110 protein-coding genes, 4 pseudogenes and 1 riboswitch (1 of these 115 only partly in view) are annotated in these 115,343 nt (G+C 31.0%); of the genes and pseudogenes, 93 read left to right on the forward strand and 21 right to left on the reverse strand.

From position 1 onward, the window contains the following. Positions 1-129 precede the first annotated feature (129 nt). The 20 genes and pseudogenes from CLVI_RS01135 to bioA all read left to right on the forward strand — a co-directional run bounded on the left by CLVI_RS01135 (position 130) and on the right by bioA (position 20,986). Positions 130-1,530, forward strand: a complete 1,401-nt coding sequence (locus CLVI_RS01135; protein WP_106058276.1) for a glycoside hydrolase family 1 protein — start codon at positions 130-132, stop codon at positions 1,528-1,530. Between the two features lie 193 nt (positions 1,531-1,723). Continuing rightward, positions 1,724-3,091, forward strand: a complete 1,368-nt coding sequence (rlmD, locus tag CLVI_RS01140) for a 23S rRNA (uracil(1939)-C(5))-methyltransferase RlmD (RefSeq protein WP_106058277.1) — start codon at positions 1,724-1,726, stop codon at positions 3,089-3,091. Between the two features lie 189 nt (positions 3,092-3,280). Continuing rightward, positions 3,281-4,999: a hydroxylamine reductase gene (gene hcp, locus CLVI_RS01145; RefSeq protein ID WP_106058278.1), complete on the forward strand. Its 1,719-nt coding sequence runs from the start codon at positions 3,281-3,283 to the stop codon at positions 4,997-4,999. Between the two features lie 298 nt (positions 5,000-5,297). After that, a pseudogene (locus CLVI_RS17760) lies at positions 5,298-6,245 on the forward strand (cache domain-containing protein); the annotation flags it as partial. A 450-nt stretch (positions 6,246-6,695) separates the two neighbouring features. Continuing rightward, positions 6,696-7,127: a GGDEF domain-containing protein gene (locus CLVI_RS17765; RefSeq protein ID WP_242980514.1), complete on the forward strand. Its 432-nt coding sequence runs from the start codon at positions 6,696-6,698 to the stop codon at positions 7,125-7,127. A gap of 13 nt (positions 7,128-7,140) precedes the next feature. Beyond that, positions 7,141-7,986, forward strand: coding sequence for an ABC transporter ATP-binding protein (locus CLVI_RS01160; RefSeq protein WP_106058377.1), 846 nt, complete (start codon positions 7,141-7,143; stop codon positions 7,984-7,986). Continuing rightward, positions 7,983-8,666, forward strand: a complete 684-nt coding sequence (locus CLVI_RS01165; RefSeq protein WP_106058281.1) for a fluoroquinolone export ABC transporter permease subunit — start codon at positions 7,983-7,985, stop codon at positions 8,664-8,666. Before CLVI_RS01160 ends, CLVI_RS01165 begins: the two co-directional genes overlap by 4 nt. After that, positions 8,663-9,376, forward strand: a complete 714-nt coding sequence (locus CLVI_RS01170; protein ID WP_106058282.1) for an ABC transporter permease — start codon at positions 8,663-8,665, stop codon at positions 9,374-9,376. The genes CLVI_RS01165 and CLVI_RS01170 overlap by 4 nt, the downstream gene beginning before the upstream one ends. A 61-nt stretch (positions 9,377-9,437) precedes the next feature. Next, positions 9,438-10,754 (forward strand): DUF1576 domain-containing protein, encoded by a 1,317-nt coding sequence (locus CLVI_RS01175; RefSeq protein ID WP_242980505.1) that lies wholly within the window; start codon positions 9,438-9,440, stop codon positions 10,752-10,754. Positions 10,755-10,892: 138 nt separating this feature from the next. Beyond that, the gene (locus tag CLVI_RS01180; RefSeq protein ID WP_106058284.1) at positions 10,893-11,750 is read left to right on the forward strand and encodes a putative ABC transporter permease; all 858 of its coding nucleotides are present in this window, start codon (positions 10,893-10,895) and stop codon (positions 11,748-11,750) included. Positions 11,751-11,939: 189 nt separating this feature from the next. Beyond that, entirely contained in the window at positions 11,940-12,401 is a 462-nt protein-coding gene (locus CLVI_RS01185) for a hypothetical protein (RefSeq protein WP_106058285.1), read from the forward strand. Between the two features lie 64 nt (positions 12,402-12,465). After that, positions 12,466-14,325, forward strand: coding sequence for a sensor histidine kinase (locus CLVI_RS01190; RefSeq protein WP_106058286.1), 1,860 nt, complete (start codon positions 12,466-12,468; stop codon positions 14,323-14,325). A 258-nt stretch (positions 14,326-14,583) separates the two neighbouring features. After that, complete coding sequence (locus CLVI_RS01195) at positions 14,584-15,045, forward strand: hypothetical protein (protein ID WP_106058287.1); 462 nt, start codon at positions 14,584-14,586, stop codon at positions 15,043-15,045. Then, on the forward strand, positions 15,032-15,691 hold the full coding sequence (locus CLVI_RS01200; protein WP_106058288.1) for an accessory gene regulator ArgB-like protein: 660 nt from the start codon (positions 15,032-15,034) through the stop codon (positions 15,689-15,691). Before CLVI_RS01195 ends, CLVI_RS01200 begins: the two co-directional genes overlap by 14 nt. A gap of 1 nt (position 15,692) precedes the next feature. Then, positions 15,693-15,827 carry a cyclic lactone autoinducer peptide gene (locus tag CLVI_RS01205; protein ID WP_106058289.1) on the forward strand — a complete coding sequence of 45 codons (135 nt, stop codon included), beginning with the start codon at positions 15,693-15,695 and terminating at the stop codon, positions 15,825-15,827. A gap of 114 nt (positions 15,828-15,941) precedes the next feature. Beyond that, entirely contained in the window at positions 15,942-17,804 is a 1,863-nt protein-coding gene (locus CLVI_RS01210; RefSeq protein ID WP_106058290.1) for an ATP-binding protein, read from the forward strand. Positions 17,805-17,948: 144 nt separating this feature from the next. Continuing rightward, on the forward strand, positions 17,949-18,101 hold the full coding sequence (locus CLVI_RS01215; RefSeq protein ID WP_106058291.1) for a lmo0937 family membrane protein: 153 nt from the start codon (positions 17,949-17,951) through the stop codon (positions 18,099-18,101). Positions 18,102-18,303: 202 nt separating this feature from the next. Then, positions 18,304-18,858, forward strand: a complete 555-nt coding sequence (locus CLVI_RS01220) for a biotin transporter BioY (protein WP_106058292.1) — start codon at positions 18,304-18,306, stop codon at positions 18,856-18,858. A gap of 38 nt (positions 18,859-18,896) precedes the next feature. Beyond that, a pseudogene (bioD, locus tag CLVI_RS01225) lies at positions 18,897-19,611 on the forward strand (dethiobiotin synthase). A 19-nt stretch (positions 19,612-19,630) separates the two neighbouring features. Beyond that, a complete protein-coding gene (gene bioA, locus CLVI_RS01230; RefSeq protein ID WP_106058293.1) occupies positions 19,631-20,986 on the forward strand; it encodes an adenosylmethionine--8-amino-7-oxononanoate transaminase in 1,356 nt (451 codons plus the stop codon). 162 nt (positions 20,987-21,148) lie between these two features. Here the strand turns inward: bioA and CLVI_RS01235 are convergent, their stop codons facing one another. After that, positions 21,149-21,976: an AraC family transcriptional regulator gene (locus CLVI_RS01235; RefSeq protein WP_170065561.1), complete on the reverse strand. Its 828-nt coding sequence runs from the start codon at positions 21,974-21,976 to the stop codon at positions 21,149-21,151. Between the two features lie 221 nt (positions 21,977-22,197). Between CLVI_RS01235 and melA the strand changes: the two genes are divergently transcribed. The 11 genes and pseudogenes from melA to CLVI_RS01290 all read left to right on the forward strand — a co-directional run bounded on the left by melA (position 22,198) and on the right by CLVI_RS01290 (position 34,618). Next, positions 22,198-23,493 (forward strand): alpha-glucosidase/alpha-galactosidase, encoded by a 1,296-nt coding sequence (melA, locus tag CLVI_RS01240; protein WP_106058295.1) that lies wholly within the window; start codon positions 22,198-22,200, stop codon positions 23,491-23,493. Between the two features lie 149 nt (positions 23,494-23,642). Beyond that, positions 23,643-24,866: an ABC transporter substrate-binding protein gene (locus CLVI_RS01245; protein ID WP_106058296.1), complete on the forward strand. Its 1,224-nt coding sequence runs from the start codon at positions 23,643-23,645 to the stop codon at positions 24,864-24,866. A gap of 166 nt (positions 24,867-25,032) precedes the next feature. Continuing rightward, entirely contained in the window at positions 25,033-25,914 is an 882-nt protein-coding gene (locus tag CLVI_RS01250) for a carbohydrate ABC transporter permease (RefSeq protein ID WP_106058378.1), read from the forward strand. Between the two features lie 18 nt (positions 25,915-25,932). Next, positions 25,933-26,768 (forward strand): annotated as a pseudogene (locus tag CLVI_RS01255) (carbohydrate ABC transporter permease). Positions 26,769-26,811: 43 nt separating this feature from the next. Next, positions 26,812-29,019 (forward strand): alpha-galactosidase, encoded by a 2,208-nt coding sequence (locus CLVI_RS01260; protein WP_106058297.1) that lies wholly within the window; start codon positions 26,812-26,814, stop codon positions 29,017-29,019. A 58-nt stretch (positions 29,020-29,077) separates the two neighbouring features. Beyond that, positions 29,078-30,187 (forward strand): annotated as a pseudogene (locus CLVI_RS01265) (ABC transporter ATP-binding protein). Between the two features lie 22 nt (positions 30,188-30,209). Beyond that, positions 30,210-30,509 (forward strand): hypothetical protein, encoded by a 300-nt coding sequence (locus tag CLVI_RS01270; protein WP_106058298.1) that lies wholly within the window; start codon positions 30,210-30,212, stop codon positions 30,507-30,509. Positions 30,510-30,766: 257 nt separating this feature from the next. Then, positions 30,767-31,468, forward strand: coding sequence for a lysoplasmalogenase family protein (locus CLVI_RS01275; protein WP_341458727.1), 702 nt, complete (start codon positions 30,767-30,769; stop codon positions 31,466-31,468). Positions 31,469-31,604: 136 nt separating this feature from the next. Further along, a complete protein-coding gene (locus CLVI_RS01280) occupies positions 31,605-32,822 on the forward strand; it encodes a quaternary amine ABC transporter ATP-binding protein (protein WP_106058299.1) in 1,218 nt (405 codons plus the stop codon). After that, positions 32,791-33,633, forward strand: a complete 843-nt coding sequence (locus CLVI_RS01285) for an ABC transporter permease (protein ID WP_106058300.1) — start codon at positions 32,791-32,793, stop codon at positions 33,631-33,633. Before CLVI_RS01280 ends, CLVI_RS01285 begins: the two co-directional genes overlap by 32 nt. 85 nt (positions 33,634-33,718) lie before the next feature. Next, entirely contained in the window at positions 33,719-34,618 is a 900-nt protein-coding gene (locus tag CLVI_RS01290; protein ID WP_106058301.1) for a glycine betaine ABC transporter substrate-binding protein, read from the forward strand. 93 nt (positions 34,619-34,711) lie between these two features. On the opposite strand, the gene CLVI_RS01295 is transcribed toward CLVI_RS01290, so the two are convergent. Next, positions 34,712-35,548: a DUF6544 family protein gene (locus tag CLVI_RS01295; protein ID WP_106058302.1), complete on the reverse strand. Its 837-nt coding sequence runs from the start codon at positions 35,546-35,548 to the stop codon at positions 34,712-34,714. Positions 35,549-35,555: 7 nt separating this feature from the next. Further along, positions 35,556-35,723: a hypothetical protein gene (locus CLVI_RS17625; protein WP_207655302.1), complete on the reverse strand. Its 168-nt coding sequence runs from the start codon at positions 35,721-35,723 to the stop codon at positions 35,556-35,558. Positions 35,724-35,860: 137 nt separating this feature from the next. Between CLVI_RS17625 and CLVI_RS01300 the strand changes: the two genes are divergently transcribed. The 5 genes from CLVI_RS01300 (at position 35,861) to CLVI_RS17770 (ending at position 38,892) form a co-directional block, all read left to right on the forward strand. Next, a complete protein-coding gene (locus tag CLVI_RS01300; RefSeq protein ID WP_106058303.1) occupies positions 35,861-36,706 on the forward strand; it encodes a pirin family protein in 846 nt (281 codons plus the stop codon). A 252-nt stretch (positions 36,707-36,958) separates the two neighbouring features. Continuing rightward, positions 36,959-37,153 carry a helix-turn-helix domain-containing protein gene (locus CLVI_RS18085; RefSeq protein ID WP_423237126.1) on the forward strand — a complete coding sequence of 65 codons (195 nt, stop codon included), beginning with the start codon at positions 36,959-36,961 and terminating at the stop codon, positions 37,151-37,153. Beyond that, complete coding sequence (locus CLVI_RS01310; protein WP_106058305.1) at positions 37,154-37,339, forward strand: DUF6075 family protein; 186 nt, start codon at positions 37,154-37,156, stop codon at positions 37,337-37,339. A 48-nt stretch (positions 37,340-37,387) separates the two neighbouring features. Beyond that, positions 37,388-37,510, forward strand: coding sequence for a hypothetical protein (locus tag CLVI_RS17940; RefSeq protein ID WP_278320492.1), 123 nt, complete (start codon positions 37,388-37,390; stop codon positions 37,508-37,510). A 287-nt stretch (positions 37,511-37,797) separates the two neighbouring features. After that, entirely contained in the window at positions 37,798-38,892 is a 1,095-nt protein-coding gene (locus CLVI_RS17770) for a hypothetical protein (RefSeq protein WP_242980506.1), read from the forward strand. A 167-nt stretch (positions 38,893-39,059) separates the two neighbouring features. On the opposite strand, the gene CLVI_RS01325 is transcribed toward CLVI_RS17770, so the two are convergent. Further along, positions 39,060-39,479 (reverse strand): YjdF family protein, encoded by a 420-nt coding sequence (locus CLVI_RS01325; RefSeq protein WP_106058306.1) that lies wholly within the window; start codon positions 39,477-39,479, stop codon positions 39,060-39,062. A 271-nt stretch (positions 39,480-39,750) separates the two neighbouring features. On the opposite strand from CLVI_RS01325, the gene CLVI_RS01330 reads away from it, so the two are divergent. The 3 genes from CLVI_RS01330 to CLVI_RS01340 all read left to right on the forward strand — a co-directional run bounded on the left by CLVI_RS01330 (position 39,751) and on the right by CLVI_RS01340 (position 41,729). Next, a complete protein-coding gene (locus CLVI_RS01330; protein WP_106058307.1) occupies positions 39,751-40,788 on the forward strand; it encodes a S66 family peptidase in 1,038 nt (345 codons plus the stop codon). 100 nt (positions 40,789-40,888) lie between these two features. Then, positions 40,889-41,488 carry a TetR/AcrR family transcriptional regulator gene (locus tag CLVI_RS01335; protein ID WP_106058308.1) on the forward strand — a complete coding sequence of 200 codons (600 nt, stop codon included), beginning with the start codon at positions 40,889-40,891 and terminating at the stop codon, positions 41,486-41,488. A 4-nt stretch (positions 41,489-41,492) separates the two neighbouring features. Further along, positions 41,493-41,729 (forward strand): zinc ribbon domain-containing protein, encoded by a 237-nt coding sequence (locus CLVI_RS01340; RefSeq protein ID WP_106058309.1) that lies wholly within the window; start codon positions 41,493-41,495, stop codon positions 41,727-41,729. Between the two features lie 74 nt (positions 41,730-41,803). On the opposite strand, the gene ablB is transcribed toward CLVI_RS01340, so the two are convergent. Together ablB and kamA are read right to left on the reverse strand one after the other, a co-directional pair. Beyond that, complete coding sequence (gene ablB, locus CLVI_RS01345; protein ID WP_170065562.1) at positions 41,804-42,637, reverse strand: putative beta-lysine N-acetyltransferase; 834 nt, start codon at positions 42,635-42,637, stop codon at positions 41,804-41,806. Then, entirely contained in the window at positions 42,630-43,916 is a 1,287-nt protein-coding gene (gene kamA, locus CLVI_RS01350) for a lysine 2,3-aminomutase (RefSeq protein WP_242980516.1), read from the reverse strand. Before kamA ends, ablB begins: the two co-directional genes overlap by 8 nt. A 688-nt stretch (positions 43,917-44,604) precedes the next feature. On the opposite strand from kamA, the gene CLVI_RS01355 reads away from it, so the two are divergent. The 7 genes from CLVI_RS01355 (at position 44,605) to CLVI_RS01380 (ending at position 54,100) form a co-directional block, all read left to right on the forward strand. Next, positions 44,605-45,450: a dimethylarginine dimethylaminohydrolase family protein gene (locus tag CLVI_RS01355; RefSeq protein ID WP_170065563.1), complete on the forward strand. Its 846-nt coding sequence runs from the start codon at positions 44,605-44,607 to the stop codon at positions 45,448-45,450. A 26-nt stretch (positions 45,451-45,476) separates the two neighbouring features. Further along, positions 45,477-47,039, forward strand: a complete 1,563-nt coding sequence (locus CLVI_RS01360) for an FAD-dependent oxidoreductase (RefSeq protein WP_106058312.1) — start codon at positions 45,477-45,479, stop codon at positions 47,037-47,039. A 231-nt stretch (positions 47,040-47,270) separates the two neighbouring features. Continuing rightward, a complete protein-coding gene (locus CLVI_RS17630) occupies positions 47,271-47,432 on the forward strand; it encodes a hypothetical protein (protein WP_207655303.1) in 162 nt (53 codons plus the stop codon). A gap of 35 nt (positions 47,433-47,467) precedes the next feature. Continuing rightward, complete coding sequence (locus CLVI_RS01365) at positions 47,468-48,730, forward strand: hybrid sensor histidine kinase/response regulator (protein ID WP_106058313.1); 1,263 nt, start codon at positions 47,468-47,470, stop codon at positions 48,728-48,730. Positions 48,731-48,743: 13 nt separating this feature from the next. Further along, positions 48,744-49,703, forward strand: a complete 960-nt coding sequence (locus CLVI_RS01370; protein WP_106058314.1) for a sugar ABC transporter substrate-binding protein — start codon at positions 48,744-48,746, stop codon at positions 49,701-49,703. A 37-nt stretch (positions 49,704-49,740) separates the two neighbouring features. Continuing rightward, the gene (locus CLVI_RS01375) at positions 49,741-52,944 is read left to right on the forward strand and encodes a response regulator (RefSeq protein ID WP_106058315.1); all 3,204 of its coding nucleotides are present in this window, start codon (positions 49,741-49,743) and stop codon (positions 52,942-52,944) included. Positions 52,945-52,963: 19 nt separating this feature from the next. Then, positions 52,964-54,100 carry a CheR family methyltransferase gene (locus tag CLVI_RS01380; protein ID WP_242980507.1) on the forward strand — a complete coding sequence of 379 codons (1,137 nt, stop codon included), beginning with the start codon at positions 52,964-52,966 and terminating at the stop codon, positions 54,098-54,100. 34 nt (positions 54,101-54,134) lie between these two features. Here CLVI_RS01380 and CLVI_RS01385 read toward each other — a convergent pair whose 3' ends face one another. From CLVI_RS01385 to CLVI_RS17345, 6 genes are all read right to left on the reverse strand, one after another. After that, positions 54,135-54,341 (reverse strand): DUF1657 domain-containing protein, encoded by a 207-nt coding sequence (locus CLVI_RS01385; RefSeq protein WP_106058316.1) that lies wholly within the window; start codon positions 54,339-54,341, stop codon positions 54,135-54,137. 29 nt (positions 54,342-54,370) lie between these two features. After that, positions 54,371-54,724 (reverse strand): stage V sporulation protein AE, encoded by a 354-nt coding sequence (gene spoVAE / locus CLVI_RS01390; protein WP_106058317.1) that lies wholly within the window; start codon positions 54,722-54,724, stop codon positions 54,371-54,373. Positions 54,725-54,743: 19 nt separating this feature from the next. Beyond that, entirely contained in the window at positions 54,744-55,745 is a 1,002-nt protein-coding gene (gene spoVAD / locus CLVI_RS01395) for a stage V sporulation protein AD (RefSeq protein ID WP_106058318.1), read from the reverse strand. Then, positions 55,746-56,225 carry a stage V sporulation protein AC gene (gene spoVAC / locus CLVI_RS01400; RefSeq protein WP_106058319.1) on the reverse strand — a complete coding sequence of 160 codons (480 nt, stop codon included), beginning with the start codon at positions 56,223-56,225 and terminating at the stop codon, positions 55,746-55,748. 14 nt (positions 56,226-56,239) lie between these two features. Continuing rightward, a complete protein-coding gene (locus tag CLVI_RS01405) occupies positions 56,240-57,100 on the reverse strand; it encodes a DUF421 domain-containing protein (protein ID WP_106058320.1) in 861 nt (286 codons plus the stop codon). A 74-nt stretch (positions 57,101-57,174) separates the two neighbouring features. Next, complete coding sequence (locus tag CLVI_RS17345; RefSeq protein ID WP_170065564.1) at positions 57,175-57,333, reverse strand: hypothetical protein; 159 nt, start codon at positions 57,331-57,333, stop codon at positions 57,175-57,177. Between the two features lie 213 nt (positions 57,334-57,546). Here CLVI_RS17345 and CLVI_RS01410 point away from each other — a divergent pair, with 213 nt between their 5' ends. The 3 genes from CLVI_RS01410 to CLVI_RS01420 all read left to right on the forward strand — a co-directional run bounded on the left by CLVI_RS01410 (position 57,547) and on the right by CLVI_RS01420 (position 60,729). Continuing rightward, entirely contained in the window at positions 57,547-58,266 is a 720-nt protein-coding gene (locus tag CLVI_RS01410; RefSeq protein ID WP_106058321.1) for a YetF domain-containing protein, read from the forward strand. A gap of 39 nt (positions 58,267-58,305) precedes the next feature. Further along, the gene (locus CLVI_RS01415) at positions 58,306-59,013 is read left to right on the forward strand and encodes a superoxide dismutase (protein ID WP_106058322.1); all 708 of its coding nucleotides are present in this window, start codon (positions 58,306-58,308) and stop codon (positions 59,011-59,013) included. A 273-nt stretch (positions 59,014-59,286) separates the two neighbouring features. Further along, complete coding sequence (locus CLVI_RS01420) at positions 59,287-60,729, forward strand: glycoside hydrolase family 1 protein (RefSeq protein ID WP_106058323.1); 1,443 nt, start codon at positions 59,287-59,289, stop codon at positions 60,727-60,729. A 107-nt stretch (positions 60,730-60,836) separates the two neighbouring features. Here the strand turns inward: CLVI_RS01420 and CLVI_RS01425 are convergent, their stop codons facing one another. After that, positions 60,837-61,211: a CBS domain-containing protein gene (locus tag CLVI_RS01425; protein WP_106058324.1), complete on the reverse strand. Its 375-nt coding sequence runs from the start codon at positions 61,209-61,211 to the stop codon at positions 60,837-60,839. 267 nt (positions 61,212-61,478) lie between these two features. Between CLVI_RS01425 and CLVI_RS01430 the strand changes: the two genes are divergently transcribed. From CLVI_RS01430 to CLVI_RS01450, 5 genes are all read left to right on the forward strand, one after another. Then, on the forward strand, positions 61,479-62,576 hold the full coding sequence (locus CLVI_RS01430; protein WP_106058325.1) for a GGDEF domain-containing protein: 1,098 nt from the start codon (positions 61,479-61,481) through the stop codon (positions 62,574-62,576). A 195-nt stretch (positions 62,577-62,771) separates the two neighbouring features. Beyond that, on the forward strand, positions 62,772-63,107 hold the full coding sequence (locus CLVI_RS01435) for a PadR family transcriptional regulator (protein WP_106058326.1): 336 nt from the start codon (positions 62,772-62,774) through the stop codon (positions 63,105-63,107). Between the two features lie 10 nt (positions 63,108-63,117). Further along, the gene (locus tag CLVI_RS01440; RefSeq protein ID WP_106058327.1) at positions 63,118-63,804 is read left to right on the forward strand and encodes a permease prefix domain 1-containing protein; all 687 of its coding nucleotides are present in this window, start codon (positions 63,118-63,120) and stop codon (positions 63,802-63,804) included. Next, positions 63,788-64,318, forward strand: coding sequence for a DUF4825 domain-containing protein (locus CLVI_RS01445; RefSeq protein ID WP_106058328.1), 531 nt, complete (start codon positions 63,788-63,790; stop codon positions 64,316-64,318). The genes CLVI_RS01440 and CLVI_RS01445 overlap by 17 nt, the downstream gene beginning before the upstream one ends. 87 nt (positions 64,319-64,405) lie before the next feature. Then, a complete protein-coding gene (locus CLVI_RS01450) occupies positions 64,406-65,005 on the forward strand; it encodes a nitroreductase family protein (RefSeq protein WP_106058329.1) in 600 nt (199 codons plus the stop codon). 128 nt (positions 65,006-65,133) lie between these two features. Here CLVI_RS01450 and CLVI_RS01455 read toward each other — a convergent pair whose 3' ends face one another. Beyond that, a complete protein-coding gene (locus CLVI_RS01455) occupies positions 65,134-65,472 on the reverse strand; it encodes a hypothetical protein (protein WP_106058330.1) in 339 nt (112 codons plus the stop codon). A 15-nt stretch (positions 65,473-65,487) separates the two neighbouring features. Beyond that, positions 65,488-65,874, reverse strand: coding sequence for a YtxH domain-containing protein (locus CLVI_RS01460; RefSeq protein WP_106058331.1), 387 nt, complete (start codon positions 65,872-65,874; stop codon positions 65,488-65,490). A gap of 324 nt (positions 65,875-66,198) precedes the next feature. Between CLVI_RS01460 and CLVI_RS01465 the strand changes: the two genes are divergently transcribed. The 22 genes from CLVI_RS01465 to CLVI_RS17635 all read left to right on the forward strand — a co-directional run bounded on the left by CLVI_RS01465 (position 66,199) and on the right by CLVI_RS17635 (position 86,497). After that, positions 66,199-67,482 (forward strand): homocysteine synthase, encoded by a 1,284-nt coding sequence (locus CLVI_RS01465; RefSeq protein ID WP_106058332.1) that lies wholly within the window; start codon positions 66,199-66,201, stop codon positions 67,480-67,482. A 50-nt stretch (positions 67,483-67,532) separates the two neighbouring features. Then, a riboswitch (FMN riboswitch) is annotated at positions 67,533-67,646 on the forward strand. A gap of 349 nt (positions 67,647-67,995) precedes the next feature. Then, a complete protein-coding gene (ribD, locus tag CLVI_RS01470; protein ID WP_106058382.1) occupies positions 67,996-69,087 on the forward strand; it encodes a bifunctional diaminohydroxyphosphoribosylaminopyrimidine deaminase/5-amino-6-(5-phosphoribosylamino)uracil reductase RibD in 1,092 nt (363 codons plus the stop codon). Beyond that, complete coding sequence (ribE, locus tag CLVI_RS01475; RefSeq protein WP_106058333.1) at positions 69,087-69,743, forward strand: riboflavin synthase; 657 nt, start codon at positions 69,087-69,089, stop codon at positions 69,741-69,743. The genes ribD and ribE overlap by 1 nt, the downstream gene beginning before the upstream one ends. Positions 69,744-69,765: 22 nt before the next feature. Beyond that, positions 69,766-70,965, forward strand: coding sequence for a bifunctional 3,4-dihydroxy-2-butanone-4-phosphate synthase/GTP cyclohydrolase II (locus CLVI_RS01480; RefSeq protein WP_106058334.1), 1,200 nt, complete (start codon positions 69,766-69,768; stop codon positions 70,963-70,965). Positions 70,966-70,985: 20 nt separating this feature from the next. After that, positions 70,986-71,447 carry a 6,7-dimethyl-8-ribityllumazine synthase gene (gene ribH, locus CLVI_RS01485; protein ID WP_106058335.1) on the forward strand — a complete coding sequence of 154 codons (462 nt, stop codon included), beginning with the start codon at positions 70,986-70,988 and terminating at the stop codon, positions 71,445-71,447. Between the two features lie 272 nt (positions 71,448-71,719). Next, the gene (malQ, locus tag CLVI_RS01490) at positions 71,720-73,213 is read left to right on the forward strand and encodes a 4-alpha-glucanotransferase (protein WP_106058336.1); all 1,494 of its coding nucleotides are present in this window, start codon (positions 71,720-71,722) and stop codon (positions 73,211-73,213) included. A gap of 276 nt (positions 73,214-73,489) precedes the next feature. Beyond that, entirely contained in the window at positions 73,490-74,206 is a 717-nt protein-coding gene (locus CLVI_RS01495; RefSeq protein WP_242980508.1) for a GntR family transcriptional regulator, read from the forward strand. A gap of 133 nt (positions 74,207-74,339) precedes the next feature. Further along, positions 74,340-74,762: a phosphonate C-P lyase system protein PhnG gene (gene phnG, locus CLVI_RS01500; protein ID WP_106058338.1), complete on the forward strand. Its 423-nt coding sequence runs from the start codon at positions 74,340-74,342 to the stop codon at positions 74,760-74,762. Positions 74,763-74,773: 11 nt separating this feature from the next. Then, positions 74,774-75,364, forward strand: coding sequence for a phosphonate C-P lyase system protein PhnH (gene phnH / locus CLVI_RS01505; RefSeq protein ID WP_106058339.1), 591 nt, complete (start codon positions 74,774-74,776; stop codon positions 75,362-75,364). A gap of 1 nt (position 75,365) precedes the next feature. After that, a complete protein-coding gene (locus CLVI_RS01510) occupies positions 75,366-76,484 on the forward strand; it encodes a carbon-phosphorus lyase complex subunit PhnI (RefSeq protein WP_106058340.1) in 1,119 nt (372 codons plus the stop codon). Beyond that, the gene (locus tag CLVI_RS01515; protein ID WP_106058341.1) at positions 76,474-77,331 is read left to right on the forward strand and encodes an alpha-D-ribose 1-methylphosphonate 5-phosphate C-P-lyase PhnJ; all 858 of its coding nucleotides are present in this window, start codon (positions 76,474-76,476) and stop codon (positions 77,329-77,331) included. Before CLVI_RS01510 ends, CLVI_RS01515 begins: the two co-directional genes overlap by 11 nt. Next, complete coding sequence (locus CLVI_RS01520) at positions 77,318-78,163, forward strand: ATP-binding cassette domain-containing protein (RefSeq protein ID WP_106058342.1); 846 nt, start codon at positions 77,318-77,320, stop codon at positions 78,161-78,163. The genes CLVI_RS01515 and CLVI_RS01520 overlap by 14 nt, the downstream gene beginning before the upstream one ends. Before the next feature lie 13 nt (positions 78,164-78,176). Beyond that, on the forward strand, positions 78,177-79,352 hold the full coding sequence (gene phnM / locus CLVI_RS01525) for a phosphonate metabolism protein PhnM (RefSeq protein WP_106058343.1): 1,176 nt from the start codon (positions 78,177-78,179) through the stop codon (positions 79,350-79,352). A gap of 2 nt (positions 79,353-79,354) precedes the next feature. Continuing rightward, positions 79,355-79,978 carry a DapH/DapD/GlmU-related protein gene (locus CLVI_RS01530; RefSeq protein WP_106058344.1) on the forward strand — a complete coding sequence of 208 codons (624 nt, stop codon included), beginning with the start codon at positions 79,355-79,357 and terminating at the stop codon, positions 79,976-79,978. 4 nt (positions 79,979-79,982) lie between these two features. Beyond that, positions 79,983-80,678 (forward strand): phosphonate C-P lyase system protein PhnL, encoded by a 696-nt coding sequence (locus CLVI_RS01535; RefSeq protein WP_106058345.1) that lies wholly within the window; start codon positions 79,983-79,985, stop codon positions 80,676-80,678. A gap of 24 nt (positions 80,679-80,702) precedes the next feature. Then, complete coding sequence (locus tag CLVI_RS01540) at positions 80,703-81,515, forward strand: PHP domain-containing protein (protein ID WP_106058346.1); 813 nt, start codon at positions 80,703-80,705, stop codon at positions 81,513-81,515. Positions 81,516-81,617: 102 nt separating this feature from the next. Continuing rightward, the gene (locus CLVI_RS01545; protein WP_106058347.1) at positions 81,618-82,646 is read left to right on the forward strand and encodes a PhnD/SsuA/transferrin family substrate-binding protein; all 1,029 of its coding nucleotides are present in this window, start codon (positions 81,618-81,620) and stop codon (positions 82,644-82,646) included. Between the two features lie 31 nt (positions 82,647-82,677). After that, a complete protein-coding gene (phnC, locus tag CLVI_RS01550) occupies positions 82,678-83,442 on the forward strand; it encodes a phosphonate ABC transporter ATP-binding protein (protein ID WP_106058348.1) in 765 nt (254 codons plus the stop codon). Between the two features lie 10 nt (positions 83,443-83,452). Next, positions 83,453-84,238, forward strand: coding sequence for a phosphonate ABC transporter, permease protein PhnE (phnE, locus tag CLVI_RS01555; protein ID WP_106058349.1), 786 nt, complete (start codon positions 83,453-83,455; stop codon positions 84,236-84,238). Further along, positions 84,238-85,086 carry a PhnE/PtxC family ABC transporter permease gene (locus tag CLVI_RS01560; RefSeq protein ID WP_106058350.1) on the forward strand — a complete coding sequence of 283 codons (849 nt, stop codon included), beginning with the start codon at positions 84,238-84,240 and terminating at the stop codon, positions 85,084-85,086. Before phnE ends, CLVI_RS01560 begins: the two co-directional genes overlap by 1 nt. A 190-nt stretch (positions 85,087-85,276) precedes the next feature. Beyond that, entirely contained in the window at positions 85,277-86,179 is a 903-nt protein-coding gene (locus CLVI_RS01565; protein WP_242980509.1) for a cation diffusion facilitator family transporter, read from the forward strand. 153 nt (positions 86,180-86,332) lie between these two features. Beyond that, on the forward strand, positions 86,333-86,497 hold the full coding sequence (locus CLVI_RS17635) for a hypothetical protein (RefSeq protein ID WP_207655304.1): 165 nt from the start codon (positions 86,333-86,335) through the stop codon (positions 86,495-86,497). Positions 86,498-86,552: 55 nt separating this feature from the next. On the opposite strand, the gene CLVI_RS01575 is transcribed toward CLVI_RS17635, so the two are convergent. Beyond that, on the reverse strand, positions 86,553-87,368 hold the full coding sequence (locus CLVI_RS01575; protein ID WP_170065565.1) for an HAD family hydrolase: 816 nt from the start codon (positions 87,366-87,368) through the stop codon (positions 86,553-86,555). 255 nt (positions 87,369-87,623) lie between these two features. On the opposite strand from CLVI_RS01575, the gene CLVI_RS01580 reads away from it, so the two are divergent. The 4 genes from CLVI_RS01580 (at position 87,624) to CLVI_RS01595 (ending at position 91,301) form a co-directional block, all read left to right on the forward strand. Then, entirely contained in the window at positions 87,624-88,526 is a 903-nt protein-coding gene (locus tag CLVI_RS01580) for a M15 family metallopeptidase (protein WP_106058385.1), read from the forward strand. 27 nt (positions 88,527-88,553) lie between these two features. Then, the gene (locus CLVI_RS01585) at positions 88,554-89,663 is read left to right on the forward strand and encodes an amidase domain-containing protein (RefSeq protein WP_106058351.1); all 1,110 of its coding nucleotides are present in this window, start codon (positions 88,554-88,556) and stop codon (positions 89,661-89,663) included. Between the two features lie 135 nt (positions 89,664-89,798). After that, complete coding sequence (ric, locus tag CLVI_RS01590) at positions 89,799-90,497, forward strand: iron-sulfur cluster repair di-iron protein (protein ID WP_106058352.1); 699 nt, start codon at positions 89,799-89,801, stop codon at positions 90,495-90,497. A 108-nt stretch (positions 90,498-90,605) separates the two neighbouring features. Further along, positions 90,606-91,301 carry a peptidoglycan recognition protein family protein gene (locus CLVI_RS01595; RefSeq protein WP_106058353.1) on the forward strand — a complete coding sequence of 232 codons (696 nt, stop codon included), beginning with the start codon at positions 90,606-90,608 and terminating at the stop codon, positions 91,299-91,301. 24 nt (positions 91,302-91,325) lie between these two features. Here the strand turns inward: CLVI_RS01595 and CLVI_RS01600 are convergent, their stop codons facing one another. Continuing rightward, positions 91,326-92,267 carry a DUF4097 family beta strand repeat-containing protein gene (locus tag CLVI_RS01600; protein WP_106058354.1) on the reverse strand — a complete coding sequence of 314 codons (942 nt, stop codon included), beginning with the start codon at positions 92,265-92,267 and terminating at the stop codon, positions 91,326-91,328. Continuing rightward, the gene (locus CLVI_RS01605) at positions 92,267-92,935 is read right to left on the reverse strand and encodes a DUF1700 domain-containing protein (protein ID WP_106058355.1); all 669 of its coding nucleotides are present in this window, start codon (positions 92,933-92,935) and stop codon (positions 92,267-92,269) included. The genes CLVI_RS01600 and CLVI_RS01605 overlap by 1 nt, the downstream gene beginning before the upstream one ends. A gap of 472 nt (positions 92,936-93,407) precedes the next feature. Between CLVI_RS01605 and sfsA the strand changes: the two genes are divergently transcribed. From sfsA to CLVI_RS01655, 10 genes are all read left to right on the forward strand, one after another. Then, the gene (gene sfsA, locus CLVI_RS01610) at positions 93,408-94,100 is read left to right on the forward strand and encodes a DNA/RNA nuclease SfsA (protein WP_106058356.1); all 693 of its coding nucleotides are present in this window, start codon (positions 93,408-93,410) and stop codon (positions 94,098-94,100) included. Positions 94,101-94,133: 33 nt separating this feature from the next. Beyond that, positions 94,134-94,631, forward strand: a complete 498-nt coding sequence (locus CLVI_RS01615; protein ID WP_106058357.1) for an NAD(+) diphosphatase — start codon at positions 94,134-94,136, stop codon at positions 94,629-94,631. 144 nt (positions 94,632-94,775) lie between these two features. Further along, on the forward strand, positions 94,776-95,441 hold the full coding sequence (locus CLVI_RS01620) for a beta/alpha barrel domain-containing protein (protein ID WP_207655306.1): 666 nt from the start codon (positions 94,776-94,778) through the stop codon (positions 95,439-95,441). A gap of 132 nt (positions 95,442-95,573) precedes the next feature. Continuing rightward, positions 95,574-95,792 carry a DUF3006 domain-containing protein gene (locus CLVI_RS01625; RefSeq protein WP_106058358.1) on the forward strand — a complete coding sequence of 73 codons (219 nt, stop codon included), beginning with the start codon at positions 95,574-95,576 and terminating at the stop codon, positions 95,790-95,792. 4 nt (positions 95,793-95,796) lie between these two features. Then, entirely contained in the window at positions 95,797-96,366 is a 570-nt protein-coding gene (gene lepB, locus CLVI_RS01630) for a signal peptidase I (protein WP_106058359.1), read from the forward strand. Positions 96,367-96,401: 35 nt separating this feature from the next. Further along, entirely contained in the window at positions 96,402-98,378 is a 1,977-nt protein-coding gene (gene ftsH, locus CLVI_RS01635) for an ATP-dependent zinc metalloprotease FtsH (protein WP_106058360.1), read from the forward strand. Positions 98,379-98,469: 91 nt separating this feature from the next. Beyond that, positions 98,470-100,560 carry a HelD family protein gene (locus CLVI_RS01640; protein ID WP_106058361.1) on the forward strand — a complete coding sequence of 697 codons (2,091 nt, stop codon included), beginning with the start codon at positions 98,470-98,472 and terminating at the stop codon, positions 100,558-100,560. Positions 100,561-100,702: 142 nt separating this feature from the next. Continuing rightward, entirely contained in the window at positions 100,703-101,506 is an 804-nt protein-coding gene (locus CLVI_RS01645) for a transporter substrate-binding domain-containing protein (RefSeq protein ID WP_106058362.1), read from the forward strand. 113 nt (positions 101,507-101,619) lie between these two features. Then, the gene (locus tag CLVI_RS01650; protein ID WP_106058363.1) at positions 101,620-102,297 is read left to right on the forward strand and encodes an amino acid ABC transporter permease; all 678 of its coding nucleotides are present in this window, start codon (positions 101,620-101,622) and stop codon (positions 102,295-102,297) included. Continuing rightward, positions 102,284-103,006 (forward strand): amino acid ABC transporter ATP-binding protein, encoded by a 723-nt coding sequence (locus CLVI_RS01655; RefSeq protein WP_106058364.1) that lies wholly within the window; start codon positions 102,284-102,286, stop codon positions 103,004-103,006. Before CLVI_RS01650 ends, CLVI_RS01655 begins: the two co-directional genes overlap by 14 nt. Before the next feature lie 121 nt (positions 103,007-103,127). Here the strand turns inward: CLVI_RS01655 and CLVI_RS01660 are convergent, their stop codons facing one another. The 3 genes from CLVI_RS01660 to CLVI_RS01670 all read right to left on the reverse strand — a co-directional run bounded on the left by CLVI_RS01660 (position 103,128) and on the right by CLVI_RS01670 (position 106,506). Further along, positions 103,128-104,084, reverse strand: a complete 957-nt coding sequence (locus tag CLVI_RS01660; protein WP_106058365.1) for a DUF2628 domain-containing protein — start codon at positions 104,082-104,084, stop codon at positions 103,128-103,130. 48 nt (positions 104,085-104,132) lie between these two features. Beyond that, positions 104,133-105,233 carry a DUF2628 domain-containing protein gene (locus CLVI_RS01665; protein WP_106058366.1) on the reverse strand — a complete coding sequence of 367 codons (1,101 nt, stop codon included), beginning with the start codon at positions 105,231-105,233 and terminating at the stop codon, positions 104,133-104,135. Between the two features lie 94 nt (positions 105,234-105,327). Next, positions 105,328-106,506, reverse strand: coding sequence for a cation diffusion facilitator family transporter (locus CLVI_RS01670; RefSeq protein WP_106058367.1), 1,179 nt, complete (start codon positions 106,504-106,506; stop codon positions 105,328-105,330). 175 nt (positions 106,507-106,681) lie between these two features. Here CLVI_RS01670 and CLVI_RS01675 point away from each other — a divergent pair, with 175 nt between their 5' ends. From CLVI_RS01675 to CLVI_RS01685, 3 genes are all read left to right on the forward strand, one after another. Further along, positions 106,682-107,977 (forward strand): M18 family aminopeptidase, encoded by a 1,296-nt coding sequence (locus CLVI_RS01675; protein WP_106058368.1) that lies wholly within the window; start codon positions 106,682-106,684, stop codon positions 107,975-107,977. Positions 107,978-108,144: 167 nt separating this feature from the next. Beyond that, positions 108,145-109,032 carry an IS1/IS1595 family N-terminal zinc-binding domain-containing protein gene (locus CLVI_RS01680; protein ID WP_106058369.1) on the forward strand — a complete coding sequence of 296 codons (888 nt, stop codon included), beginning with the start codon at positions 108,145-108,147 and terminating at the stop codon, positions 109,030-109,032. Between the two features lie 169 nt (positions 109,033-109,201). Then, on the forward strand, positions 109,202-115,343 hold the 5' portion of the coding sequence (locus tag CLVI_RS01685) for a GH36-type glycosyl hydrolase domain-containing protein (protein ID WP_423237125.1). Its footprint extends 2,030 nt past the window's final position; the window shows 6,142 of its 8,172 coding nt (coding positions 1-6,142); the start codon lies at positions 109,202-109,204; its stop codon lies off the right edge, out of view.

Here is a 115,343-nt window from a genome sequence, read left to right on the forward strand (position 1 = left end):
GAGTTAAAAATAACTTTAATTGTTAGTTTACAAAAGGAATAAGATAGGATAACATATAATAGTGCGGATGAATTAAAAGTATAGATACCAATATAAAAAATACCGAAATATATTTAAGGGGGAAGATAAATGAAGTTTCCAAATGATTTTTTATTCGGAGCGGCGTCTGCTGCATATCAAATTGAAGGAGCATATAATAAGGATGGGAAAGGTATATCAAATTGGGACGTGTTTTCAAAAATGCCTGGAAAAACTTTTGAAGCAACCAATGGAGACGTTGCTATAGATCATTATCATAGATATAAAGAAGACATAAAATTAATGGCTGAAATGGGATTAGAATCGTATAGATTTTCTATCTCTTGGTGTAGGATTTTTCCAAATGGACAAGGCGAAGTTAATCAGGCTGGAATTAAATTTTATAATAATATAATTGATGAATGTTTAAAATATGGAATAGTCCCTTTTGTGACCCTATATCATTGGGATCTTCCAGAAGCTTTAGAATTGTATGGAGGATGGATAAACAAGAATACAATAGATGCATTTACAGCTTATGCAGAAATCTGTTTTAAAGCTTTCGGAGATAGGGTAAAACATTGGATTACATTCAATGAAACAGTTGTTTTCACTAAATTAGGATATATTCAGGGGGCACATCCACCAGCAATCGAAAATGATCAAAAGAAATATTTCCAAGCAATACACAATGTATTAGTTGCACATGCTAAATCAGTAGAAATATACAAAGAATTAAAGCAGTATGGAGAAATAGGAATAACTAATGTATTTACTCCGGCATTCAGCATAGATGACAATCTAGATAATATTGATGCAGCAAACCATGCAAATAACTATGAACTATATTTGTTCTATGATCCAGTATTAAAGGGAGAATACCCTGAATATGTTTCAAATCAACTTAAGGAAAGAGGAGTATTCCCAGAGACTACTGAGGAAGAGATGGATATTCTTAAAAGAAACTGTGAAAAGAATGATTTTATAGGATTGAACTACTATCAACCAATGAGAGTAGCTAGAAATTTTGATGTGGATTCAAAGGAAAAAGCAAGTGCAACAGGAGCGGCAGGTGGGGCATACTTTGATGGATATTTCAAAACGGTTGTTTTGCTTGATAAGAAGTATACAAAATGGGGATGGGAGATTTCAGCTGAAGCTTTTGTAGAGGGAACTAAGATGCTTAAGGAAAGATATGGAGACATCAAGCTTTATGTTACTGAAAATGGATTAGGAGATATAGATCCAATTGTTGGAGAAGAAATAATGGATACTGCACGAACTGAATTTATAGAGGAACATTTAAAGGCGTGCAAGGAAGCAATTAGACAAGGGATAAACATTAAGGGTTATTATGCTTGGTCTGTAATAGACTTGTTAAGCTGGCTAAATGGATATAAAAAGCAATATGGGTTTATCTATGTAGACCACGATAATAATCTTGCTAGAAAGAAAAAATACTCTTTTAATTGGTACAAAGGTGTTATTGAAAATAGAGGAGAAAATCTTTAAAATAAAAAAATTACAATTAATTTTTTTGATATTATTGTATAAAATATTCTAAAATAAGGTATAATTAGTACATGGAATTAATTGGCAACTGATTCGATATTTGCATCCGAAAGGGTGCATTTTTTTTGCCCACAAATGGCATTGATATTATGATATAATTTATTGAAGTATAATAATAGAGGGTGTGTTTAAATTGGTTGAAAAGAATAAAGAATATGTTTTAAATGTAATCAATGAAGGATATGAAGGAGAAGGAATAGCGAAAGTAGAAGGCTATCCAATTTTTATAGAGGGCGCTTTAACTGGAGAAAAAGTTAAGGTTAAAATAGTAAAAACAAAGAAAACCTATGGATATGGTAAAATCGTTGAGATTATTGAAACAGTAGAGGATAGAGTTGAGCCAAAATGTGTGAACTTTAAACAATGTGGTGGATGTTCAATCCAACATATGAGTTACAAAAAGCAGCTTTCTTTTAAATTGGGAAGAGTTAAGGATTGCTTATCTAAGATAGGGGGATTGTCTGAGGATATAGTTAAGGATCCATTAGGAATGGAGAATCCGTATAGATACAGGAATAAAGTGCAATTACCAATAGGAAAAGTCAATGGAGAGGTAGTAGTAGGATTTTATGCTGCAAGAAGCCATAACATAATTAATATAAAGAATTGTCTAATACAGGATGAAGTGGCAGATAAGGTTTCTTCATTAACTAGAAAATGGATAAATAAAAATCATATTGAACCTTCGACTATTGATGGAGTATTTAATCCTAAAGGGATACTTAGGCATATAATGATTAGAAAAGGTTTTAAAACAGGGGAAGTAATGGTAGTCTTAGTTGCGACTACTAAGGATGTACCCTTCATAGAGGAGTTTAAAGAGCTTATTGTTAGTTCTATAGAGGGAATTAAGAGTATAATGCTTAATGTTAATCCTAAGGAAACAAATGTTATTTTAGGAGATAAAAATATAACTCTTTATGGTGGAGATACTATTCAAGATTACATAGGTGGATTTAGATTTTATATTTCACCAGGATCATTTTTTCAGATAAATCCTATGCAAACTAAGGTTCTTTATAATAAAGTATTAGAATTTGCAGATTTAACTGGAGAAGAGACTGTTTTTGATGTTTATTGTGGAACGGGGTCAATTACCTTGTTTTTATCAAAGAAAGCAAAAATAGTTTATGGAGTTGAAGTAATAGACGAAGCAATTTACAACGCAAAGGAAAATGCTAAAATTAATAATGTGGATAATGTTAAATTTGCTGTGGGTAAAGCTGAAGAAGTTATTCCTGCCCTAATTAAGAAGGGAATTAAAGCTGATGTTATTGTTGTTGATCCACCTCGTAAAGGCTGTGATATTAAATTACTTGACGCTATAGGACAAACAAAACCTAAGACAATTGTTTATGTTTCATGTGATCCTAGCACTTTGGCTAGAGACTTGAAGATTCTTCAAGGTTACGGGTATAAGACTATTGAAGCCCAACCTATTGACATGTTTGGGCAAACTTCCCATATAGAATGTGTTGTGAAGTTAAAACAAATGATATAAATAAGCATTGGGTCAAAAAATCAACTAATCAATCATATTAGTTAATAAAAACAGAAACATTTAAAAATGTTTCTGTTTTTTTTGATTCAGTAACATATGTTACTGAAAATATAATTATAGATTAGTATAATAATCTCATAGAGAAGCACATATAGTGCTTACAAAAGTAAAAAAGGGAGGATTAATTATATGTCTATGTTTTGTTATCAATGTCAAGAAGCAGCAAACTGTAAAGGCTGTACTGTAAAGGGAATGTGTGGTAAGACTGAAGATCTTGCAAAGGCTCAGGATTTACTAATTTATATAACTAAAGGAATATCTATATTCAGTGTAAAGGCTAGAGAGAATGGGATAGTTAATAAGGAAGTAGATAATTTTATAATGGAAAGTTTATTTGCAACTATAACTAATGCAAATTTTGATAAAAATGTGTTTATTGAAAGAATAAGAAAAGGCTTAAGCTTAAGGGAAGAAGTAAAACAAGCACTTCTCAAAGCTAATGTTAAGTTAAGCAATAAAGATGAGAATTCTAATTGGCTTAAAAAAATATTTAATACATTTGGATTAAAGAAGGAAGAGGAATTAAACTTACCTGATGCAGCAATTTGGTTTTCTAACGATATAAAAGCTTTTAATGAAAAAGCAGGGAAAGTTGGAGTACTTGCAACAGAGAATGAGGACATAAGATCATTAAGAGAATTATTAACTTATGGACTTAAGGGTATGGCAGCATATGTTAAGCATGCTAATAATCTTGGATATGATGAAGAAGGAATTCATGCATTTACTCAAAAAGGATTAGCAGCTACTTTAGATGATAGTTTAGGCGCAGATGAACTTGTAGCGTTAGTACTTGAATGTGGTAAGTTTGGTGTTGATGCCATGGCATTACTAGACAAGGCTAATACTTCTAGTTACGGAAATCCTGAAATAACAAAAGTTAATATAGGAGTTAAAAACAATCCTGCTATATTAATTAGTGGACATGATTTAAAGGATATAGAAGAGTTATTAAAGCAGACAGAAGGGACTGGGGTAGACGTGTATACTCATAGCGAAATGCTTCCAGCTAACTACTATCCTGCATTTAAAAAGTACAAGCATTTAGTAGGTAATTACGGAAATGCATGGTGGAAGCAAAATGAAGAATTCCAAAGTTTTAACGGACCGATACTTATGACTACAAACTGTATTGTAACTCCAAGAGATTCTTATAAAGATAGATTATACACTACAGGAGTAACCGGGTTTGAAGGCGTTAAGCATATAGTAAATGGAAGAAATGGAGAATCAAAAGATTTTTCTATAATAATTAACCAGGCTAAACAATGTGCAGCACCTAAGGAAATTGAAAAAGGTGAAATAGTAGGAGGTTTTGCTCATAATCAAGTAATAGCTCTTGCAGATAAGATTGTAGATGCAGTTAAAACTGGAGCAATAAAGAGATTTTTTGTAATGGCAGGCTGTGATGGAAGAATGAAGAGCAGAGATTACTACACAGAATTTGCTGAGAAATTACCAAAGGATGCAGTTATACTTACAGCAGGCTGTGCAAAATATAAATATAACAAATTAGATTTAGGCAATATTGGTGGAATTCCAAGAGTACTAGATGCTGGTCAATGTAATGATTCATATTCATTAGTAGTAATAGCACTTAAGCTAAAAGAAGTGTTTGAATTAGATAATATAAATGACCTTCCGATTTCTTATAATATTGCATGGTACGAGCAAAAGGCAGTTATAGTATTACTTGCATTATTACATTTAGGTGTTAAGAAAATTCATTTAGGGCCAACACTACCAGCATTTTTATCACCAAACATAGTGAAAGTATTGGTTGATAACTTCGGTATTGCAGGAATAACTAATGCAGATGATGACATCAAGATGTTCATGGAAAACTAATACTTAGGAATAGATAAAAGGATTAAGCAAGATTTGCTTAGTCCTTTTTGATGTAAGATTTAACAAATACAAAAGAAGGTAGCATGCTATTGCAGATTCAACAGAAATACTATTGAAAAGACCCTAGAATAGTAGAATATTTCATAAAAAATTATGTTAAAGTTTGGATTTAAGGAAATGAATGGTATAATTATGTAAGAAAAAGAGAGTAGTTAAGATAAAAATCTGGGGGTTTCATAGAATGCATATAAAACGAGTGCGAAGTTTTAGGAAAGCAGTTTATTTTCAGCTTATATTTATGATAGTAATAACTGCAGGAATATTAGGATATTTGTGGATTCATAGTGAGTATACTAATTTTAGTCAGGAATCCAAGAAAGAAGAAAAAGAATTTATTAGTAATCAACAAACTATTATTAAAAATGAAGTAAATAGTCAGATTGATTATATTCAATATATGAGAGTACAGGCAGAAGATAGATTAAAGGAAAACGTAAAAAACAGGACTTATGAGGCTTATGATATTGCCATGAATATTTAGAATCAAAATAAAGATACGAAAAACAAGCAAGAAATTCAAAAATTAATTACAGATACTCTAAGAGATATACGCTTCAATAATGGAAGAGGATATTATTTCATGGATACCTTAGAAGGTGATGTAATATTATATCCAGTTATGCCTGAAAGTGAAGGAAGTAATATCTTGGAGCTTAAAGATGCTAAAGGAAATTATGCCTTACAAGATGAGATAAATTTAGTGAATGAGCAAGGTGAAGGGTACACAACAGGATACTGGATAAATCCTAATTATAATGATAATGAAGGATATAAAAAGATTACCTTTGTGAAAAAATTTGAGAAATATAACTGGTATATAGGAACTGGAGAGTACGTAGATGATGTGGAAAAGGATATACAGCAAGAAATTTTAGATAGGGTTGATGTAATTAGATTTGGTAGTGAAAATGATAATTACATATTTATTGATAATTTTGATGGGGTTGAGCTTTGCAATGGTGTGTATAAAGAGTACGTGGATAAAAACATTTGGGATTTAGAGGATAAAAACGGAACGAAAATAATACAGGAACAAATTACTATCGCAAAAAATTCACAGGATGGGGGATTTATGACACATTATTGGAAAACACCAGATACAACAGATGTTTTTCAAAAAATGACTTTTGTAAGAGCGGTACCAGAATGGAATTGGGTAATAGGTTCAGGCGTACAGTTTGATGAACTTGTAAATACTATACAAGAGAATGAAAGTAAAATGAAAGAAGAAGTAATGAATAGGATTAAAAATATTGTTGGAATAGTGGTATTAGTAATGTTAATGGCCTTTATTATAGCTAAGACTTTTGTAAAAAGAATACAGAAAAGTCTTGATATATTTTTTGATTTTCTAAATAATGCTTCGTGGAATTACATAAAAATAGATGAGCAAAAAGTGGGATATTCTGAATTTAAAGATTTGGGAATTGCAATAAACTTAATGATTAATGAGAGAGACAGGATAGAGAAAGCGATAAGGAGGATGAATAATGAACTTAATGTTCGTGTTCAGGAAGGGTCGAAGGAGTTAGAAGAGTTAAATTCAAATATTGATAAAAAATTGGATGAAAAAACTTTGGAATTAAGGAATCTACTAAACATGGATGGACTTACTCAGATGTATAATCATAAATACATGTTTGAAAGATTGGAAAATGAGATTATCAAAGCAATCGAGGATAATGAAAAAATATGCATTATCATGTTTGACATTGATTATTTCAAGAATATAAATGATAATTATGGACATCAATGCGGTGACCAGGTTCTCACTAGGATTGCAAGTATATTAAAAGAACAGATTAGAGAAGTTGATATTGTTGGTCGATATGGAGGGGAAGAGTTTATTGCGATTATTACTAATGCAGACATGGAAACAGGATATAATATTGTGGAAGGAATCAGAAAAAAAATTATTGATATGAAGTTTAAAGAAAAAGGATTATCTGTAACAATTAGCGGTGGAATTGTTGAATATTGTTCTCAAACTGCTATTGAAATGGTTAAGTTGGCAGATGATAAATTATATGAAGCAAAAAGAAAAGGACGAAATAGGATTCAAAAATAGTGGAGGGAAAATGGTGATTAAAGTTGAAGATTTGGCATTTAGCTATACGGATAAACCGTTTCTTGAAAATATTAATTTCCAAGTAGAAAAGGGAGAAATATTTGGATTCCTTGGGCCTTCTGGAGCAGGGAAAAGTACACTTCAGAAGGTACTAACAGGATTATTAACTTCCTACAGTGGAAGTGCAGTTGTGAATGGTATGGAAAGCAAAAAGCATGATAATAGTTTTTATGAGAAAATTGGCGTGGATTTTGAGTTTCCAAGCTTGTATGAAAAACTTACAGCCAAGCAGAATTTGGAGTTCTTTGGATCTTTGTATAAAAAGAGAGATAGATCTATTGATGAATTACTTGAAAGAGTTGGACTACAAAATGATTCAGATAAAAAGGTATCTGCATATTCTAAGGGAATGAAATCTAGACTAAATTTTATAAAGTCATTGCTCCATGAACCAAATATTTTGTTTTTAGATGAACCTACCAGTGGATTGGATCCTACAAATAACCGAAAGTTAAAAGATATTATTTTGGAAGAGAAGAAAAAGGGAACAACAATTATTTTAACAACTCATAATATGGAGGATGCCACAGAACTGTGTGATAGAGTGGCTTTTATTGTGGATGGAAAAGTGAAGGCGTTAGATACACCTCACAATTTGATTATGAGAAAGGGTGCATCTAAAATATATTATACCTATATGGAAAATGGAGAGAAGCAAGGGGAGTGCCTGTTAGAAGATACTTGTAATGACATTATGCTTAAAAAACTACTGCTAGAAAATAGAATTACGTCTATTCATAGCAGTGAACCTAATTTAAATGATATTTTCATGGATGTGACTGGGAGAGTGTTGCAATGAGACTTAAGAATTTAATCATTGGAGATATAAAATTCCAAATGAAATATGGATTTTATTTTATATATTCAGTGCTAGTAGTTTTTTATATTTGCCTTCTATCCATATTTAAAGAGACCTGGAGAGAAAAGGCTGCTACAGTAATGATATTTTCAGACCCTGCAGCTATGGGAATGTTTTTTATGGGAGCGATTGTGCTACTTGAAAAGAGTCAGAGAGTATTAAATTCTATTGCAGTATCACCCGTAAAGGTATCTGAGTATATACTTAGCAAAGTAATATCCATTGGTAGTATTTCCTCCATAGTAGCTTTAGCTATTGCACTGGCAGGAGGAATGGGTAACTATTTTATATTGACCTTAGCCACATTTTTTGGCTCTGCATTATTTACTATGATAGGACTTATTATTTCTACTAAGATCAATAGTTTGAATCAATTTATAATTGCTACATTACCATTTGAAATAATATGCTTCATTCCCCCTATTGCATATATTTTTGGATACGGGAATGATTGGCTGTTACTACACCCAGGGACTTCATTAATATGTATGATAAATGGAGACTTTTCTTATATACTCATAAATATAGTAGTTTTAGCAGGATGGCTTGTTCTATTGATGATTTTTACGGTAAAAGTAGTTAAAAAAATGTTCCGTAGTGTGGGAGGGGTTAAATTATGAAAGCAGTATGGATATCTTTCAAGCAACTATTACAACAAATGGCATCAGATGCTATGCTGGTTATTATATGTTTTGCACCTTTTCTTTGTGGAGCAGTAATATATTTTGGAATCCCAGTTATTGAGGAAATAGTAACAGGATATTTTGGAAAAGCAGAAATTATTACACCTTATTATTTGATTTTTGATTTAATGATGGCAGTTTTGGCCTCTATGCTGTTCTGTTTCGTATCAGCCATGATAGTGTTGGGCGAAATAGATGACAATATTTCAGGATATATGTTTTTGACTCCTCTTGGAAAGAGAGGATATTTAATATCTAGGTTTGGAATTCCAACACTTATGTCAATGATTATTACAATGATTATTCTTTCAATATTTTCCCTTACAGAGATGTCGTTTTTCATGATTATTGAAATTGCGGTCCTTGCCTCAATTATTGGAATGCTTATTGCATTTATGATAGTTGCTCTTGCCACAAATAAGGTGGAAGGTATGGCTGTAAGCAAACTTTCTGGTTTTTTGATTATGGGTGCATTTGGGCCTTTTTTTTTAATAGGAAATAATCAATATATCCTTTCTATACTACCAACTTTTTGGATGGCTAAATTTGCAATGACCGGTAGTATTATTTATATGGCTATTACCTTATTTGAATCTGCTTTTTGGATATTTGTTTTATTGAAATTATTTTTGAAGAAATTATCTTAATATTTTTATTTTAGACAGTTAGTAATTTTGCAGGTACAATGGGATGGTAAACATATACATAGTGGTAAAAACATATAGGAAAGGAGCATTGATTATTAAAGAATTATTAAACAAGGAAATAATAGAAAAGAAGATTAATATTTCTAATAATATTAAATATTTTATCTTAATAGTTTATGCTTCATCATTTATAATATTTGGTCTGCTAATAGATAGACCTTCAGAAATAATTAAGGGCCTTTATAATATTATAAAGGAGCCAGGAGTCCTTATCACAGATTATATTGCAATTGGAGGAATAGGAGCTACCTTTGTTAATTCAGGATTATTAACTCTAATAGTTATTTTAATTCTTTATGGATTAAGAATGGATCTTAATGGTAGAGCTATGGCAGCTATATTTTTTATAGCGGGATTTTCTTTATTTGGGAAAAATATTTTTAATGTATGGTTAATTATTATAGGGGTATGGCTATATTCAAAAATTAGAAAAGAAGATTTTTCTAAATATATATATGTAGCTCTTTTTGGGACAAGTATGTCACCAACCATTACTGAACTTATGTTTAGTATAGATCAGCCATTAATAATTAGAATTTCATTAAGCATTATAATTGGATTAGGTATAGGATTTGTTTTACCTGCTTTGTCTACATACATGTTAAAGGTCCATCAGGGTTTTAACTTATACAATGTTGGATTTACTTCAGGTATAATAGGTACTATTTTATTTTCATTATTTAAATCTTATGGATTTGAATCTAAAAGCAAATTAGTATGGAGTACAGGCAATAATACGATGTTAGGAACATATTTAACTATTATATTTCTATCTATGATTATTGTCGGGTTTTATTTAAATGGAAAAACATTTCGTAATTTAAAAAATATTTATAAATATTCAGGAAAATTATCAACTGACTTTATTATATTAGAAGGATTTGGAGTTAGTTTTATTAATATGGGGTTAAATGGTTTTGTAGGAATGATATATGTTCTTTTAGTTAAAGGTGAACTAAATGGTCCTACTGTGGGAGGCATCCTTGGAATTGTAGGATTTAGTGCCTTTGGTAAACATGTTAAAAATATTATTCCTATTTTTATAGGTGTTTTCTTAGGAAGCTTAACTAAAATATGGAATATAAATGATCCTATAATATTATTAGCAGCCTTATATGGAACTTCTCTTGCGCCTATATCAGGAGAGTTTGGATGGAAATATGGAATAATAGCAGGTTTTATAAATTCTTCAGTTCTTCTAAATGTAGGTATTTTACATGGAGGGTTAAATTTATATAACGCTGGGTTTTCTGGAGGAATAGTAGCAGCTACAATGCTACCAATTATAAGAGCACTGAGAAAGGAAGAGGTAGAATAACGTATCCTACGAAAAATGAAAAATAAACTTGTGATGTGTTATAATAGTTTAAAAATAAAAAACAAGAGAAACCAAATAACATATGGAGAAGCAATTGATTATATATGATCAATTAATAAGAAAGTGAGGTAGCAAACGGTGTATTTTTATATATGGTCCTTTTTCATTTATTCATTTTTAGGATGGTGCGTAGAAGTTATTTATGCCACTGTCAACAGTAGAAAATTTGTAAATCGCGGATTCTTAAATGGTGCTGTTTGTCCTATTTATGGATTCGGAGTCGTTATTATAATTGCCTGTTTAACACCTTTGAAGGATAATATAATTTTTGCATATATAGGTTCAGTTCTTTTAATTTCATCCTTGGAATTGATAACGGGGTGGCTATTAGAAAAAAGTTTTCATCAGAAGTGGTGGGATTATTCTGATATGAAATTCAATATTAATGGGTATGCTTGTCTGAAATTTTCTTTAATGTGGGGACTTGCGTGTTTGTTGATTTTAAATATTATAGATCCAATTATATATAAAATGATTACTTTAATACCTGTTACCATAGGGAATATATTTCTTGGAATGTTCTTTATTTTGATAATAATAGATGTAATTGTGACAATTCAGTCTGTAATTAACCTTAACAAGGTTCTTAAACAGCTAAATGAAATTGCTCTTAAAATGAGAAGATTTTCGGAGGAATTTGGAGAAAAAATATCCTCAGGAAGTATTTCGTTTTTGGAAAAGGGTGAAGAATTAAAAAATGTGCTGAATGAAGGTAGGTCATACACTAGTAGAGTTGTAGAAGAAAAAGTAGAAATTATGGATCAAAGATTAGAAAAGGCTAAAGAACAGGTATATGAATTGGAAATCAAACGAAAGGAACTACTTAATAAGGGGATCTTTGGAGTTAAGAGATTAGTACAAGCATTCCCTAGAATGAAATCTAATTATTATAAAGAATTGATGGAAGAATTAAAAGAAAAAATTTCAAAGTATTAACCTAACAATTTATTATCGAAGCATTGTTTAGTTATTAAAGGAAGTGAATGGTAATGAAAAAGAAAATTGTGTTTTTTGATATAGATGGAACCCTTACAGGAAACAAAGGAAATGAAAATATTTGAATTGTTAAAAAAGAAATAGTAAATTTTTTATAAGAACTGTTTAGTGAAGGGGGAATATTAAAAAATGTTGCAAATTACTTGGATAGAATTTTTTTTAAGAGTTATTCCGGAGATGTTTATTGTAATATGGGGGATACACATAGTAGCTAGGAAAACTTTTGATATACCAAAATACATATTTTCATGCATAGTATTGGCTTTATTAGCCTTTTTTATAAGGTCGTTACCTATATATTTTGGAGTACATATGATAATTAATATGATTTTGATTATAGGTATTATGGTTATGATTAAGTTTTCCTTAGTAAAAGCTATATATAGCACTTTATTAATGTTTTTTATGCTTTCTTTAAGTGAAGTTTTAAATATGGTGATATTAAACTTATTAAATATAAGTATGGATAATATAAGCCCAGTTCTAAAATGCGTATATGGAGTACCTTCGTTAATATTTTTATCTCTATTCATAATAATAATGAACTATCTATTAATAATTAAAGAAGGAAAAAAAGATAACTATAACTAAAAAAATAGCATTATATTACTTTAAAGCTAGGAAGTTTTACCTATAATACAAGGAGCGTTTCTTTATGAAAGTTGTTGGAAATAAATCAGAAGATAAATTATCATTAATGTTAGCCATTGTGAAAATTTCAATTATAGTATTTACTAGTATAATTATATATATTAATATACCTAAATATTGGACTTATTTTAATATACAAAGCAGTGGACAAGTTAATTTATATCAGGCAGGATTTCTTTTGTGTAATACTGGATTATGTTATATTAGTTGGTTAATAATTAATCGTAAAATATTACAATCATCAAATATATTCAGAATTTCTTGGTTAGCAGAAAACATTTTTTTTATGCTTATTATTTCTGTACCAATATGCTTATCTGCAGTTTATGAGAGAGAATATAAATATCTGTTTATATTATTGATAATATATTCAGTTATTCAATATGGATCTCGATATGGGTTTATAACCTCGCTTTTTTCTTCACTTTCTATACTGGGTGCGGATCTATTATATTTCCCACTAAAAGATGGTATTAATGTATATTTTCAAAAGGATTTAATAGTGACTGGAATATTCATTTTTATTGCATGGATCGTTGGATACTATGTTGACATGGAGTATGAAAACAATAGGAGGAAGGATGAAACACTAAATATACTAAATACTAAATTAGAAGAAAAAAATAAAAGTAGAAGAGACATGGAATCAATATTACTAAAAAATAAAATTTGTTATGATATGTTATTTGAAAATTCTTTGAATTCTATTATTTTACATAAAGACGGAATAATCCTATATGCGAACGAAAGCGCGACACAGTTGCTAGGATATGAAAATCCTATAGAGTTAAATGGAGAAGATTTTTATAGTCACTGTTGTGAAGATGCTAAATTAAATATGGAAAAAAGATATTCAAACATTACAAAGAATAGTCTTTCAAAGATCATAGAAGAAGAAGACCTATTAAACTGTAAGGGAGAATGTATTCCAGTACGCAATACATCATCAGTTTTTATTTACAAAGGAATACCTTCAGTATTAACATTTCTACTTGATATTACAGCAGAAAGAAAAGTAGAGACATTAGAACGGGATAGAGCAAAAAATTTAAAGATACTTAATGAGACAAGGGAATTTAATATTATTATAATGGATTTTTTCACTAATATGTCCCATGAACTAAAAACCCCTGTAAATGTTATTTATGTTGCAATTCAAACTATAGATATGTATTTAAATAAATATAAGCTAGAGGATATAGAAAAATGCATATCCTACTTAAAGATAATGAAACAAAATTGCCTGAGAATGATTAGGTTGATAAATAATCTTCTAGATATAGCTAAATTGGATTCTGGATACATCAAAATTAATAAAACAAATGGTAATATTGTAAGTGTTGTAGAAGATATCATTCAATCAGTGGTATGTTATGGGAAAAGTAAAGAAATAGAAATTATATTTGATACAGATATTGAAGAAAAGATTATGGGTTTTGATCATGATATGATAGAACGTATAATGTTGAATTTAGTATCTAATGCATTTAAATATAGTAATTTGAGAGGGCGAATATATGTTGATGTAATAGATGAAGAATCAAGTGTTGTCATTAAAGTAAAAGATCAAGGAGCTGGTATTCCAAAAAGTAAACTTGATGTTATATTTGAACGTTTTGGACAGGCAAATTCGTCACTTTCTAGACAGTGTGAAGGAACTGGGATAGGGCTATATCTAGTGAAATCTTTTATAGAGATGCATGATGGTAAAATAAGTGTTATAAGCAATGAAGGGAAAAGCACTGAGTTTTCAATAGTATTGCCTTCGAAATTAGTTGAAAATGAAGATTATGTAGATAACGTTTTTTTCGAGACTAATGTAGAGAGGATAGAAATAGAGTTTTCTGACATATATTCAATGTGAATAGTATAATTAAAAGAAGACATTCATAATTTTTAGTTAGAGAATGAAGTAATTGAAAAATATATTTTGATGAGAGTTTATTTAATGTAAACTCTTATTTTTTTAGTAAAAAAAGTTAAAGAAAGAAGGAATTTATAATATATTATAGAATAATACATTGTATGATAAAAATAAAGTTAAGAAGTACAATATATGTATAAAATTGTTTGAATGTAGCTTAAATTTATATAATAAATATTAAAGAGAGGATATGGAAAAATGTTGAAACTTACTTGGATAGAATTTTTTTTAAGACTTATTCCAGAAACATTTATTTTAATAGGGGGTATACATATAATCTCTAGAAAATCTTTTGATATGCCTAAATATATATTTTCAAGTATAGTAATGGCTATATTAAGCTTCTTTATAAGGTGGCTTCCTATATATTTTGGGGTACATATGATGATTAATGTAATATTGACCATATGTGCAATGGTAATTATTAACATTGGAATAATGAGAGCTATATATAGTACTTTGTTAATAACGTTCCTACTAGCTTTAAGTGAATTTTTAAATATGATAGTGTTGAATTTACTAAATATAAATATTGAATCTTTAAGTCCTTTTATAAAATGTTTATTTGGTGTACCATCATTAATTATGATGTCGCTATTTATAATAGCAATTAATTGGTTTCTAAAAAGGAAAGAAGGAATAAAATATGTCTCTAACTGAAAAAATTGCAGTTAAAATAGGCAACAATGCTAAGTTGTTCTTGAATGCTGATGAAGATAAAGAACAAGTTATTGTATATGGTGCAATAAATTTAATTCAAACTATATTTGCTGTTTTATGGGTAATAATTGCCAGTTTGTTTTTTGGAGTACTTTATGAGGCTTTAATATTTTCTATTGTTGTTAGCATTTTAAGAAAATATTCAGGTGGTGTACATTCTTCTTCATCAAGTCGTTGCATTATAATAGGTACAATTTTAGCAGTGGTAGCAGGAATATCCATTGATAAGTTATTTTATAAATTTAATATGCCCACTGTAATAGTAAGTAACATAGCTTTCATGGCATTTGCCTTCATAATAGTTACAAAAAATGCACCTGTAGACAGTATTAAGAAACCTATTACCAATAGGGAAATTAAAAAACAATTTAAAAAGAAATCTATTATTGTAATATTTATTTTTTCACTTATAATCGTAATTTTATGTGCATTTAGTAAAACGCACTCAGAATTATTTTATATAAAAGTTATAGAAAGTATTAGTTTTGGAATACTATGGCAGTCTATTACACTTACTAAAATTGGGATAAGCATTCTAAACAAAGTCGATTTTGTTTTGAAATATATAATGGAAGGCGGTGAATAATATGAAAAATAAAATTAATAACTTATTTGTTAAACTTACATCAAATGTTTGTACAAAAATAGCATTTTCAGTTTCAGCATCAGCTTGTTCTTGGGGTTTTTTTCAACCAGAAGAACCTAAGTGCTTAAGAAAATAGGGAATAAAAAATTTAGTTCAACCAATATTGAAGGTAAAAATTGTTGATATATTTAGTCAACAATTTTTACTTTTGATTTTATGTATTTTTTCTATAATACTAGGAGGTCACCTTGTGAAAACTATTAAAAATAAAAACGAAAATAATTTATCTATTATGCTATCTATTGTGAAAAGTGCAATAATAGTATTTATTAGTATAATCATATATATTAATTTGCCTAAATATTGGGTTGATTTAAATATAAATAGGAATGGTCAATTCAATTTGTATACTACAGGATTGTTTTTATGTATTATTGGGATATCCTACTTAATTTGGTTGATAATTAATTATAAGGTATCACAATCATCAAATTTATTTAGAATATCTTGGCTATTAGAAAACATTTTTTTTATGACTAGTATTTCTTTAGCAATATATTTATCTACAATTCATGAAAGTGAATATAAATATGTATTTCTATTATTAATAATATCTTCAGTTATTCAATATGGTTCGCATTATGGAATTATAACCTCACTTCTTTCTTCATGTTGTATACTTGGAGCAGATTTATTATATGCGCCACTAACAGAGGGCATTAATTTATATTTACAAAAGGATTTAATAATGACGGGAGTATTTATTATTGTTGCATGGATTCTTGGATATTATGTTGACATGGAGTATGAAAATAATAAAAAAAGAGATGAAACACTTAGCATACTAAGCACTGAACTAGAAGAAAAAAATAAACAGAGACAAAGTATGGAATCCATATTATTAAAAAATAAAATTTGTTATGATATGCTGTTTGAAAATTCTTTGAATTCTATTATTTTACATAATGAAGGAATAATAATATACGCGAATAAAAGCGCAGCCCAATTGCTGGGATATAAAAATCCGATAGAGTTAAATGGGAAAAGCTTTTATAATCATTACTCCGAAGATATAAAATTAAATATTGAAAATAAGTATTTAAATATTAGTGGTAATGAGCTTTCAAAGATTATTGAAGATGAGAATATATTAAACTGTAATGGAAACTTTATTCCAGTACGTAACACATCATCATTTTTTACGTACAAAGAGAAAGCTTCAGTATTAACTTTTTTAATTGATATAACTTCAGAAAGAAAAGTAGAAATCTTAGAGCAGGATAGTGAAAAGAATTTAAAATTACTTAATGAAACAAGAGAATTTAATAGTATTATAATAGACTTTTTTACTAATATGTCTCATGAACTTAAAACACCTGTTAATGTTATCTATGGTGCTATACAAACTATAGATATGCATTTAGATAATTATAATCTAGATAGTAATATAGACAAATGCAAATCCTATTTAAAGATAATGAAACAAAATTGTCTTAGAATGATTAGGTTGATAAATAATCTTCTAGATATAGCTAAATTGGATTCTGGATACATCAAAATTAATAAAACAAATGGTAATATTGTAAGTGTTGTAGAAGATATCATTCAATCAGTGGTATGTTATGGGAAAAGTAAAGAAATAGAAATTATATTTGATACAGATATTGAAGAAAAGATTATGGGTTTTGATCACGATATGATAGAACGTATAATGTTGAATTTAGTATCTAATGCATTTAAATATAGTAATTTGAGAGGGCAAATATATGTTAATGTAATAGATGAAGAATCAAGTGTTGTCATTAAAGTAAAAGATCAAGGAGCTGGTATTCCAAAAAGTAAACTTGATGTTATATTTGAACGTTTTGGACAGGCGAATTCCACCCTTTCTAGACAGTGTGAAGGAACCGGAATAGGGCTATATCTAGTGAAATCTTTTATAGAGATGCATGATGGTAAAATAAGTGTTATAAGTAATGAAGGGGAAGGCACTGAATTTTCAATAGTATTACCTTCGAAATTAGTTGAAAATGAAGATTATGTAGATAACGTTTTTTTCGAGACTAATGTAGAGAGGATAGAAATAGAGTTTTCTGATATATACTCAATATAAATGTGGTATAGTAGATTTCATCGATATATTAATAAAAGGCAAACGAGCTTAAGAGGGCTAAGTCAACAAAGCTTACAAAAAATAAATTATCGAATAAAGTTGAACTGTGCTGGAAATAATAATATATGAAAGAGGGTGATATATATGGGTTTTTTACGTTGGTTAGGAGGAATAGTAATATTTTTCTGGTTATTAGGATTTTTACTTAAAATCGGTGGAGGCATGATACATCTGTTGATCGTCGTAGCTGCCATAGTATTTCTTATTGATTTTATTTTCGGTAGAAAAAAATCTTAAAGAATATTTATGGAATAGTAATTTAAATCTTGTATCATCATTTTATATGGTGATCCAGGATTTTTTTCGGTATAAAAAGAGATAGTGGATAGATGTGTTTGCAAATGGATTGTAAACCGTGACATAAGTTAGGGTTTACAATATAAAGGTTATGGATTATTATGTATATAGGAAAGAAAATATTGGAAGAGGGATATATTTTATGAAAAAGACAAGAAATTTAATTTTAGTAGCTATGTTTGCGGCTTTAGCAGCGATTGGTGCATTTATTAAGGTGCCGATACCATATGTGCCTTTTACCCTTCAATATCTATTTTGTGCCTTAGCTGGCGTAACTTTAGGCTCAAGACTAGGAGCTTTGTCACAAATAGTCTATGTGGCTATTGGACTTCTGGGAGTACCTGTTTTTACTGAAGGCGGAGGTTTCAATTATATATTTAAACCTACCTTTGGGTATCTTATTGGCTTTATCATAGCGGCTTATGTTATAGGCAAAATAAGAGAAAATATTAAGAAGCTAACTTTTATTAAGGCAATATTTATGCTGCTTTCAGGTTTGTTTTTTATATACTTATTTGGAGTTGTATATTTATATATTAGTTATAATTTATATATGGGAAAAGATATTTCTTTTTATTTCGCGTTTTTTTATGGTTTTGTAGTTTGTATAGCTGGCGATTTGCTACTAACAGTATTTGCAGCCTATATCTCAATAAAACTATTATCTGTATTAAGGAAATGTGGATATATTGATTAATAAAATGGTAAGTGAATTAAAGATGGAGGTTAGAAAAAGTGACTAAGGGAGTATTTATAGTTGGAACGGATACTGATGTGGGTAAAACTATTGTAACTGCGGGACTTATACATGTTCTCAGGAGTAATGGATTATTTTAAAGCCTCATTAAGTGGTGCTTTGCAAATAGGCAAGGATATTATTCCAGGTGATACTAAGCTTGCTTGTGAAGTTAGCAATTTAGAAGAGGACTATGAAAATATTACACCATATGTTTATAGGGCCGCAGTATCCCCTCATATTGCAGCAAAATTAGAGAATACCCCTATGGATTTAGATATAGTAAAAAAAAAGTATGCTTATTTAAAGGAAAAGTATGATTTTATAATTGCTGAAGGTAGTGGTGGAATAGTATGTCCGTTGATAGACGATGAAAGAGGAGTATATCTCCTTGAGAATCTTATTAAGGATTTAAATATGAGTGTTATTATTGTTGCAAGGGCCGGGGTTGGAACAATAAATCATTCGGTGCTAACAGTAAAATATATAGAATCATTAGGAATTAAAATCAAAGGTATTATAATAAACAACTATAAAGAGAATCTAATTTGCGATGATAATATTAATATGATAGAAAAACTTACTAAAGTGCCTATTATAGGAAAGTTTAAAAGTATGGAAAACTTAGAGGATACCATGATAGAAGATATAAGAACAAATGCCGAAAAGGCTTTTAGAGCTCAGATGATAATAGAATGTACTGAGGAATTATAATAAAGATTGAGGTGTAGATATGAATGATTATGTAAAAAAGGATTTGAAATATATATGGCACCCTTGTGCACAAATGAAGGACTATGAGGACCTTAAACCAATAGTTATAGAAAAAGGAGAAGGAGTTTGGCTCTATGATATTGATGGAAATAAATATTTAGACTGTATATCATCTTGGTGGACAAATACCCTGGGACATAGCAATAAGAGAATTAATGAAGCTATAAAAAAGCAGATAGATAGCATTGAACATGTTATATTTGCGAATTTTTCAAATAAACCAGCTATAGAGTTAGCAGAAAAATTGGTAAATATAACACCAAGTAAACTTACCAAAGTTTTTTTCTCTGATAATGGCTCCTCGGCAGTTGAGATAGCTTTAAAAATGAGTTTTCATTATAATATGCAAAAGGGTAGGGATGAAAAGAGAAGGTTTGTAGCTCTAAGTGATGCATACCATGGGGAAACCCTAGGAGCTTTATCTGTCTGTGATATTGATGAGTTTAATATGGTATACAAACCTCTACTTTTAGATACCATAAGAGTAGAAGGACCAGATTGTTATAGGTGTAAATATGATTGCGCTAGAGATGCTTGTAATGCAGAGTGCTTTGAAGTTATGGAAAAGTGTATAATTGAAAACCATGATGAGATAAGTGCTGTAATAGTTGAACCTATGGTTCAAGGGGCTGCTGGCATGAGAATGTATTCACCAGTTTATCTAAAGAAGCTTCGTCAGATTTGTGATAAATATGATATACACCTTATTGCAGATGAGATTGCAATGGGGTTTGGTAGAACTGGGGAGATGTTTGCTTGTAATCATGCCCAAATAAGCCCAGACTTTATGTGCCTTTCAAAAGGAATTTCTGCTGGATATATGCCTATGTCAGTAGTTATGACAACAGATGAAGTATATGATTGTTTTTATGGTGATTATAATGAGCGAAAATCATTTCTTCATAGCCATACTTATTCAGGGAATGCTATGGGGTGCGCCATTGCTTTAGAAAATCTAAAAATATTTGAAGAAGATAATATTATAGAGAATAATCGAGAAAAGGGTGAGCTAATAAGAAAACTTACCATGGAAAAGGCAGAATCTTTAAAACATGTAGGTGAAGTACGAAGTATAGGTATGATAACAGCTATTGAAATAGTAAAAGATAGGGCCACAAAAGAAGGCTATCCTTGGCAAATGAGAGTAGGGTATGAAATTTATAAGATAGCTCTTAGCAAGGGATTATTATTAAGACCTATTGGAAATGTATTATATTTTATTCCTCCATACATTATTAATGAAGAGGAAATAAAGTTTATGGTAAATACCTGCTTTCAGAGTATAGAAGAATATTTCACCGGGAATAGGTCATAAGGTAAAGGAGATACTGAGGAAGGGATTAAGCATTACAAGCTTAATCCTATAACTCCCCGCAAGGGGTGCCTTCCAGGTGCTAACTTTCAACTATCCCGAAGGGCGTGTGGCGTAGGCAATTTGTTCTAGCAGTTACCATTTGTACTACATGGAATAACCTATTTATTTATGTTTACTTCTATAATATGAAGGGGATAGACCTATAGTTTTTTTAAATTGTTTTGAAAAAACAAATTGATCAGTGTAACCAACAGACGTAGATACTTCTGCTATGGATAAATCATGGTTTGTTAAAAATCGGCATGCTTTTTCCATTCGTGTTTTTATAATGTATTCAATAGGCGTTTGTCCTAAAATATTTTTAAATATGGTACATAAATATTTGCGATTTATACCAATGTAGTCAGCTAAGCTATTTACACTTATGTTATAGCAGAAATTCACTTCAATGTAGTCAACGGCACTTTTTACATATCGTTGAATATTTGAATCATAAAGACTCACTGTAGTGGATTTAGGTGCTATTTCAATTAATTTAGACAGAAATAAATATAAATAAGATAATCTAGATAAATCAGTTTCTAAAGAGAAATTAGTAAAGCTGGCCATTTTTTCTATAGTATCTTTAAAAAAATCATCAGTATCATAATAAAATATGGGGTTATCATAGCTAAGGCCTGCATTATGTATAATTTTTGGTACTTTTACTCCGTTAAAACCAACCCAAAGATAATGCCAAGGATCCTCCATATCTGCCTCGTAATAAGCAACATGATCAGGGCAGATAAGAAATGCATCCCCAGCTTCTAAATTATATAGTTTTTTTCCTGATTTAAAAGTACCTTTTCCGCTGAGTATAAAATGTATAATAAAATGATCTCTAGCTACAGGTCCAAAGGAATATCCTCCGGTACATATTTCTTCTCCGCAATCATAAAAATTTAAATCGGTATTAGTAAAATTATCAGTTTCAACACACCATACTTCCATTTTATCACATCCTCTTAATTCACTTGTGGATATTATAACATATTTTGTAGACATGTAAACATTTACTATTAAATGTTTAGAGTCCATAATAAAGGTACAAGCTCAAGGACGGTTAATACAGATAAGTATGACACCCTCAATAACGAAGGGGCTTGAAAGCAGGGCATTAATAATTCATAATAAATAGCTAATATTTAAATTTAAAAAAAGGAGAATTAAGTATGCTTAAAATAACATTTATAGGAGCCGGAAGTTCTGTATTTGCAAAAAATGTAATAGGAGATTGTCTACTTACACCAGCGCTACGAGAATGTGAGGTAGCACTTTACGATATAGATCCTATAAGGCTTAAGGAATCAGAACAAATGCTATTAAATATAAATAAAAATTCAGGTGGATTTGGAATAATAAAAGCCTATAGTGATAGAAAAGAAGCACTTAGAGATGCAAATTATGTTATAAATGCTATACAAGTGGGGGGGTATAAACCCTGTACTGTTACAGATTTTGAAATTCCTAAAAAATATGGTTTAAAACAGACTATTGGGGATACTCTAGGAATAGGAGGTATCTTTAGAGGTCTTAGAACCATTCCAGTAATGTTGGAAATAGCCAGAGATATGGAAGATGTTTGTCCAGATGCATGGCTTTTGAATTATACAAACCCAATGTCAATTATAACTAATGCTATGCAAAGGGCTACAAAGGTTAAAACTATCGGACTTTGTCATTCAGTTCAGGTGTGCACAGATAATTTGCTTAAGGGCCTTGAAATGGATACAGAAAATGTAGCTTGGCAAATTGCTGGCATAAATCATATGGCATGGCTTCTTGAAATTAAAAAGGATGGGAGAGATTTATACCCTGAAATTAAAAAAAGAGCGACAGAGAAAAAAGAAAAACATAAAGATATGGTTAGATATGAAATGATGAAGAGATTTGGTTATTATGTAACAGAGTCCAGTGAGCATAATGCAGAATACACACCATATTTTATTAAAGCAAATTATCCTGAACTAATAGATAGATATAATATACCACTTGATGAATATCCAAGGCGTTGTGTTGAACAAATTGCAAAGTGGGAAGGTCTTAAAGAAGAAATTGTAAATAATAAGGAACTTTCACATGAGAGAACTCATGAATATGCTTCATACATTTTGGAAGCTATGGAAACCGATAAGATGTGTAAGATTGGAGCAAATGTTTTAAATAATGGATTAATTACAAATTTACCTAAGGATGCTTGCGTTGAGGTACCTTGTCTTGTTGATAAAACAGGAATTCATCCATGTTACGTAGGGGAATTGCCAGTACAGTGTGCAGCGCTAAATATGACTAATATTAATGTTCACCTGCTTACTGTGGAAGCAGCACTTACTCTAAAGAAAGAATATATATATCAAGCAGCTATGCTGGATCCCCACACATCATCAGAACTGTCTATTGATGATATTGTAGCTATGTGTGATGAACTTATTGAGGCACATGGGGATTGGTTACCAAAATATATATAAGTTAATTTAGTTGAATTTAAAAAAAGGTTATTACAGTAATCTTTTTATAAAGGAAGCCTTTTGGTTTCAAAATAGATATAAGATGAGGGGGATATAAAAATGAAAAAAAACTTAAAAAAATCATTGCAGTTCTACTTACTTCTGCTGCTATGGTAACTACTTTAGCAGGGTGTGGTAGCTCTAAAACAGACAGTGACGAAGTTGCAACTATTACTTATGCCATTTGGGATAAGAATCAAGAACCTGGGATGAGAGCTATAGCCGATGCTTTTGAAGCTGAAAATTCGGATATAAAGGTTAATATTGAAGTTACAAATTGGGATCAATATTGGACGAAATTAGAAGCTGCGGCAACTGGCGGGGCTCTTCCAGATGTATTCTGGATGCATTCAAATAATTTTGTAAAGTACGCTTCCAATGGAATGCTAATGGATATTACTGATAGAATAGAGGAAAGTGAAATTGTAGATTTGAAAAATTTTCCTGAAGGACTTGTAGATGCTACAGTACAAGATGGCAAAACTTATGGACGTCCAAAGGATTATGACACAATAGGTTTATGGTATAACAAGGCTTTGTTCGATGAAGCAAAAATAGCTTATCCAGATGCAACATGGGATTGGAGTAAGTTACAAGAAGTATCTAAGCAATTAACAAATATTTCAACAGGAGTATATGGCTTTGCAGCACCAGCAGATGCTCAACAAGGTTATTACAATTTCATCTATCAAAATGGAGGAACTGTTATATCAGATGATAAGACAAAATCAGGGTTTGATTCTGTAGCAACAAAAGAGGCTATACAATTTGATTTGGATTTTAGTCTTAAAGATAAATCTTCACCAACTGGAGAACAATTCGCAGATACAAGTTTTGGAGCTATGTTTCAATCAGGAAAAGTTGCTATGGGTCTATTTGGATCATGGATGGTTAGTGAATTTAAAGCAAATGACTATGTAAAAGCTAATTGTGATGTAGCAACTATCCCTCAAGGTAAGGAAAAAGCAACAATGTATAATGGACTACAAAATGCAGTTGCTGCTGAAAGTGAATATCCAGAACAAAGCTGGAAGTTCCTAGAATTCATGGGTACAGAAGAAGCTAATCTTCTTCAAGCTGAAAATGGTGCAGCAATCCCAGCATTTACTGGTACTGCACAACCTTGGGTAGATTACTCTAAAGAATTTAATTTGCAGGTTTATCCTGAAATGTTAGAATACGCTGTGCCAGTTCCAACTTCAAAGACAACGACTCAATGGAAAGAATATGAAAATGATATATTAAAAAAAGTATGGGCAGGGCAAATGACCGTAGAAGATGGTTGTAATCAACTTGCTAAACAAATGAATGAGTCTTTAGCTACTGAAAAATAGTTTATTAATATATAGCAATTAGTGATGTTATTACTAATTGCTATAGTATATTATCAGGTGTTTTATAATGAATCTATTGTGAGAAAGTTCTCAAAAGGAGGAAAGGTATTTGAAAAAGTTAGTTAATAATAATGAAGAGATAGTGTTATATAAAAAGCCTAGTTTAATGAAAAAGTTTAAAGAAGATTATGCCTTTGGGTATCTTATGATTGCACCTACTATTATAGGATTAATAATATTAAATCTATGGCCAATGATTCAAACATTGTATTTAAGTTTTAATACAACTGGTGGATTTGGCGCTAATAAATGGATAGGTTTAGAAAATTACAAAACTATGTTAACAGATTCAGCTGTAATACAGGCGACTATAAATACATTAAAATATACGATAGTATCTGTTCCTATAGGAATAATTCTTTCCTTACTTGTTGCAGTATTACTTAATGCTAATATTAGAGGAAAAACAATATATCGTACAATTTACTTCTTGCCAATGGTTTCGGCACCGGCAGCCATAGCGATGGTTTGGAGAATACTTTATAATGGCGATTATGGGTTTTTTAATGCAATTCTTTCTAAGATTGGACTTAATGCAGTGAACTGGTTGACTGATCCTAAAATTGCTATCTTTTGTATAATAGTAGTAGGTATATGGAGTACATTAGGATATAATATGATAATTTTACTTGCTGGACTTCAAGAAATACCTACAACATTATATGAAGCTGCAGAAATAGATGGGGCAGGGCCTATCCGTAAGTTTTTTACTATTACATTACCATTAATATCACCAACCATGTTCTTTGTTGTAATTACTACAATGATAGGTTCACTTCAGGTATTTGATTTGATATTGATGATGATGGATAGAACAAATGCAGCAATGGAATCCACTCAATCTTTAGTATATTTGTTTTATAAGCATTCATTTATTATGAATGATAAAGGTTATGCTTCAGCTATAATAATGTTATTGCTTGCAATGATTTTAATTATTACTGTAATTCAACTTAAACTTCAAAAGAAATGGGTTCATTATCAATAATTTTAGGAGGTAAAATCTATGAGCGTAAAATCAAAGTCAAGTAAACCTATTATTCATATTGTTTTGATTATAGGAGCAATATCAATGTTAACACCATTTATATGGATGTTACTAACTTCTTTAAAAACCCTTACAGAGGCTACAAAAATACCTCCTGTAATATTCCCTAAAATATTACAATGGAGTAATTATACAGAGGTTATGAGGTTATGAGGTTATTGCCTTTTGGGAAATTTTATTTTAATACCATAATAATGATAATTGCTAGAGTTGCTTTTGCTGTTGTATTTAGTTCAATGGCAGCTTATGCCTTTGCTAGATTGAAATTTCCAGGTAAAAACTTTTTCTTCATGTTAATACTTATTCAAATGATGGTACCATCACAGATATTTATTATTCCACAGTATCTTATAGTTTTGAAACTTGGATGGCTTAATTCTATAAAAGCTTTAATTTTACCTGGAGTGGTAAGTGCTTTTGGTACATTTCTGTTAAGGCAGTTTTTTATTGGTGTACCTATGGAACTGGAAGAAGCTGCTATATTAGATGGATGCAATAAATGGCAAATATACACTAAAATTATGTTGCCTTTAGCTAAATCAGGATTAATAGCCCTTGGAATTTTCACAAGTTTATTTGCATTTAAGGATCTTATGTGGCCTTTAATTGTAAATATGACAACTGATAAGATGCCACTAGCAGCAGGACTTGCATCTCTTCAAGGACAATATTCAACACATTACGAACAAATTATGGCAGGGTCAATGATCGCTATATGGCCAATGTTATTAATATTTATTATATTCCAAAAACATTTTATACAAGGTATTGCTGGTACTGGATCAAAGGGTTAGCAATAATGAATTTTTAGATTATATCTATTAGGAGGAAGACATAATGCCAATATCTTACTATGAAGAAAACAAAATTTTTCACCTTAAAGCAAAAGATACAAGTTATATAATACAAATAGTTGAATCAGGATATTTACAACATATTTATTGGGGTAAAAAAATAAGGGATTTTAAATTAGATTATTTACAACCCTTCAAAGGTGATCAGTTTAATGGTTTTATGTTTACAAAGGATAAAGTAGAAGGTTTTTCTTTAGATATTCTACCACAGGAATATCCATCGTTTGGGAATACGGATTTGCGTTCACCGGCCTACCAAATTCAGCTAGAAGATGGTTCTACAGTTTCAGATTTGAAATACTTAAGTCATAAAATTTTTTCAGGAAAGAAAAAACTAAAAGGATTACCCAGCACCTATGTAGAAAGATCTGAAGAAGCGGAGACTTTAGAAATAACTTTAAAGGATGAATTAAGTGGCTTAGTGGTAGTATTAAGCTATACGGTATATGAAGATTACGATGTTATTACAAGATCCTCTAATTTGATAAATTTAGGATCAAAAGATTTAAAGGTATTAAGAGCTTTAAGTGCTAGTATGGATTTTAGTGATGATGATTTTGATTTACTACAATTATCAGGAGCCTGGTCAAGAGAAAGAACTCTTGTTAAAAGAGCTTTAGTTAGTGGAAATCAATCTATTGAAAGTAGAAGAGGTGCTAGTAGTCCACAGCAAAACCCATTTATAGCTTTAATGAGAAAAAATGCAGACGAAGATAATGGAGAGGTTTATGGAATTAATTTAGTATATAGTGGTAATTTTTTAGCTAATGTAGAGGTATGTCAATATGGTACTTCTAGAGTTCAGATCGGAATTAATCCATTTGATTTTAGTTGGCTTTTAAAGCCAGGTGAAGATTTTCAAACACCTGAGGTGGTAATGGTATATTCTGATTGTGGTCTTGGAAAAATGTCCCGTACTTTTCACGATTTATATAGAAAACGTCTTTGCAGAGGAAGCTATAGAGATAAAGAAAGGCCAATTCTTATAAATAATTGGGAAGCAACTTATTTTGATTTTACTGAAGAGAGCATAAAGAATATTGCTAGAGAAGCTAAGAAACTTGGGGTAGAATTATTTGTACTAGATGATGGTTGGTTTGGAAATAGGAATGATGACACTACCTCCCTTGGAGATTGGTATGTAAATAAAGGGAAGCTACCAAATGGATTGGAAAAGCTTTCGAAGGATATAAATGAAATTGGACTTAAGTTTGGATTATGGTTTGAACCAGAAATGATTTCAGAGGATAGTGATTTATATAGAGCACATCCAGATTGGTGTTTACATGTAAAAGGAAGAGAACGATCCCTTGGAAGAAATCAAATGGTTTTAGATTATTCTAGGTCAGAAGTATGTGATGCTATAATTGAAATGTTATCAGAAAATCTTTCGTCTAATCATATATCCTATGTTAAATGGGATATGAATAGGTTTATGTCAGAAGTTGGATCGGCTACATTAGATGCTAATAGACAAAGAGAAACTGCACACAGATATATGCTAGGACTATATAGGGTAATGGAAGAATTAACAACAAAATTTCCAGAAGTTCTATTTGAAAGCTGTGCTAGTGGTGGTGGAAGATTTGATCCAGGAATGCTTTATTATATGCCTCAAACTTGGACAAGTGATGATAGTGATGCAATAGAAAGATTAAATATTCAATATGGGACTAGTATGGTTTATCCAAGCATTACCATGGGGGCTCATGTGTCTGCTGTACCTAACCATCAAGTTCACAGAATTACACCTTTAACAACAAGAGGTGATGTTGCAATGGGTGGAAATTTTGGATATGAATTAGATGTTATTAAGATGAGTGATGAAGAAAAAGAGATTGTAAAAAGACAAATTCAAGATTATAAAAAAATTAGACATATAGTTCAATTTGGAGATTTTTATAGATTGATAAGTCCCTTTGAAAACAATGATGCTGCTTGGATGTTTATTTCAAAAAATAAGGAAGAGGTAGTTGTAAGTTATTTTAAGAAATTAGCAGAACCTAATATAAAATTGAAAATGTTAAAGCTTAAAGGGTTAGATCCACAGATGGATTATAGAGTAATTGAGACAGATAAAATATATGGTGGAGATGAGTTAATGTATGCTGGTATAGTTATACCAGAACTTAAGGGCGATTTCACAAGTTATGTTTGGACATTAAAAAAACATGATAAATCAATATTATAGAAAATGTATTAATTTAGTAGAATAGAATTATTAAATAAAAGAAAGTAGAGGGATTGCTATGAAAGGTTTAGAGCTTAAGAACATATATAAGATTTATGAAGGCAACGTAACTGCTGTTCAGGATTTCAATTTAGTAATTGAAGATAAGGAATTTATAGTTTTTGTTGGCCCATCAGGATGCGGGAAATCAACAACACTTAGAATGATAGCTGGACTTGAAGAAATATCAAAGGGAGAATTATATATAGATGGAAAGTTAGTAAATGATGTTTCGCCAAAGGACAGAGATATTGCAATGGTTTTTCAAAACTATGCACTTTATCCACATATGACTGTTTATGCTAATATGGCCTTTGCGCTAAAAATTAGAAAAAAACCAAAAGCAGAAATTGATGCTAAAGTTAGGGAAGCTGCAGAAGTTCTTGATATAACACATCTTTTAGATAGAAAGCCTAAAGCACTTTCAGGAGGTCAAAGACAAAGAGTTGCTATGGGAAGAGCTATTGTTAGAGAACCTAAAGTATTTTTAATGGATGAACCATTATCAAACTTAGACGCTAAATTAAGAGTGTAAATGAGAACTGAAATTGCAAAACTTCACAAAAAACTTGCTACAACCTTTGTATATGTAACACATGATCAAACTGAGGCTATGACACTTGGAACAAGAATAGTAGTTATGAAAGACGGAATAGTTCAGCAGGTTGCAACGCCTAAAGTAATATATGAGAATCCAGTAAATTTATTTGTAGCAGGATTCATAGGAAGTCCTCAAATGAACTCCATTAATGGAATGGTTAAAGAGGAAGCTGGCAAGGTTAAATTCATATTTGGAGAGGATAAAATAGTACTTAATGAAAAGCAAGGAGAATTGCTTAAATCAAAAGGATACATTGGTAAAGAAGTTATTATTGGGATTAGACCAGAAAATATTATAGATAAAGAAGAATTTATAATTAATAATATAGAACAATCATTAATGGCTCATGTTGAAGTTGTAGAAAACATGGGATCGGAGACGTATTTATATCTTTCAAAGGGTGAATCGAGTATTAGAGCTAAAATAAATGGAATTTCTTCAAGTGTGGTTGGCGACGATATAAAAATAGCCTTCAAAATAGAAAAGATACACATGTTTGATAAGGAAACAGAACTCACTATATTCTAGGACATGATTGGAGGAATTTATAATGAAAGTTAAATGTATAGATGTTGAAAATTGCAATACTTTAAGCATTGGAAAAGACTACAATGTACTAGATGAAGGTGCGAAGTATTATGTAATAACAAATAATGTTGGGGAGGAAATAGTAACTAAAAAACAAAGATTTGTTGTTGTTGAAGATGCAGAAAGAGAAAAAAAGGCAAAAGCTGTAGTAACTGAATTAACATTTCAAATAGGAAATGAATTAAAGGATATTAAGGATATTAAAATTAGAAAAAATTTAAAAGGTGAAATTAAAGAAATAAATATTAAATTTAAATATTGATATAGATAAAAGGACTAAGAGATATAAGCTTAGTCCTTTTTTGTTTTTTAGAATAAAAAAGATACCGTATAATAAATGAAAAATAAGCTAAAATAATAAAGAATATCTTTATGCTAAATATCAAAATAACATGGAAATAGAACTTTAGGATGAAAGAGGAAATTTAAATGAATAAAACACAAAGGACTTTATTGGTTATTTATATTCCAATCACGCTTTTAATAATAATTCTACATAACTTTTGCCCTGAGCAAAAAATGGTTTTGTACTTTAAATATGTAATTATGATTTCACTTTTTTTATGGGCTATTACAATGAAGAAAGAAATCCAAGAACAAAAAATAATGTCATTATCATTTCTCTTTTTGGTATTTGCAGATTTCTTTTTGGTATTTGTAAATACTATAGATTTTTGGAATAAAGATTTTTCAACATTTGGAGCGGCTGGTTTTCTTATTTCATACATTTGTTTGATCGTAGCTTATCAGAAAAATTTCAAGATAGGTAAACAGGAGATATTAGCGGCATTACCTATCCTAAGCATATTTATATATGTGATTATATCTTTACGACCATATATTACGGGGTTCATGCTTCTAGGAGCACTGATATTTATGATGGTATTATGTTATATGACTTGGACATCAATATGCACAATTTTTAGAGGGTATTTTACACTGAAATCAGCCTGGATAATTGCCGTTTCAGGAAGTCTTATGTTTATCTGTGATATAGGCGTAGCATTTTCTAAATTTAAGCCTATTTATTCAGGAATACATGTGCTCTGGCTTACCAATATCATATGGGCTACATATATTCCGGGATGGACTCTTTTAGCTGTAATTATAAGTGAAAAAAATATCAATGAAAATGTAAGAAGGCTTACCAGTGATGGATGCAAATGTAATAATAAGAAATGGGGTGATATGTGTAATAAATCAAGGAAAACAATTCTATAATTTGTTATATTTAGATGATAACTGGTTGAAACTTGAATATATTAGTCGAATATGGTATAATACTGGAAAGGATACGATGCATAAAATGTGCAAAAACAATTAATAATATAATTAAATTAATAAAAGAGGTGAATTAATGTTAAAAATTGAAGTTAAAGGATTGACCAAAATCTTTGGTAAAAATCCTAAACAGGGTATAAAACTTTTACAAGAAGGAAAAACAAAGCCGGATATCTTAAAAGAAACAGGAATGACTGTTGGTGTAAATAGGGTATCGTTTGAAGTAAATGCTGGAGAAATTTTTGTCATTATGGGATTGTCAGGAAGTGGAAAGTCCACTCTAATCAGGCTGATTAATCGCTTAATTGAACCAAATGCAGGTAGTGTATTAGTAGATGGTGAAGATTTAGCACAAATGGATAAAAATAAATTAAGAGAAACCAGAAGAAAGAAACTAAGCATGGTTTTCCAAGGCTTTGGATTATTTCCTCATCGGACTATTTTAGAGAATGCAGGATATGGACTCGAAGTACAAGGAATGGATAAAAAAGAAATACAGGAAAAAGCTCTTGAATCACTAAAATTGGTAGGATTAGTAGGATATGAAGATCAATATCCAAGTCAACTATCAGGTGGAATGAAACAGAGAGTAGGACTTGCAAGAGCTCTAGCTAATGACCCAGATATTCTATTAATGGATGAAGCCTTTTCGGCATTAGATCCACTAATTCGTAAAGAAATGCAAGATCAGCTTATAGATTTACAAGCATCTATGCATAAAACAATTCTATTTATAACCCATGATTTAGATGAAGCACTTAAAATTGGAGACAAAATTGCAATAATGAAAGATGGAGTAATTGTACAAGTTGGTACTCCAGAAGATATTATGACAAATCCAGCTGATGAGTATGTTGAAAAATTTGTTGAAGATGTAGATAGATCAAAGGTATTTTCTGCACAGCATGTTATGAAGCGTCCAGAGACTATCGAGGTAGAAAAATATGGACCAAGAGTTGCTCTACAGCGTATGAAACAAGCTGGAATTTCATGCATTTATGTTATTAATAAAAATCAAGAGTTTCTAGGGGTCGTAACCGCAGAGGCTGCATCAGAAGCTGTAAAGACAGGGAATAAAGATATTGATTCTGTTATGATGACAGATGTCCCAGTAGTTCTTCCAGACGTATCATTAAATGATTTGTTTGAGGTAATACATAATTCTCCTGTACCAGTAGCTGTTGTTGAAAATAAAATATTAAAAGGAATTATAGTTAGAGGCGCAGTACTCGCGGCTCTTGCAGGAAACGAGGTGAATATTAATGACACAAATACCACAGATACCAATAATTAAATGGGCTGATGCAGTTGTAGCATGGCTAAGAGCAAACGCTCAGTGGTTTTTCGAACCAATTAAAGATGTTCTAAAAGGAATTGTATCTGGTTTAAGTGATGCATTAATAGCTATACCGCCATTACTTTTTATTGTAGTTGTCGTAGGATTAACTATATTTATAACTAGGAAAAAATGGGGATTATCTTTATTTGCTTTATTAGGATTATTGTTAATACAAAATCTTGGATTTTGGGAACAAACTATGCTTACTCTTTCATTGATTTTAACATCTAGTATAATATCAATTTTGATTGGAGTTCCTCTTGGGATTTGGATGTCAAAGAGTAAAGTGACTCAAAGTATAGTAACACCTATATTAGATTTTATGCAGACAATGCCTGCATTTGTATATTTAATACCAGCTGTTTCTTTCTTCGGAATAGGAATGGTACCTGGAATTATTGCATCTGTTATATTTTCAATGCCTCCAGTTGTAAGGCTAACCAATCTTGGTATTCGCCAAGTTCCTGAAGAATTGATTGAGGCAGCGAATGCTTTCGGATCCACTCCTTCACAAAAATTGTTTAAGGTTCAAATTCCATTGGCTAAGAATACTATTATGGCAGGAATTAACCAAACAATTATGTTAGCACTTTCTATGGTTGTTATAGCTTCTATGATTGGCGCAGACGGATTGGGTGTTGAAGTATTTAGAGCTGTTACAAGAAATGAAGCCGGACAAGGTTTTGCATCAGGTTTAGCTATTGTTATATTAGCTATGATATTAGACCGTATTACACAAGCTCTAAACAAGAAAAAAGATTTTTAATAATTGGAAGTATATGATTACTAATAATTTGTTGAGATTAAGTTTCAGAAAATTAATATATAAAACACGAGGAGGAAATTAATTTATGATTAAAAACAGTTGGAAAAAATTCGGTGTAGTAGTAGTTAGTTTACTAGCTCTTACTATTGTAGGATGTAGTAGTGCAAGTGATGAAGACAAAAGTACTGCTGATTCAAGTTATGGTGAGCAAATGGATTATAAGATTACAGGTATAGACGCTGGAGCAGGTGTAGTTCAAGCTGCTGAGAACGCTGTTACAGAATATAATTTAGATTATACTGTACAAACTAGTTCAGGTGCTGCTATGACACAAGCTCTTTCAGATGCAATTGAAAATGAAGAGCCAATTGTAATTACTGGATGGTCACCTCATTGGATGTTTAGTAAATATGACTTAAAATACTTAGAAGATCCAAAAGAAGCTTTTGGTGGTGCTGAACATATAAATACAGTTGCACGTTTAGGACTAAAAGAAGATAAGCCAGACGCGTATAAGATTTTAGATCAATTTGAATGGACTTCTGAGGATATGGAAGCTGTTATGCTTAAGATTAACGATGGCGAAGATGTAAAGGAAGTTGCAAGACAATGGATTACTGATAATGAAGATAAAGTAAGTAAATGGACAGAGGGCGCAACAAAAGTTGACGGTGAATCAGTTAAGCTTGCGTATGTAGCTTGGGATACCGAAATTGCTTCTACTAATTTAATTGGATTAGTACTAGAAGACATGGGATACGATGTTACACTTACACAAGTAGAATCAGGTCCAATGTGGGCATCAATAGCTAGCGGAGATGCAGATGCTATAGTTGCAGCTTGGCTACCAGGAACTCATGAGAAATATATGGCTGATTACGAAGGCCAAGTTGAAGATTTAGGTCCAAATTTAGAGGGCGCTAAAATAGGTTTAGTTGTTCCTTCATATATGGATATTGATTCAATAGAAGATTTAGTTAAATAGATTTTTTAAATAAGAATAGGCCTTTAACAAGGCCTATTTTTTTGTGCATATAGGATTAATCGTTCATCTCACACAAGAGTTTCTAGCGGTATTTTACTTTTGATAATTATACTTGATCTCAAAATTATTGCTATCAAAATATACAACTTCCTTGTCTGGAGATGTATTTATGGTTTTAAGTACAGTAGGCTGCATAAATCCATTGTTTTCTTTGTAATCATCACATACAGTAGACCATTTTACTGGGCGAATTGTTCCGTCTGTTTGAGCTTCTCCTCTGTCATAAGACTCAAATAGAATCATTGCACCATTATCATTAAAGGTAAGAACACCACTTGCAGAGACTCCATTATAGTCAATTGTTCCTTTAACATGAGTTTCATCAATTTGTTCCCATTTAATAAAATCCTGTAGTATAGATGTGGGACAAAATACACACTCAGCAAGCCAAGTAACTAGCCCTGATTTATACATAAACTCATCTTTCACATTAAATATTTGAAAAGTTTTTGCTATAACACCTTTCATTCCTCCATTTTCTAAGGATAAATAATCCATCCCTTGGAATGGTACGCCATATATGGAGCTCTCTATTAAAGCATATCTTAAAGGCTTATCTACAAAATCATATTGTGTATAATCTATTCTCAAATGCCTATCAGTCATAATAAAATCCGCATCTTCGAAAATAATACTCATATAAGCTGGTTTTTGTTTTCCTAAGAAACCTGCATAGCTAAAGTAGTTTTGTAGAGATGGTGGCAAGTCCTTAATATCCTCTTCTAGTATAACCTCATTAGATAAGGATGTTTTTGATATTACTTCAGAGATAATTTTATTAAACTCAGTCTTTGTTTTTGAGTAGGGGATATTGAAGAAAATAATAATTACACATATAATAATCCCGATAACAGCTAATATAATTGACATTTTTCTTTTACTCCTTCGTCTCATTTTTTCGCTCCATTTCAAGTATGTTTTTTTCTAATTGGCACATTCCTGTAAAAAATCCTAATGTGAGCGTTTCATCAAAACCATTGAACAGTCTCTTCATATATTGTTCTTCTTTTTTTTCTCTTTCTTTAAAGTATTCAATACATTTCAAGGTTATGCTAACTCGAAGGGTTGTAGCATTGGTCTCGTCTTTTTCAATAGTTGAAAATTAATAACTTATGGGTTGCAATAAGCTATAATATAGATAACAATATTAAATTACATGGAAATGAGGAGGTTTTGTTAATTATGAATAATATAAGGACAATTAAGAAAATCATAACAGGGCAGCGAACTGTGGATGGTGCTGGTGTAAATTTGGTAAGGGTATTTGGGTATAATGACACAAAGAACTTTGATCCATTTTTAATGTTAGATGCTTTTGATTCTGTGGATCCAAAAGATTATGTGAAAGGGTTTCCTTGGCATCCTCATAGAGGTATAGAAACTATTACATATCTTGTGAAAGGAGATATAGAACATGGAGATAGCCTTGGAAATAAAGGGAGTATTCTAGATGGGGAATGTCAATGGATGACTTCAGGATCTGGAATAATTCATCAGGAAATGCCTAAGGCAAGTGAAAGAATGCTTGGGCTTCAAATGTGGCTTAATCTCCCTGCGAAAGATAAAATGGTTGAACCTAAATATAAGGGATTAACTAAGGGCGATATTCCTATAATTGATGAGGGCGATAAAAAAATACATATTATTGCTGGAGCTTATAATGGGAACGAAGGCGCTGTGGAAGGGGATTATGTTAAACCTCTTTGTTTGGATGTGGAACTGAATCCTGGAGCTGAGTGGATCTTGGATACCGAAAAAGAAAATACATTATTTGTTTATATTCTGCAAGGTGAAGCTTATTTTGGGCCTGAAGAGGATAATCTCATAAAGGAAAAGCATGCAGTACTATTTAATAAAGGCGATAAATTCAAGGTAAAAGCATTAAGCAAAAGCATAAGATTTTTACTAATGTCAGGGAAACCTCTTAATGAACCTATTGCATGGGGAGGTCCAATAGTTATGAATAGTAAAGAACAGTTGGATCTTGCTTTTAAGGAACTTGATGATGATACATTTATTAAGAATTAATAATAGCCATAGAGAATAATAAAAGCAGAAAATATAAATTATACTTTCCACAAATAGATAAAATATTATAATGCGATATCGCTAGAAACTCAAAAGAGAAGTTTCTAGCGGTATTTTATTGTACAAAAAAGGGATCTATAAAATCTATTATTACTAAAATTAAAAGTATAGGTATAAGAAATGGTAAATAAGCTAATAATAAAAATATAAAACAATACTTTATAAGGAAAGAAGGAATCGTGTATTAAAGGTATAGAATTTTTACAGAGATATTGCAAGAATAATAATATAACAGCCTATAAGCTATCTAGAACAAGTGGTGTAAGCTTAACTTATTGTTATCGAATGCTTAGAGGAGAAATGAATAATCCAAGTATTAGCACAATGAATAGAATCGCTATGTCATTTGGTTTGAAAATAGGAGATTTTTTTAGAGAGGATGATTAAATGTTAAAGATAATATCAAAGGAAATTAAAGAAAGATATGATACAATGCTTAAAGAAATGAGAATTCCTAGTGAGGAAGAGTTGGATAAAAGTGAGATGGCCGCACTATATATAATAAGCACAAAAGAATATCTTTGGAAGAATAGAAAAGCGATATTTAATTTTAAGAATCAAGATATTAGATAAGATGTATTTGATTGGATTAAGGGAGGGAGTAATAAAGCATTAATACTTTTGGCTTTTAATCTATTTAACAATTATAAAGATATGGAGACTGATGTGTTGAATGTAGTAAGAAATGTTAATAAGCAGGATCGAGATATTGTACTTAATGCTATTAATATTGTTTGGAATTAGAAGAGGCGAAAGCTTCTTTTTTATTTGATATTAAGATAATACAATAGGGAATAAGATACTTGAAAGTACCTCGAATAAATGATCTTCATAGAAAACTTTCGTCATTCTAGAGAAGATAAAGAAATAATGACAAGATTGTAGTATAATAGAAGTAGACTACCCAAATACAAAATGAGATAGATAGATTCTAGATGGGGGGACTCAGTTAGGGTCCTTAATCCAATTACATATTGTAGCAAGTTTTATGGGGCGGTTGATTTGATAAAATTATTTTTGGAGGTGTAGATTTGGAACTTTGTGGTGAAATAGTAAAACATAAGTCTTTTGGAAAAGGAAAAATAGTAGAGTTTGAAAATAATTACGCAACAGTACTATTTGATGAGAGTAAAGAAGAAAAGAAATTTGGTTATCCATCTGCTTTTGGGGCATTTTTAGAGTTGGAAAACCAATCTTTTTTTGAGGAGATACAAGACGATAAAAATGCAATAGCTGAAAAGGAAGCAGATAATAGAAGAATTAAGCAAGAACTTGCAAAACTAGAAATAGTTATGAAATCTAAGAGCGATGTAGTAAAACGTATGAAAAAAACAGCTGAAAAAACTACGGATTCTAATAATATAGCTTTTAAATGTAATTATTGCGATGGTGGAAAAAGTGAAGAAAATGCTGGATATAAAGGTATTTGCAGTGATGATACAATTAAATATAATATCAAAACAGCAAAACATGTTTGGTGTAGACAACCAGAAAATATGTGTTACAAATATTTGCAAGGTGAAATAACAAGAGAAGAGATTGGTAAATTTTATGATGAGACTAAATCTGACTTTGGTAAGTCTGTTTGCTGTGAGAGCCAAATGCTTGAGTTATGGAGAGCAGGAGCATCAGTTACTCAAAGTGGAGAAGGGAAATCAAAACCAATGTCACTAAAAAATGCAAGGGCAAATAGTTTAGCATTACTTACAACAAAACTTCCTCGAGCTAAGGATCAGGATAGATTTATTTTTGCTGTATTTTTAATTGACGAAAACTATGAGGGCGATACTGAAGGTTTAGGAAATTTAGGATCAAACCCTAAATATAGACTTCAACTATCACTTAATGAAGCTAAAGAATTAAAATTCTGGAACTATTATTTCAATCCGAAAAAACCAGAAAGAATTATTCTTGGAAGCGGATTGCATAGGTATCTAACAGATACTCAATCAGCTCAAGTCCTTCAGAAAATTTGTGAAATAAAGAAAGATACTCCAGAAGAGGAGTTTTCAAAGGAATTTCTAGTACATTTTTGTAAACTTAAAAAATTGGATATCAATAACATACCTATGCCAGAAGGTGGGTTACAAAAAATTAAAATAGCCGCAGAACAAAAGGCTGAATAGAATTTACTATTGAGAATGAAAGAACACTTCCTAATAGTTATTAAGAAACTGAAATAATAAAAACAGCAAGGTAATTGATATGATCTTTATAGAACTATCAATTCCTTGCTGTTTTTGTTTTGATGGATACTGATAAATTCTCTTCTGAAAAAGCATAAGGGTAGAATTTATCTGCCCTTATGCTTTTCTTTTTTCTTTTGTTGCCTCAATTCAAATTGGAACTGTTTTTCTCGCTCACTCTTTTGTCGATTGTAGGTTTTACGTTCCGATTTGCTTTGCTCCTGTTGCAGTTTTAATGCTTGTTGTGCTTTTGTACCAATGCCAATATTAGTTAACTGGTTACTGATAGCTCTTTGCATACGTTTAGGATTAATTTTGCGTTTTAGTTCAAACCTTTCTTCAATAGGTGGGCTAAAACACAATTTGTTCCAGTTAATTAGAAAATGATTATAAACTTCATAATTCTTAGGTTCTGGACCGAAAACTACTCTACTTACTTGTAATTTTCCATCTGTTATAAACTCATATAAACCAACCCAAAAGGGTTCTTCAAAATAAACTGTTAATTTGCCTGTTACTGTGTACATAGTGATATCCTCCTAATAAATAACTAAGCAAAGAATGGACAACCAAGGAGGCAGGTTACTGATAGCTATAGCTACGTCCGGACTACCAACCGGAACTGTGTTTTTATCTTTACATCTCTATTATAGTAAATAAAGTTTGTTTTGCCAATGAATTGAATATAAAGTGCAAATTTGGTAACATAAAATAAACGAATCAAATTTTTTATATGGGATTACTAATAGGAATGTAGAAATTTATTTTGAACTCAAGAGGATGAGGGAGGATGGTAATATGAATTTATTAAAACCAAAAAAATTAAGACTAGGGGATAAAGTAGCAGCTGTAAGTTTGTCATGGGGTGGAGCAGGGGATTCGAATATGCTTTGGAGATATGAAGTTGGGAAGAAGAGATTGGAAGAGGAGTTTGGGTTAAAAGTTGTAGAAATGCCAAACACTCTAAGTGGCACAGAATATTTGTATAACAATCCTCAGAAGAGAGCAGAGGATTTAATGATGGCATTTAAAGACCCATCAATAAAAGGTATTTTCTCGTGTATTGGTGGAGATGAAAGTGTAAGAATATTGCCTTATATAGATTATGAAGTAATAAAAAATAATCCTAAGATTTTCATAGGATATTCGGACACTACAGTAATTCATTTTATTTGTTTAAAAGCAGGGATATCAAGTTTTTATGGACCTTCTATTCTAAGTGAATTTGCTGAGAATGTTGAGATGCTTGACTATACAAAGCATTGGATTAATAAGGTGCTTTTTGATAAAAGTCCTATAGATATGATAGAACCATCGCCAATGTGGACCAGCGAATTTTTACCTTGGGAAGAAAAAAATAAGTTGATTAAGAGAAGATTAAATAGTAATACTGGATATGAGTTACTACAGGGAAAAGGAAAAGTACAAGGGAATTTGATAGGTGGTTGCTTAGAAGTTTTAGAAATGATAAAAGGGACTAAAGTTTGGCCAAAATTAAAAATTTGGGAAAATAGTATATTATTTTTTGAAACATCAGAAGAAAAGCCGAATCCTACTTATGTGGAGTATTGGTTGCGCAGTTATGGTTCTATGGGGATTTTACAAAAAGCAAGGGGAATAATATTTGGGAAACCCTATGATAATCATTATTATGAAGAATACAAAAGAGCAATATTAAAGGTGGTAAGGGAAGAATTAAAGCTTTATGACTTACCGATATTATTTAATTTGAACTTTGGTCATACCGCACCAATGATTACAATTCCTTATGGTGCAAAGGCTGAAATTGATTGTGAATTAAAGAGATTTACTATTTTAGAATCGGGTGTCATATAATCTGATTCTAAAATTTTAGAAAATATATAAGGCAATGATTGACATTAATCAAAGAAACACATATGATGAGTTTACACTCAATGAGTTAGGAGTTAATGAAATGATAACATCACAAAGACAAAAGAAAAAGCTTGAAACAAGGAAGCTAATCCTTGATACAGCCTTAGATAAATTTGCAAAAGATGGTTTAATGGCCACTCGTACCTCTGATATTGCAGCTGCAGCTAAGGTATCTCATGGAACAGTATTTGCACACTTTCCAACGCGAGAAATTCTTTTAAATGAAGTAATTGAAGAATTTGGTACTGGAATTACTAAGCGGCTTCATGAATTAGTTAACATTAATAGTGGAATGGAAGAAGTTCTTGAAGCTCACTTAAAGGGAATTAGTGAAAATGAAATCTTTTATACCAGATTGGTTTCAGAAGGACATTTGCTAAATGAAAGTGCACGTAACTCTTGGGTTATGATCCAGTCAGCTATTTCATTTCATATCATTCAAGTGGCAGAAAGAGAAATTAAAGCTGGTAATATACGTGATATGGCTGTGAATATGTTATTTAATACTTGGGTTGGTTTAATTCATTATTATTTAGTTAACGGAGATTTATTTGCTCCAGGAGAGTGTATTTTAAAAAGGTATAGTAAGCAACTGATAGAACATTATATAAATCTAATTACAATAAAGAAAGGAGAATAATAATATGAAGAGTTGTATAGCTTGTGGAATGCCAATGAAAACTAAAGAGGAGTTTGCCCTAGGTGACGAGAGCAAGGATTATTGTGTTTATTGTGCAAGACCTGATGGAACAATGCAGTCTTATGAGGAAAAACTAGAGTCTATGATAAAGTTTATTGTAAATACTCAAGGGATTGATGAAAAAGCAGCACAAAGTTCAGCAAAGGGAATGCTTTCAAAACTTCCTGCATGGAAAGCTTAATAACTTGGATCATATAAAACAAAAAAACTAGGTAGGGACATCACCCTACCTAGTTTCTTTGCTGTACAAATTTATTATATTTCTTTATACCAAATATTCATACTCTCAATGCCCTCAGAAATATTAGTATTATTTTTTAACAAACCTCCATGTTTATAACCTAATTTTGAAAAAGTTATATTCATTCCATAGGATTTTGCTCTTGCTATAGTATATAAAACTTTATAATCTAATCGCTTCAGTTCTTTCTCCATTTCTTGTAACAATATAATAGAATAATTCTTACCTCTATACTCTGGTAAAACTGCAAAATCTGTCATTTCACAGTTTGAATATTCTTTAGCTGTTTCACTTGAAGATATAGCAATCAATTCATCTTTTTTATATATTCCAAAGTACATCAAATTTTCATTCATTGTTTGTAAAATATATTTTTCATCAAAGATGGGGAATGGATATGTTGTAAAAACTTTTTTATATAAACTTACCATATTATAAACGTCATCTTGTGTAAGTGCTTTAATCTTTATATTAATAGGTAGAGTTGTAGTTTTTAAACTACCTGATTTACTTTTAGCACCTAGTAATACTTTTTCTAATTCAGATTCGTTTTCTAGAAACTCACGTTTCTGATCTAGATACTTACACATAAAAAAGCAATCTTCTATTCCTTTATAATAGTTTGGAATATAGGCTTCTTTTCTATAGCCATTATCTGAAAATAAACTTTTAAACTTTTCAGGCACTTTTGCTACTATCTTAGAATAATTATTTTCTGTAGCTATTTTTTGTATTTGTTCGATAATAGTAGATTCGTCTAAGTCACTAAGCTTCATCAAATATAATCTATTGTTTTCTTTGCCATGGTGTATTATTGACTGACCTATAGTCTCAATTTTATCACTCATTATCATCAACAGCTTCAGTATTTCTTATAGTTCTATCTAAATCCTGTGGTACTAGAGTTATATCATCTTCATAATCGCATAACAATTTTGAGATTCCTATAGGTATATAATCTTTGTGTGCCCCTTCTAAGTCTAATTCTAAATTACATTTATCACATTCTAAATCACAATCGTTAGATTCATAATTGGTAGGCATTTTATAAGTAGTAATAACTCCTTCATAATTTCTAAGGACTACTTTATTTGCTGACCATGAAATTAAATAGTTTGGCATAACAGGGATCTTACCTCCGCCACCTGGAGCATCTATTACATATGTTGGAATTGCAAAACCACTTGTATGACCTCTTAAACTTTCCATGATTTCTATTCCTTTACCTACATTTGTTCTAAAATGTTCTAAGCCTTCTGACAAATCACATTGATATAAATAATAAGGTCTAACTCTATTAGCAACTAATTTGTGAACTAACTTTTTCATTATTCTAGGACAATCATTAACATCTCTTAAAAGCACAGACTGATTTCCAAGAGGAATACCTGCCATAGCTAATTTTTTCAATGCAGCACTTGATTCTTTTGTCATCTCTTTAGGATGATTGAAATGTGTATTTAACCAAATATTATCATATTTCTTCAAAATATTTATAAGATTATCTGTTATTCTAAATGGTAGAACTACAGGAGTTCTTGTTCCTATTCTAATAACTTCAACATGGGGAATTTTTGATAGTTCTGATAATAACCAATCTATAGTTTCATCGGGTAGTAAAAAGGGATCCCCTCCTGAAAGCAATACATCTCTTATTACAGGAGTGTTTTTAATATATTCAATACCTTTTAATAATACCTCTTTTGAGGGAATTGAATCTATATCTCCAACTCTTCTTTTCCTTGTACAATGTCTACAATACATTGCACAAACACTACTAACTAGAAATAAAACTCTATCTGGATAACGATGAGTAATACCAGGTACTGGACTATCAGTATCTTCATGTAAAGGATCTTTCATATCACAACTTGATAAAATCATTTCCTTTGTGTTTGGAAAACATTGTTTAAATATAGGATCATTTTCAAAATTATCTGAATCAACAAGTGATAAATAATATGGCGATATTGCCATTGGGAACTTTTCTATTGTAGTTTCTATTTCTTTCTTTTTCTCATCAGAAAATTTAATGCCTAATATTTTTTCTACTGTATCAACTTTCCTAATTGTATTTTTAACTTGCCATTTCCAATCGGTCCATTTCTCTAAAAGTTTTTTTGACATTTCTTCATTATTAATTTGATCTTTTGTAATGCTTATATTTTCTTGCATATTTACACCTCACCTGATTTATTTGTAATTATTGATAAAAAAAGGCACTCTAACTCTGTAATTTCCAGAGTTAGAGTGTCTAAGCGTTGCTAATTATTAGCTCGCCTTATACTAGGATAAAAATCATAGTATAGTATAGGATCATATGATCTTATACAAGCCCAAATTCTAACATAATATATTAAATGCTTTTCAATACATTTTTGCAATAAAATATTAGCGCAATTATCCTATAACCCTATGGGAGATACATAGATAAATTCACTAATAATGCTGCTAAAAGTATTTAATCCACATTGATTTAACTTTCCTTAATATTAGTATAACATTTTCACAATTACTTGTCAAAATTTGCGATCAAGGATATGTCGCAAAATAGACTTATTATCGCGTAGGAGGTTAGGTGTAGCCAGGGAATACTATTATTTGAAAAAGATTCAATGGAACTCTTGAAAGGGCTCTTACACCTATTTTGTAATATACAGGTATGGAGGGAGGAGTGCTATTAATGTTATTCGACAAACAAGATCTTTTCTATAAATGTAATTATTATATATACAGGGAATATTTTTAATAAAATTAGGAATAATACATATATTATAGAAGAAAAATATGCATAAATATTTTGGAGGGGATTATTATGGCGTTTGTAAAAAATTCAACTAGTGTTTTAAAGAAGGTACTACTTTGTCCAACGACTTATTTTGAGTTTGATCCTATAAATGTAATAACAGAAGAGTGGGTAAGAAAAGGGGAAAAAATTAATAAAGAAGCTTGCGTGAGAGAACATGCAGAATTTACACAAACATATAGGGAAAATGGAGTAGAGGTAGTAATGATGGACCCTACTCCTGGATTATATCATCAAGTATTTGCAAGAGACTTTGGAGTATGTGTTGATGAAGGATTTATAATGGGGAAATTTAGAGAGCCAAGTAGGACTGGAGAAACTGCAGCATATGAGGCTAAAATGAAGGAACTAGGAATCCCAAATGTAGCTAGATGCACAACTGGAGGATTTGAAGGCGGGGACTTTTTCTTTTTAGATGATTATACAATGGTTCAAGGAATCATAGCAAGAACAGATAGAGCTGGTTTTGATAATGTTAGAAGCCAAGTTAATGAATTAGGGTATGAAATGATAGGCGTGGAGTGCAAAAAGGAAAATCTTCATTTAGACATGTGTTTCAATATAATAGGAGAAAATGCAGCGGTTGTATGTAAAGAAGCCCTTCCGGATAACTTTTTAAAAATCCTGGAAAAGAGAAAATTTCAGCTTATAGATGTTCCTCAAGAAGGAGTATTTAAGCATTATTGTAATCTTCAAGCATTAGGTAATGATAAAGTAATATCATTTAAGAATAATAAAATAGTAAATGAGAAGATGAGTGCCTTAGGATTTAAGGTAATAGAAATAGATTTGGTTGAGATATTAAAGGGGGGAGGAGGCCCTCACTGCATGACATTTCCACTATTAAGAGAATAATATTTAATTGTAAAAGGAGAATTTTTATGAATAAGACAAATAATAAGAGCCCAAATATTGACGAGTATTTAAACTCGTATTGGATAAAGTCAACTCAAGAGACTGATTATCCTCCATTAGATAGAGATATAAATATAGATGTGGTAATTATAGGAGGCGGAATTGTAGGAATAACTGCAGGATATCTATTAAAAAAACAAGGAACAAAAGTCGCTATAATTGAAGCAAGTAGAATTGTTCAAGGGGCTACTGGGTTTACTACTGCCAAAATAACTTCTCAGCATCATTTGATATATGATAAAATTATAAATTCAATGGGGCTTGATTTAGCAAAACAATATGCTAATGCTAATGAATCCTCAATAGAATTTATGGAGAATATAGCAGGGGAACTAAATATAAATTGTGACTTTGAGAGACTTCCAGCATATATGTATACGGGGAGACAGAAATGCATTAAGGATATTGAAAAAGAAACCCAGGCAGCTTTAAGTCTAGGGATAAAAGCAAGGTATATAGATAAATTGCCAATTGATTTAAAAATTGAAGCAGCTTTAGTCTTTGAAAATCAGGCTCAATTTCATCCGAGAAAATATTTGTTGCCAATAGCGAAGAAGATACCTGGCGATGGAAGTTACATATTTGAAAATACAGAAGCGGTTGAAATAGAAAAGGGGAACACAGTCACTATTACTACTAATAAAGGTAAAAAAGTAAAAGCTTCACAGGTTATTATTGCATCTCATTTTCCATGTTACGATGGTATGGGACTATATTTAACAAGGCTTAGGCCTCAAAGATCCTATGTAATTGCCACAAGTATCCAAGAAATATTCCCAAAGGCAATGTTTATTAATACAGAAGAGCCAGGTCGTTCTTTGAGATTTCAAAATGATGGAGAAAATCAATTAGTACTAGTGGGTGGAGAAGGACATAAAACTGCTCATGAGGCTAGTTTTAAAGGTCATTATGATAATCTACAAGGGTTTGCGCAGTCAATATTTAATGTTAAAGATGTTTTATATAAATGGTCAACTCAAGATTATATAACATTAGATAAAGTACCTTATGTAGGCAAGATAACTTCTTCAGAGGAAAATATTTATGTTGCAACAGGCTTTGGAGAGTGGGGAATGACTAATGGAACTGCAGCAGCCAGAATACTTACTGATAAAATTCTAGGTAGAGATAATCCTTGGGAAAGAGTATTTAATCCCTCAAGACCATTTACTGCAACTGCCTATAAAAAACTATTTACTGAAAATTTCGATGTAGCAAAGGAGCTTATAATAAGCAAAATCAAGTCTGGAGAAGATGAAGTTAATATTAACCCTGGTGAAGGAAAAATAGTTAAAATAGATGGAGATAAATATGGAGCATATAAAGATGAAGATGGAAAATTACATATAGTTGATATTACATGTACTCATGTTGGATGCGAATTAAAATGGAATGATGCAGAAAGATCTTGGGATTGTGGATGCCATGGTTCAAGGTTTACATATGATGGTGAAATACTAGAGGGCCCAGCGACTCATAAATTAAATCATTATAATGAAGGGAAAAATAAAATAGATCTTAATTTATAGAGTAAAAGAAAAAAGATTGTCATATAATATATATTTCTTTAGACATATATTAATTTAGCGCCAGTAGCGAACTCTGGTGTTATTTTTTTATAAAAATATAAAATTTTTGTATATTTATTGTAGAATTAAAGTAAATTATGATATAATTGGCTAATAATATAAGAATATGAATAAATTTAGGAAGTATTTATTAGCTTAGAACTTATTTTTAATAAGCCATTTGCAAATAAAATGAATTTTAAGGGTAATGTTGCAATTATTATGGGCAAGATGGGTGAAGAGGCACAAATATTGAGAACTCAAGCTTTTCATGATGTAATAGCAAAATATCCTGACATGAATATTGTCGCGCCCCAAGATGCATACGAATATATAGTTAAATGGGAAAAGTAAAAATATTATTAAGTGTTTAAGTGAGGGTTTCAAATATGGTAACAAGTAATTTGTATACAATTTTAGTAGTTGACGACTACCAAAATAATTTATTTACTGCAAAGGCTCTTATTGAAGAGTATATAGATGCAAGAGTGGTTGTTGCAGATACGTCTACAAAAGCATTAAAAGCGATTATGAACTATCCGGTGGATTTGATTATTTTGGATGTCCATATGAAAAAAGAGATGGAAGGTTTTGAGCTGGCACAAATTATAAAGAGTAGAAAAAAGACAGAACATATCCCTATTGTATTTCTAACTGCAGCTTATACAGGCGAGGAATTTAAGAGAAAAGGTTTTGAAATAGGAGCTGTAGATTATCTTACTAAACCTATAGATGATTTTTTACTCATAAACAGAATAAATGTATATCTAAAACTTATTGAAAAAGAAAGAAAAATGAATATAATTTTACAAGAGCAAACTAAAGAATTAAAGATGGCAAGAGATACAGCTGAAGCAGCGAATGAGGCTAAAGACATGTTTCTTGCAAATATATCTCATGAACTTAGAACTCCTTTAAATATTCTTTTTGGAGCAACACAAACAACAAAATATCATCTTGAAAATGATGAAGTTTTAGATAGAGAAAAAATAAGTGCCAAAACAAAAACACAGATTCAGAATTGTTATAGGCTTATAAGACTAGTGAATAACCTAATAGATGTTACAAAAATAGATTCAGGTAACTTTGCTCTTAATATATCAAACTGTAATATTATCGAAATAGTAGAAGCCATTGTAATATCTGTAGTTGAATATGCAGAATTAAAAAACATTGAAATAATATTTGATACGGATGTTGAAGAGGTAATATTTGCTTGTGATTTAGATGCTATGGAAAGAATAATGTTAAATCTTTTATCCAATGCCATAAAGTTCACTCCTAAAGAGGGAAATATATTTGTGAATATTACCACTTCTAATAATTCAATTCAAATTAAAGTGAAAGATTCAGGGATAGGAATTCCTCAAGATAAACATATGATGATATTTGAAAGATTTAAGCAAGCAGACAATCTACTTACAAGGAGCTGTGAGGGGAGTGGTATTGGACTTAACCTTGTTAAGTCTTTAATTGAAATGCACGATGGAACTATCCAGGTTATTAGTGAATATTTAAAAGGCAGTGAATTTATTGTTAAAATTCCTATTTGTGAAATAAATGAGAAAAATAATGCTGAAAAAGGTTTTTTAAATAATAGTAGTAATGTAACTGCAAAAATTGATGTAGAATTTTCTGATATCTACTTTTAAGGGGGTAAATCTAATGAAAAAATTTTTATTGATGGCACTTATTACTATTATGATGATATCTTCGTTTACTGGATGTGAACAGAGAACAAATGACACATTAAAAGCTACTAAAAAGATAAAGATTGGTGTTTGCCTTTCTAATTTTAATAACAAATATACGTCTTATTTGCTTGATGAAATGAAGAATTACTCCGAATCTTTAAATAATGCTGAAGTAGTATATGTTGACTCGAAAAATGATTCTAATATACAGTTGTCACAGGTTGAAAACTTAATATCTCAAGGAGTAGATGTTATAGTTGTTAACCCTGTTTATACAGATGCATCAAAGTCAATAACCGACAAAGCTAAGGCAGCTAAGATTCCAATCATCAGCATTATGATTCCATTTAAAAATCAAAATGATGCAGCCTGTTTTATAGCGCCAGACTCAGAACAGACTGGTTTATTGCAAATGGAATATCTTGCAAAGAAAATGAATTTTAAGGGTAACGTTGCAATTATGATGGGACCAATGGGGGATAACGCACAGAGATTGAGAACTAAAGCTTACCATGAAGTAATAGCAAAATATCCTGACATGAAACTTGTTGCGGAGCAAACAGCTCAATGGGATAGAGCCAGAGGTATGGCTCTAATGGAAAACTGGCTTCAATCTGGTAAAGAGATTGATGTAGTAGCTTCCAACAACGATGAAATGGCAATAGGAGCATTAAAAGCTATAGAAGCGGCGGGAAAGCTTGGCGAGATAACTATAGGCGGTATGGATGCTACTCCTGAAGCTCTTGATTATTTAAAAAGTGGTAAATTAGCTGTTACAGTATTCCAGGATGCAACAAAACTAGGTCAATGTAGTATAGAAACTGCAGTTAAAGTAGCTAAGGGTGAAAATGTAGAGAAAATAATAAATATCCAAAATGAATTAGTTACTCCAGAAAATGCAGATGAATATATAGCTAAATGGAAAAAATAAATTAAATTTTATAATATCTACTTTAAAGGAGGAACTTATGAATCTTTTTAAAAATTTTAGCATAAAGCAAAGATTTTTTATATTATTTTTTATATGTAGTACAACATTTATTGGATTTGGTACCTTTGCTTTAGTTGGAATTAATAACTTGGCGCAAGTAACTCAGAATTTATATAATCAATCATCAAAGGTTTCAGATGCTGCCGTGAATGGGAAATTAAATTTAATTAAAATTAATAGCTCTATGAAGGATGTAATTTTATTATCAAGCAGTGATGGAGTTCAAAGATCAATAGACAAGGTTAACAAATATGAAAGCGATTTAAAAAAGAATCTAGATACTATAGGTGAAAATTCTTCTGATGCTAATACTAAAAGGAATTTAGAAGATGCTAATAATCTTCTTTCGAAATGGTGGGCTCCACAAAGAGAGAAAATTATTAAGGATGTGCTAGCAGGTAAAAAAGATGATGCAATACTTATAGCTGAAGGAATAAGTTTAGACTTTGTTGATCAGCTTGAACTTAATCTTACTAATATATATTTAACTTCTTCGGACAACGAAATCGGTTTAATAGAAGAATCGGATAGACTACAATCTTCACAAAGAATAACCTTAATTCTAACTTTAGTAATTTTAATAACTATACTAACATTAGCGTTTACAAGAGTTATAAGAAGCATTTTAAGCCCTATTAATAGTTTAAAAGAACATATGATTAAAATATCTAATTCAGGAAATCTAGAAGAATATGAAATTACTCATAAAAGTGAAATTTCTGAAATGGCTAAAAACTACAATATATTGATAAATAAATTAAAGAATGAATTTTACATAAATGATACTCGAAATTCTTTAAATAATGAAATGGCTGGTGACATATCTGTAAGAGAATTGACACAAAGGGCAATAAATTTCTTATCGAGATCATTAGATGCTGGAAATGGAACATTTTATATACATAATAATAAAGAAAATAAACTTATTCTAAATTCCTCCTTCGCCTTTACAGAAAGAGAGAGATTATCTAATACATACGAAATTGGTCAGGGAATAGTTGGACAAGTAGCTTTAGAGAGAAAACCTATACTTCTTACAAATGTAAGAAGATCGGAAGCGGCAATTTGTACTGGAACTATATATGAAGCTCCTCTCAATGTTTATGCTTTTCCATTAGTTTATGAGGATGAATTATATGGAGTTATTGAGTTATCCTCCTTTGAAACTTTTAATAAATTAAAACAGCAATTTATAGAGACGGCAAGCAACATCATTGCTATAAACCTGTACTCTACAATTCAAAATCAAAGAATTAAAGAATTATTGGAAGTAAGTGAAAAAGCAACAAAAAATGCTCAAGACATATCACTTCAGTTAATAGATGCAAATGAAGTGTTGGAAGAACAGCAAAGACAGCTTCAGGTTCAAACTGAGGAAGTTCAGCAGACTAATGCTCAGCTTGAAGAACAGCAGCAAATACTTCAACAGCAAAGTGAAGAAATGCAACAAACTAATGCTCAACTTGAGGAGCATCATTTGCAAATAGAAGAGCAGTCAAAACTTCTAAGTGTTAAAAATGAAGAATTGGAAAAATCCGGAGAAGAGATTTTGGCACGCTCAAAAGATTATAAAATGGCGAATATATATAAAACACAATTCTTAGCAAATATTTCTCATGAGCTTAGAACACCACTTAATTCTATTATATTATTATCTAATCTTTTAATAAGGAGCTGTAAAGATACTACTGCTCAAGATGCACAGGAAAAAATAAAAGTTATATTTGACTCTGGACAGCATCTGCTTCGTTTAATAAATGATATTTTAGATCTATCAAAAATTGAGGCAGGAAAAATAGAAGTAAACTATAAGAATTTCAATTCTAGTGAACTTACTGAGGAACTTAGTGATATGTTTAATGGAACTGCAATGGAAAAAGATATTCAATTTATATTGGAAGATCAATTTAAAAATAATATTTTTGGGGATAAAGAAAAAATTTCACAAGTATTAAGAAATTTTTTAGCTAATGCATTTAAGTTTACAGAAAAAGGTTCCGTAAAGCTAAAAATTGAAAGGGATACCAAGTGTAAAAATAACATAGTATTTTCTGTAATGGATACAGGAATTGGTATACCTAAAAATAATTTAGAGATGATTTTCGAAGAATTTCATCAAGGAGATGGCTCTATTTCAAGAAAGTATGGTGGTACAGGATTAGGTCTATCCATAAGCAATAAGCTTTGTAACGCTATGAAGGGAGAAATAAGAGTAACCAGTGATATTGATAGTGGAAGCACTTTCTTCTTCTCTTTACCTCTTACAGTTTTAGAAGAATCTATTTGTAGAGAAGAGGTAGCAGTTACTATTAGCAATAAGGGTAAAAATACAGTAAAGGAATCAAATAGAGATATAAAAAATGAAAAACCTAAAAATTTACTTATCATTGAAGGTGATATAAATTTGATTAGGTCTATTAAAGCTATCTCTGAGGGGATAGGATTTGTAACATTAACATCTAAGAGTGGAGCTGAAGGACTTAAGATTATAAAAGAAAAAGAAATTGATGGAATTTTATTGGATTTAGCATTGCCAGATAAAAATGGAATTGATTTGTTAAAAGAAATTAATGATGATTTAAAACTAAGAAACTTAAGTATACCTGTTATTATTTATACCGGTATGGAAATAAGTAAAGAGCAGGAAAAAGAGATAAAATTATATGCGGACAGCATAATTATTAAGACAACGAACTCATATGAAAGACTGTTAGATGAATTAACTTTAATACTTCATCATGTTAAAAGCAAAGAAGTATACAAAAATATTATTACGTCCAAAATTAACAAGGATAGAGCACTAAATCTTGATAATAAAAAAATATTAATCGTAGATGACGATCCAAGAAATATATTTGTGCTTGCAGCTGCATTAGAAGACTATGGTGCAGAAATTATTGAAGCTGAAAATGGAAAAGTTGCACTAGAAAAGCTTGAGAATCAAGACTTTGATTTAATTTTAATGGATATAATGATGCCTGTTATGGATGGATATGAAGCAATTAGAAGTATAAGAGATACTGATAAATTAAAACACATACCAATTATAGTTACCACAGCAAAATCCCTAAAAGGTGATAGAGAAAAGTGCATGGAAGCTGGGGCTAATGATTATATTTCCAAGCCAATTGATTATGATGTGCTTATAACTTTAGTAAAGGCTTGGACCAATAAAGATTAATAAAAAATGGAGGAAAATTTTGGAGTTTAAAATAAGTTATAACCAAGTAGATACAGATATAGTTGTGATGGGAGAATTTGAAGATTCTAAGCAAGTAATAGAGCTAATAGAAATTTTAGATTTACCAAAAAATAAAAAAATTAATATAACTTTTTTAGGAGCTAATGTAATTCCGAAAATTGTTTTAGAAAGACTTTTTATTTTGCAAGAGCGTGAAAAGTGTGTAGTTTTTGTTTTAAAGAGATACTTATACTCATACTTACAAAATATCGGTATAAAATGTAAATGCATTGAAAAAAATTGTACTTTAAAAAAAGAAAATAGAAAATTATCTGATAAAAAAGAAAGTCTAGATAAAGAGGAAGTTTATAGTTTTTTAAAGGAGCTAAATATCATCTACGGCTACGATTATACAGAGTATCAAATAGATAGCATAATGAGACGAATAAACATAGCTATGATAAAAGAGGGTATCTGTAATTTCAACTCATTTAGAGAGCAAGTTTTAAGTAACGAAAATTTTTTCTATAACCTGTTTCTAGATTTTTCAATAAATACTACGGAGTTTTTTAGAGATCCTAATGTGTTTGCCCTAATCAAAACCAAAATATTGCCCTATTTAAATTCCTATAATCACATTAAAATTTGGTGTGCAGGGTGTTCTAATGGAAAAGAAGTTTATTCCTTGGCTATAATGCTAAAAGAAGCAGGAATACTTAATAAAACACAAATTTATGCTACAGATATTAATCCTTATGTTATAGAAGAAGCAAAGAATGGAATATATTCTACGGACAGCTTAGATAAAGATATAAGTAATTACAGAAATGCACAAGGAGAAAAAAACTTTGTTGAATATTTTAGCATTAATAGAAGCTACATGAAAGTAAAAGAAGAACTTATGAAAAATATATTGTTTTTCCAGCATAGCATGATTAGTAATGGAACTTTAAACGAATTTAATCTAATACTTTGTAGAAATGTATTTATTTATTTTAACGATAGTCTACAGGAGAAAATGCTAGAAAGCTTCAATAATTCTTTGGATAATAATGGTTTTTTAGTTCTAGGAAAGAGTGAAGGAATTCAAAGAAATAATGGAGAAAAATATTTTTGTAAGTATGATGAGAAATTAAAGATTTATAAGAAAAAATAAAAAAAGGGTGTCTATAAAATAGACACCCTTTATTTTATTGTTGTTTATATTGAGGTTCTTGTTGTTCTATGTACTGTTGTCTTCCCTTTAATATTTCAAGAGAGCTATCAAGCTGTTGAGCAATTTGTTGAAATTGTTGTACTGCTTGCTTATCTTGAGTTTCTAGAGAAAAAGTTTTCATAGTTGCTGATGCACTTTGAATACCTGCAACTGCTTGTTGCATTTGAGTTCCTACTGTCATATATTTCACCTCCCTTCATGTGAATAGAATCAACCTTTAGGCTTAAATATTAAGGAGGCTATAAATGCAAATATTATTGCAGTAGAAATACCCGCGCTAGTAATTTCAAAAAGACCAGTAAGTACTCCAATAAATCCCGTTTGTTCAGCCTCCATTAAAGCTCCCTTAACTAATGAATTTCCAAAGCTACTTATTGGTACAAAAGCTCCTGCACCTGCAAATTTTACTAATGGATCATATAATCCTAAACCACCTAAAATAGCTCCTATTACAACTAATGTGCTCATAGTGTGCGCAGGTGTAAGTTTAAAAACATCCATCATTATCTGTCCAATTACGCATATAAATCCACCAATAACAAATGCCCAAAAAAAAGTTATCACTTTAAATCAACACCTCTCTTTATATTTCTATAGACACCGCATGAGCAATACAAGGTATACTTTCCTTTTGTTGATATGATAATGGAGAAAGCAATGCACCTGTTGCAATAACTAATATCTTTTTTAATTCACCTTTTTTCATCCGGTTAAGCAAATGACCATATGTAACAGTTGCGGTACAGCCACATCCACTACCCCCAGCCATTACGGGCTGGTCTTTTTTATAAATTAACATGCCACAGTCGGTGAATATCTCTGGAGGAATTTCATGACCATGTTTAGCTAATAATTTACTAGCAATGATATGACCAACTCTTCCTAAATCGCCTGTAGCAATTAAATCATAATAAGAGGGATCAATATTTAAATCTCGAAAATGAGCTTCAATGGTATCTACTGCTGCTGGAGCCATAGCAGATCCCATATTATATGGATCTGTAAGCCCCATATCTATTACGCGGCCGATAGTAGCACTAGTTACTCTAGGACCATCACCGGTTTCTGCGACTAAGCCTGCACCCGCCCCAGTTACTGTCCATTGAGCAGTAGGAGGTTTTTGTGCTCCATATTCTGTAGGATATCTAAATTGTTTTTCTACTGCTATGTTGTGACTAGATGCAGCGGCAAGTACATATTTGGCGGCTTTACTATCAATTAATAAAGAAGCCATTGCAAGGCTTTCCATGGAACTAGAACACGCACCGAAAATTCCTATAAAAGGCATACCTAAAGTACGAGCAGTAAATGTACTAGAAATAATTTGATTCATTAAATCTCCACTTATAAAAAACTGGACATCTTCTTTTTTCATATTAGCTTTACTAATGGCTGTTTCACATGCTTGCTCTAATAATTTCTTTTCTGCCTTTTCAAAACTGTCCTGTCCTAACCAGACATCTTGATGAAGATAATCAAAATCTTCTGCTAATGCGCCTTTAGCTTCAAAGGGACCTCCTACCGCAGCTGAGGATATTATTACGGGTTTAGAATTAAAAACCCAAGTTTGATGACCTGTTAACATTTACATCCCACCTAACCAATTAATAGTTATTTTTATTAGTGTAACAACGAAAGCTGAAAAAGCTCCAAAAACAATTACTGATCCGGAAAGCTTAAACATGTTTCCGCCAACTCCTAGGACATAACCTTCTGTTCTATGCTCTATAGCAGCAGATGCCATAGTATTCGCAAATCCAGTAATGGGGACGGCTGTGCCAGCTCCTGCCCATTGTGCAATATGATCAAAGATTCCAAAGCCAGTTAGTAAAATAGCAGCTATTATTAATACAGCAGATGTAGGTGCTGCTGCAGTCTCTTCGGTAAAGTCAAGGTAAGTAATGAAGGCTAACTGTAAAGCTTGACCTATGACACATATAAATCCTCCTACTAAAAAGGCATGAATACAATTTTTTACAACCGGACGTTTGGGCTCTATATCTTTAGCAAAGTCCTGATATTCTTGCTGAACAGGAGTAAATTTTTTCTTTTTCTTATTAGACATAAGTTCATCCCTTTCTAACGTAATAAATAAGGTTCAAGGTCATCCATCATTTTCTTTAATTTTATAGCATTATCTGAGTACATCTCTTTGGCTTTTAAATCATTTGTTTCTAATAAAAAGGCAAGGCAATCAGCTTGAACCTTTGAGATATTTGCATAAAGCATCTCTTTAACCTTAGGCTGGGGAAGTAGAATTGAATCATCAAAAAGATCTATAAATAAATCTCCTGATGAATCTACCTGACCAATGAAAACATTATCTAAAGATACACCTAAATTTGAAAGTTGAATTTTCAACCATCCTTGATTTAACCCCTTATTTGATAGAGGCTCATCTAGAATATTACCATCTAATATTACTGTTTGAGATTCAGATAAAGGTGCTACCTTTTTTTGCAAATCATGGGGGGTAATAGATTTCTTTTCTGATTTAAGTAAAGCATTGATTTCCCCAGTAGATTCCATAACTGCAAACTCCACATCCGTTAAATTAAAAATGTTTTTTGATCTCAAATCCCTTAATAATTCTTCACCTGTGAATCTAACATCCATTAAGTTCTCTTCCATAACCTTGCCATCTTTTATTAAAATAGTTTCTCGTCCATTAACAAAATTATGAAACCACTTACTTTTTATGGATAAATAATCAAGTGCTAAAGAGAAGACTACCCAAACCGCTAGTGATATAAATCCGAAGACAAGATTTTCTATTAACCCTAATGAAATTAATGAAGCGATAATAGCAATTACAATGTAACTTACAAATTTAAAGGGGGTTGTTTTAGATAAACTCCCTTTTCCAATAATTCTAATTACGACTAAAGTTAAAATAGATAGAAGAAAAGTTCGTAGTAGTACTATAATCCAATTTTGCATAATGTCTTCCTTTCTTAAGGCACATAAAAGAAAATAACAGACTAAACATACTAGTTTGTTATTTTTTGATTGTGCTAAATTCCTTTGTATTGTGGCTCTTCAAACTCTAGAATTTTTACCCTGTTTTCAATATCAAGAATAACTTCTTCAGCAGTTTGGAGAGCTTGCTTGTAGATTAATATATCTTCTTTATTACTACTTTGTACTGAATAAATTCTCAAAGTTATTATCATCGAATATTCATAATAATATACTAGTATCTAATTATATTTTTTTTCTCTTGTGTAAAAAATATAAAACTACACATACAAAGATTACAAATAAAAAAGTAAATAAAGCTTTTATCTCTAGAGACATAATAATTCCTCCTGTATAATTTTTTGTTATTTGTTCAACCCTATTAGTATCTAATAGAAAAAAAATTATATACGAAAAGAGTGATAAAAATGGCGGAAATAATTGATATAGTATTGCAGACATTAGTAGCTTTTTTTGCAATATTACTTATTACAAGAATTTTAGGACGACAACAGGTAGCTCAACTTACTGTATATGAGTACATAAATGGTATAACTTTTGGGTCAATTGCTGCAACTGTGGCAACAGATTTAGGCCAATCAAGCTGGGGGCATATCATAGGGTTGTTTCTATTTGGAGGTTTAACTTCGATTTTGTCATATTTATCAAAGAAAAATAGAACTATAGCTAAAATAATTGATGGTGAACCTGTGTTAGTAATACAGGACGCCCATATACTTGAGAAGAATTTGGCCAAATTTCAATATACTGTTGATGACTTAACTCATCTGTTAAGAAAAAAAGATATATTTAATATTCAAGATGTTAAATATGCTATTTTAGAAACTACTGGGGAGATAAGTGTTGTAAAGAGAGCTGGAAAGGAAAATATAAAAGTTGAAGATATGAATTTGCAAGTAAGCCAAGAAGAATTAATTACAGATATTGTTGTTACAGGAAAGATAATTTATGAAAATTTAAATAAAAGAAATGTTTCTGTTAATTGGCTAAGTGGTCAACTAAGAACCATGGGCGTAAAGAATATCAATGATATTTATTATGCAACTTTAGACAAAGATAAAAAAATATATATAGATTATTTGGATGATAAGTTATCAAACCCTGCTGATATTACAGAGGGTATCTGATATAAGACACTACAAATTTTAATGAAAGAAGGTATCTAAATGAAAAAAATCAAAATTAACAAACTATTTCCTTTAATTTGTGCAATATTAATTTCAGTATCTCTACCAATGAGATATGTAAAGGCAGAAGATAAGACACAAGGTCCATTTAAATTGCCAGATCTTCCATATAGCTATAATGCCCTTGAACCTTATATTGACGCTAAAACTATGGAGATACATTATCTAAAACATCATGGAGCATATGTAGAAAAGCTTAATGCTGCAGTAAATAAATATCCAGAACTAAAAGGTAAAACTATAGAAGAACTCTTAACAAGTCTAGACAGTCTTCCAGATGATATAAAAGAAACAGTTAGAAATAATGGAGGAGGACATTATAATCATAGTCTCTTTTGGACAATAATGGGTAAAGATAAAGGTAGAGAACCAAAGGGTGAATTAAAAGTGGATATAGAAAAGACATTTGGTTCTTTTGAAAATTTTAAAAAAGAATTTAAAACTTCTGCTCTCGATAGATTTGGTAGTGGATGGGCATGGTTAATAAAAGATAAAGATGGCAAATTACAAATAATATCTACAGCCAATCAAGATAGCCCAATAATGAGTGGAATAACACCTATAATGGGACTTGATGTTTGGGAACATGCTTATTACTTGAAATATCAAAATAAGAGAGCAGAGTATATAGATAACTGGTGGAATGTAGTGAATTGGGAAGAAGTTCAGAAAAGATATGAGAGTTGACTATTCTAAATCATGCTTATAAAAATACAAGGATAATATGAATACATATAATTGTAGGGTACCAAAATTTATGCTGCATTATTATTAAAGTGTTGCTTTTCCTTAGTAGACGTTGATTTACCACCTTCCTAAAAATTAATAATACCGTTCTATTACATTGGTAGGTATAAATATTAATAGACAGTTTTCACAAGAATATGGTAGACTTGTTTGTAAAGGGTTTTATAAACAATTGTTTTATTAGAAAATAATTAAACATTAGGAGGATGACCAATGTATTTTAAAGAAAAACATGGATTTAAAGAAGATTTTCTTTGGGGAAGTGCATCTGCAGCTTACCAAGTAGAAGGTGCAGCTGAAGAAGATGGAAAAGGAAGAAGTAACTGGGATGAATTTGTAAGAATTCCTGGTAAGACATTTAAAGCTACAACAGGTGATGTGGCAGTTGATCATTATCATAGATTTAAAGAAGATATTGCTTTAATGGCAGAAATGGGATTAAAGACTTATAGATTTTCAATTTCTTGGTCAAGAATTTATCCAAAGGGCAAAGGGCAAGTTAACGAGAAAGGTCTACAATTTTATGAGGACATAATAGATGAATGTATAAAGTATGGAATAGAACCAATGGTTACAATTTATCATTGGGATATGCCACAAGCTCTTCAAGAAAAATATTGTGGATGGGAAAGCAGAAATATAATTGAAGATTATGAGAATTATGCAATAACTTTATTTAAACGTTATGGGAATAAGGTTAAGTATTGGATAACATTAAATGAACAAAATGTATTTACAACCCATGGATGGGTACTTGCAACACACCCCCCTGGTAAGAAGAACGATATGAAGATGTTCTATCAAGTAAATCATCATGCAAACATAGCCCATGCTAAAGCAGTACTTGCATTTAGAAAATTAGTTCCAGAAGGTAAAATAGGTGCAAGCTTTGCATTTTCACCAAGCTATGCTATTGATTGTAATCCTATTAATGCCATGGCTAAGGCAGATTTTGATGACTTACAATCATTCTGGTGGATGGATGTTTATGCATATGGACATTATCCAAAGGCAGCTTTCAAGTATTTAGAGAAACAAGGGATAGCGCCTAAGTTTGAAGAGGGGGATGCTCAGCTTATGAAGGCGGCTGCACAAGTTGACTTTATGGGAGTAAACTACTATCAAACATCAGTTGTTGAATATAATCCAATAGATGGTGTTGGAATGTCCGAAATGAATACTACAGGTAAGAAGGGTATATCACAAGTTAGTGGAATACCTGGATTATACAAGAATCCAGCAAATCCACATCTAAAAACTACAGATTGGGATTGGACTATAGATCCTATGGGAATAAGAATGTGCTGTAGAACAATTACTAGTAGATACGATTTACCAATAATCATATCTGAAAATGGTCTTGGAGCATTTGATAAGAAAACTGAAGATAATAAGATTCATGATGATTATCGTATAGCATACTTAAAGGCTCATATAGAAGAATTAAAAGAAGCTGTTAATGAAGGCTGTGAAGTGCTTTCATACTGCACATGGTCAATAACAGATTTATTAAGTTGGTTAAATGGATATCAAAAGCGTTATGGGTTTATTTATGTAGATCGTGAAGAGTCAGAAGGATCATCTATGGATCGTTATAAAAAAGATAGCTACTATTGGTATCAAAATGTAATAGAGACAAATGGTGAAGAATTATAAAATAAGTGATATTATAAAAATACATTTTAAAAGCCCCTAAGTTGATGAGACTTAGGGGCTTTTTATACTTGTAAAAATCTAAATTTAGTTACTAGACACTATCTTCATTATTGAGTAATGAAATAATCTAGTAGATCTTCAGTACTTATGATTCCAATGACATCATCCTTATTAATTACAGGCATAGCTAGTATATTATTTTCCCTTAATCTCTTTGCTACTGTAAGTATATCTTCATCTGATTGTGCAACTATTACTGATTTAGACATAACCCATTCAACAGGGCAACTGTCGTAATGCCCTGGAGCAATCATAAATCTATATATATCAGCTTTAACAATCATTCCTACTAATTTCTTAGTATCATCTATTACAGGCAAACCATTTATATTTAAAGAATTTATTAAGGATAAAGCTTTATCTATGGTATCATTTACATTGATGGTATGGGGAGGTACTTTAATAATGTTAGCTATTTTCATAATATCATCTCCTTTTCTACAGATAAAAGTATAGTATATCTATTTATACTATAAGTGTACTACAAAACTAATATTTAGCAACGTGCAACCATATAATTATATAGATATTTCCATGTATTTATTCTTTAAAAATTCAACTATAATTAAACAATTAAAATTCATTGAGATTTAAAGGCAATTAAGCTATAATAATGCAATATCAAATAGGTGTTTTTTGTGTAATTAAATTAGAAATTCTGATAATTTGTTAGGAAAAGGAGAAAGTCTATGTTAAATGATTTGTTTGTAAATGTGCTGATACTTATATCATTTACTTTCCTAGGGGGGGATATTATAAAAGAAATCCCTATAAAAAGAATGGATAAATTAGATTTTAAAATAATATTAGGCATATGCGGTGGGTTGTTAGGGGTTTTAATGATTTTTTATAACATAAATGTTCCAGGTACTACTGCCATAATGGATCTTAGAGCATTAGTTTTTATGATGATTAATTATGTAGGGGGAATAATCCCTACAATTATAGTAGGGATTATAATTGGAATATTTCGTATTGCACATTATGGTATAAATGAATCCTCTGTTAGTGCAATAATTAATATAATTTTATACTTAGTATCATTTAATTATATTAATAAAAAAATTAAAATACCATGGAAGAAATGGAGTTGTAAACTTATATCTGTAGCGATAATATTAATATCTACTTTTATTTATTTATTAAGAGAGATGGAAAATCCGTATATCATAATAGCAACTTTTACTGGAGTTATTATACTTGCTGGGGTTATGGAGTACTTTTTACTAGAGTATGTTAGAGATTCTAACAGATTACTAAAAATGTATAAAGAAGACTCAACGAAAGATTATCTTACCGGCCTTAACAATACAAGGAATTTTGATTTGTTGATAAATAATAGTTTTAAAACTGCAATTGAAAATAATGAGAAATTATCTTGTCTTATGCTAGATATAGATCACTTCAAAATGGTTAATGATACATATGGACATTCAGTAGGAGATATTATTTTAAAAGAACTTGGAGAGATCCTTATTAAAAACTCTAGGACATTTGATATTGTAGGAAGGGTAGGGGGCGAAGAATTTTGTGCGCTATTGCTTGATTGTCCACCAAACCGTTCTTTAGAAATAGGAACTAAAATAAGAAATGCTGTAAAAAATCATAAATTTGATATAGGTGAGGGAAGAATCATTAATATAACTATTTCTATAGGAGCTGCAACATATCCTGATAATGTAGAAAGTTTAGAAGAGATTAGGAGACAAGCAGATAATGCCCTTTATAAAGCAAAGAACTCAGGAAGAGATAAAGTTTGTAATAATGATACGTGTATTATAGAGTAAATCAGAATTATATTTTAATCAAAAAAGAGCAAGTATGTTTGTTTAATACAAATATACTTGTTCTTTTTTGAAATTAAATTATAAACTTAGAAACTATTTATTTAAATTATCAGCTACTAGAATATTACTATTTAACAAATATTACATTGACACAAATAGTAATATTGCTTATAGTATAAATATGAGGTGAACAATATGAATGAGCGTAGCATAAGTAGCGATTTAATTCGTGGAAATATAGATGTTATTATTCTTTGTGGATTATTTGATGAAGATAATTATGGGTATGAAATCATTAAAAGTATTTCCAAAAAAAGTGATGGAAGATATGAATTGAAAGAACCGTCTTTATATACAAGTTTAAAAAGACTTGAATCTCAAAATCTTATTGAGTCATATTGGGGAAATGAAAGCCAGGGTGGAAGACGTAAGTATTATAAAATTACAGCACTTGGGAAAGAAGCATATGAAAAATCCATTTCAGCTTGGAAAATAGCAAGAGAAGTAATAGACAAACTAATTGAAAGGTAGGGAAATATTTATGGAAAGGTTAAAAAAACATGTTGATAGCATATTTAGTAGATATAAAGAAGATAAACAGATTAGAGAATTGAAATATGAAGTTTTAAGTAATCTTGAAGCAAAGGTAGAAGATTTAACATCGAATGGAATGGACTACAATGAAGCTATTAAAACAGCTATAAATAGTATAGATAACATTGATTATCTTATTAATGGAAATAAAGAAGTATATATTACTAAGTACAAACTTGAATACTTACAAATGATTTTAATCTATCTTTTAGTAGGTTGGATAATAACTATCCCTTTATCAATTCTTAGACAAGGAATATTAATTAATTTTATTTTATTGATTTCAAGTATTGTTACGGGAATAAGATATTTATCTTTAAGAAAGAAAAATGGAGACTTTATTCATTGCAAAGACTTTATTAATTTACAATTTTCACTTAAAATTAGAAAAATTGCATGGAGTATTTGGATTCTCTTTATTATAATATATTTAGTTTTCATCACAGCAATTCAATTTGGAAGTAATGTTTGGTTCTCAAGGCCAGTTATAATAGATGGACCGTATCAATTTGCAATACTGTTAATAAGCTATCTAATACCACTTATATCAGTAATAATTCCATTATATTTTAGTTTAGCACCAAAGTTAATTATAAAATATGAGGTAGGTGAAGATAATGAAGATAAGGAATAAAATAATACTTTGTTTAGCCATAATTGGGATTGTATTATATGCCATAGTTCAGGGTGTGGTTATTCCAGAAGATAACCATAAGAAGGCTGAATACATAGAAAATCAAAAGAATCCGATAACTCATGATTTAGATAGTATTATGAAATATAAAAGCAAGTATATGGGAGACAATAGTAATATAACAAATTTATTTTATAATTTACCTCTAAATAATATTTCGAATACTTTTGAATTATTTCCAGATAAATTAACAGTAGAAGTAAATTATAAGGAGAGCGTAGAGAATATTGATAAAGATGAATTAGAAAATTCTCTAATTTATAATACCATTGCATCATTTGCTTTAATTGATAATCTTGAAAAAATTAATTATAATTTTACCAATTCAACCTATAAATTTTTACGATCAGATATTGAAAAAATGGTTGGCGAAGATTTATCAGGTTTATTGACAAGAGATAAATGGAAAATAAAAGTACAAGATAGAATTGAAAATGGTGAATATATGATTTGAATGGTGTATAATTTAGTTAATAAACAATAAATTATGTAGTTAAAAAATACTGTTTATAATAAATTGTTTTACAGAGGAGGATATTTTATGTCAAAAGATTTCAATACAGCTTTAAAAGAAAGACGTACTAGATATGCCATTAGTAAAGAAACTACTATTTCTGATGCTAAAATTGAGAAATTAATTAAAGAGGCGGTAAAGTATACCCCTTCATCTTTTAATGCTCAAAGCTCAAGAGTTATAGTATTATTTGGAGAAAGTCACAATAAATTATGGGATATAACTAAGGAAACTTTAAAAAAGATTGTTCCAGAAGATCAATTTACATCTACTGAAGAGAAAATAAACTCATTCAAAAATGGATATGGAACAGTGTTGTTTTTTGAGGATAATAGTGTAATTAAATCACTTCAAAAACAATTTGAATTATATAAGGACAACTTTCCAGTTTGGTCACAGCAATCCAGTGGTATGCTACAATATGTAGTATGGACTTCATTAGAAACTCAAGGATTAGGAGCATCGCTTCAACATTATAATCCTATTATTGATAATGATGTGAAAGACAACTGGAGGATTCCACAAAATTGGAGTCTAATTGCACAAATGCCATTTGGAACACCAACAGCACCACCGGATAAAAAACAGTTCCAACCTATAGAAGAACGCGTTAAAATATTTAGATAATTTAATATAGAATTAGGTAAAGATATTAATAAAAAGCACTTAAGAAATAATTAAATTTCTTAAGTGCTTTTTATTTTTCAAAAATAAAAAGATCCAAATGCAGAAAAGACTACATTTGGATCTTTTTGTTATTTCTTAGAAAAAACAGATAAAATGATGTTAAGGATATCCTTGATTGTATCAACATTATTCATAAGACTATCCTTAGCTACAATTGCATCAGCCGTAGCTTCAGTTACTACAGCACTTACATCCTTTAAGTTATCTGAAATCTCAATAGCATTTTCAGTTACTATAGGTAAGTCTTTGCAAATCTTATCAATATTTTGCTTGTTAGCATTTAATAAAATATTAATATTATTAGCCAACTTTCCAACTCTGCTTAAAGTAATTATAGAAAATATCAAAGCAATTGCCCCAATAAGACCTATAACTACCCAAAACAAATCAAATAAACTTATATACATTGGTCCCACCTATAACTATTCTATAGTTTCCTCTTCAACTTTTTCTTCAATTGCAGATTCTACATCTGCACACTTCTCTTGAGATTTTGATTTCTTACTAGCTAAGTAGTCAGAAATTTTAACTTTAGCGCCTTGTATATCCTTTTTACCTTCACAAACTCTAGAGTCTAAAGTTTCTTTAAGAGCAGCGCTTTTTTCTGATAATCTATCCTTAGTTTCACTCGCTTTTTCAGCAATATCAGATCTAGTTTTTTTACCAGACTTTGGAGCGAACAATAAACCCATGATAGATCCTAATGCAGCACCTGTAACAGCAGTTAAAGAAGCAACCTTAGCAACCTTAATATTCTCTTTTCTTTTTTGATCTCTTTTCTTTTTTTCAATTAATGCATAAATTCCCATAAATTCTCCTCCTTAAATAACTATTTATAGACAATTGTACCATTGTCTATTAGTAAAAGTCAATGATTACATTTACATTTACATAATTCCTCGAAATTTTAGTCAATTCTAAATATTATATTTATTTCTTTACAATAATGTGAAAGTTTTTTCTTTTAAAATGGTATAATTCAATAAAAAGTTAAGTAAAAAATATAATTATAAAATTAAAACCATATGTATTGACATAAAAACATAGTGTTGATATAATCATACAAAACATATGGACGAAGTAAGAGTGGCTATAAGAATATCAATTAACTAAAATGAATGGAGGAATTTTAAATGAGTAAAAATTATAGATTTGAAACACAACAACTACATGCAGGTCAAGACGTAGACCCTACAACAAAATCAAGGACAGTACCAATTTATCAGACATCATCATATGTATTTGATAATACACAACATGCGGAAAATCTTTTTGGATTAAAAGAAAATGGAAATATTTATTCAAGAATTATGAATCCAACAAGTGATGTTTTTGAAAAAAGAATGGCAGTACTTGAAGGTGGAGTTGGAGCATTAGCTACAGCAAGTGGATCAGCAGCAATTACTTACTCAATATTAAATATTGCAGGAACAGGAGATGAGATTGTTGCAGCAGCAACCCTTTATGGGGGAACATTTAATTTATTTTCAACTACTTTGCCAAGACTTGGAATTACAACAACTTTTGTAGATCCTGATCGAGTAGAAAACTTTGAAGCAGCAATTACTGAAAAGACTAAAGCAATATTTATTGAATCTATTGGAAATCCAGGAATTAATATAATTGACATAGAAGAAGTAGCAAAGGTTGCACATAAACATGGTATCCCATTAATTATAGATAATACATTCGGTACACCATATCTAGTAAAACCAATTGAATTTGGAGCAGATATAGTAGTTCATTCAGCAACTAAATTTATTGGTGGACATGGTACTTCAATTGGAGGAGTTATAGTAGATGGAGGAAACTTTGATTGGGCACAAAATGATAAGTTCCCAGGATTTACAGAACCAGATACTAGCTATCATGGACTTGTTTACGCTAGAGATATTGGGGCAGCAGCATTTATAACAAAGGCACGTGTACAATTACTTCGTGATACAGGAGCTACTTTAAGCCCGTTTAATTCTTTCTTATTTTTGCAAGGATTAGAAACTTTATCACTTAGATTAGAACGTCATGTTGAAAATACTAAAAAGATAGTTGATTTCTTAAATTCAAACGATCAGGTAGCATGGGTTAATTATCCTTCATTAGAGGGTAATAAGTACTATGACTTAGCTAAAAAGTATTTACCAAAAGGCGCAGGTTCTATATTTACCTTTGGAGTTAAGGGCGGAGAAGCTGAAGCTCGTAAGTTTATAGATAGCTTAGAAGTATTCTCTCAACTTGCAAATGTAGGTGATTCTAAATCATTAGTAATTCACCCTGCATCAACTACACATCAGCAGCTTTCAGACACAGAACAAGCAAATGCTGGAATTACTAAAGATATGATTAGACTTTCTATAGGTACAGAACATATTGATGACCTTATAGAAGATTTACAAAATGCTTTTTCTAAAATAGGATAATATTTATTGACAACAATAAAAAATAGGAATAATATAAAAATATAATTTAATATATTCTTCGGGGCAGGGTTAATTTCCCTACTGGCGGTATAGCCCGCGAGCCATTGTGCTGATTCGGTTTAACTCCGAAGCCAACAGTAAAGTCTGGATAAAAGAAGAAAATGAATAAGTATAGTTTATTATTATGATAACTCTATTTGTGTATTTTGCTCTGAAATATTTTATATTTCAGAGCTTTTTTAATTTACATGATGGGATGATTTTACTTATTTTTGGAGCCTCGAATAATTTATTCGAGGCTTTTCTTTGTTAATATTTATTTTTTTGTTAATACTAAAATAATAATGTGTACCCAAAAGAGGAACTTTGTGTGGAATTGATAATTGATAATTGAGAGTTGAAGGATAAAACTCCTAGGAGTTTTTGAAAATATATAATTTTAGAAATTCTGCAGGAATTTCATCTATAATTTTCAATTTTCCACTTTCAATTAAAAAAGAGAGGATTGATATGATGGATAGAAAATATATGAAGATAGCTTTAGAGTTAGCTAAAAATGGAGAAGGACGAGTAAGTCCAAATCCAATGGTGGGAGCAATTATTGTAAAGAACGGTAGTGTAATAGCTGGCGGTCATCATAGAGAATATGGCAAAGCCCATGCTGAGGTTGATGCCTTTGAAAATGCCACTGAGGATGTTGAAGGAGCTACTATGTATGTGACTCTAGAACCTTGTTCTCATTTTGGGAAGACTCCTCCCTGTGCAGATAAGATAATCGAGAAAAAAATATCAAAAGTGGTAATAGGTAGCTTAGATCCTAATCCGTTAGTTGCTGGAAATGGAGTAAAAAAGCTTCAGGATGCAGGGGTTATAGTAGGTGTTTTAGAAGATGAATGTAAAGACCTAAATGAAGTATTTATGAAATACATACTAGAAAAAAAGCCCTTTGTTGTGATGAAATCTGCCATGTCATTAGATGGAAAGATTGCAACCTATTCAGGTGAATCAAAATGGATTTCAGGGGAAGAATCAAGGAAAAATGTTCATAAACTTAGAAATAAACTATCCTCTATTATGGTGGGAGTACAAACTGTAATAAAGGATAATCCAGAGCTTACCTGCAGAACAGAAAATGGTAGGAATCCTATAAGGATAGTTGTGGATAGTACCCTTAGAATACCAATTGAATCAAAACTTGTAGAAGGTGCTCGGGATATAAAAACAATAGTTGCAACAACAGATAGAAGAGATAAAGATAAAGAAATACTGCTTAAAGAAAAGGGTGTAATTATTTTAGTTACTGAACAGATAAACAATCAGGTAGATTTATTAGACTTAATGAAAAAGCTAGGAGCCTTGCAAATAGATAGTGTACTTCTTGAGGGAGGAGCTACATTGAATTTTTCTGCACTTGCTCAAGGAATTGTAGATAAGGTCCAAGTGTATATTGCTCCTATGATAATAGGAGGGGACAAGGCTAAAACTATTGTTGGAGGTACAGGAGTAGAAGCATTAACGGATGCCTTTAAATTAAGAGATTTAAAAACAAGTCTAATTGGGCAAGATATTCTTATAGAAGGTTATGTGAAGAAAGGTGAAGAATAATGTTTACAGGAATAATTGAAGAGGTAGGAGAAATCCAAAATATAAAAAATGGAATAAAATCTTCAAGGTTAGCGATAAAAGCTAAAAAAGTTATTAATGATACTAAGATTGGAGATAGCATATGTACCAATGGGGTCTGCCTTACAGTTATCAATATAGCAGGAAACCTATTTGAGGCAGATATTATGGCAGAAACATTAAGAAGAAGTAATTTAGGTGAGCTCAAATCTGGTAGTAAGGTAAATCTTGAACGGGCCTTAACCCTTGATAAAAGATTGGGAGGTCATTTAGTTAGTGGACATATAGATGGTGTAGGACAAATAGTCGCTAATTTAAAAGAAGATAATGCCGTATGGATTACCATAGAAGCAAATAGTGAAATTTTAAGATATATAGTTAAAAAAGGATCTATAACAATAGATGGTATAAGTCTAACTGTCGCCTATATTGATGATAAAACCTTTAAGGTATCAATTATTCCTCATACGGGGGAAGAAACTACCCTACTTAATAAAAAAATTGGAAAGAGAGTTAATCTTGAATGTGATGTAATAGGAAAATATGTTGAGAAACTTTTAGGGTTATCTCTAAACAAAGAGGAAAAGACAAAAGAGACCCTAGGTGAAAAATTTTTAAGAGAAAATGGATTCATGTAAATAAAGGGAGGATAAAGATTATATGTTTAAGTTTAATAGTATTGAAGAGGCTATAGAAGATATAGGCTTAGGAAAAATGGTTATAGTTATTGATGATGAAGATAGGGAAAATGAGGGGGATTTAATCTTGGCATCAGACAAGGTTACCCCAGAGGCAATAAATTTCATGGCAAAATATGCTAGAGGTTTGATATGTATGCCTATGGAAGAGGCTAGGCTTAAGAGATTAAATATTCACCCCATGGTAGAGACTAATACTGATAATCATGGAACTGCCTTCACTGTGTCCATTGATCATTGTGAGACTACAACAGGTATTTCAGCCTTTGAAAGAGCATTTACAATATCTAAAACATTAGATGAGAATGCAAAGGGAGAAGATTTTACAAGGCCAGGACATATTTTCCCATTAGCGGCTAAAAAAAATGGAGTACTAGAAAGAACTGGACATACAGAAGCTGTTGTGGACTTAGCAAGATTAGCTGGGCTTAAACCCGCGGGAGTTATTTGCGAAATTATGAAAGATGATGGAACCATGGCAAGAACAGCAGATCTTATGGAGTTTTCTAAAGAGCATAATCTGAAAATTGTTACTATTGCAGATTTAGTTGCCTATAGACGGAAAAATGAAGTGCTAGTTGAAAGAGTTGCAAAAGCTAAAATGCCAACAAGGTATGGAGAGTTCACTATTCATGGTTTTATAAATAAATTGAATGGAGAACATCATGTTGCCTTAGTTATGGGAGAAATAGATAGTGATAAATCGATTTTAACAAGAATTCATTCGGAATGTTTAACAGGAGACGCCTTAGGGTCGAAAAGGTGTGATTGTGGAGAACAGTATGATGCAGCTATGAAGATGATAGCAAAAGAAGGAAATGGAATACTGCTTTATTTAAGACAGGAAGGTAGAGGAATAGGGTTAATAAATAAATTAAAAGCCTATGAACTCCAAGATGGGGGCCTTGATACAGTTGAAGCAAATCTTAAATTAGGATTTGCAGCAGACCTTAGAGATTATGGAATAGGAGCTCAAATATTAAAGGACTTAGGAGCTAAAAAGCTAAGACTTATAACTAATAATCCGAAAAAGATAAATGGATTAGCTGGATACGATATTGAGGTCGTAGACAGGGTTCCAATACAAATTGAATCAAATAAGTATAATAAAGATTATTTAAAAACAAAACAAGAAAAACTAAATCATATACTAAATTATTAAAAAAAGGTGGAGATATTAAGATGAATATTATTGAAGGAAAATTAATAGCAGAAGGATTGAAAATTGGTATTGTTGTAGCAAGGTTTAATGAGTTTATAGTATCTAAATTACTAGGGGGCGCGCTAGATAGCCTAAAAAGACATGGAGTTAATGAAGATGATATAGATGTTGCTTGGGTTCCTGGAGCCTTTGAAATACCATTAATAGCAAAGAAAATGGCTAAAAATGATAAATATGATGCAATAATTTGTTTGGGGGCAGTAATAAAGGGGTCAACACCACATTTTGATTATGTTTGCTCTGAGGCATCTAAAGGAATAGGAGCTGTATCATTAGGAGAAGAAAAGCCTGTGATATTTGGAATACTAACTACTGATTCAATTGAGCAAGCTATTGAAAGGGCAGGAACTAAAGCTGGAAATAAAGGATATGATGCAGCAGTTACAGCAATTGAAATGGCAAATTTAATGAAGAAGTTTTAGGTGAAAACATTTATTATACCTCATGTAGTAATAAAATAGAGGATAACTTTATATAGTTAAAAGTAGATTAAGAAATAAATAGTGGAAAATAATTACAATTTTGTATCTATTAATGCCCTTAGTGTATAATCTATAAGTAAGTAAAATTTATATTAACATAAAATAAATAGATTTAATGAATTATAGATTATTGTGCTTAATATGTAGGCTGTCATTTATATAGTTTGTATACAGCCATATGAAAGCTTAAAAATTGTTAGGAGGACATTATTATGTTACGTGGTGCAGGAGTTTTGATGCACATATCTTCACTACCGGGGAAGTTTGGTATAGGTACATTTGGAAAAGAAGCATATAAATTTGCTGATTTTATTAAAAAGGCAGGAATGAAATATTGGCAGATACTTCCGCTGGGTCATACAGGCTTTGGAGATTCACCTTATCAATGTTTTAATGTATTTGCTGGAAATCCATATTTTATTGATTTCGACATTTTAGAAGAATCAGGATTATTGAAGGATATAGAATACAAAAACGAAGATTATGGCCAGAATAGCGAAAAAGTCGATTATGGGAAAATATATAACTCAAAATATAAAGTACTTAAAATAGCATATGAAAATTACAAAGTGGATAAACCCTATGAAATAGAGCTACAATTTCTACAATTCAAAAAGAAAAATTCCTTCTGGCTAGAGGAGTATTCATTATATATGGCATTAAAGCTGCATTTTGATGTTGGTAATTGGTATAACTGGGATAATGATATTAAATCAAGAAAGCCAGAGGCTATAATAAAATATAAGACTAAATTGAAGGATGAAATAGAATATTGGTCTTTCATACAATATTTATTCTTCAGTCAGTGGTTCGAGTTGAAAAAATATGTTGAGGTTTTGGGAATAGAGATAATTGGAGATATTCCAATCTATGTTGCTGAGGATAGTGTAGATACTTGGAGTGCTCCTGAAAACTTCAGATTAGACAAAAGGACATTAGAGCCAACAGTTGTTGCAGGGTGTCCTCCTGATGCTTTTTCTGATACAGGACAGCTTTGGGGAAACTTAATTTATGATTGGAACTTAATGAAGAAAACAGGCTATAAGTGGTGGATTTCTAGAATTAGGGAGAGCCTAAAACTTTATGATGTAGTTAGAATTGATCATTTTAGAGGGTTTGAATCATATTGGGCAATTCCTTATGGAAATGGAACTGCAGTTAATGGAAGCTGGGAAAAGGGTCCGGGTATAGAGTTGTTTAATGCAATTAAGGCTGAACTTGGAGATGTAAATGTTATTGCTGAGGATTTAGGGAATCTAACTGATGAAGTTAGAGACTTCTTAAAGCAAACAGGTTTTCCGGGAATGAAGATTCTTCAGTTCGCCTTTGATGGCTCTAATGATAATTGTTATTTACCACATAAATATAGTCCAAAGTGTGTTGCCTATACTGGAAGCCATGATAATGATACCTTATTAGGTTGGTGTGAGAAAACTGCAAGTGGAAATGATATAAAAAATGCAAAGGAATATTTAGGATTGAATGAGACCGAAGGATATAGTTGGGGCTTAATTCGAGGAGTCTGCGCATCTGTAGCTGACGTATCCATTGCTCAGATGCAGGATTTCATAGGCGCTGGAAATGAAGCCAGAATGAATTTGCCTTCAAGTATGGGAACAAACTGGAGCTGGAGAATTAAAAGTGACAGATTAACAGATGAGTTAGCCAATAAAATGGCTGGATTAAATTATAGATTTGAAAGATAAATAAGAGCAATACATGAGGAATAGAATTTGAGAAAAGTTCTATTCTTCTTTTTTTGTCATATAGCTGTGTATTCAATAAATGTTGTTAATATTTTCAAAAATCTCTGATTTATTATATGAGGTCTAGTTAAGATTACTATTGCTAGAATAAATAACAACATTTATTGCATACAGCGAGTTATAAGAAATTTTACGTAAATATAACAAGAGTATTATATAGATAATATATATATAGCTTATCCTTATAATATAGTAGGAAAATAGGAGGGTTATATATTGGATATTATTGATAAAAATATTAGAGATAATATTATTGAAAATATTAACCAGGGCAAGTACAAAACTGATGGAAAATTACCGTCTGATAATCAACTAGCATTAAAGTACGGTGTGCCAAGAATAAAAATCAGGAAAATATATGAACGTCTTGAGGATATGGGATATATTTATTCACTCCAGGGTAGAGGCAGATTCTTCAAAGGGAAAAGTGAACATATCGAATTGGTTTTATCAGGCAATGAGAGCTTTTCTAAAAAACTTAAGAGTAAGGGTTATGATCTTGTAACTAAGAATATATTTTGTGAAAGAATACCTTTCAATAAGAAAATTTATAATGAGTTAAAAGTGGAAAGAAATATTGCTGTTTATAGGATTGGAAGATTAAGGATTGTAGGGGGAGAACCCATAGCAATACATATTTCATATTTAGCTGACTCTGTTTTCCCTAATATATATGAGGAAGGAAAAAAAATCACTTCAGTATTTGAGTATTACGAAAGTAAGGGCTTTAGTAATTATATTAGTGGAAAAAATCTTTTAAGTTTAGGGTACCCTATTTTTAAGGAAGGAGAATATCTACAATGTGGTGAGCTTGTACCATTATTAAAGCTTGAAACAAATTGTATAGATGAAAAGAGAAATATAGTTTTAGAGTATACAGAAATATTGTATAGAGGAGATAAATTTAAGTATGAAATAAATCTCAATAAGTAAGGGCTTTTTGATAATAAAAAATCAAAAGGCCTTTTTATTTATTTAAAAACAGATTGTTAACATGGATTAACATTCTTTTAGCATTACTTAACTTGGTGCCAAGATATAATTCAAATTGTAAGGAGTGGATGGAATGAATAGAAGGAAACGGACAGAGATATTAATAAAAAGTAGAAATGATTTAGCTAAAAAATTAGCTGATGATATCAAGGATAAATATGAAATTAAAGAAATAGAGGCTCCAAATCATGGGCTTGTAATGATAAAAATAAGAGAAACTGCGAAGAAGGAACTTTTTTACCTAGGAGAAATTTTTGTAAGTGAAGCAAAGGTATATATAGAAGGAGTTCTAGGTTTGGGTATTGTTGCGGGAGATAGAGAAGAATTGGCCTTAAATCTAGCAATTATAGATGGGGCCTGCAAAAAGAATTTAGAAGAGACTGGTCACTGGGAAAAGTTTTTATTGGAGGAAGAAGCGCAGATAAGAGAAAGAGAAAAGAAAATAGAAGAAGGTGTTTTAAAAACAAAGGTAGATTTTACTACTATGGATATTTAGGAGGGATTTATATGAAACTAGATTCAATACATGACCTACAGGGGGTCTATAGAAAAGTTTTAAATGCAATGGCAAGACCTGGGGTTATAGAAAATATAAACCAAGAAGCGGAAAAAGTAGATATTGAATTGGACTGCTTTAAGGGAACATTTCTTTTAATGCTAATGCTTTTGGATGGGGAAGTTACCTTCCATATTATTTCAGAAAATACTATGAATATAACTAGTTTAGTAAGTCAGATGACATATGCAAAGATAAGGCCTTTAGATGAAGCAGACTATATTTTTGTTTTAAGCGATGCTAATTCTAAAAGATTAGCATTAGCATATAGGAAAAGCAAAATTGGAGATTTAGTCAATCCTAATAGCTCGGCCACTATAATAGCTGAATTTGAAGAGATAAAAAAAGGTACACAGTTAGAGCTTGTTGGACCTGGAATAAAGGAAGCAAATAGGATTTCAATAAGTGAAAGTAGGGCTTGGATAAGAGCTAGAAAAGAAAAAAATCAAGAATATCCTTTAGGAATTGATGGAATATATATTGATAAAAAAGGTAATGTTATGTGTCTGCCTAGAACTACTCAGATTAAGGAGGAGAGCTAAAGTGGGATATGTGGCAGTAAAAGGTGGGACCAAAGCTATAGAAGAATCTATAAATAGATTAAAATACGAGAGATTAAAAAAGGGAGAAGTTAGTGATGTTAATAACATAATTGCTTCAATGAGAGGACTTATTGACCAGGTTATGTCAGAGGCAAGTCTATATTCTCAGGAATTAGCAGCCATAGCAATTAAGCAATCAGAAGGTAATATGGAAGAAGCAGTTTTTTTACTAAGGGCATATAAGTCTACTCTGCCTAGAAAACATTATACAAGAACAGTTGAATCAAGGGATATGTGGGTAGAGAGAAGAGTATCAGCATCCTTTAAGGATATTCTTGGAGGTCAGATTTTAGGAGCAACCTATGACTATACTCATAGATTAATAGATTTTGATTTAATAGATGAATCTAAAGAAGAGACAAAAATATGGCTTGAAAATTTTGAAAAAGAGTTAGAAGAAGCTGAAAAATCTGAAATTGATTTAAGACGGTTACCTAAGGTATTAGAGTATTTAAGAAAAGGGGGGCTAATTAAGGATCATCAGGATAATAATGAGCCTCCTATGGATATAACCAAGAAAAGTATTGAGTTTCCAACAAAAAGAAGTGAGCGATTGCAAAGTTTAACAAGGGGACAAACTGGAGGGGTTAACTCTTTAGCATATTCAGCTTTAAGGAGTAGTGGAATTACACACCCAACTGTCGGTGAAATTAGAGTTGGAAGACTCCCTTTATATATAGAAGAACCCCTGTCTAGTGGAGAAGGCGAAGAGGAAGACTACTATATTGGTGATATAAAGGTAACAGAAGTTGAAATGTTTATCCCTAGTTCATCTAAAAACGATGGAGGGGAACATGAACAAGAATTTGATATTGGCTATGGTATTTGTTATGGACAGAATGAAACAAAGGCAATATCTATGAGCATTCTAGATGAATGTTTAGAAAAAAAGGATAAAAGATATCCTACAGGAGATGAGGAGTTTGTACTACTAAGTATAGATTCAGTAGAGTCTACAGGCTTTTTATCCCATTTGAAATTGCCTCACTATGTAACATTCCAATCAACTCTTGATAGTGTTCGTAAAACTCGTAAAAAGGAGGAAGTTCATGAAGGTTAAGTATAATTTTGCATTCTTTGATGAGGGATCTAAGAGAGAAATCCGAAGAGCTACTTTAAAAGCTGTGGCTATACCTGGTTATCAAGTGCCGTTTGCATCACGTGAAATGCCAATTGGTAGAGGCTGGGGAACTGGTGGATTGCAGTTAACCTTATCCCTAATAGGTAGAGAAGATATATTAAAGGTTATAGACCAAGGTGCTGACGAATCAGTTAATGCAGTAAATATAAAAAAGTTAGTGAAAAAAACCACAGGAGTAGAGACTACTGATGAAACAGATAAGGCTACTTTAATCCAATCAAGGCATAGAATTCCAGAAGTACCTTTAAAGATGGGACAAATTCTAGTACTTCAAGTACCAATACCAGAGCCATTAAGGCTTGTAGAACCCAGCGAATATAGGACAAAAAGACTTCATAGAGACAAGGAATATAGTGGAGCTTGGCTTATGTTATTCGAACAAATTATAAAATACGGAACTATGGCTACAGGGGCAGATCACCCTGTGATGGTTAATGATAGATATGTTATGGCACCAAGTCCAATACCTAGGTTTGATAATCCTAAAATGAATTATTCAGAGTTATTAATTCTTCTAGGGGCAGGAAGAGAAAAAAAGGTTTATGCAGTTCCTCCCTATACAAAGGTTGAATCCTTAGCTTTTGAGGACTATCCTTTCCAAAAAGAAAACTTTGAGGATAAGCACTGTGGATTATGTGGAAAAACAGGCGTGTATATGGATGAACTTGTGGATAAAAATACAGGTCAAACCTATTACCAATGTAATGATACAAGTAATTGTCTTAAGACTTTAAATGAAGAGAGGTTTTATAATGAAGATCTTTGAAAAACCTATTTTAGAAGTCAAAAATCTTAGAAAACAGTTTGGTGAAGGCTGTGAGTATTGCAGAGAAATTAGTGAGGAGAAGTTAGAAAAAAATTATTGTCCTAAGTGTGGAACTGTATATGCTTGCCAAGATGTTTCCTTCGAAGTTTATGAAGGCGAAATTCTTGGAGTTGTAGGAGAAAGTGGAAGTGGTAAATCTACTATGATGCAAAGTCTATACTTTGATGATCAGGTTACAAGCGGAGAGCTATATATTACAAATTATAAGGAAGGAACTAAAAATATTTTTGAAGAATCCTCTCAGCAAAAGACATTTATAAGGAATAATTTGTTTGGTAAAGTTTATCAAAATCCAATGCTAGGTCTTAAAATGGATTTTTCTTGTATAGGTAATATCGCTGAAAAGTTAATTTCATCTGGAAATAGAAATGTTGGATTTATGACGCAGAGGGCAAAGGAACTTTTAGACCATGTTAATATCCCTATATTTAGAATGAAGGAAGCTCCAAGAAATTTTTCAGGAGGTATGCAGCAAAGGGTACAGATAGCAAAAGCATTATCTAATAATCCACCTATATTACTTTTAGATGAGGTGACTACAGGCTTAGATTTATCAGTACAGGCTAATGTTCTTGATTTAATAAAGAAACTTCAACGGGAGCTAAATATAAGTATGGTAATAGTTTCTCATGATTTAGGAGTAATTAGAATGCTAGCAGATAGAACGATAGTTATGTTAAATGGGAAGGTTGTGGAAAGTGGTTTAACAGATCAGATTTTAGAGGATCCTAAGCACCCATATACACAACAATTAGTTCAATCGCTATTATAAGGGGGTAAAAACTATGTACTTATTAACTAATGGAAAGATAATTACAGAGAATGGAATTATAGAGGGTTATGAGCTTTTAATTCAGGAGAATTTGATTAAAAGAATAGCAAAGGACGGAGAAATAGAGAGAAAAGATTTAGAGATAATAAATACTGAAGGAGCTTTTATTTCACCAGGATTTATAGATATACATTCGGATTATATTGAGAATATGGCATCTCCAAGGCCTACAAGTGTTATGGATTTTGAGCTAAGTCTAAGAGAGGCAGAAAAAGTCCTTATAAATACAGGTATTACAACAATGTTTCATTCTTTATCCTTTTATGATAATGATTTATTTGAGCACAAACCAGTAAGAAAGAGAGAGAATGTAAAAAAACTTGTGGATGTTATTAGTAAAGTTCATAATCAGAGGCATTTAATAAGACATAGATTTCATGCAAGATTTGAGATTGATAATATAAATGAAGTTGAGACTGTAAAAGGATATATAAATGAAGGAAAAATTCATCTTTTATCATTTATGGATCATACTCCAGGACAAGGACAATATAGAAATATAGAAATGTACAGAAAAATCCTAAAGGGATATAAGGATGTTACTGATGATGAAATAGATTCAATGGTAGATGAAAGAAGAAATAAAGAAATACTAACAATTGAAGTAATAAAACAAATGGCAAGGCTTGCTTTGAGAAATGGTATAGCAGTAGCATCCCATGATGATGATACTGAAGAAAAAATAGACCTAGTAAAAAGCTTTGGAGCAAGCATAAGTGAGTTTCCAATTACTATAGAGGTGGCAAGAAAAGCAAAAAGAGCAGGCCTGCTTACTATTGCAGGAGCTCCAAATGTACTTCTTGGAGGTTCTCATGCAGGTAACCTTTCAGCAATTGAGGCTATAAAAGAAAAGGCAATAGATATTTTATGCAGTGATTATTATCCAGCAGCAATGCTTCATTCAATATTTACTCTTAGTGAAAAATATGGAGAAGATTTATGTGAAATGTTTAAGTTAATAACCATTAACCCAGCAAGAGCAGTGAAACTTGATAATACAATAGGGTCAATAGAAGAAGGTAAAAAGGCAGACCTTTTAATAATAGATAGACTTGAGGACAAAATGCCAGTAATAACATCAGTATTTGTTGATGGAAAGCTAATTTCTAAAACAAATTATAGAATGTAATTATGAGTAATATAGTTTTGGCAGATGGACCTTATGTAGACGAAAACTCTAAGTTAATAAATACAAATTTAGGAAAGTATACGGAAATTTCTCAAGGCTGTACCTTGGAAAATGTATTTATGGGGGATTATTCTTATTGCTGTGAGTATTGTATATTACAGAATGTTACAGTGGGCAAGTTTGCAAATATAGCAGCTATGACTAGAATTGGAGCAACTCAACATCCAATAGAAAGAGCAAGTCTACATCATTTTACCTATAGAAGAAAGAAATATGGTTTTGATTCTCAAGAAGATGTTGAATTTTTCAAAGCTAGAGAAGAAAATCAAGTTATCCTAGGAAATGATGTATGGATTGGACATGGAGTAACTATAATGCCTGGAGTAAAAATTGGAGATGGGGCAGTAATCGGAAGTGGATCCGTTGTAACTAAGGATATTGAAGCTTACTCAGTCGTAGCAGGAGTTCCTACTAAAAAAATCAAGGATAGATTTCCTGAGAGAATAGCTACAAAATTGCAGGAAATTAAATGGTGGGATTGGACCCATGAAAAGATAAAAGAAAATCTTAAAGATTTTCTTATTAATATAGATGAATTTATAGAAAAACATTATGAGAGTAGGTGAGAAAATGGAGGAAATATTAAATATACAAAACCTTAGCAAGTCCTTTACCATTCATAGTCTAGATAAGCATATAGTAGGATCTAAAAATATTAATATTAAGCTAGCTAAAGGAGATTTTATAGGTATTACAGGTAAAAGTGGTAGCGGAAAATCTACTATATTAAAGTGTTTATATAGAACCTATTTACCAGATACAGGTGAAATTTGGTATGAGTCTAGTAACTTTGGAAGGATAAATTTAGCTGCTGCATCAGAAAGGGAGATAATTTATTTAAGAAAACATGAAATAGGATATGTTTCTCAATTTTTAAATGTTATGCCTAGAACAACAGCAAAAGAAATTATAGAACAAGCTGTTTTAGAAATGGGACATAGTCAAGAACTTGCTAAAAAGCAGGCTGTGGATATGCTTGTACATTTCGAATTAGATGAGGAGCTTTGGAACAGTTTCCCTAATAATTTTTCTGGGGGAGAAAAGCTTAGGTTAAATATTGCTAGAGCTATGGTTAAACACCCACGGGTTCTTCTACTAGATGAACCTACAGCAAGCCTTGATAATGCTTCAAAATTAAAAGTTAGAGAACTAATTGAACAGCTTAAGGCCGAAGGCACTACCATGATAGGAATTTTTCATGATATAGAATTTATGGAAGGATTGTGCGATAAAGTTTACAACATGCAAGCAGGAAATTTTATATAGATACATTGCAGAAGGAGGATGATTATGAGGGGAGATTTACATGTTCATACAAGTATTTCAGACGGGTCTTTAAATACGGAGAGAACATTGAAACTTGCTAAGAAAAATGGGGTGACCCATCTAGGAATAGTAAATCATGATACAGTCAAGGGCTTAAAGGAAGCCATTGAATTAGGAAATGAAATGGGAATTAAAATTATTCCAGGAATAGAGATCTCGGCCTACGATTATAAAAATGATAGAAAGGTTCATATCCTTGGATATAATTTCAATTTAAAGGCTGAAAATATCAAGATGCTATGTAACCCCTTATTAGAAGAAAGAAACAAAAACAGTATTTGGCAATACAAAAGATTATTAGATGAAGGATATGATATAGATTTTGAGCTATTAAAAGAAAAAAGTAAGGATAGTGAAGCTATATATAAGCAACATCTAATGAGCTGTTTAGTAGAAAATCATTATACGGATGAGATTTATTCGGAATTATATAGGCGATTGTTTAAAAATGGGGGAGTGTGCGCAAGAGATATAGAATATATAAACGCTTTTGATGCTGTAGATGCAATTAAAAAAGATGGAGGCTTAGCAGTATTAGCTCATCCTGGACAATTAAACTCCTATGATATTATTCCACAATTGCTCGCTAAAGGATTAGATGGAATTGAGATAGTTCATCCAAGCCATACCGAAAAGGATATAAAGAGGATTAAACAAATTGCGGATTTTAGTGGACTTATTTTAACTGGAGGTAGTGATTTCCATGGAGCCTATAGTGAAAGTAAAACAGATATTGGAGAACTAGAATCTCCAGAAGCATATTTACAGCTATTTTAACTAAATACCAACAATAGTTAACAATGACTTAAAATTACATTAACCTTAGATAAATATAATTATATATGAAAGAGAAAGATCAAATTTGAAAGGGGAATAATAATGAAAAAAATCGTTACATTATTAATGAGTATAGCTATTGGGGTTGCTACTATTATAGGCCTTGCTGGATGTTCTGATAAAAAGACTTCAGATACTTTAACAATTGTATGGTATCCAAATGAATCTGGTGGAGATCTTGAAGCTGCAAGGAATGAGATAGGGGATATTATTACTAAGGCAACGGGGAAGAAAATAGAACATATGCTTACTACAGATTATGCTATAGCAATAGAAGCACTCGCAAATGATACTGCAGCTATAGGATTTATGGGAGCAGAAGGATATATAGAAGCTCACACTAAAAATGAGAACGTAATTCCATTAGCAATTGCAAGTGGAAAATCAGGAACAGTTGATGATGCAGTATATTATAGCTGGATATCAGTTCCTACAGAAAATCAAGATGAATATAAAAAAGATGGAAACTATACACTAGATAACATTGTAGGTAAAAAGATGTCCTTTGTATCTAATAGTTCTACATCAGGATTTAAAGTTCCAACTTCAGGAATAATCTCATACTTCTCTAAGCAAGATAAGTGGAAAGATTTAACTAAGGATGATTTGATTCAAGGCGGAAGTGATAAATTCTTTAGTGATGTATTATATGGTGGATCTCATCAAGGTTCAGCAGTAAATCTAGTAACTGGTAAAGCTGATGTTGCAGCTTTCTGTGATGCTAATTTATTTAATTATGTAGATGTTGTAAGCGGTAAGATGAATGAGGTAGGTACTGTTTATAAGATTAAGGATAATGCAGCAGAACCATTTAATGAAATGGCTGGTAAAAAGTTCACAGCAATTACAAGCACTCCAGTATTAAATGCACCATTTGTTATGAATACTAGCCTTATTTCAGAGGCTGATCAAACTAAACTTATAGAGGCATTTACATCAGATGAAACTACTAATAACGCGAAAATATTCTTACCAAAAGATTCAACAGAAAAGGGATTCTTTAAGAAAGAAGGAAAAGAAAAGTTCTTAGAAGTTGAGGATGCATGGTTTGACCCTATAAGAAATATGTAATAATAAATTGCAAGAAGGAGTTAACAAAAAAATGGAGTTACTACAAGTAAACAATGTCAGTAAAGAATATAAAGGTGGTACAAAAGCATTAAAAAATGTTAACTTCTCAGTTAAGGAAGGAGAGTTTATTTCCATAATAGGTCCATCAGGAGCGGGGAAATCAACTCTCCTTCGCTGTATCAATAGACTGATAGATACAACTGAGGGGAAAGTTATATTTAACAATATGGATGTTGGATTGATAAAAAAGAAAGAGTTAAGGAACATAAGGACTCAAATTGGAATGATATTTCAACACTATAATTTAGTTAATAGATTAAGCGTTATAGAAAATGTTCTACATGGTAGGCTTGGTTATAAGTCAACAATAGCAGGGGTTATAGGGAGATATACAGAGGAAGAAAAAATTCAAGCCTTCAAAATGCTTGAAAAGCTTGGACTCGAAGACCAAGCGTATAAAAGATGTGACCAATTAAGTGGAGGACAAAAGCAAAGGGTTGGAATAGCTAGGGCTTTAATACAAAATCCAAAACTAATATTATGTGATGAACCTATAGCATCCTTAGACCCAAATGCCGCTAAAATAATAATGGATCATCTTAAAGATATTAATAAAGAAATGGGAATTACATGTATTCTGAATCTTCATCAGGTAGATGTTGCTTTAAAATATTCGGATAGAATTATTGGCATTAATGGAGGGGAAACTGTTTTTAATGGTAAACCTTCAGAGATTACCAAAGAACAAGTCCATGAAATTTACGGTTCAGAGTATGGAAATCTAATAACAGACTAGGGGTGTAAATATGAATTTAGAAGTATTAAAAAAAAGAAATAAAATAGTAACCCTAGTTTTAATTTTTGTAATGATTTTATGGGCTGTATGTTCAAAATTTGCAGACTTTAATGCTATTAAGGGACTATCCTCAATACCTAAAGCAATAGTATGGCTATTTACAAGGTTTATTCCAAATGGAGATTCCTTTAGCAAGTTGCCAGATATATTAGAAAAACTTATAGAGACTATATTATTAGCTATTGCAGCTACTACAGTCGGAGCAACTTTTGCATTGTTTTTTGGGGTCATGGGGTCAAAGGTTACTAAAGGAACTAAGGCACTAAGCATAATTAGTAGGCTCATTGCATCTGTTTTTAGAAATGTACCAGATGCGGTTTGGGCAATGATATTTTTATTATCATTTGGTCAAAATATTTTAACAGGATATTTTGCATTACTTTTTGTATCCTTTGGGGTTTTAACAAGGGCATTTATAGAAACTATAGATGAAACAAGTGATAGTGCGGTAGAAGCTTTAGAAGCTACTGGAGCAACCTATTTTCAAATAGTATTTCAAGGCGTTATTCCATCTAGTCTGCCGCAAATGCTTAGTTGGGTACTGTATATGATAGAGACGAATATTAGAAGTTCTACATTAATAGGAATACTAACAGGAACAGGCATAGGCTTTGTATTTGATCTTTATTATAAGAGTTTGAATTATTCTGTAGCAAGCTTGGTTGTAATATCAATTATTCTTGCTGTATTTGTAATTGAATTCACGTCTAACTATGTAAGGAGGATTATATTATAATGGAAGCTACTCAAGAAAGAATAGGATTCTCTATGAGAAAAAATAAAACAGGGCATATAAAAGTAAAATCAAATGACCCTTCACAAGTCTATTTAAGAATAATTTTAGGGGTACTTGTAATATTAACTGTACTAGGTTTTGCTACCTTTGATTATAAGGGGATAGATATATTAGTAGCCCTGGGTGAAACCTTGGGTAATATCAAGACAATGTTCATGGAGGCAAGCTTAACTCATTTCACTTTGTTAGAAGCAGTACATCAAATGGGAATTACTGTATCTTTAGCATTTTTAACTACATTAATTGGTGGAGTTATAGCCTTAGTTTTAGGATTATTTGCAGCAAAGAATTTATCAATTCCCTTGGTATCTAATGTAATAAAAGGTTTTGTAGCTTTTATTAGAGCAGTTCCAACTGTACTTTGGGTTTTAATATTTGCAGTATCTGCTGGACTTGGAAGCGAAGCGGCAATAATAGGTATGACTTTTCATACTGTAGGATATTTAATTAAAGCTTATTCGGAGGCTTTTGAAGAAATTGATGAAGGGGTAATTGAAGCGCTTAAAGCCAGCGGAGCTAATTGGTGGCAGATAGTATTTCAAGCAGTTATTCCTTCCTCAGCAACCTATTTAGTAGCATGGACATTTATGAGATTTGAAATAAACTTTACAAATGGTGTCGCTATGGGAGCAGCAGCAGGAGCAGGCGGGATAGGCTTTGAATTATTCATGGCTAGTAATTTCTATTTTAATGTACGAGAAGTAGGATTTATTACAATAGGAATACTAATTTGTGCAATTCTACTTGAAACCTTCTCAACAAGAGTTAAGAACAAATATCTAAGGTAGTTTTTAAAGTACTATTAATTATAGAATAATGTACTATTAATTATAGAATAATGTACTATTATGCTTTTAACAAAAACTGTAATGATAGATATAAACCAATATTAGTAAAGAAAACACCGTATTATAGTTAGTTGTCCTAATAAACTTTATATTATATAATGATAGTAGAAGAAATATTAGGGGTGAAATCATGAAAACCGAAAAAAACGTGTTAATGTTATCTGCAGCAGGAGGATTATTTTTTGCTGTACTTGGATTAACATGGGGAATTATTATTCAATCTAGTATGATAATGTTTGATGGATTATATTCATTAATAAGTTTATTTATATCAATATTAGCAATTTGCATTTCAAATTTTATACAAAAAAAAGACTTCGAAAAATTTCCGTTTGGAAAAGGAATTATAGAACCTATAACAGTTGCATTTCAATCAATAGTATTATTTGTAATGTGTAGTTTATCATTACTTAATGGGATAAAAGAGTTAGTATCAGGAGGAAATTCTATAAATACAGGATTAGCCTTAGGATATTCAATAATATCATCAATAGGATGTACATTTGTATACCTTCTAATGAAGAAAAAGGGAAAAAGATTATCTTCTGATATAATCAGAGCCGAGAGTAATCAATGGTTAATGGATACAATATTAAGTGTTGCAGTTTTTGCAGGATTTATAATTTCAGTAATTCTAGGATTAACCTCATTCGCTTATCTAACAAGGTATGTAGATTCATTAATGGTAATTATTACATCAGCCGTATTTATAAAACTTCCTGTAAAGACATTAATAAGAAGTTTTAAAGAAATTGTTAATAGCACTGCAAGTAAAGAAATTAATGATAAGATATATACAATAGTTAAGAATATAGAAGATGAGTATAAATTTGAAAATTCTGTAACAAGAGTAAGTAAGATCGGAAGAGAGTTAAGAATAGAAATAGATTTTGTGTTTAATTCTAATTCAATTTTAAATGAACTTGAAGAGATGGATAAAGTACGAGAACAAGTCTCCACGAATATGAAAGGCATAAAGCTTGAAAAATGGCTGAATGTAAACTTTACTGGAGATCGTAAATGGGCAGTATAGTTGGTAATTGACACCTGAAAGGCGCCCCTGTGGGGAGTTGAAAATTGAAAGTTGATAGTATAGAATAATTAAAGCTAAAGGGATATCCAAAAGTAGTTATACTTTTTGGATGTCTATTTTCTTGCTAAAAATGGAGAAGGGGGCTTAGTTGTAATGAGCATAGAAGCATATTGTAATAGAGAAGAGATGCTGGACCTTAGAGAGAAATTATTAGATGCTGAAATGCAAAGAACAAATGAAACTAAAAAGTATTCTATTGAAGAAGTTAGTCAAAGAATGAAGACCTTGATAGATAAAGAGATGCCAAAAAGTCATTAGACTTTTCGACATCTTTTTTTTGTAACTTATCTTAATAACAATTAATAAAAGAATTCTATAATATAAATTTCTCTATCACTTCTGCCAGTACCCCTTCATTATTGTCATTTTCACAGGTGTATCCACATATGTCTTTGATATCTTGAACTGCATTCCCTGCAGCAACACTTAAACCAGCTACAAGTAACATAGACATATCATTGTAATTATCTCCAACCGCAATGGTTTCTTCTTGTTCAATTCCAAGAGACTCAGCTAAAGCGAGCATAGTATTTCCTTTGTTTACACCAATTTTATTTAATTCCATATAACGATTAGATGAATAACTAAGACTAACTGTATCATCAGTCATTGGCTTCATTTCATCTTCAAAACTTTTTAAATAAGGAACATCAACATTCTGGTAAATAACTTTTGCTATGGGAGTATTTCTTAAAAATTCAATAGAGGCTTTTTTGAGCTCTGTAAGAGCATTCTTCTGATATGTAAAACGAGATTTTTCATCTTCATTTAAATTATAAACATAAACAATCTCTGCCGTGTATACATGAATGCAGACATCCTTAGTTAATCCAAACTTGAATAATTCATCGGCTTTATCAAATGGTAATCCATTGAAAGATAACATTTTACTATTCAGATTTTCTGTTAAAGCACATCCGTTAAATGAAATTGTATATTCTTTTTCTTTATCATCCAAATCTAATTCTTTTAAAACACTTTCAATTGCGCTGTATCCTCGTCCGGTGGCAGCCACAAATTTAACACCTAATTCAGAAGCCTTTTTTATAGCTTCAATATTTCTCCTACCAACTTTATGTTCATCATTTAATAAAGTTTCATCTAAATCACTAACGATTAGCTTGTACATAATATCCCCCATTTCAAATATATTTGTTCTATTTTAGTCGCAAGTTAAAAATCTTACATATGTCATATTCATTACTCAATTAATTATATCATTAGTTAACAAATGTTTTTACCTTTACAAAAAAATTATCTAATTAAAGATTACTCTTTTAACATAATTTACATTGAGTCTAAAAGCTTAAATTCAAATTAAGTATACATAGTAAATATAAAGATTAGGGAAGATATATCTATATGGATTAGCGAGGTGAGAATTATAAAAAAGACAAGCAAATTTTTAATACTTCTATTATTAATAATTAATATTGGGGCAAGTGTAGCCAAAGCTGATGAAAGAGATTATCAGGTAACTATGAAACAAGATCTTTTAGTTATGAAGTTAGCCTATCCTGAATATGTAAAAACAGTAGAGAAAGATGGTGATAAGGTATATTTAATTATGAAATCAGGTAAAAAGATTCTCTATGATGACAAAAAAAATAAGACTCATGAAGAGAAATTAGATAATGGAGATTTGCAGGATGTATTAGAACAAATTTATCCGTTTGAAATGAATACAAAGATTATGGATCGAGAATTTGATCCAGGAAGGTCTCGCTCCTATGAAATTTTTAGTGAAGTCTATGGGGATTCTAAAAAAGCTATAGAAGCTAACTTAGTAAATTTAAAAATTGGATATACATATCAATTTAGCAGCAAAAATAATGCCAATGTGGCTTTAGAAAATGCCTTAAAAGAGATTCTTCCCTTAGCTAAAACTAGAGGAGATATTGGAGGGATTTTATATCCAGCTAGTGGAACATTTAACTATAGATTTATATCAGGGACAGAGAGATTAAGCCCTCATTCTTATGGTATAGCAATAGATTTAAAGAGTGATAAAAGAGATTATTGGAAATGGAGTTCTGAGAAAGAAGGCAACAATAGATTACTACAATATCCAAAGGAATTAGTAGAGGCTTTTGAGAAGAATAATTTTGTTTGGGGAGGCAAATGGAGTCATTTTGATATTTTACACTTTGAATACAGACCAGAAATAATCCTAAAAGCGAAATATTTTGGTAAATGGAGCGGCAGTAATGAAGAATGGTATGGAGATATTCCTATAGGGGAAGATGAAAAGCAATATATTGAAACAATTAATGAGACGTTTAAATAGAGCTAACTTAGGAGAGGAGCATTACATATGAAATTTTCTAATTTAAAAAGGTTTTTATTAATAGTTAATAAAATTGTTATTGTGACTTTAATATTTTCATTGGTTAATCTTACGTGCAAAAAAGAAGCTCTAGCTAGTGAAGTAGATGCGGAAATAGTGAAATTAGTAGAAAGTATTTTTGTAAGCAGAAATAGGGCAATATTAGAACAGGATTTAGAGCTTATAGATACCTTATATGCAACAGATACTAAATATGGTCAATGGGCTTATGAATATGAGGAAAGAAAAGTAAACTACCTAAATAATTGGGCTGAAAAGCAAGGCGTAAAGTTTACAGAGATTATCCCTAAGGTGGTAATTAGAAGCAGTAAGGCTGGAGAAGAAAAATATTCCTTCAATATATTATGTAATACAGAATATAAATACATATATAAAGACAATCCAGATCAGGTTAATAGTTCAAGAATAGGAACATATCATTCACTTACACTCTCTAAGAAAGAAGAGCAATGGGTAATATCAAAGGAATGGTATACAGATCCATTTGCAGATTCATTAAGTTTAGAAAATATTAAAGCTGATGATATTAAAGAATATATATTAGCTCAAAATCCTAGAGATATATCAGCAATAGATCAAAGAAGAAAAGATGCAGCAACCTATGCACAACAATATTGTGGGGCAGCTACAGCTTATGAATATGAATTTAAATATAATAAAAATTATAGAAATTTTAATCCAGAAGGAGGAGACTGTGCAAACTTTGCCTCTCAAATACTCCATGAAGGTGGAAAATTTAAGAAAAATGGTACCTGGAATTATGATAAAGGAAGTGCTACAGGCCCTTGGATAAATGCAGATAGATTCACTTCCTATATGCTAAACAGTGGAAGAGCATCCCAAATTGCTAAAGGAAGTTATGATAAAGTTTATAAAGAATCATACAAGCTTTTACCAGGAGATTTTGTAGCCTATGAGAAGAAGGGTGATATTACTCATATATCTGTAGTAACAGGAGTTGATTCAAAAGGATACGCTTTAGTTACATGCCATAATACAGACAGAAATAATGTTCCTTGGGATTTGGGATGGAGTGATAAGAAGATGAAGTTTTTGTTAATAAGAGTTAACTATTAAATTTTTTGTGATTTAAATCATATTTTATTATTGCCTAAAGACTTAATATAAAGATATAGAAGATAAGAAATTAATAAATTAATAAATTAATAAATTAATAAATTAAGAAGTTACAAAATTTTGGAGGTATTAAGGATGAATAAAGCAATTAATAAAGATCAAAAGCTAGGAGATGTTATTTCAATATTCCCAGATGCTAGTAAAATATTTAATGAAATCAAATTGGATTTTTGCTGTGGTGGTCATGATAATTTAGGAGCAGCTCTTAAGGAGAAAGGCTTAAATGTTGATTTATTTGTAGAAAAATTAAATGATGAGTACGCTAACTTTTTAGAAAGTAGTAAGGAATATAAAGATTGGAGAAAAGCAGAACCTATGGAACTTGTGAATCATGTAATAAATACGCATCATAAGTATACTTTTGAAACGTTAAAGGAAATTGACGGGTTGCTATTAAAAATCCTAAAGGTTCATTTCTATAATCATGGAGAAGAATTATTAAAACTTCATAGGCTTTTTGCAAATCTAAAAGCAGAACTAGAGGAACATTTAGTGAAAGAAGAAAAAAATGTGTTTCCATTAATAGAAGATTATTTTGAAAACAAAAATGAAAACAAAAGAATCAAATTAGTTCAACTTATAGAAAGTCTGGAAGCAGAACATGATGGAGCCGGGAATATACTAAAGGAAATGGAGGAGCTTACACGAGATTTCACAGTGCCAGAGGGAGCTTGCACTACCTTTAAGCTTGTGTATAATAAGCTAAGTGAATTAGAAAAAGATTTGTTTACACATATCCACAAAGAGAATAGTATTTTATTTAAAATGATTTAAAATAATTTAATTTGATGAATAAAGATGAAGATTTACTTAATAAATGGTAAATTTTCATCTTTTTCCATGTTTTTAGGATATAATTAAGATTAATAAGGGGGAGTACTAATGGCGCAATTGAACTATAGGAAGATAGAGTATTATAATAAGATGAAAAAGAGAAGAAGAAAAACCTTTAGTATTTCAAGTATATTACTAATTTTAATTATATTTTCTATAGGGCATTATATTATTTATAGAGAAAATAATAAGGCAAAGTATTTGCTTAATATGGGGTCAGGAAATTATAAGATAGAGGTTCTTAAAGATAAGTTAGAAGAGTATGAAAAACAATTAACTATAAATGAAATAGATTATAAATGGGGCGATAACTTGGTGGATGGAAACAAGCCTACAGGATTGGTACTACATCATACAGCCTCAACGACAATATCTCCAGAAGCCATTAATGATATACATATTCAGGAGGGCTGGGGAGGTATTGGATATCATTTTTACATAAGGAAAGATGGTACAATATATAGAGGAAGGCCAGAGAATATAATAGGAGCACATGCTATTGGAAGAAATAAAGATAGTATTGGAATATGTTTAGAGGGTAACTTTGAGAATGAAGTCCCAACAGAAGCACAGAAGAATTCCTTAGTGAAAATATCAACTGATATGATAATAAAATATAATTTAGAGGATGTAATTGGACATAGAGATGTATATCCCACATTATGCCCTGGTGAAAATTTTCCTATGGAAGAAATCAAGAATAGAATTGTAGAAGAGCAATTAAAAATGGTCAATGATGCGTGATCATTGACCATTTTAATTGCTTTTTTATATTAAATTAAGATCTCCAGAAATAGTTTTAACGTTAATAAGTTTTGAACTATCACCGTTAGTAAAGGAATAGGAACTACTATTATTTATATCCATATTAAGGTTTTTGCCTGATATTTCACCAGAGATTGAAGAAAAATTCACCTTATAGCCTATTTCATTTGGGATAATTAAATCAACATCCCCAGATTTGGTTGAAAAATTAGAGTTTTCAGCTATTTCAGATAAAATTAAATCGACAGAGCCAGAAACTACTGATACAGTTGTTTCTCCTAATGCCCCACTAATAGAAATATCTCCGCTAGCGGTTTTTATTAATGATTTATCGGTCCTAATGGTAGATCCATTTATTCTGCCACTTAATGATTCTAAAGAAGTATCAGTAGCTTCTACAGTATATAAATCAATATCTCCACTAGAAGATGATACTAAAAGGGTTTTAAGCTTTCCTCCAGTAACTGATAATTCACCGCTTGAGCCTTTTATAGACAATAGATTTTGATAGGTATCAGGTACATATACCTTGACCTCTAAATCAGAGAATATTAGATTGTCATTTGTTTCAATAAAAACATTTGAATCAGTAACTTCTACTCTACTTAATCCATCGGAGTAAGTAAAATTAGAAAAGAAGTCTCCATTAACATCAATTTTAAGAGTTGTACCACTATAAAATTCAACTGAGTAGTCTGAGCTAGATGAGCTTAAATATATATTTTGCACAGTTTGAGGTAATTCCTTTTCAACAGTTCCAATAGAACTTGTAGAATTATGATTACTCCAGTCAAAATTCCATCGCCCATTCCAATCATCTGAATAGGAAGAAAAATTAAAGTTACTATTGTATAGCATTATTCCAGCTGATATATAACATAAAATGCTTAGGAGAGTTAAAACTGATAAGAAAATCTTCATTCTACGAGACATAAATTTTTTCATTAATTTGCCTCCTTATTGAAAAATTTATTAAAAAGTTTCCTTGCAAATATAATTACTGCTTTTATAAAATACACAGATAATATTGTTACTAATATTGTAGCAAAAGTGGAGCCTACAGTAATAAGTGCAATTACACTTGTAGGAAAATCAGCTAAAAAAGTAGGTGCTGTAAAGCCAAAAAGGCTTAAGCCAGATTGTACAAAGAGTAGTGCAATTCCAGATAGACTCAAAGCAAAAGGAATTAATATAAATGCTAACGCTAAGGCAAACAAACTTCCACCTATGGCAAGTCCGAAAGGTCCTATAATCACAATTGTAAGAATAACTATTGTGATTTTTAATAATGTGTTTACATTGTTTGAATCACTGTTTAGATTTTTTTGAGAATCATTAGTATACGAATTATTATTATTTTTATGACTATTGTTAGAATAGTTAGTATTACTACTCTTATATGGTGGGACACTTTGGACATAACCATTTCTATATTGATTAACTATAACAAAAGGATCTCCAAAAATATTTATTATTTCTTCTTCAGTTTTTCCATCGGATAGTGCATCCTTAAAATGATTTTCATAGCCAGCGATAATTTCATTTAATTCTTCTGGCGGAAAGTCATTTAAGCCTGCTCTAATGATTTTAAGGAATTCATTTTTATTCACCATTACAACCCCCTAATATAATATTGATAATCTTAGTGCACTTATATTATAAAATATGGTAGTATACAATACAAGGTAATGAAGGATAATTAACATTATATTAAGAACTGCTAATAAAATATTAAGAACTAAGTTATCCACAGTTAATAGTGGATAAGCTGTGGATAAAATATATTGACTATCCACAGAATTAGCCTAGATATAGTGCAAAACTGTGGACAATGTGAGCAAAAAGAGCAAAAACGGTGGATAACTCAAATCTTATGAATAAATTTATGAAAAATATATTGACACAACATGTATGTAAATAATTTTTGTCAACACCAATATAGAGAATATTGGGGAAAAAATTATTATCAAGTGAAATTAGTTATAAATAAGAAATTAAATACGACAATAAAATACAGATTATTCACAAACCTGTGGACAAAATCTGTGGATAATGTGTATAAGTTTATATGATGGAGGTAAAAAAGTGGAGTATAATAAGAATATATATGAGGCAACATTTATAGATAGACCCAATAGATTTAATGCTACAGTGATTTTTCAAGAGCGAGAAATAGTGGTGCATGTACCTAATACAGGTAGATGTAAAGAGATACTAATACCAGGCTGTCAGGTGTTTATAAGGGAAGAGACTAATCCCACACGGAAAACAAAATATGATCTTATAGGTGCATATAAAGGAAAGAAAAACATATGTATTGATTCGCAAATTCCAAATAAGGTAGTGAAAGAAGCTTTAGAGGACGGAGCTGTGGATAAGTTAAAAGAGTATACAAATATATTAAGTGAAAAAACTTTTGGGAATAGCAGATTTGATTTTAAATTGTCAAAAGATGATGGACAAGAGTATTACTTAGAGGTAAAGGGAGTAACCCTCGAGGAAGATGGGAATTCTAGATTCCCAGATGCTCCTACAGAGAGAGGAAAAAAGCATCTATTAGAATTAATAGAGGTAAAGAAAAGTGGAAGAGGTGCAGGAGTGCTTTTTTTAATACAAATAGAGGATGTGCAGACCTTTAGACCAAATGATGAAATGGATCCTAAATTTGCAGAAGCCTTAAGAGAAGCTGAAAAAAGTGGGGTTGATATTTTTGCATACTCATCTATTGTCACACAAACTGGAATAACATTACATAAACCTGTTAAAATTATTCTATAATAGCTACCTAATAATACAGAAGAGAGGAATTATATGAAGTATGAATTTTGTCCTATTTGTGGAAGAAAACTAAAAAAAGTAATTTGTGGAGATGAGGGAGTTGTCCCTTTTTGTTCTCATGACACTTGCTATTATTTTAATACCCCATATCCATGCATAATGGTAGCTGTAATTAAAGATGATGAAGTTTTACTCTTAAAACAAAGTTATATTTATAAGAATTCTAAACTTCTCATATCAGGATATATAGGAATTGATGAAAAAGCTGAAGACACTGTTTATCGTGAAGTATTAGAGGAAACTTCAATAGAGATTGAAGATATTAATTTTTTAGGCACAGATTTTATTGAAGGTCGAGAGATATTAATGTTAACCTACTCAGCTAAATATAAGACAGGTAAAATTAAAATTTCTAAGGAAGTTGAAGAAGCTAGATGGTTTAAAATACCTGAAGCCTTAGAAGAATTAGGAGAAAATGAGATAGGGAAGAGAGTATTAGAAAAGGCAATTGAAAAAGAACTTACACTTTGATTATAAAGTGTGAGTTCTTTGACTATTAGATATATATTATAATTGCAATAAATTATAAGTACAAATTTAACATTTTTTGTAGTTATTAATTTAAATAATGAGTATAATTATAATATTAAATTGGCCAGAGGGGGAGTTAATATAATGTCAATGGAATCTAAATTTGTCCCAGAAATAAAGGGAACATTAAGAAATTATATTGTTGAAGTTCCGTTAATAATTGGAGAGTGTAGTGGAATAAAAATATTTGGTAAGAGAATAAAATCTTTACTGTTTACTACAGATGTAGCCATGATTAGAAATACAAATGCAGATGCTATAATGGCTGTATATCCCTTTACTCCACAACAATTAATAACAGATGTCCTTATAATGGCAGCTGATGTACCTGTTTTTTGCGGAGTTGGGGGCGGAATTACTCAAGGAAAAAGAGTAGTGAATCTTGCTTTAGATGCAGAATTTAAAGGCGCGATTGCTGTAGTAGTTAATTCTCCTACATCAGATGAAGTTATTAGAACTATTAGAGCTACAATAGATATTCCAATTGTAGTTACTGTAGTCTCAGAAAATACAGATATATTAGAGAGAATTCAGGCTGGTGCCACAATATTAAATGTATCAGGTGGCAAGAATACTCCGAATATTATTAGGCGAATTAGAGAAATATCACCTGAATGTCCTATAATAGCTACAGGTGGACATACGGAAGAAAGTATAATGGAAACAATAGTTGCAGGTGCTAATGCAATAACGTATACACCTCCATCAACAACAAAAATAATGGGAGAATTAATGGGTAGGTATAGATAGTCGAAAAAGATAATAAAAGGATACTAGTTGCAGGGCTGCTGCAACTTTTTTTATACAAATAAATATGAACAGGTACATCATTTATGGTATACTTAAGATGTATTTTTAAACTAAGAGGGAGAATTCCGTACTATGGGTAAAATGTATATTATTGATAGAATAGAGGCGAATTACATTGTCATAGAATCTCCAGAGGGGGATATAATCAATGTAAAAAAAGAATTTTTAAATGGAAATGGAAAAGAAGGAGATTGCTTAATTAAAAAAGATAACTACTTTAAAATAGATAGAGAAGCTACAAAGAAAAGACAAGTTGAGATAGCTAATAAATTAAAGGGGATGTGGAATTAGAAATATGAAAGAAGGCATTGATGAAATAATAGGGGAAGATAAATCGAATTTAGGTAACAATAAAAGTAATAAGTCAAATTTTTTTAAAGATTGGGTAGTGCCCTTAGTTATTGCATTTGTATTAGCCTTTTTAATAAAACAATATATTCTTTTTAAAGTGTATATTCCATCAGGATCCATGATTCCAACATTAAATGTAGGAGATCATCTTTTTGTTACAAAAGTATATAATCTAGATAATATAGAAAGAGGAGATATACTTGTATTTGATTCAAAGGAATTAAGTGATTTGTTAATAAAAAGAGTGATAGGACTCCCTGGGGATAATATAAAAATAGTAGATGGACAGATATCAGTAAATGGTGAGGAAGTCCAAGAAGATTATACAATAAACAAGGATAATTTCTATGGAGAATTTCATGTGCCAGAGGGCAAGTATTTTTTCTGTGGTGATAATAGACCCGACTCCTATGATTCTAGGAAATGGGCGAATCCATATATTAATGGAGAAGATATACAGGCGAAAGCTCAGGTAAAGGTCTATCCATTTAGCGATTTTGGGAGTATTAAATAAAAAAGTATAAAGAGAAGAAAGAGGTGCCGTAAGATATGAAAATTGAACCGAAAAAAGATCCAAAGAAGAGCCCAAAGAAACCTAAAATATCCCTTGTTGTTTATTTTATAATAACTATGTCAATACTGTTAGTTGTAAATTATTCTAAAGATATATATAACAATGAAGAAATAAACTACAATAAATTTTTAAGTATGGTAGATGAGAAGCAAATATCTGAAATTGTAATTGCATCTGATAGCCTATTGATTACTCCAAAGCCAGGAACTGAGTTTGAGGGTAAAACAGTATATACTGCAAATATTAACGATGATAAGTTAATAGATAAGTTGATAGCATCTGGAGAAATAGATTTTACAGGTAAGAATCCAAAGGAATCAATAATGATGAATATATTGGTTTCTTGGGGTATACCAATCTTATTCCTATTTGTAATGTATAAGTTTTTCTTTTCGAAGATGTTAGGCAAAATGGGAGGCGGAATGGGCTCCATAGGTAAAAGCAATGCGAAAATATATGCTGAAAATGATATCAAAGTTACATTTAAGGATGTGGCAGGTCAAGAAGAGGCTAAGGAATCCCTAGAGGAAGTTATAGACTTCTTAAATTGCCCAGCAAAATATACAGAGATAGGTGCTAAATTACCTAAGGGAGTTTTATTAGTAGGCCCTCCAGGAACAGGTAAAACACTTATAGCAAAGGCAGTAGCGGGAGAAGCCAAAGTTCCATTTTTCTCTTTATCAGGTTCAAGCTTTGTTGAGATGTTTGTTGGAGTTGGAGCGTCAAGAGTTAGAGAATTATTTAAGGATGCTGAACAAAAGGCACCATGTATAATTTTTATTGATGAAATTGATGCTATAGGTAAAAGCCGTGATAGTCAGATGCAAAGTAATGATGAAAGAGAACAAACTTTAAATCAATTATTATCTCAAATGGATGGATTTGATTCATCTAAGGGAATAGTAATTCTAGCAGCTACTAATAGACCTGAAATACTTGATAAGGCTCTACTTAGGCCAGGTAGATTTGATAGACGAGTTATTGTTGATAGACCTGACTTTAAGGGAAGAGAAGCAATACTTAAAGTTCATGTAAAAAGCGTTTTCTTAGATGATGGAGTAGATTTAAAGGAAGTTGCTAAGGGAACTCCAGGAGCTGTAGGAGCAGATCTTGCAAATATAGTTAATGAATCTGCTTTAAGGGCTGTTAAGCATGGTAGAAAGCGAGTTATTCAAGAAGATTTAAGAGATGCTGTTGAAGTAATTATAGCAGGTAAAGAAAAGAAGGATAGAATCCTTTCAGAGAAGGAAAAAAGAATTGTTGCCTTCCATGAAGTTGGTCATGCATTAGTTGCAACCCTTTTAAAGGATGCAGATCCAGTACATAAGATCACAATAGTCCCTAGAACAATGGGAGCTTTAGGATATACAATGCAGCTTCCAGAGGAAGAGAAATTCTTAACTTCTAAGGAAGAATTATATAATCAAATTACAGTAATGCTTGGTGGAAGATCTGCTGAAGAAGAGGTATTTGCAATAGTTTCTACAGGAGCATCTAATGACATAGAAAGAGCTACACAAACTGCTAGAAGCATGGTAACTACTTATGGTATGAGTGATAGATTTGATATGATGGCATTAGAATCTATACAAAGTAAGTATCTTGATGGAAGAGCAGTTAGAAATTGTAGTGAAGAAACATCAACAATTATTGATCAAGAAATATTAAAAATTATAAGGGATGCTCACAATAAAGCTAGAACTATTTTAAGAGAAAATAGAGAATTACTAAATAAAATTTCTGAAGCTCTTTTAGAGAAGGAAACACTATTTGGTGAGGAATTTATGGAAATAGTATGTGTGGACTATCCTGAATTAAAGAGAGTAAAGAAAGTAGAAGTAATAGACAAGACTAAAAAGGTAGAATCTTTAGGTAAAACTAAAGATGAGGACAGAGATGAAACTATAACTATTAATACAGAATTAGGCGAAGAAATAGATAAAACGCTTTAAGCAAAATCAAAAAAAATAACAAGCCAGTATGCTTGCATATCTGGTCTGTTATTTATTTTCATTTGCTTTGAATTAAAAAAGAGGTGCTTTTTTGGAAAAAGATTTAGAATACTTAATGGAGCAAGTTAAGCTTCAAGAGACTATTAAAATTTTAGATGGAGAAATATTAAGTTATATTGCAAAGAGAAAGTATATTACAGAATATATTATTGAATATAGGAAAAAGTATATAGAGGAATATAAAGATGATGAAGATAGGGTTATAGAATTTTTTGATCATGAAGTCTTTGTTAAGGAAGAAGCTTATAAAACAATAGATAAAAGATTAAAAGAGTTTACTACACTTAAAGAAGCCCCATACTTTGGTAAGATTACTTTTACAGAAGAAAGTGAAGGAGTACAGGAATTATATGTAGGAAGGTTTGGATTAACTCCAGAGGAAACATATGAACCTGTAATTGTTGACTGGAGAGCACCAATTGCATCTTTATTTTATAAAGGTACTTTAGGTGAGAGTTACTATACCTCACCAGTAGGGGATATTCCAGCAAATCTTTTAGCAAGACGTCAGTTAGTATTAAAAAAGGCTGAGCTTAAAGGTATATTCGATTCAGCTATAGATGTTAAGGATGAAATACTTCAAATGGTCCTAACATCTAACTCAGGTGAAAAGTTAAAAGATATAGTTATGACAATTCAACAGGAGCAGGATGAAATCATAAGAGCTCCCAAGAATAAAGTTATTGTAGTAAATGGAGTTGCAGGATCTGGAAAGACTACAATAGCACTTCATAGAGTATCATATCTTCTATATAATGATAGAGAACAATTTGGAGATAAGGTATTAATTCTTGGACCTAATGATATATTTATGGACTATATTGCACAGGTTTTACCATCCTTAGGAGAAGGGGGAATCTCACAAGATACCTTCCAAAACTTTGCAATAGACCAAATTGGTTTAAAGGAAAATGTTAAGAGCTACTCAGATTATATTGAAGAGGCCATGAATGGAAATGAAGAGGCTTTAACTGAGTATAAGTATAAAAGTTCAAATTCATTTACAAAACTTTTAGATAATATGATAGAAGATATGGATAAGAGTTATTTCGATATGACTCCTGTAAATCTATTCGGAGAGACTGTAGTGGATATAGCTGAAATCAAGGAATTGTTCACAACTAATTATGGATACATGCCTTTGTTTAGAAGAAGTGAAAAGATAAAGAGAATATTAATTTCAAAAACTAAGGACAAAAGGGATGAAATTATAAGAAAACTTAATGTTGAAACACAAAAGGAAATAGACTCACTTTCTAAAGAGGAATATGAAATACAAAAAAGTAACATGGATTATCAAAGAAGAGAAAAAATTAGAGAAATAATAAGAGGTGTCATGGATTCAAGAGAAGAACTTGATAAATGGATTGACCATGAGGATACTCTTACATTATATAAGAGAATTACAAAAACTGAATCTTTGGCATATATGGATCTAGCAGGAATACTTTATTTAGCAGTAAAGCTTGATGGCATGAAGTGCAAAAAACAAATAAAACATGTTGTCATTGATGAAGCACAAGATTATAATATGACACAGTTTAAAGTTATAAAAGAACTTACCGGTTGCACAAGTTATACAATAGTTGGAGATAGCAATCAAAGGCTTATAGAAACTGAAGAAGAGCCAGCAATGTTACATTTGGAAGAGCTTTTTTCTCAGAATATAGAAAGCTTTAGTTTGAATAAGAGTTATAGATCAACCCAAGAAATAATGCAATATGCTAGTCAATTCATAAAAGAAGATAGCATAATTCCTTTAGTTAGAAATGGGGAACCAGTTCTTGAAGAAGAGTCAACTTCAACTCAAGATACAATAGAGACTCTTGTTTCTATAATAGAGGATTATAAAGAGGAAGGCTTAGAGAATATAGCCATTATAACTAAGGATAAAAATAAACTAAAAGAGATTTCCACGCTATTAAAGCAAAGGACAAAAGTTCTTACCTTTGATCGTGAAGATATGATATATAGTGGAGGACTTGTACTTCTTCCAGCTTATTATGCAAAGGGCTTAGAATTTGACGGAGTAATTTTATTAGACGATTTTAAAAACACTCCAAATCTTGTCAAATATATTATGTGTACTAGGGCACTGCATAGATTAGCGGTAATCAAATAACAGATACCTGCAGGATTTAGCCACTGCAGGTATTTTTTTATGAATAAGCATTGCATAAATATAACGTTTTGATGTATAATTATACTTAAAGTAAATAAGATATATAAGAGATAGATAATAAATTAAGAGAGGGGTAAATAAAATGAAAAACGGAATAATGAAAAAGATATTTACTACAGCGTTAGTTGGAGTAATGTCACTATCACTAATAGCATGTGGGGCAAAAGATGAAACAGCTACTGATAGTTTAACTGCTATAAAAGAAAATAAGAAGGTAATAGTTGGACTAAGTGCAGATTATGCACCTTATGAATCTCATTCCATGATAGATGGTAAGGATGAAATAGTTGGTTTCGATGTTGATTTAGCAAAGGAAGTAGCAAAGGATATGGGAGTTGAGCTAGAAATCAAGGAAATGAGTTTTGATGCTTTAATCGGTGCACTTAAGGCTGGTCAAATAGATATGATTATATCTGGAATGAATCCAGATGATGAGAGAAGAAAGGAAATAGATTTCTCAGATATATACTATGAAGCACAACATGCAGTTTTAATTAATGCAGTAGATAAAGAAAAATACAAAACTGTAGCAGATTTAAATGGGCTAAAAATTGGAGCTCAATTAGCATCAACTCAACAAGCAATTGCTAAAGAAAAGGTTGAGGGTGCAGAACTTACATTATTAGCAGATGTAAACAACTTAATTCTAGAATTAAAAACTGGTAAGGTTTCAGCTATAATAACAGAGGAACCAGTTGCTAAAATAGCTGTTAAGACTAATCCAGAAATGATTCTTTCAGGAATATCATTCAAAGATGAAACTGGTGGAAATGCTATAGGTCTTAAAAAGGATTCACCAGAGCTTGTAGCACAAGTTAATGAAACTATTAAAAGAGTAAAGGAATCAGGAGATTTAGATAAGTTTATCATAGAGGCTAATGAATAAGCCTAAGAATAAAATAGTTAAAAAAGGCTAAGCCTTTAGGAAAACTCCATGGGAGAATAAATACTCCCAAGGAGTTTTTTAATTAGTTTTATACCATAAAAGGGAGTGAAAGTATGTTTAGATTCGATTTTTTAGAAGAGTATATGCCAATATTTCTTGAGGGAGTGCAGATAACTCTAGGTATTTCTATAATAACAGTAATACTTGGAACGCTATTTGGATCACTATTATTTCTTATGAAAAACTCAAGTATTTCAATAGGAAAAGTTAAACCCTTGAAGATATTAGCATCAATATATATTGAAGTAGTAAGGGGAACCCCTATGCTACTACAAATATTATTAGTATATTCAGGCTCAAAACTTATGTTTGGTATTGATTTAACTGCATTTACATCAGCAGTAATTGCAATAGCAGTAAATTCAGCAGCTTATGTATCAGAAATAATTAGAGCTGGAATAGAAGCAGTTGATATTGGACAAACAGAGGCTGCAAGAAGTCTAGGAATGTCTAAGAGTTTGTCCATGAGGTTAATTATTGTACCTCAAGCAATTAAAAATATATTGCCTGCAATAGGTAATGAATTTGTAGCGGTAATTAAGGAATCCTCAATGGCATCTGTTATTGGCGTAGGAGAGCTTATGTTCTCAGCGAAAATAGTACAAGGGGCTACTTATATTTCCTTAGAGCCATTAATGGTTGCAGCAGTATTCTACTTTATATTAACCTTCTCATTAGGAAGATTATTAGGATACGTTGAAAGGAGGATGAAATCTAGTGATACACATTAATAATTTACATAAGAGTTTTGGTAAAAACCATGTTTTAAGGGGTATAGACCAGAACATTAAAAAAGGCGAAGTGGTTGTCGTAATAGGTCCTTCAGGTTCAGGTAAATCTACTTTTTTAAGATGTCTAAATCTTTTAGAGGTGCCGTCTAAAGGTGAAATAGTATTTGAAGAGAATAATATTACAGATAAAAAAGTAAATATAGATAATCTTAGAGCTAAGATGGGAATGGTATTTCAACAATTTAATCTTTTCCCGCATAAAACAGTATTGCAAAACATTACCTTATCGCCAATAAAAGTGAAAAAGATAAGTATTGAAGATGCAAATAAGAAGGCTATGGATTTATTAGATATGGTTGGATTAAGAGAAAAAGAAGGGGCTTATCCAGCATCCCTTTCAGGTGGACAAAAGCAAAGAATAGCAATTGCTAGAGCTCTTGCTATGGAACCTGATGTTATGCTTTTTGATGAACCAACTTCAGCATTAGATCCAGAAATGGTAGGAGAAGTTCTAGCAGTTATAAAAAAGCTAGCTAAAGAAGGTATGACTATGGTAGTAGTTACTCATGAAATGGGCTTTGCAAAAGAAGTTGGAGATAGAATATTATTTATGGACGAAGGAAAGATTGTAGAAGAAGGAACTCCAGAGGAAATATTTAATAATACTAAAAATGCAAGGACAATAGATTTTTTATCAAAAGTACTATAAAATTTTTATAAAAAGTAATATAGAAAAAACCAGCAATAAGAATGTATACACATCTTATTGCTGGTTTTTAATTTTTACTAATATTTATCCTTTAGAATAATGAATATAAAAGATATTATTTTTAATAGAAGTTTCCATAACCTCTAAAAGCTGAGCCTAATGCTACTGCTGCAATTATCATAAATACTATTAATAGAACAAATATTACTGAAATTATTATAACAGGAACCCATGTAGTACCACCAATAGCTCTTAGCCTTTGAGATAAAAGCTGTTGATTCATTCCATTTGTTGCCTTAACAGTGCGAATTTTATCTATAGAATACTTAATATAAATTTGATTAGCAAACATACCAGAACCAATCATAATCAATAAAGATAGCAAAGATTGTACGCCATTAGGAAGTAAAAAGAGACTGGCAGCAGAAACTGCGAAAAGAATACATGCAACGGCATATAGTTTCCTATAGCATAACCAAATCCAGCCAAATAAGAATGCAGGCCAATTCCAAGAAATGAAATTAGATTTATCTTGGCTTCTATTCCATTTATCCATATAATATTCAGTGTTTTTAGGACCTAATAAATCCATCATCTCACTTGGAGAAACTCCATTGTTATCTGTGAAGGAATTTCCTTGATTATAGTTGGAATTTTGATTGTAGCTAGAATTTTGATTGTAGTTAGAATTTTGATTGTAGTTAGAATTTTGATTGTAGTTAGCATTTGGACCAAAATCAGGATTCTGGTTAGAACCTTGGTTATAGCCATTATTTTGATTATAATTAGAGTCTTGATTATAATCAGTATTTTGATTATAGTTAGGACCTTGGTTAGAGTTAGAATTTTGATTATAGCTAGAGTCTTGGTTAGAGTTAGAATTTTGATTATAGCTAGAGTCTTGGTTAGAGTTAGTATTTTGATTATAGCTAGAGTCTTGACTAGAGTTATTATTTTGGTCATTGTCACTACTTGTTTCTATATCAGATTCAGAATTAATTGTATTATTTGAAGGACAAGCTAGATTAATACAAACCTTGTTTGCATCTAACTCTTCTCCGCAGCTTGGACAAAACATTATAATTCCCCCTTAAAATAGTAAATGTAAAAAGTCTTATTGTTAATTTTAATATAAAGTTCCATAACCAGGATCAATTGTATTGTAGCTCTCTGTAAAACCTGCAATTACACCCATTATGAATAGTAAACCAAATATAACTGAAAGTATTATAACTGGAACCCATGTAATACCACCATTAGCTCGTAATCTATCAAATAGAATCGATGGATTCATTCCAGTAGTTAGTTTAACAGTACGAATTTTGTCTATAGAATGTTTAATATAAATTTGATTAGCAAATAAAGCAGAACAAATCATAATAGCAAAACCTATTATAGAACTTGCCCATCCAGGAAGGAAAATCGAAGATACGGTAGTAACTACTAAAACTATAGCTGCATAGCTATACATTTTCCTAAAACATAACCAAATGAAGCTAAATAAGAATGCAGGCCAGTTCCAAGAAATAAAACTAGAATTTTCTTGGCTTTTATTCCACTTATCCATATAGTATTCAGTGTTTTTAGGACCGAAAAATTCCATCATTTCACCAGCAGAAATTCCGTTTTTATCGATAGAAGAATTTCCTTGATTATTGTTATAACCTTGATTATAGTAATTATTTTGATTATTGTTAGGATTCTGATTGAAGCCATTATTTTGGTTGCTGTTAGCATTCTGATTGTAGCCATTATTTTGATTGTTGTTAGAATTCTGATTGTAACCAGCATTTTGATTATTGTTAGAATTCTGATTGTAACCAGCATTTTGATTATTGTTAGAATTCTGATTGTAACCAGCGTTTTGATTATTGTTATTATTTTGATTGTAACCAGCGTTTTGATTATTGTTATTATTCTGATTGTAGCCAGCGTTTTGATTATTGTTATTATTCTGATTGTAACTAGCGTTTTGATTATTACTCTGATTTTGATTGTAACCAGTATTCTGATTATTGTTAGGGCTTTGATTAAAGCCGGCATTTTGATCATTGTTAGTAGGGTTCTCATTCTCATCAACATTTTCTATAGGTGAGTCATTGTTATTAATTGTTTCTTTTTCAAATTCAGACTCAAATTCAGAAGTAGTTTGAGAATTTGAAGGACAATCTGAATTGATGCAAACATTATTTGTATCTAATTCCTTGCCGCAGCTTGGACAAAACATCGTAATTCCCCCTTAAAATAATTAACATAAAGAATAGTCTTTAATAAGTATACAATAAAATACTATTATATACATAATAACACTAAAAGCAACATTAGATAAAGTTATTATCTATTGTAATTATACAGTTATAATCTGGATGTATTTCCTTTACGGAATTTTCTATATCTTGCTTTAAAGCCTCATGAGTCATGATTTTTCTTAAAGTTTGTGGGTCTACAACTATATCAAAGATTAAATTCTTCTTTTCACCTTTTCCTACAATTCTAAAATCATGCATAGATAAAATTAAAGGATTATAACTTATAATTTTTGAAACCTCTTCATGGGTTTTATTTATTTCTACATTAGTAATGCAAATAGGATCCATATGGATAACAAGATAGATTCCTAGTTTGTCAGAAATTTCTCTTTCCGCATTATCAATTATTTCATGGATGTCCATTACATCAATATCGGAAGGAATTTCCGCATGAATAGAAGACATACATTTTCCAGGCCCATAGTTATGAACTATAAGATCATGAACTCCGGTAATATGCTCATAGTCTAATACGAGCCTCTTAATATTAGCTACTAAATCTTTATCAGGAGCTTCTCCAAGAAGAGGATTAACAGTGTCTTTAACTAAGTTGAAGCCTGAATAAATAATAAATAGTGCAATTGCAGCACCAAAATATCCATCAACAGGAAAGCTAGTAAATTTAGAAGCTAAAAATGAAATCGCAACGCAAGAAGATGTGAATACATCGCCTAGGGCATCCACTGAAGCTGCTTTTAATGCGCTGGAATTAATTTTGTTTCCTACAAACTTATTAAAGGTTGATAACCATATTTTTAATGTAATAGAAATAACTAAAAGTATAAATGGTATTGTTTGAAAGCTTACTTGAGTTGGGTTTAGGATTTTTTCAATTGAAGCTTTTACAAATTGAATACCTACAAGCATAACCATAAAAGCAACTATTAAAGCTGATAAGTATTCGATTCTGCCATGTCCAAATGGATGCTCGGCATCTGCAGGCTTTTCGGCCATCTTAAAACCAACTATAGTAATTATAGAGGATGCGGTATCAGATAAATTATTAAATGCATCTGCCATAACTGCTATACTAGAGACAAGTATCCCAACTGTTAGTTTCACTGCAAATAAGGTGAAATTAACTATAATACCAACTACTCCACCTAGAACTCCATAAGAACCTCTAACTTTTTCATTCTGGACAGCATCTTTATTTTTTATATATTTATTAACTAATATATTCGATAACATATATTTTCATTCCCTTCATAATTTTAGAACTATAGTTAAGTGTATAATATATTGCCAAAAAAATCAATTTAATTTAGCTCCTTGTTCACTTAATGTAAGTTTGATAAAATAATAGTATTATTATAAGTAGAAAACAAATAATTACACATCATAAATATAAAAGGAGGAATTTATTTTGGAAGAGCAATTAGCGTTAGAACTATTAGAATTTATAAATGAAAGCGTAACAGCTTATCATGGGGCTTATGCAATGAAATCAATACTTGACGAGGAAGGTTTTGTAGAAATAAAAGAAAATAAAAAGTGGAACCTTACTAAGGGTGGGAAATATTATGTCATGAAAAATCAATCCGCCATTGTTGCCTTTGAGATAGGTGAAGGAAAATTAGAAGAGGATGGATTTAGGTTAATTGGGGCTCATACAGATTCACCTACATTTAAAATTAAACCTAAGGCAGAAATTGAGGTTGAAAGTACTTATCTTAAATTAAATACTGAAGTGTATGGTGGTCCTATTCTTAGCACGTGGTTTGATAGACCTTTGTCTTTAGCAGGAAGGGTTTCATTAAAAGGAAAATCTCCATTAAAACCTGAGAATAGGCTTGTTAATATTGATAGACCATTATTAATTATACCTAATATGGCAATACATATGAATAGAGGAGTAAATGATGGATATGCTTTCAATAAACAGAAAGATACATTGCCACTTATCGGCTTTATTAATGAAAAATTTGAAAAAGATTCTTATTTGTTAACTTTAATTAGTAAAGAATTAGGGGTTCCAAAGGAAGAAATAATGGATTTTGATTTGTTTTTATATGAGTACGAAAAGGGTTGTATTTTTGGATTGGAAAATGAATTTATTTCAGCTGGAAGATTAGATGATTTGTGGATGGTTTTCACTGGTGTTAAGGCATTAGTAGATAGTAAGAAAAATAAGGCTACAAAGGTTATGGTAGCTATTGATAATGAAGAGATAGGGAGTTTAACAGCACAAGGTGCACAGTCTACTTTTCTTAAAACTTTACTTGAAAGAATCGCTTTAGGGCTTGGTAAAAATAAGGAGGAGTTTTTTAGAACATTATCAAATTCTGTGATGATTTCAGCAGATTTAGCTCATGCGCTTCATCCTAATCAAGTTGAAAAACATGATCCGTCAAATCATCCTGTTCTTGGTGGCGGTCCTGTAATAAAGATGGCTGCGTCAGGAAGTTATTCCACTGATAGTAATTCTTCAGCAATATTCCAAGCTATTTGTCTTGAGGAGAAGGTTCCTTATCAAAAGTTTGTAAATAGATCTGATGTTAAAGGCGGAACAACTATAGGACCAATGTCAGCAGCAGATTTAGGAATACCTGTTATTGATATGGGGGCACCAGTTTTAGGAATGCATTCAGTCAGAGAATTGACTGCAGTAAAAGATAATGCCTACACAATTAAGGCATTTACTAAGTTTTTCAATTTATAAAATAAATAATTATAAATTTTCAAGAAGCTCTAAAGTTTTCGATACTTTAGGGCTTCTTTTTTTATGTTTTATTATGCATCTTCACATATAGGACTGTGTATTAGATAAATGTTGTTAATGATTAGAAATATGTGACTTTGGCAAGTATCTAGATGGCGGTGATTATATTGATAAAAAATGATTGTGATCTTGCAAATTTAAATGAGCATATGAAGAAAACTTTAAAATTAAATTTATGTCAGAGCAGGGCAAAAAATATTAATAGTTGTCCTATATGTGGACATGACAAATATATAAAGTATGGATTTTATAGTGGAGTACAAAGATACAAATGTAAAAATAGATACTGCGAAAAGACCTTCTCTTTAAGTACTAATTTTATTTGGAGCTATTCAAAGAAGAGCCCAGAAAAATGGGCGGAATTTATTGAACTTATGTTAGCAAAAAAAACACTTAGGTACTGTGCGAAAAAATTAGAAATAAATTTATCAACAGCATTTTACTGGAGACATAAGGTCCTGAAGGGATTAACTTTTCATAATATTCCAAAGTACTTATATGGGGATGTTCATATTGGAAAGGCTATTATGAGAGAAAATTTTAAGGGCAATAGGAATATAAAAGATTCTTTTAGAAAAGATATATGGATAGTTGCAGCTAAGGGAAAACAAGACAATATACTGTCCCTGCCTGTGTGCAAGAATGGTTGGAATGCTAAAGAGTTTGAAGAAAAGGTATATAAAAAAATAGATAAAGAGTCTTATATTAAAGCTTATGGGGATAGATATATTTGGGCAATTGCAAAGAAACATAATTTAAATTCTATCAAAACAAAAGAAGAGGTGGAATTAAAAATTCGTAATTTCACAGGAAATGTTAATAAGTGGTTTAGTTGTTTTAGAGGAATAGCTACTAAATATCTGAGGGGATACCTTTGCTGGTTTATAATTTTTTATAGAGATAAAGAATTTACAAATATGAGTATTTTATATGAATTAGCAAAGGATTGTAGTTTTATAAATACGGAAAAAATAAGGCTTGTTCTAGAAGAATAAAGAATGTCTATAACAACATTTAATTAATACACAGAGCTATACTTTAAATCAACAAATATAAAAGATCACCTTTTGATAATTCGCATTAAAATCTAAATTAGTCTAATATTTTTGCCTTCAATGGGGAAAACTAATATAAGACCAAACTTCAAACTAAGAGGTGAATTAATTGATCATAAAAGAGAATACAAAGTGTAGAAAACATGTTTTAAATGAATTAAACCTTGGATTTACTCAAATAAAAGAGAATTATAAATATATAAAGGATTTAGCAAGAAATAAAGGAGAAATTATAGGATCAGGTGAATGGCTCCTTGATAATATTTACCTAATAGAAAAAGAATATAAGAATATAAAAAAGAATATGCCAAAGGAATACTTTGATAATCTTCCTCTATATAAAGGAGAAGATACAAATCAAATTCCAAGAATATTAATATATGCTAAAGAATTTATAAAGATTAAAGAGGGGATAGTGAATCAGGAAGAAATAATAAAATTTATAAATAGAAAAGAAGAAAAATTCACAATGGGAGAGCTATGGGCATTCCCATTAATGCTGCGCATATCAATAATAATAGAGTTATCCAGAATAACTCAGAAGCTTGTAAAGACTCAAAAACAAAAGCTAGCACAAAGTTCAGGTGAAGAGATTCAGCAGGATAGTGATGACATAATAAAAAGTAATTTTTTAGAGGTATCTATAGAGCAGGCTATAAGTATTTGTATTAATTCATTAAGAGAAATAGAGGGAATAAGTTGGAGAAATTTCTTTAATAGCACCTGTGAAGTTGAGAAGCTTTTAGTTCAGGATCCACATGGAACCTATGAGAAAATGGACTTTAAATCTAAAGATTACTATAGGCATAGATTAGAGAAAGTATCTAGGAAGCTAAAGACTGATGAGAAGATTTTATGTGAAAAGGTTTTGGAACTTTCAAGAAGGGATAATAAAGAAGAGTATAAGAATCATGTTGGGTATTATCTTATGGATGAAGGTATCAAAGAGTTAGCAAAGAGTTTTAAGGGCAATATTAAAGTAAGAAATATATATTCAGAAAAAGGATTTATTGCATTAAATTTAATAGTGACAGTAGCTCTAATTTCTATAGCTTTATCTCTTGGAAATTTACTTGGAGCTAGATTTACTATGACTGAGTATGTAGTTTTAGTAGCTTTAATGCTTGTCCCAGCTAATGAGATTGTTGTGGCACTAACTAATTGGATAGCTGGCAAAATTGTCCCAATTAGATTTATTCCAAGGCTTAATTTCTCAAGTGAGGTACCAAAAGAAGGGAAAACAATAATAGTAATACCAGCTATTGTACCATCTGAAGCAAGAGCAAATCAGCTTATGGAACAGCTTGAAGTGGCGTATTTAGCAAATACAGATAGTAATTTTTATTTTGCTTTATTAGGAGATTTTAAGGATAGTAAAGTTGAAAAAAGTGAAGATGAGGAAGCGATACTTAAGGCGGTTTTAATGGAGACCTTAAGACTTAATTCTAAATATTTTCAGGGGGAAGATCATTTCTTCTTCTTTAACCGCGAAAAACTATTTAATCCAAATGAAGGAGCTTTTATCGGAAAAGAAAGAAAAAGAGGAAAGATTATGGAATTTATGGCCCTCCTTAAAGGGGACAGCAACCATACCTACAACGTGATAAGTAGTGATATGGAAAATATACGAGATGCGAAGTACATAATAACATTGGATGCAGATACCTTTATGCCAAGAGATTCGGCAAAAGAATTAGTAGGAGCTATGAGTCATGTTTTAAATAAAGTATATAGACAGGATAAAAAAGTTCTTCATGGATATGGAATTATGCAACCCAAGGTTAGTATTAATCTTGAGAGTAAAAACAAAAGTTTATTCTCAAGAATATTTGCTGGAGAAAGTGGGGTAGATGGCTATTCTGTCGCCTATTCAGATACTTATGAAGATTTATTTGGAGAAGGCAGTTTTGTTGGAAAAGGAATAATAGACATAGATGCTTTTTATTCTATATTAAAAGAAGAAATTCCTGATAATTCAGTTTTAAGCCATGATTTATTAGAAGGGGCTTATGTTAGATGTGGATTAATTACAGATGTAGAGTTTATTGATAATTATCCATCATCCTATGAAGGAAGCTGCAAGAGATTACATAGGTGGACTAGGGGAGATTGGCAACTTTTAAGCTGGCTATTTTCCTCTAAAATATCGGCTCTTTCAAAGTGGAAGTTAGTAGACAATTTAAGGAGGAGCTTGCTTGCGGCCTGTCTTTTGCTTGCTGTAATATTGAATGTAACATTATTTAGAGGTGGAAGTGATATAACACTTCTATGCTTTTTAGGTAGTATTACTCCGCTAATTTTTACAGTTACAGATTTTGTTGTTACCCCAAAGATTAAGTTAATGGGAACATTTAAGAGTTGTACACAAATAATTATTATTATAAGTTTTATTCCATATCAAGCTTATCTAATGGTAGATGCCATTATTAGAAGTTTATATAGGATGTTTATATCTAAAAAAAACCTATTACAATGGCAAACTGCTGAGGATGCAGAAAAAACAATTAATAATTCACTAGGATGTTATATAAGAAGAATGTGGTTTGCAATTTTTTGCGGAGTTGTGCTTGTCGCTCTTACTTTAGGGCAGAGATTAGCTGTGAATTTTGTGAATTTGCCATTAGCAGGCCTATGGGCTTTTAGTCCATATATTGCATATAGGATAAGCTTGGTTAAAGTTGTGGAAGAATATTCTTTAGAGAAGGGAGATAAGGAGTTTCTTCGCGATAATGCCCGTAGAATTTGGGCATATTATGAGGACTTTGTTAATGAAGAAAATAATTATTTAGCACCAGATAATTATCAAGAAAAACCCTATAAAGGAGTTGCACATAGAACTTCACCAACTAATATCGGTATGGGGTTAACGAGTAACTTGGTAGCCTATGATCTTGGATATTTACATTTTGGGGAGGTTGTCAAAAGACTTGAACTAGTTTTAAAAGGAATGAATAGTCTTGAGAAATATAACGGACATTTTTTAAATTGGTATGATACAAGAACTGGCGAACCTTTATGGCCGAGATACATTTCCACAGTGGATAGTGGGAATTTAATAGGATATATGTGGATAGTTGCGGAAACTTTGGAGGAGTATAAGAAAAATCCTTTAATTAGGGAAGAGGAGATCACGGCTTTACGTGATACTATGAAAATTTGTAAAATTCCTCTAGAGATAGATAAAGATTTAACTAGCAGTACTTATATACATATATTAGAAGAAGCTTCAAATAGTCTTGAGGATAGTGAAGATTATTGGGTAAAGAAGTTAAAGAAAGAGATAGAAGCAAAAATATATTATCATAATTATTTTTTTGGAGGGATAGAGGAACTATTAATTAATAAAAAGGATCTATCTGCCAATGAACTTGTAAGTTACTTAGAAGAAATTGTAATTTCTAAGGATGGACAGGACGAACAATTAATTAAAAAGAGAATAGAAGATTTGAAAGCCTTTATAGATAAAGTAGATAATATAATAGAAGCGATATATAAGAGTATAAAGGAAATGAATTTTTATTTTCTTTATGATAATCAAAGAGATCTTTTTTTCATAGGTTACAATCTTGAGGAAAATTCTCTTGGAAAATCCTATTATGATTTATTGGCATCAGAGTCAAGGGCAACTTCATTTATAACTATAGCTTTAAATCAGATTCCACAAAAACATTGGTTTAATCTTGGTAGGTCCATGACTAATGCATTTAAGGGCAAAAGTCTAGTTTCCTGGAGTGGAACTATGTTTGAATACTTTATGCCTAATCTTATAATGAAAAATTATGAAGATACCTTACTAGATGTTACATATAGATCTGTTGTTAATGCTCAAAAAGAATTCGCTGGACAAAAAAATGTGCCCTGGGGAATTTCAGAGTCAGCCTATTATCAAGTTGATAATGGAGATACTTATCAATATAAGGCATTTGGAGTACCGGGCATTGGAATAAAAAGAGGTCTTGAAGATGAACTAGTTATTTCACCTTATTCAACTTTGATCTCCTTGCCGTATACAAAAAAAGAAGGAATAGAAAATCTTAGAAGACTGCAGAGTCAAGATATATATGGAAGATATGGATTTATTGAAGCCATAGATTATACTCCAAAGAGGGTAAATAAAATGGATTCTGGTGAATCGGAAGAGGGTTATAAGGAAGTCAGATGTTATATGGTGCATCATTTAGGGATGTCCTTTATGGCTTTAAATAATGTTTTGAATAATAATATATTTGTAGAAAGGTTTCATAGAATACCAGCTGTAAAAGCAACGGAGCTATTATTACAGGAAAAAGTTCCAGAGAGGATAACATTTGAGCAGGAAGAAAACGTTACCTTAGTTAGAAATATCATGGAGAAGGAAGACTTTGTTCCAAGATTTTTTGAAGGAGCAAAGATGGAAAATCCTCAGGTTCTTTTATTATCAAATGGAAGCTATTCTACAATGTTAACTTTAACAGGAAGTGGATATGGAAAAAAGGATGATATGACAGTTTACAGATGGAAGGGTGATAGTACCTCAGACAGTAGTGGAAGCTTCATATATATAAAGAATTTAAATTCTAATGAATATTGGAGTTCAACATATGAGCCATGCAAAAATGAAGGAGAGGCCTATAAAGTTCTATTTGCTTTGGATAAGGCAACATACAGGAGACGAGATGGTTCTATAGGAAGTGAAATGGAAGTTGTTGTATCTCCTGAGGACGATGTAGAAATTAGAAGGATTACCTTGAAAAATCTTGGAGAAAAGAGCAGAAGTTTAGAGATTACAAGTTATATGGAGGTAACATTGCAATCCTTTGAAGGGGATGCAGTTCATCCTAGCTTTTCTAATCTGTTTATTTCTACAGAATATGATAGTGAAAAAGGATGTTTACTTGGAAGTAGAAGAGCTAGGGTTAAGGATGGGACAGTGCCCTTTATAGTGCATAAAATTATAACGGATGGTGAAATTGAAGGGGTAGTAACCTATGAAACATCAAGAATTAATTTTATAGGAAGAGGTAGAGAATTAAAAAATCCAAAAGCCTTAGATAATGATGCCGCTCTCTTAAATACAGTGGGAACAGTTCTTGACCCAATTATGAGTATGAGAGCAGCGTTAAGACTTGAAGCCGGAGAAGAAAAAGATGTTTACTTTATTACAGGAACAGCTAATTCAAAGGAAGATGCCTTAAGTATTGCTGGAAAGTATGAAGAAATTACTAAGCTTAGGAAAAGCTATAACGCATATAACAGGGCAGTTCAACTTGAGCTAAAGGGCCTTGGAATAAAATCAAGTCAGGCAAATACTTATCAAAGCTTAGCGTCTTACATATTATTTTTGCATAACTGTAGAACAGATAGAGAAAATTCTATAAAGAATATAAATAAGCATCAAGAGGATCTTTGGGCTTACGGTATTTCGGGAGATTTACCAATAGTGATGGCTTTAGTAAATAGTGAGAATGATATGGAATTAGTTAGAGGATTAATTAAAATGCACTGCTACTGGAAAAATAAAGGCTTAAAGGCTGAACTTCTTATTTATAATGAGGAAGAAACGTCCTATGAGCAGCCTCTACAACAAAGTATATTAAGTGCTATTAATTTTTCTAAGGAAGGAGATATTTTAAATAAAAGTGGAGGAATTTTTCTTCACAATAAAGCTACACTTCAGGATGATATAAAAGAACTTTTAATTGGTATTGCGGCACTTTATGTTGATGGATGCAAGGGATCCTTGATAACTCAAGTTAAGGATGTACAATCATTAGTTGAAACTGGAGCTTTAAGACACAAGGAACTTTGTAATTTCAATAGGATTAAAATAGAGAAGCAGAATCGTAGCCAGGAAGATGACCTTATTTTTGAGGAGAACCATGAAGAATATAGGAAGGATGAAAGCTATAACATAGAGAAGTTGGACTTTTACAATGGATATGGAGGTTTTGATCCAGCAGATAAAAGTTATGTTATAAAGCTAGATAAATATAATAATACTCCAGCTCCTTGGATAAATGTAATTTCAAATGAGGATTTTGGTTTTCATATTTCCGAGGTTGGTTCATCTTATACATGGTGTAAAAATAGTCGAGAAAATAAAATAACAACATGGAGTAATGACTGGATAATTGACCCTCAAGGGGAAGCGTTATTTCTTAGAGATGATAAAAGTGGAGAGCGTTTTTCTATAACTCCGAAACCAATTAGAGATGACGGGGAGTATATAATTAAACATTCCTTCGGATATTCTACCTTTAGCCATACAGCTT

Origin of the sequence: Clostridium vincentii (assembly GCF_002995745.1) — a bacterium.
GTDB classification, from domain to species: Bacteria; Bacillota; Clostridia; order Clostridiales; family Clostridiaceae; genus Clostridium; species Clostridium vincentii.

Bases quoted from the DNA above. Each gene is read 5' to 3' on its own strand.
- CLVI_RS01135 (WP_106058276.1), top strand. From the start codon at position 130: ATGAAGTTTCCAAATGATTTTTTATTCGGAGCGGCGTCTGCTGCATAT.
- hcp (WP_106058278.1), top strand. From the start codon at position 3,281: ATGTCTATGTTTTGTTATCAATGTCAAGAAGCAGCAAACTGTAAAGGC.
- CLVI_RS17765 (WP_242980514.1), top strand. From the start codon at position 6,696: ATGTTTGAAAGATTGGAAAATGAGATTATCAAAGCAATCGAGGATAAT.
- CLVI_RS01165 (WP_106058281.1), top strand. From the start codon at position 7,983: ATGAGACTTAAGAATTTAATCATTGGAGATATAAAATTCCAAATGAAA.
- CLVI_RS01170 (WP_106058282.1), top strand. From the start codon at position 8,663: ATGAAAGCAGTATGGATATCTTTCAAGCAACTATTACAACAAATGGCA.
- CLVI_RS01185 (WP_106058285.1), top strand. From the start codon at position 11,940: ATGTTGCAAATTACTTGGATAGAATTTTTTTTAAGAGTTATTCCGGAG.
- CLVI_RS01190 (WP_106058286.1), top strand. From the start codon at position 12,466: ATGAAAGTTGTTGGAAATAAATCAGAAGATAAATTATCATTAATGTTA.
- CLVI_RS01195 (WP_106058287.1), top strand. From the start codon at position 14,584: ATGTTGAAACTTACTTGGATAGAATTTTTTTTAAGACTTATTCCAGAA.
- CLVI_RS01200 (WP_106058288.1), top strand. From the start codon at position 15,032: ATGTCTCTAACTGAAAAAATTGCAGTTAAAATAGGCAACAATGCTAAG.
- CLVI_RS01205 (WP_106058289.1), top strand. From the start codon at position 15,693: ATGAAAAATAAAATTAATAACTTATTTGTTAAACTTACATCAAATGTT.
- CLVI_RS01215 (WP_106058291.1), top strand. From the start codon at position 17,949: ATGGGTTTTTTACGTTGGTTAGGAGGAATAGTAATATTTTTCTGGTTA.
- CLVI_RS01220 (WP_106058292.1), top strand. From the start codon at position 18,304: ATGAAAAAGACAAGAAATTTAATTTTAGTAGCTATGTTTGCGGCTTTA.
- bioA (WP_106058293.1), top strand. From the start codon at position 19,631: ATGAATGATTATGTAAAAAAGGATTTGAAATATATATGGCACCCTTGT.
- CLVI_RS01235 (WP_170065561.1), bottom strand. From the start codon at position 21,976: ATGGAAGTATGGTGTGTTGAAACTGATAATTTTACTAATACCGATTTA.
- melA (WP_106058295.1), top strand. From the start codon at position 22,198: ATGCTTAAAATAACATTTATAGGAGCCGGAAGTTCTGTATTTGCAAAA.
- CLVI_RS01245 (WP_106058296.1), top strand. From the start codon at position 23,643: ATGGTAACTACTTTAGCAGGGTGTGGTAGCTCTAAAACAGACAGTGAC.
- CLVI_RS01250 (WP_106058378.1), top strand. From the start codon at position 25,033: ATGAAAAAGTTTAAAGAAGATTATGCCTTTGGGTATCTTATGATTGCA.
- CLVI_RS01260 (WP_106058297.1), top strand. From the start codon at position 26,812: ATGCCAATATCTTACTATGAAGAAAACAAAATTTTTCACCTTAAAGCA.
- CLVI_RS01270 (WP_106058298.1), top strand. From the start codon at position 30,210: ATGAAAGTTAAATGTATAGATGTTGAAAATTGCAATACTTTAAGCATT.
- CLVI_RS01275 (WP_341458727.1), top strand. From the start codon at position 30,767: ATGGTTTTGTACTTTAAATATGTAATTATGATTTCACTTTTTTTATGG.
- CLVI_RS01280 (WP_106058299.1), top strand. From the start codon at position 31,605: ATGTTAAAAATTGAAGTTAAAGGATTGACCAAAATCTTTGGTAAAAAT.
- CLVI_RS01285 (WP_106058300.1), top strand. From the start codon at position 32,791: ATGACACAAATACCACAGATACCAATAATTAAATGGGCTGATGCAGTT.
- CLVI_RS01290 (WP_106058301.1), top strand. From the start codon at position 33,719: ATGATTAAAAACAGTTGGAAAAAATTCGGTGTAGTAGTAGTTAGTTTA.
- CLVI_RS01295 (WP_106058302.1), bottom strand. From the start codon at position 35,548: ATGTCAATTATATTAGCTGTTATCGGGATTATTATATGTGTAATTATT.
- CLVI_RS01300 (WP_106058303.1), top strand. From the start codon at position 35,861: ATGAATAATATAAGGACAATTAAGAAAATCATAACAGGGCAGCGAACT.
- CLVI_RS01310 (WP_106058305.1), top strand. From the start codon at position 37,154: ATGTTAAAGATAATATCAAAGGAAATTAAAGAAAGATATGATACAATG.
- CLVI_RS01325 (WP_106058306.1), bottom strand. From the start codon at position 39,479: ATGTACACAGTAACAGGCAAATTAACAGTTTATTTTGAAGAACCCTTT.
- CLVI_RS01330 (WP_106058307.1), top strand. From the start codon at position 39,751: ATGAATTTATTAAAACCAAAAAAATTAAGACTAGGGGATAAAGTAGCA.
- CLVI_RS01335 (WP_106058308.1), top strand. From the start codon at position 40,889: ATGATAACATCACAAAGACAAAAGAAAAAGCTTGAAACAAGGAAGCTA.
- CLVI_RS01340 (WP_106058309.1), top strand. From the start codon at position 41,493: ATGAAGAGTTGTATAGCTTGTGGAATGCCAATGAAAACTAAAGAGGAG.
- ablB (WP_170065562.1), bottom strand. From the start codon at position 42,637: ATGAGTGATAAAATTGAGACTATAGGTCAGTCAATAATACACCATGGC.
- kamA (WP_242980516.1), bottom strand. From the start codon at position 43,916: ATGTCAAAAAAACTTTTAGAGAAATGGACCGATTGGAAATGGCAAGTT.
- CLVI_RS01355 (WP_170065563.1), top strand. From the start codon at position 44,605: ATGGCGTTTGTAAAAAATTCAACTAGTGTTTTAAAGAAGGTACTACTT.
- CLVI_RS01360 (WP_106058312.1), top strand. From the start codon at position 45,477: ATGAATAAGACAAATAATAAGAGCCCAAATATTGACGAGTATTTAAAC.
- CLVI_RS17630 (WP_207655303.1), top strand. From the start codon at position 47,271: ATGAATTTTAAGGGTAATGTTGCAATTATTATGGGCAAGATGGGTGAA.
- CLVI_RS01365 (WP_106058313.1), top strand. From the start codon at position 47,468: ATGGTAACAAGTAATTTGTATACAATTTTAGTAGTTGACGACTACCAA.
- CLVI_RS01370 (WP_106058314.1), top strand. From the start codon at position 48,744: ATGAAAAAATTTTTATTGATGGCACTTATTACTATTATGATGATATCT.
- CLVI_RS01375 (WP_106058315.1), top strand. From the start codon at position 49,741: ATGAATCTTTTTAAAAATTTTAGCATAAAGCAAAGATTTTTTATATTA.
- CLVI_RS01385 (WP_106058316.1), bottom strand. From the start codon at position 54,341: ATGACAGTAGGAACTCAAATGCAACAAGCAGTTGCAGGTATTCAAAGT.
- spoVAD (WP_106058318.1), bottom strand. From the start codon at position 55,745: ATGTTAACAGGTCATCAAACTTGGGTTTTTAATTCTAAACCCGTAATA.
- spoVAC (WP_106058319.1), bottom strand. From the start codon at position 56,225: ATGTCTAATAAGAAAAAGAAAAAATTTACTCCTGTTCAGCAAGAATAT.
- CLVI_RS01405 (WP_106058320.1), bottom strand. From the start codon at position 57,100: ATGCAAAATTGGATTATAGTACTACTACGAACTTTTCTTCTATCTATT.
- CLVI_RS17345 (WP_170065564.1), bottom strand. From the start codon at position 57,333: ATGATAATAACTTTGAGAATTTATTCAGTACAAAGTAGTAATAAAGAA.
- CLVI_RS01410 (WP_106058321.1), top strand. From the start codon at position 57,547: ATGGCGGAAATAATTGATATAGTATTGCAGACATTAGTAGCTTTTTTT.
- CLVI_RS01415 (WP_106058322.1), top strand. From the start codon at position 58,306: ATGAAAAAAATCAAAATTAACAAACTATTTCCTTTAATTTGTGCAATA.
- CLVI_RS01420 (WP_106058323.1), top strand. From the start codon at position 59,287: ATGTATTTTAAAGAAAAACATGGATTTAAAGAAGATTTTCTTTGGGGA.
- CLVI_RS01425 (WP_106058324.1), bottom strand. From the start codon at position 61,211: ATGAAAATAGCTAACATTATTAAAGTACCTCCCCATACCATCAATGTA.
- CLVI_RS01430 (WP_106058325.1), top strand. From the start codon at position 61,479: ATGTTAAATGATTTGTTTGTAAATGTGCTGATACTTATATCATTTACT.
- CLVI_RS01435 (WP_106058326.1), top strand. From the start codon at position 62,772: ATGAATGAGCGTAGCATAAGTAGCGATTTAATTCGTGGAAATATAGAT.
- CLVI_RS01440 (WP_106058327.1), top strand. From the start codon at position 63,118: ATGGAAAGGTTAAAAAAACATGTTGATAGCATATTTAGTAGATATAAA.
- CLVI_RS01445 (WP_106058328.1), top strand. From the start codon at position 63,788: ATGAAGATAAGGAATAAAATAATACTTTGTTTAGCCATAATTGGGATT.
- CLVI_RS01450 (WP_106058329.1), top strand. From the start codon at position 64,406: ATGTCAAAAGATTTCAATACAGCTTTAAAAGAAAGACGTACTAGATAT.
- CLVI_RS01455 (WP_106058330.1), bottom strand. From the start codon at position 65,472: ATGTATATAAGTTTATTTGATTTGTTTTGGGTAGTTATAGGTCTTATT.
- CLVI_RS01460 (WP_106058331.1), bottom strand. From the start codon at position 65,874: ATGGGAATTTATGCATTAATTGAAAAAAAGAAAAGAGATCAAAAAAGA.
- CLVI_RS01465 (WP_106058332.1), top strand. From the start codon at position 66,199: ATGAGTAAAAATTATAGATTTGAAACACAACAACTACATGCAGGTCAA.
- ribD (WP_106058382.1), top strand. From the start codon at position 67,996: ATGGATAGAAAATATATGAAGATAGCTTTAGAGTTAGCTAAAAATGGA.
- ribE (WP_106058333.1), top strand. From the start codon at position 69,087: ATGTTTACAGGAATAATTGAAGAGGTAGGAGAAATCCAAAATATAAAA.
- CLVI_RS01480 (WP_106058334.1), top strand. From the start codon at position 69,766: ATGTTTAAGTTTAATAGTATTGAAGAGGCTATAGAAGATATAGGCTTA.
- ribH (WP_106058335.1), top strand. From the start codon at position 70,986: ATGAATATTATTGAAGGAAAATTAATAGCAGAAGGATTGAAAATTGGT.
- malQ (WP_106058336.1), top strand. From the start codon at position 71,720: ATGTTACGTGGTGCAGGAGTTTTGATGCACATATCTTCACTACCGGGG.
- phnG (WP_106058338.1), top strand. From the start codon at position 74,340: ATGAATAGAAGGAAACGGACAGAGATATTAATAAAAAGTAGAAATGAT.
- phnH (WP_106058339.1), top strand. From the start codon at position 74,774: ATGAAACTAGATTCAATACATGACCTACAGGGGGTCTATAGAAAAGTT.
- CLVI_RS01515 (WP_106058341.1), top strand. From the start codon at position 76,474: ATGAAGGTTAAGTATAATTTTGCATTCTTTGATGAGGGATCTAAGAGA.
- CLVI_RS01520 (WP_106058342.1), top strand. From the start codon at position 77,318: ATGAAGATCTTTGAAAAACCTATTTTAGAAGTCAAAAATCTTAGAAAA.
- phnM (WP_106058343.1), top strand. From the start codon at position 78,177: ATGTACTTATTAACTAATGGAAAGATAATTACAGAGAATGGAATTATA.
- CLVI_RS01530 (WP_106058344.1), top strand. From the start codon at position 79,355: ATGAGTAATATAGTTTTGGCAGATGGACCTTATGTAGACGAAAACTCT.
- CLVI_RS01535 (WP_106058345.1), top strand. From the start codon at position 79,983: ATGGAGGAAATATTAAATATACAAAACCTTAGCAAGTCCTTTACCATT.
- CLVI_RS01540 (WP_106058346.1), top strand. From the start codon at position 80,703: ATGAGGGGAGATTTACATGTTCATACAAGTATTTCAGACGGGTCTTTA.
- CLVI_RS01545 (WP_106058347.1), top strand. From the start codon at position 81,618: ATGAAAAAAATCGTTACATTATTAATGAGTATAGCTATTGGGGTTGCT.
- phnC (WP_106058348.1), top strand. From the start codon at position 82,678: ATGGAGTTACTACAAGTAAACAATGTCAGTAAAGAATATAAAGGTGGT.
- phnE (WP_106058349.1), top strand. From the start codon at position 83,453: ATGAATTTAGAAGTATTAAAAAAAAGAAATAAAATAGTAACCCTAGTT.
- CLVI_RS01560 (WP_106058350.1), top strand. From the start codon at position 84,238: ATGGAAGCTACTCAAGAAAGAATAGGATTCTCTATGAGAAAAAATAAA.
- CLVI_RS01565 (WP_242980509.1), top strand. From the start codon at position 85,277: ATGAAAACCGAAAAAAACGTGTTAATGTTATCTGCAGCAGGAGGATTA.
- CLVI_RS17635 (WP_207655304.1), top strand. From the start codon at position 86,333: ATGAGCATAGAAGCATATTGTAATAGAGAAGAGATGCTGGACCTTAGA.
- CLVI_RS01575 (WP_170065565.1), bottom strand. From the start codon at position 87,368: ATGTACAAGCTAATCGTTAGTGATTTAGATGAAACTTTATTAAATGAT.
- CLVI_RS01585 (WP_106058351.1), top strand. From the start codon at position 88,554: ATGAAATTTTCTAATTTAAAAAGGTTTTTATTAATAGTTAATAAAATT.
- ric (WP_106058352.1), top strand. From the start codon at position 89,799: ATGAATAAAGCAATTAATAAAGATCAAAAGCTAGGAGATGTTATTTCA.
- CLVI_RS01595 (WP_106058353.1), top strand. From the start codon at position 90,606: ATGGCGCAATTGAACTATAGGAAGATAGAGTATTATAATAAGATGAAA.
- CLVI_RS01600 (WP_106058354.1), bottom strand. From the start codon at position 92,267: ATGAAAAAATTTATGTCTCGTAGAATGAAGATTTTCTTATCAGTTTTA.
- CLVI_RS01605 (WP_106058355.1), bottom strand. From the start codon at position 92,935: ATGGTGAATAAAAATGAATTCCTTAAAATCATTAGAGCAGGCTTAAAT.
- CLVI_RS01615 (WP_106058357.1), top strand. From the start codon at position 94,134: ATGAAGTATGAATTTTGTCCTATTTGTGGAAGAAAACTAAAAAAAGTA.
- CLVI_RS01620 (WP_207655306.1), top strand. From the start codon at position 94,776: ATGTCAATGGAATCTAAATTTGTCCCAGAAATAAAGGGAACATTAAGA.
- CLVI_RS01625 (WP_106058358.1), top strand. From the start codon at position 95,574: ATGGGTAAAATGTATATTATTGATAGAATAGAGGCGAATTACATTGTC.
- lepB (WP_106058359.1), top strand. From the start codon at position 95,797: ATGAAAGAAGGCATTGATGAAATAATAGGGGAAGATAAATCGAATTTA.
- ftsH (WP_106058360.1), top strand. From the start codon at position 96,402: ATGAAAATTGAACCGAAAAAAGATCCAAAGAAGAGCCCAAAGAAACCT.
- CLVI_RS01645 (WP_106058362.1), top strand. From the start codon at position 100,703: ATGAAAAACGGAATAATGAAAAAGATATTTACTACAGCGTTAGTTGGA.
- CLVI_RS01650 (WP_106058363.1), top strand. From the start codon at position 101,620: ATGTTTAGATTCGATTTTTTAGAAGAGTATATGCCAATATTTCTTGAG.
- CLVI_RS01660 (WP_106058365.1), bottom strand. From the start codon at position 104,084: ATGTTTTGTCCAAGCTGCGGAGAAGAGTTAGATGCAAACAAGGTTTGT.
- CLVI_RS01665 (WP_106058366.1), bottom strand. From the start codon at position 105,233: ATGTTTTGTCCAAGCTGCGGCAAGGAATTAGATACAAATAATGTTTGC.
- CLVI_RS01670 (WP_106058367.1), bottom strand. From the start codon at position 106,506: ATGTTATCGAATATATTAGTTAATAAATATATAAAAAATAAAGATGCT.